A 113,208-nucleotide genomic window follows, 5' to 3' on the forward strand; every position below is an offset into this window, starting at 1 on the left:
CGGCAGGCTCGGGGGCGGCGGGAAGGAGGTAGGTGTCGACGGGCTCGGCCGTCGGCAGCACGGAACACGCGCCGAGGAGAAGTGTTGCGGCCAGCCCTGCCGCACAGCGCAGCCCGACCCCGCCGCGTCGGGCGCTCCGGCAATCGGTGGTCATGGCTTGAACTCCTTCATCGTTTCATTGCCCAGCAGGTAGTCCGTGGGGCGGTTTTCGAGCTGCCGGGCGATCGTCCGCACCGACACGAGGGTGTCCTGCAGTTCTGTGAGGGCGGGCCCCAGTTCCGCCGCGCCCCGTACCCCGGTGGCGAGCTGCGCGCGGTTTTCGGCGAGCAGCGCGTCGACGTTCTGCATCGCGCGCTCGAAGGCGGCCATCGCATTCTGAGCGCTCTGCAAGGTCTGCACGCCGCGTTCGTCGACGAGCCGGTTGGTTGCCTTGGCGAGCTTCGACGCTTCGGCCAGCGTCGCGTTCGCCTGCTCGCTCGCCCCGGCCAGCTCCTTCAGTGCGCGGCCGAGGTCCTCACGCTGGGCGGCGATCGCCCCGGTAGCCTGCTCCAGGCTTTGCAGCATGCGGCCGACGCTCTCCACGTTCTGTGCGGAAAAGAGCTCACGCGCCTGCAGCAGCACCTGGTTGGCGTTGAGCATGGCGTCCTCGCCGTCGGCAAGCAGCTTGCTGAGCGGCGACGGCGTGGCGACGATCTCCGGCACCTGGCCGGCCTCGCCCTCCAGCGGCTTGCTCGCCGGATCGTCGCCGCTGCTCAGGCGGATGATCGAGATGCCGGTGATCCCCGCAGGAACCAGGCGCGCACGGGTGTCGCTGCGCACCGGGGCCTCCGCATCGACACGCACGCGCGCAAACACGCGGCGCGGATCCTTCGGATCGAGCCGCAGGCTGGACACGTCGCCGATCTTGATGCCGTTGAACTCGACCGTGCTGCCCTTGGAGAGGCCGGTGACCGCTTCCTGGAATACCACGTCGTAAGTGCGGAACTGCTTGTCGCTGTCGGCCTTGCCGAGCCACAGCGCGAACATCAGCGCCGCACCGACCACCAGCAGGGTGAAGAAGCCGATCAATATGTGATGGGCGCGTGTTTCCATTCAGGTCTGCCCTCCATGGGAAGGTTTGTGCGGCACGCCATGCGCCGGAGAAACGGCCTGCGCCGCGGCGCGTCCGCGCGGACCGTGGAAGTATTCCCGTATCCACTCATCATCGAAGTCCGCGACGACATCGAGACGTTCATTCACGAGCACACGTTTCTGCGCGAGCACGGCGACGCGGTCCGTGATGGTGTAGATGGTGTCGAGATCGTGCGTGACCATGAAGACCGTGAGGCCGAGCGCGTCGCGCAGGGTCAGGATGAGGGCGTCGAACGCGGCCGCACCGATCGGGTCCAGCCCTGCGGTCGGCTCATCGAGAAACAGGATGTCGGGGTCGAGCGCAAGTGCGCGCGCAAGGGCCGCGCGCTTGATCATCCCGCCGGAGAGGTCTGCCGGATACTTCTCGCCCGCGTTGGCGGGCAGACCCGCGAGCGCGATCTTCAGCGCGGCGAGCCGGCCGGCGTCCGCGGCATTGAGCCCGGCATGCTCGATCAGCGGCAGGGCGACATTCTCCGCGACGGTCAACGACGAGAACAGTGCCCCCTTCTGGAACAGCACGCCGAAGCGCCGCTCGACGGCGGCACGCCGCAGCACGGGCAGGCCGAGCAGATCCTCGCCGAACACGCTGACGCTGCCGGCGGCAGGGCGGTTGAGCCCGACGATAGTGCGCAGCAGGACGGACTTGCCGGTACCCGAGCCGCCCACCACGCTCAGGATCTCGCCGCGCCGCACGTCGAGGTCCAGGCCATCGTGCACCACCTGGCGACCGAACTGGTTGCGCACGCCGCGCACTTCGATGATGTTGGTCACCAGCCCATCTCCATGCAGAAGAGCGCCGCCACCGCATCGACGACGATCACGATGAAGATGGACTGCACGACGGCCGAGGTCGTGTGCTCGCCGACGGACTGCGCGCTACCCTCCACCCTGAAGCCTTCCAGGCAGCCGATGACCGCGATCAGGAAGGCGAAGATCGGCGCCTTGGCGATGCCGACGATGAAGTGCCGCAGCCCGACGTGGCTTTCCAGCACGGACAGGAACATCGTCGGCGAGATCTCGAGCGTCATCGCGCACACCAGCATGCCGCCGACGATGCCCGAGATCATCGCGATGAAGCTCAGCATCGGCAGGGCCAGCAACAGCGCGGCGACGCGCGGCACGACGAGCAGCTCGACAGGGCTCAATCCTCCGACGCGGATCGCGTCGATCTCCTCGTTCGCGCGCATCGAGCCGATCTGTGCGGTGAAGGCGCTCGCCGTGCGGCCGGCGACGATGATCGCGGTGAGCATCGGCCCGAACTCGCGCAGGAAGGAGAACGCGACGAGGTCGACGGTGAAGATGCTCGCGCCAAAACCGGCCAGCACCGTGGCGCCGAGGAAGGCGACCACCGCGCCGACAAGGAAGGTCAGCAGCGCGACGATGGGCACGGCGTCGAGGCCGGTGCGTTCGAGGTTAGCCGCGAGCGAGGTGATGCGCCAGCGCCGCGGGCGCAGCATCACATGGAACGAGGTCTCCAGCGTGATGCCGATGAATCCGGCAATGTCGATAACGTGGCGCCAGAACGCAAGCATGCCGATGCCCGCGCGCTCCATGATGTCGCCGAAGGCGTAGCCCGCGGCGCGGGGCACGGGCGCGGCGGCGTCGATCACGCCGACCACGGCCTGGAGCAGGGCACGGCGTTCGGGCGGCAGCGGGCTTCCACCATCGGCCAGCGCCGCGAGCCGATCCTTGCCCAGCAGGTCGTGCAATAGGCTGACACCGGCAGTGTCGAGTGCGCCGACGGCGCCGAGATCGACGTCGGCATCATCGGCGACCCGGGGGCGCAGGCGTGCGATGTCGGCCGCGAGGGCGGCGTAGTTCGCAATCGTCCAGTCGCCCCGCAGGCGCACCTGCGGGCCTTCGATGTGGATGAATGCCGGTTCCGTCATCGGCCGCGGGCTCCCTCCCTGTCGCGCTCGCGCATCGCGAGGTCCATCGTGTTGAGATACGAGATCATGTCAGCGTAATCGAACCAGCCGGCAGACGGCGATTCATGCATGGTAAACCGCGGGGCGCCGCCACGGCGAGAAGGGACATGGATCAGAGGCGCATGGACTCCGCGTTCCCTGCTGTCCATTGCTACAAATAGATCCACCGGCACACGCCCGTCAATACGCGACAGCCTTCCCCGCCCACAGGTGTGCCGCCACCAGCGCTCGCCACGGCGCATAGCGGGCGAGCCACTCCTTCGCCTCGGCTTCGCCCACCCTGCCCTCCGTTCCCAGCAGCGCCTGGATCCCCCGACGCACCGCGACATCCCCGTGCAAGGACCCATCGAGCCAGCCAAAACCGCGCAACAGCACGTAATCGACGGTCCACGGGCCGACGCCGCGCACCGCGAGCAGGCTGGAACGAATCTTCTCGACGGACGCCGTTTCCGCCCACCCGTCGAGGGGCAGCTCCCCTCCCGCAACCCGACGCGCGAGCGCCAGCAGCGTGCGCGCCTTCGCGGTCGAAAAGCCGGCGGCGCGCAGGTCGTCCTCCGCAAAAAGCGCAAGCCGTGCCGCGTCCGGATAGCACAGCATCCCCGACGTGTGGCGGATCCCGGCGGCGGCGATCAGCCGTCGCCGCAGCGACACGGCGGCCGCGACGCTGATCTGCTGGCCGGTCACCGCCCAGCTCAGCGCCTCGAAAGGCGTTGTCGTGACCGGCACGCGCAGTCCCTTCTGCGCCGAGATCAGGGAGCCGATGGCCGGATCGTCGCGGAAGCGGGCCTCGAATGCCTCGACCGTCTGTTCCAGCCCCAGCATGCGCCGCACCATCGTCGTGAAGCGGGGCTCGATATCGCACGCCGGCTCCGCGTCGAGCACGATGTCCGCGCTCGCCATCCTGTCGGCAAAACGCACATTCAGGCAGGCGGGGATCCCGTCCCACAGCAGGCCCTTGCACAGCGAATCGCCGGTGACACGTTCGGCCAGCTCCTGTGTGTCGCGCCGATGGAACGCGAGGATATCCCCGGGACAGAAGCCGGCAGGGAGCGCGAGCGCGACGGCGGCCTGTCGCGTCATTGCCCCGCTTCACGCGCGAGCAGGAGGCGCTTGCGCTCGACGCCCCACCGATAACCGGACAAGCCGCCGTCGCTGCGCACCACACGATGGCAGGGAATCGCCACTGCGAGCGGATTGGCCGCGCATGCGCCGGCGACCGCACGCACCGCCGCGGGCGCGCCGATGCGCCGCGCGATCTCCGTGTAGCTCGCGGTCTCACCCGCCGGGATCTCCTGCAGCGCCTGCCACACGCGCATCTGGAAAGCGGTGCCGCGCACGTCCAGCGGCAGGTCCAGTCCCAGCTTCGGCGCCTCGACGAAACCGATCACCGTTGCCACGATGCGTTCGTAATCCGCATCGCCGCCAATCAACTCGGCGCGCGGGAAACGGTCCTGCAGGTCGCGCACGAGCGTATCGGGATCGTCGCCGATGAGGATCGCGCAGACGCCGCGCACGGTGCTCGCGACGAGGATTGCCCCCAACGAGCACTGCCCGACCGCGAAACGGATCCGCTGCCGCGCGCCGCCGGCGCGGTAGCTGCTCGCCGTCATGCCCAGCGTCCGCCCGGAGTCTTCATAGAAGCGCCCGCTCGAACCGTAGCCCGCCGCGTAGAGCGCATCGGTCACCGATGCCCCGCCGTCGAGCTTCGCCCGCATCCTTTCCGCCTGGCAGGCCTTCGCATAGGCGCGGGGTGTTGTCCCGGTGACCGCCTTGAAGACGCGGTGCAGATGGAAGGCGCTCATGTTCGCGAGTCCTGCTAGTTCCTCCAGCGTCGGCGGCGTCTCCGCCTGCTCGATCTGCCGGCACAAGGCGGCAACGGTCTCGGCATGCTGCTGCGCGAGCGAAGGCCCGTCCGGCACGCAACGCAGGCACGCGCGATATCCCGCGCGGAGCGCGTCCTCGCCCGTCGCGAAGAACTCCACGTTCTCCGGCCGCGGCGTGCGTGCCGCGCACGACGGCCGGCAGTAAACGCCGGTAGTCCGCACCGCGTAGCAGAACGCCCCGTCGGCCGTCGCGTCGCGCGCCAGCACTGCCGCCCAGCGCGGATCGGCCGCCGTCGCGGCGGCACGCGCCTCGATTTGCTTGGACATCTTCATCACCTCGTCAGAATCCGGTGACCCCCACTGTAGGCACGCGTGTCCCCGGACGCACTCCGGTCCTTGCTTTCGAATTCGACAGCACCGCGATCATTTCCGCAGCGGCGCCAGCAATCCGGACAGGCCGTTGTGATCCAGCTCGTGCATCAACGCGAGCAGTTGTCCCAGCTTGCCCGGCGGGAAGCCTTCGCGCGCGAACCAGTTCAGGTAATGCCCCGGCAGATCGGCAATCAGCCGCCCCTTGTACTTGCCGAAAGGCATCTCCGTGCTCACCAGCGCTTCGAGATGCTCCGGACTCACGCTGCCTCCGCACGCCGTCCGGCAATCGCCGCGAGGATCGCGCCCAGCAGGTGCCACACACGGCCTACCGAAGCAATCTCGACACGCTCGCCCGGCGCATGGGCGCCCCGTATGGTGGGGCCGAAGGAGACAATCTGCATGTCGGGGCACTTCGCCGCGATGAGTCCGCATTCGAGCCCAGCATGGATCACCTGCACACGCGACTCGACCCCGTGCTCGCGCCGATACACGTCGCGGCACAGCGCGAGCAGCGGCGAATCGGCCTTCGGCGCCCAGCCCGGATAGTGCCCCGATGCCTCGGCCGCAGTTCCCGACAGTCCGAAGAGGCTGACGATCTCGTCGCCGAGCGCAATAGCCGCTCCATCCAACAATGAGCGCACCATGAAGCTGCACGAACCGCCATCCGGCCCCAGCGCGACGATGCCGAGGTTGTTCGACGTCTCGACGACGCCCGCCACGCTCGGACTGCGGCGACGCACCCCATGCGGCGCCGCATGCAATGACGCAAGCCACACCGCCTGCTCCGCCGCCGACATCACCGGTTCGACTGCCGTGACAGGCACCGCCCGCAAACTCACACCCTCGTCCACGCCCTGCAATTCCTCGCGCAGCCGCGCCTGCCACTCCGCGAGGACACGCCTCAACTCATCGCCGCAGCCGTGCCGCAGCGCCACCCGCGCATGCGCATCGCGCGGCAGCGCATTGCGCGCCGAACCGCCTTCGAGCGCACCGAGGCGCAGGTCGAATCGGCGCTCCAGATCGCGCAGCACGCGCACCAGCAGCTTGATCGCGTTGCCCCGCTCCTCATGGATGTCCACGCCCGAATGCCCGCCGCGCAGGCCGTGAAGCTCGACCTGCCACTGCTCCGTCCCGACCGGCGGCTGCTCTGCCCGCCCCGAACGGCGAACATTCACGTCCAGCCCCCCCGCACAGCCGATGTAGAACTCGCCCCATTCCTCCGTATCCAGGTTCAACATCAGCCGCCCGTGCAACACATCGGCGTCGAGCCCTTGCGCACCGCCCATTCCGGCTTCCTCATCCACCGTCAGCAAGGCCTCGAGCGGCCCATGCACGAGCGAATCATCCTCCAGCACCGCGAGGATCAGCGCCACGCCGATGCCGTTGTCGGCACCGAGCGTCGTCTCCGCGGCGGTGAGCCAGTCGCCGTCCCGAAGCACGCGGATGGGGTCGCGCGAGAAGTCGTGCGCCGAATCGGCCGTCTTCTGGCACACCATGTCCAGATGCGCCTGCAGCACGACGCCCGGCGCCCCTTCGCAGCCAGGGCTCGCTGGCTTGCGGATCAGCAGGTTGCCCGCCGGATCGACCGACGCCTCCAGTCCGTGCGACACAGCGCGATCGCGCAGCACGTCACGCAGCGCACCCTCCGCCTTGGACGCGCGCGGGATACGACACAGCGTGGAGAAATGCGCCCACACGGGCGCGGGCTCGAGGCCCGAGAAGACGGGCGAGGCGGAATCGGACATGGCAGGGAGCACAAGGACGGTCATAGCGGTCAAGTGCGCAATGGTAAGCCACGAAGACCCCGGGGCACGATCGGCAACAGGCCCTTGCAGACTGGATAACGTCAAAAATTCCATCGCCATCCACCTTTCCGGAGGCCATACTTCAGATATGTTGCAACAGCATCGGCGCCCCGCCGGACGCCGCACGAACGGGGGAAAGTCATGAACCAGGACTTCGAAAACATCGAACGCGACGTGGGTGCCGCGATCGACGGCGATCCGGCCAAGGTCGCCGAACGCGTGCGCACGATCACGCTCGGGGCACTGTCGCACGGCAAGCTGGACACCGACGCGCTCAAACAGGTCACCGATGCCGTGCTCAGGGGCGCGCAGCAAGGCATCGAGCGCCCCGACCGCGAACGCACCGACGCCATCCGCGAAGCGGTGCGCGGGCTGGACGAGGCCCTCGCGGCCGCCGCCCAGGCGACACTGCTCGCCGTGAAGGAGGCCGTCGGACGCGGCAGCGAGTATTCGCGCCAGGAAATCCGCGGCACACTCGACCAGCTGGGGGCGATGGAGTCGAACTTTTTGCGCACCCTGGCCGACGCGGGACGCGGCGCAACCGGGCTCGCGCGCTCCACACTGCACGAACTCGCCGAGCACGCGCGCAACAGCGGTACCGCGGTCGGCGGCCGAGTCGCGAACGCGGGAGCCGACCTCACGCGCGCCGTCGCGGAACTCACGCGCGAGCAGCTGCAAAGCGGCGTCCAGACGCTGCGCAACGAGGCGGGACTGCTCGCCGCACTCGCCTCGGGGATGCTCAGGGGCATCGCCGACCGGCTGCACCCGGCCGGTTCCGACAACGACAAGGGCGGACCGGGCGATCCGCAAGGCTGATGCTATGGAAAGCGCTCGGCGCCGCGCGTGAGCTGACACGCGCCCACGACATCGCCGCCGTCCTCATACGCTACGGCTTCGGCGATCTCGTACGCCGCATAGGCCTTGCCGACACGCTCGAGCGCGCCGGCAAGGCGCTGCACTGGACCGAGCCCGAGGAACTGGCGCGCCTCGAACCCCCAGCACGCGTGCGCCGGGCCTTTGAAGAGCTCGGCCCGACCTTCATCAAGCTCGGCCAGATTCTCGCCACCCGCGTCGACCTGTTTTCCCCGGACTGGATTACCGAATTCGGCCGTCTGCAGGATGCCGCCCCGGCCGTTCCCTTCGACCAGGTGCGAGCGCAGCTCACCGAGGATCTAGGTGAATCGCCCGAAAGCGCCTTCGCCGAACTCGACACCGAGCCGCTCGCTGCCGCCTCCCTCGCGCAGGTCTACCGCGCCCGACTGCATGACGGCCGTCCGGTGATCCTCAAGGTGCGCCGGCCCGGCATTCGCCCGACCATCGAGGCCGACCTGCGGCTGCTCGCCCGCCTCGCCGAGATCATCGAGGCCGAAGCGCCCGACCTGCGCCGCTACCGTCCCTGCCAGGTCGTGCGCGAGTTCACGCTGTCGCTGCGCCGCGAGATCGACTTCGCCGCCGAGTGTCGCTACGCCGAACGCGTCGCGGCGAGTTTCATCGGCCACCCGGAGATCGTCATCCCGCGGGTGCACTGGCAGTGGTGCGGCGAGCGCCTGAATGTTCAGGACTACGTCGACGGCATCCCCGGCCGCGACCTGGCCGCCGTCGATGCCGCCGGGCTGGAACGCAAGCTCCTCGCCCGACGCGGCGCATCCGCGGTGCTGAAGATGATGCTGGAGGACGGTTTCTTCCACGCCGACCCCCACCCCGGCAACGTGTTCTACCTGCACGGCAACCGCATCGCCTTCATCGATTTCGGCATGGTCGGGCGGCTTTCGGAGACGCGCCGCTACGAGCTCGCGATGCTGCTCAACGGCCTCGTCTCGAACGACGCCGCCACCGTGGCCGACGTCCTGCTCGAATGGCGCGACGCCGAAGCGCCGGAAACGGAGCCGGAACGCCTGCGCCATGAGATCGACACCTTCGTCGACCAGTACAAGGGCATCCCCCTCAAGCAACTCGACCTCGGCGCGATGCTGTCCGACCTCGTGATGATCCTGCGCGAGCATGGAATTGCCCTGCCCTCGGACCTGTCCCTGCTGATCAAGGCCTTCATCACGCTGGAAGGCATGGGGCGCCAGCTTGATCCGGACTTCGACATGGGCGCCGAAGCCGCCCCCTTCCTGCGGCGCGTGCTGCTCGCCCACCACGCCCCTGCCGCGGTGGCCAAACGCGGCTGGCGCACACTGGCCCAGGCCATGGATCTCGTCACCGGCCTGCCGCGCGACCTCAGCCAGCTCCTGCGTTCGGCCCGGCGCGGCAAACTCCAGGTGCAGGTCGACATCGTTTCGCTCAAACGCCTCGGGGATCAAGTCGACCGTGCGGCCACGCGCATGACGATCGGGATCGTCACCGCGGCGCTGATCATCGGCTCGGCCATCGTCATGACCGTGGTGGGCGATCCCGGTTTCGCCGCGCTGGATACGCTGGGGCTGCTGGGCTTCGCCGGGGCCGTGGCGGGCGGAGTGGCGCTGCTCCTGTCGATCTGGCACGGCGGACGTGGGGAATGACCCGCCATGATCAACGCGGCAACCGAATGGATCACCCCCTTCGCCCCGAGCCTGTCCTGTGCGAAGTCAAAGGGTTGAGCCCGAACGGAGGCATTCGATTGCCGCCTTGTCAAACCCCACGCCCCTCGCCCGCCTCTTCGTAGGTTCGTCCGTCGCGGATGCGATACAGGCGGCGGAAGGTCGGGATGATCTTCTCGTCGTGCGTCACGACGATGATCGCGGTGCGATACTGCTCCGCCATCCGGTTGAGGATGCGCACCACGTTCAGCGCACGCTCGCTGTCGAGCGGCGCGGTGGGTTCGTCGGCGAGCACGACCGGCGGCCGGTTCACCAGCGCCCGCGCGATCGCCACGCGTTGCTGCTCGCCGCCCGAGAGTTCCGACGGCGCCGCCTTCGCGCGATGCCCGACGTCGAGCGCCTCGAGCAGCTCGACGGCCTGCCGACGTGCCTCGCGGTTCGACTTGCCGGCCAGCATCGGCAACAGCGCGACGTTGTCGGTCACGTCCAGGAAGGGAATCAGATACGGTGCCTGGAACACGAAACCGATGTTGTCGCGCCGCAGGCTGCGCAGGTCGCGAATCTTCCAGCCGCCGTCGAACGCCGTCCGCCCGCCCAACGCCATGTATCCCGCCGTCGGCTCGATCACCGCCCCGAGGCACTTCAGCAGCGTGCTCTTGCCCGAACCGCTCGGCCCGATCAGACCGACCACCTCGCCGGGCGCGATCCTCATGTCGACGCCCTTCAGCGCATCGACCGCGGCATCCCCCTCGCCGTAACGCTTGCTCAAGCCCCTGACTTCGATCGCCGGCATGTCCATGTCAGTACCGCCGAGCCGTCTCAAGGTACTGACACGCCCCCTCGGGGGGCAGCGAGCGTAGCGAGCGTGGGGGCTGTTTCATCCTAGCCCCCGATCGCCGTCGCGGGATCGACTTTCAGCGCGACCCGGATCGCCAGCAGGCTTGCGACCGCGCACACCACCATGGTCGCCAGCAGCCCGCGCACCGCGTCCCCCGGCAGCAACAGCACGTACTTCGGGAAATACGGCGCCCACAGCGTCGCCACCGTCTTGCCCATCACGAATCCGATCAGCCCGAGCCCGAGCGACTGCTGCAGGATCATCGCCGCGATCGTGCGGTTGCGTGTGCCGATCAGCTTCAGCACCGCCAGCTCGCGCACCTTGCCTAGCGTCATCGTGTAGATGATGAAGGACACGATCGCCGCACTCACGATCGCGAGGATCACCAGGAAGGTCGCGATCTGCCGGGCCGAGGTCTCGATCAGCTTCGCGACGAGGATCTCCTCCATCTGCGCGCGCGTGTACGCCTCCAAATGCTTCCAACGGCGGATGTCATCGGCCACCCGCTCCGGATCATGGCCGTCGGCGACCCTGACCAGCACCGCATTCACGCTGCGGCTGGCCGCCTGCGTCGCCAGGATCGCATCGAGCAGTCCCGGCACGCCCGGACGGTTCAGCGCCGGATTCGCCGCAGTGCGCGCGCGCTCGTTCACGATCGCATCGTTGTCCTTGAGGAACTGTGCCTCCTGGGCATCCTTGAGCGACAGGAACACCATCGGATCCCCGCTCGACGACACCATGCGCCGCGTGAGCCCCACGACCTCATACTCGTGCCGCCGGATCCGCACCCGCTCGCCGAGTCGGAAGCCCGTGCGCACATCCGCAACCACCTCGTAATGGCTGCGCACGATGCGACGGCCGGCCACAAGGAAGGGCGGCTCGCCAGGGTGCCCCGGTTCGAAGCCCACCGCCATCACGCGCACGTCGCGCTCACCCTGCCGGATCTGCATCGTCAGGTAGGTCACGTTCGACGCCTCGGCCACACCCGGCATTCCCACGATCGCGCGGTACACATCGTCGCGCAGGTTCGACGGCTCCGCATAGGGCCCCAAGGTCTCCTGCTGCACCACCCAGATATCCGCGCCGCTGCCGCGCATGAGCACCTGTGCGTCATCGACCATGCCGCGATAGATCCCCGCCATCGACAGCGTCACGCCAATCAGCAGGCCCAGCCCGACGCCGGTGAAGACGTACTTCGCCCAGTGGTGAAGAATGTCGCGTCCCGCAAGGCTGATCATCGCTGCACCGGAACCAGCGATTCGGTCGGACTCACCCGGTCACCCGCCTCCAGTTCGCGCTCGCTATGGACGACGACGCGGTCGCCCGCCTGCAGTCCGTCGAGCACCGCGACCCGCCCGTCGAGCGCGGTTTCCCCCGTGCGCACCGGCACGAACGCCGCTGCCCCATCCGCAACGGTCCATACGCCGCGCCGTCCGCCGCGATCATGCACTGCCACCCCGGGCACCGCGAGCACCTCCGCGCCGCGGGTCGTCGCGATCGTCACCTCGGCCAGCTCCCCGAAGGCGAAATCCTGCAGCGTCTCATCGAACACGACCTGCACGATGCGCTCCTCCGTCACCGCGTCGCCATTGAGTTCGACACGAGAAACCCGGCCCGGCAAGCTCACCCCGGGCCGCGAACGCAGCACGATCGCAGCCGCCTGCCCGGCACGCACGCCGCCGGCGCGCCCCTGGTCGATCCGCGTCCGCACGCGCACGCTCGCGGGATCGACCATGCGCAGCACCGTCTGCCCGGCCACCAGCGTCGTTCCCGGCTCCGCATCGCGCGCCGTCACCACCCCCGCCACCGGCGCCACAAGGCGCACATTCGCCCGTTGCCGCTCCACCGCCACCCGCTCGGCCTCCAGCCGCGCCACATCCATTCGCGCCGCGTCGAGCTGCGCCCGCGCAGCCTGCAACTGGGCGCCAGCGGAATCCGCCTCCTGCCGCTTCGCCTCCACCGCCGCATCGCTGAAGAAGGCCTGCTCGCCGAGCGACGCATAGCGTCGCGCGTTCCGCCCCGCGAGCGCCTGCCGCACTTCGGCATCGCGCACCTGCGCCTGCGCCGCATCCAGGGCATGAACGGCGCGTGCCGACGCCGCCCGCGACGCCGAAAGACGCGCGTCCAGTTCAACCGGGTCCATCTCCGCGAGCAACTGTCCCGCCCGCACCTCGCTCCCCACGTCCGCGTGCACCGCGAGCACGCGCCCCGGAACCGTCGGCCCGATCGCGTAACTCCTCTCCGCCTCGACCGTGCCGACGCCGAACACTGCGTTCTCGAACGCCCCGCGCTCGACCGTCGCCATCGTCACCCGCACTGGCGCGAACGGTCCGCTCCGAACCATCAACAGGATGAAACCTGCCAGCAGGCCGAGCCCGAGGATGGACAGCACCACCATTCGCACCATCGGCCGCCTCATGCCCGCCTCCCCGCGATCCCCGACAGATAGACCTCGAACACCCCATCCGCCGACTCTTCCACCCCGCGCATCCCTCCGGCGAGCATCGATTGCATCACCAGTCCCTGGATCGCACCGACGAACAGAGTCGCGGCGTGCTCCACATTGAGCTCACGCCCGACGACTTCCCCCTCCCTCGCGCATTTCAGGACCTGCAACAAGGTGCCCCGGTAACTGCCGAGCAGCGCCCGGATGCGCCGCTTCACCGCGCTGTCGCCCGGCTGCTGCAGTTCGTGGAAGATCAGGCGCGGCGCGCCGGGGTGAGCAACGGCAAAACCGATATGCGCGCGAAACATCGCACGGAGCTGCTCTATCGGCTCGCTGCTAGAAAGCGATGCCTCCTCGACCGCTCCCAGCAGGTTCTCTTCGATCCAGTCAGCCACCGCCAGCCAGATCGCTTCCTTGGTCGGGAAATGGCGGAAAACCGCCCCTTGCGTCAGCTGCATGGCGGCCGCAATGCGTACGGTGGTGACGTCCGCAGGGCTGCTTTCGGCCGCCAGCTCGAGCACGGCCTTAACGATCTCGGCTCGCCTGAGTTCCGTCGAGCGCCGGATGCGCGGGGAGTCCATCGCGACACCTTGCTAGTAAGTAATTGCTTACTAGCTTAGTATAAGAAAAATACGATGTACACCCGTCAGATCTGCCTCATCCCGCACGGGGACGCAGGGGGGACGAAATCCCGCGGTCGCGATGAGGCTCGCCGCGGGGCGATGTCTGCGCCCGATGTGGCGGGATTTCATCGCGCCCTGCCCGGACTCGTGCGATCGCCTTGAAGCTCCACCGCGCCTGCCGAAAGACCTCAGGCTTCGATCTCGCGCGCCTGTTCGATCGCTTCCTCGATCCGGTCCACCGCAATCACCCGCATGCCGGCGATCGCCTGTTTGGGCGCATTGGCCTTCGGGATGATTGCGACCGTGAAGCCGAGTTTCGCCGCCTCCTTCAGGCGCTCCTGCCCGCGCGGCGCAGGCCGGATCTCGCCCGCCAGGCCCACCTCGCCGAACACCACCAGCTCGCGCGGCAGCGCCCGGCTGCGCAAGGACGACACGATTGCCAGCAGCACCGCGAGGTCCGCCGCCGGTTCGGCGATCTTCACGCCGCCCACGGCATTCACGAACACGTCCTGGTCGAAGCACACCACGCCCGCATGGCGATGCAGCACCGCGAGCAGCATCGCCAGCCGGTTCTGCTCGAGTCCCACCGACAGGCGGCGCGGATTCGGGCTGTGCGCGCCGTCCACCAGCGCCTGGATCTCCACCAGCAGCGGCCGCGTGCCCTCCTGCGTCACCAGCACGCAGCTGCCCGCCACCTGCTGGCTGTGCTGCGACAGGAAGATCGCCGACGGATTGCTCACGCCGCGCAGGCCGCGCTCCGTCATCGCGAACACGCCCAGCTCGTTCACCGCGCCAAAGCGGTTCTTGAACGCGCGCACGAGGCGGAAGCTCGAATGCGTATCCCCCTCGAAGTACAGCACCGTATCGACGATGTGCTCCAGCACGCGCGGCCCCGCGAGCGTGCCGTCCTTGGTCACGTGGCCGACCATGATCAGGCTCGTGCCGCTCTGCTTCGCGAAGCGCGTGAGCTGCGCCGCACACTCGCGCACCTGCGCCACCGAGCCGGGCGCCGACTGCAGCGCCTCCGAATACACCGTCTGGATCGAGTCGATCACCGCGATGCGCGGCTTCGACTCCTTCAGCGTCGCGAGGATGCGCTCGAGGTTGATCTCCGGCAGCAGCTTCAGCCCCGCCGGATCGAGCTGCAGGCGCTGCGCCCGCAGCGCCACCTGCTCGCCCGACTCCTCGCCGCTCACATAGATCGCCGCCTGCTGCGTCGCGAGCGCCGACAGCGCCTGCAGCAGCAGCGTCGACTTGCCGATGCCGGGATCGCCGCCGATCAGCACCACGCCACCGGAAACCAGGCCGCCGCCGAGCACGCGGTCGAATTCCTCGATCCCCGTCGGCGTGCGCGGCTCCTCGCGCGGCTCGAGCTCCGCGAGCGACTGCAGCCTGCCCGTCGTGCCGGCCAAGGCCGCGAACCGGCTGCTGCCCGGCGCCGTCGCCTCGATCACTGTCTCGACCAGCGTGTTCCAGCCCTTGCACTGCGGACACTGGCCCTGCCAGCGCGGCGCCTGCCCCCCGCACTCGCTGCAGACGAAGCTCGTCTTCGCCTTCGCCATCACGCGCTCACGTCATCGGCCGCCATGCGTTTGAACTCCGCGACTGCATATTCCGCGAAGGTCGTGATCAGTCGGGAACGGAACTTGTCGCGCGGCACGATCACCTCGAGCGGCGTGTATTGCCGCGGCTCCAGCGGAATCCCGATCAGGCGCCCCTCGCGGATGTCGCGCTGGATCGCCGCGCGCGACGCGATCGCGAACCCCATGCCCTCGGCCGCCAGATGCTTTACCGTCGCAAGGCTTCCCAGCTCCGCGCAGATCGTCAGCTCGTCGATGCCGATGCCCGCGGCGGCAAAGAAATCCTCCGCCAGCACGCGGATCGCGTTGCCAGGATCGCGCGTGATCAACGGATGATCCTTCAGCACCTTGGCGCTGAGGCTCTTGTGCTTCGCCAGCGCATCCTTCGGGGAGCAGATCACGAACAGTTCATCGCGCGTCGCCGTCATGCGCTCGATCGCCGGCTGTTCCGAAACGATCTCGATCAGCCCGAGGTCGAGCTCGCGCGACGCGACGCGATCCTCGGTCAGCTGCGAGTTCCCGACCACCACGCGCGGCACCACGCGCGGATACTTGCGCTTGAAGCCTTCCAGCAGCTGCGGCAGCCAGTACGCCGCGATCGTCGTGCTGGTCCCGATGTTGAGCGCCCCGCCGAGCTCGTCGGTCAGTTCCGACACCCTCGACTCGAGCTCGTCCGACAGATCCAGGATCCGGTCCGCGTAGGCGAGCACCACCTCCCCGGCCGGCGTCAGGCTCACGCGCCCGTGCCCGCGCTCGAGCAGGCGCGTGTTGAAATGCTCCTCCAGCTGCTTGATCTGGAAGGTCACGGCCGGCTGGGTCATGAAAAGATGTTCCGCGGCCCGGGTGAAGGAACCGTACTTGGCCACGGCGCTGAATACCTGAAGTCTGCGATCAGCCACGGCAACTCCATAAGTCTCGTTTATGCACTGCATTAAAGCACAGCTCATGCGCTACGTGGTATGTCTGACAATCACCTGACATCTCCGCACGAATCGTGGCAATGAGCCAAATCACAACAAACAGACACATGTCGTGATATAAACCGCGCTTCACCTTCAGACGGCCGTCTCCCACCCGATGCCGCTCGGCTTCTACATCATCATGGCGGCGCAGTTCTTCTCTGCGCTGGCCGACAATGCGCTGCTGATCATCGCCATCGCGCTGCTGCGCGAGATGTCCGCCCCGGCAACGTACGAACCGCTGCTGAAGCTGTTCTTCACCGTCTCCTACGTCGCGCTCGCCGCCTTCGTCGGCGCCTTTGCCGACTCGATGCCCAAGTGGCGGGTGATGTTCATCAGCAACACCATCAAGATCGGCGGCTGCCTCATGCTGCTCCTCGGCGCGCATCCGCTCTTCGCCTACGCCGTCATCGGGCTCGGTGCTGCATCCTACTCCCCGGCCAAGTACGGCATCCTCACCGAATACCTGCCCCACCGCCTGCTCGTCGTCGCCAACGGCTGGATCGAAGGCCTCACCGTCGGCGCCATCATCCTCGGCACGGTCATCGGCGGCGTGCTGATCCGTCCCGACGTCGGCAACTGGATCGCCAATCTCGGCCTGCCGATGGTCAGCGGCAACGCCCTCCAGTCGACCATCGCCATCGTCGGATTGCTCTACCTTGCCGCAGCCGCGTTCAACCTGCGCATCCCCGACACCGGCGTCGACCACAAGCCGCTCAAGAACAACCCGGTCTACCTCGTCCACGATTTCGTGCACTGCATGAAGCTGCTGTGGCGCGACAAACTCGGCCAGATCTCCCTCGCCGTCACCACCCTCTTCTGGGGCGCCGGCGCCACGCTGCAGTTCATCGTGATCAAGTGGGCCGAGCACAACCTCGGCTTCGACCTCTCCAAGGCGTCGATGATGCAGGGCGTCGTCGCCGTCGGCATCGCGCTCGGCTCCGTCCTGGCCGCGCGCATGATCAGCCTGCGCCGCTCCGTCCAGGTCATCCCCCTGGGCATCGCCATGGGCCTGGTAGTGATGGTCATGGTCGTCGTCACCCAGCCCACGCTGGCCATGATCCTGATGGTCGTCGTCGGCTGCCTGGCGGGCTTCTTCGTCGTGCCGATGAACGCCCTGCTCCAGCATCGCGGCCACATCCTCATGGGTGCCGGCCATTCCATCGCCGTGCAGAACTTCAACGAGAACCTCTCCATCCTGATCATGACCGGCCTGTACGCCCTGCTGATCATGTCGGGTCTGTCGATCACCGTGGTCATCGTGATGTTCGGCCTGTTCGTGGCCGGGACGATGTACCTCGTGCTGCGCCGTCACAAGCTCAACCAGCGCGAAGTCGATTCGGTCGCGCTGCTCGAAGACCACAAGCACTGATCGGCACACGGGCCGCCCACGCGGCCCGTCCGGCGCCCGTCAGGGCTGCCCGGCGAGCTCCTGGACCAGGCCGCGCGCAAAGCACAAGTCCTCCCACGCCTTCGCCTTGTCGGCCTGGTTCCGCAACAGGTACGCGGGATGGTAGGTCACGACCACGGGCGTATCGCCGCGCCGGAACACCCGGCCACGCGACGCGCCGATGCTGATCTCGGCATCCAGCAGCGCCAGCGCCGCGGGACGGCCCAGCGCAACCAGCACGCGCGGCCGCACCAGCTCGATCTGGCGCGCGAGATAAGGATGGCAGGTCGCGATCTCGTCGGCCTGCGGGGTGCGGTTGTGCGGCGGCCGGCATTTCACCGCATTCGCGATATACACGTTTTCGCCGCGCTTCAGTCCGATCGCCGCCAGCATCGCATCGAGCAGTTTGCCCGCGGCACCGACGAAGGGTTCGCCGCGCTGGTCCTCCTCCGAACCTGGCCCCTCGCCGACGAACATCCACTCCGCCCCGCGATCGCCCACACCCGGAACGGCCTGCCTGCGCTTCTCGCACAGGCGGCACGCCCCGCAGGCGCGAATGTCGGCCTCGAGCTCGTCCCAATCCATCCGCGCGATGCGACCGGCCCGGGCAGGATCGACCTCCTCGCGTCGTGCCGATGACGATGCCGCAGCGGTCGCCGTCGGGCGCGGAACCGGATCGCGGACGGGAAGCACCACCCTTGCAGGACGCACCTCATGTACCGACGAAGGTGCCGGCGACAGTGCCGCCGATTGCGGCGGTGCGGACCGGGGCGACGCCGCGCTGCCGAGGTCCGGAGCGCTTGCGACCGGCTCCGGCAAGGCCTCGACGGCTTGTGCCACGCCGTCGTCCGCGCGCTCTTCCGCGCCCCCTGCACGCAAGCGCCAGACGGGCGCGAGGCCCATCTCGCGGAGCACGGCATCACGCCGCACGTGCCTCACAGTTCGCGCCTCATCACGATCGCATCCTCGCGCCCGCCTCCGGGCGCCGGGTAATACCCCTTGCGTCGCCCCACCGCGACGAAACCGCGCCCCTCGTACAACGCAAGTGCAGCCGTATTGGAAGGGCGCACCTCGAGAAAGAACTGCGTCGCCCCGCCCTGCTGCGCCACCGCAAACAGGTAGTCGAGCAATTTCCCGCCGATCCCGCCGCGCTGCGCCCCACGCGTCACGCTGATGTTGAGCAGATGCGCCTCATCGATCACCGTCAGCAGCACCGCATAGGCAACGGGACCTCCGCCGTTGTGCATCACCCAGCAGTTGTAGCCGGCGCGCAGGGAATCCGCGAAATTGCCTTCACTCCACGGAAACGCATGCAGCTCGCGCTCGTTCTCGACCACCCACGGCAGATCCTCGTCCGTCATGGGCACGAAAGCGAATCCCGCGGTCACGCCCGCCCTCCGCGCGCAAGGCGCTCGGCGGTCGTCAGCGCAACCTTGTCCCGCACATACAGCGGCGCAGCGACCTCGGCCGCGACCAGCGCCCCGCCTTCCACCATGCGCACCGCCAGCCGCGCAACATCCGCCGCGCGCGGTACCGCATCCCCCTGCAGTGGGGCCAGTCGTTCCAGCAGTTCGCGCGGGATACGGTCGCCGTACGCCGCGAAGGCCGATCCGACTCCGGCCCACCGCCCCCCGGCTGGCAAGGCCAGCATCTCGGGCGGACAGCACGTCGGCGGCGCAAGCATGACCGGGAGTCCGTCGACAATCCGACATGCCGCCGAATACACCTCACCCATGCGCGCATCGGTGGCGACGTAGATTTCATTCCCCGCCCCCTGCAGCGCCAGCGCTTCGAGGCTGCATACCGGCGCGACCCCGAGGTCCGCCCCCATCGCCAGCCCCTGCGCCACGCCGCATGCGAGGCGCAAACCCGTAAAGGCCCCCGGTCCGGCGCCGAACGCCACCGCATCGAGCGAACCCAGCGCAATGCCGGCCTCCGACAGCAGGATCTTCAGGGTGGGCAGCAGGCGTTCGGAATGATTCGAATGCCCTTCCAGGCTTCGTTCCACGGTCTCGCCGTCGAACAACAGGGCGACGCTCGCGTGCTCGCACGAGGTCTCGATCGAGAGGATTTTCATAAGCCGCCCATTTTACCGGCAGCGGCCCATCTGCGCAGCGCCCGTGGCGGGCATGCATGCGACGGGAACCCGGACGAGCTTCGCTCAGCGCTCCATCACGCTGCGCGGGCGATTCGCATCCCGCATCGCCTGGCGCAGCTCCTGGTAGAGCGTCTCGCGCTGCTCGCGCGACAGGCGGCGCGGCTCCTGCGCAGCAGAACGCGAGCTTTCCGGACCACTCACTAGCGCCCGGCGCAACTCGGCGCGCCGCTTGTCGCGCGCGCTCGCGTACCCCGGCGCGGTCACGCTTTCCTTCGCCGAACGCGACGGCGAGCTCTCGCGTGCGAACACCGGGCCGGCACAAAGTGCCGACACAAACACGAGCAGGAGCATGACGCCGCCCGTCATACGACGCAAAGCCCGTCCCCCCGGCAACACGCAGTCGCCGGTGGAGCATGCCGTACAGGAAGTTGAACAGCTTTTTGCCATGATCGCTGCGGGCGGTGTTCGTTGCAGATGCGGACGGTGAAACCATACCTTTATATTGGTATTTACGGCGCGTCCGGACCAAGATTTAGAGGGCAACGTGTAAGGGCGTGTTGCGTATATCCCAAGCCCTTACGAAACGTTACCCGTTCCGCGGAAATCGCCGCGGCGAGCGCTGGCACGCGAAAATGTAACAGGATAGGATTCGCACCATGAACACCAAGATCCGATATCGAGTATTGCTGGTCGACGACGACGCCCGCCTGCGCGAGCTGCTGTCGCGATACCTCCAGGAACAGGGCTTCACCGTGAAGGCCGTCGTGGACGCCGCGTCCATGGATCGTGCCCTGCACCGCGAGCATTACGACGTGATGGTGCTGGACCTGATGCTTCCCGGCGAAGACGGTCTCGCCATCTGCCGCCGCCTGCGGGCCGACCAGAACGCCATCCCCATCATCATGCTCACGGCCAAGGGCGACGACGTCGACCGCATCATCGGCCTGGAGATGGGAGCCGACGACTACCTCGCCAAGCCCTTCAATCCGCGCGAGCTCGTCGCCCGCATCCACGCGGTGATGCGCCGGCAGCCGCCGACGCTGCCCGGAGCGCCGACGATCGAGGATGAGGTCGTCAGGTTCGGCAACGTTCAGGTCAACCTCGGAGTGCGCTCGCTCGTGCGCGACGGCGAGGAGATCTCGCTGACCACCGGCGAGTTCTCCCTGCTGAAGGTCCTGCTCCAGCATCCCCGCCAGCCGCTGTCTCGCGACAAGCTCATGGAACTGGCGCGTGGCCGCGAATACGGTGTATTCGACCGCGCGATCGACGTGCAGGTGAGCCGCCTGCGCAAGCTCGTCGAGGAAGACCCGGCCAAGCCGCGCTACATCCAGACCGTGTGGGGCTTCGGATACGTGTTCGTGCCGGATGAATCGAAGCCTGCCAACGAAGCCTGAGCTGTCCGTGCCGGAAGCGGGGGAGCCTTCGGCTACCCCCGTGAACCAGGAGTCGCGCTTCGCGCGGCTCCTGCCGCGCACGCTCCTATGGCAGACCTTCTTCCTCATCGCCCTGCTCCTCACGCTCGCGCTCGCAACCTGGTCGCAGATCTTCAGCCATTTCGGGGAGCCGGCGCGCGCGCGCAGCCTGGCCCAGATGGTCGCCAGCGTCGTGAACCTGACGCGCGCGGCGCTCATCAATGCCGAGGTGGAACGGCGCACCGAGCTGCTGATAGAGCTGGCCGCACTGGAAGGCATGCGCATCTACCCCGCCGAACCCAGCGACGAACTCGAGCCGCTGCCCGACACGCGCGGCATGCAACTGCTGACCGACGAGGTCCGCCGCCAGCTCGGCACCCACACCCGCTTCGCCTCGCGCTGGAAAGCGCTGGACGGATTCTGGGTGAGCTTCCGCCTCGACCCCGACGACGAGCAGGACTTCTGGCTGATGCTCCCGCCGGAGCGACTGGAACAGACCGGAGCGCTGGAATGGCTCGTGTGGGGCGGCGGCGCGCTCCTCGCCGCACTGATCGGCGCCTACATGATCGTTTCGCGCATCGGCGTCCCGCTGCGCAACCTGGCCCGCTCGGCACGCGTCGTCGGCAGCGGGCGCACCCCGCCACACCTGCCGGAAAGCGGGCCGCTGGAGATTGCCACGGTTGCACGGGCGTTCAACCAGATGGCCGGCGACCTCGCCCGCACCGACGCCGACCGCGCGCTCATCCTCGCCGGCGTTTCACATGACTTGCGCACCCCCCTTGCACGCCTGCGGCTCGGCATAGAGATGTCCGGCGCCCCCGACACCGATGTCCGCGCGATGGTCACCGACGTCGAGGAGATGGATCGCATCATCGGCCAGTTCCTCGATTTCGGCCGCGGCGAGCCGCAGGAACCCCTGCAGCTCGAAGACCTCGCCGGCCTGCTCGCCGACATCGCGGAACCCTACCGGCTGCGCGGCATCAAGGTGCGCCTCGACACGCCGCCCAGCCTTCCGGTACCGGTGCGCGTCCTGCCGCTGCGCCGCGCGGTCCGCAACCTGATGGACAACGCCGTGCGCTATGCCGGCGAGGAAAGTCCCATCAGCCTCATCCTCTCGAGCCGCGGCGACGAAGCCCTGATCGAAGTCGCCGACCGTGGCCCGGGCATTCCCGAGGCGGACATGGATCGCATGCGCCATCCCTTCACGCGCCTCGAGACGGCCCGTTCGAATACCAAGGGTGCTGGCCTCGGCCTCGCCATCGTCGAACGCATCATCGCCTCCCACGAGGGCCGGCTCGAACTGCGCGCCCGCAGCGGCGGCGGTCTGCGCGCCATCATCCACCTGCCGCTCGAAGGCCCCCGGCGCGGCAGAGTACTCGCCGCCGGCAGTGAGGCAGGACGCGAGTAGAGCGAACCGATTGCGGCGCCGACTCGCTATAATCCCCGCGCATGAAGATTCTTTTCGACCTGCTTCCCGTCATCCTCTTCTTTGCCGCCTACAAGTTCGCCGGACACGATCCGGCCGCGGCGCACGATCTCGCCACCCGGGTCCTCGGCGAGGGCATCGAGGCCACACAGGCACCCATCCTCATTGCAACCGCCGTCGCGATCTTCGCCACGATCGGCCAGATCGGCTGGGTATGGTTGCGGCACCGCAAGGTGGACACGATGCTGTGGGTCAGCCTGGCGATCATCGTCGTATTCGGCGGCGCGACGCTGTTCTTCCACAATCCCACCTTCATCAAGTGGAAACCGACCGCGCTGTACTGGCTGTTCGGCATCACGCTCGCGGGTTCGGAGCTGCTGTTCCGCCGCAACCTGATCCGCAAGATGCTCGAAGCGCAGGTGCGCCTGCCCGAGCCGGTGTGGGGGCGCCTCAGCCATGCCTGGGCGGCGTTCTTCATCGGCATGGGCGTGCTCAACCTGTACGTCGCCTACAACTTTTCCGAAGAAGCCTGGGTCAATTTCAAGCTTTTCGGCGGCATGGGCCTGATGCTGCTGTTCGTCCTGGCCCAGGGCCTCTACCTCTCCAAACACATCCAGGAGGAAACCAGCTGATGCTATACGTGCTGACGGGCGAAGACGCCCCGGGCCAACTCGACGCCCGCATGGCGGTGCGCCCCGCACACCTCGCACGCCTCGAAAAGCTCCGTGACGAGGGACGGCTCGTGGTCGCCGGCCCGATGCCCGCAATCGACTCGCCCGACCCCGGCCCGGCCGGCTTCTTCGGCAGCCTGGTGATCGCCGAATTCCCCTCGCAGGCCGACGCCGAAGCCTGGCTCGCGGCAGACCCCTACGTCACGAATGGCGTCTTCGCGCGCACCAGCGTCCGCCCGTACAAGAAGGTCCTGCCGTGACCGTGATCGACGAGATCAGGAACCGGCTCGCGCCGCTGAATCCGCTCTCGATCGAGATCGAGGACGAAAGCGCCCTGCACGCCGGACACGCCGGCGCAAAAGGCGGCGGAGGACACTACCGCATGACGATGGTGTCGGACGCATTTATCGGCAAGAATACGGTTGCACGCCACCGACTCATATACGGCGCGCTGGGCGAGCTGATGCGCACCCGCATCCATGCCCTTGCCATTCGCGCCCTGACGGCCGAAGAGGCCAACACTCAACCCAACAGGAAGGAACTTTGATGATTCGCTTTCCCAGCCGTCTCGCTCTTTGTCTCATGGCCGGCCTGATCGGCCAGGCAGCTTATGCGGCCGGCCCCGCCGCCACGGTGAACGGCACGGCAATTCCCGCTGCGCGCGCGGACGTGATGTTCAACGAGCAGCGTGCGCAGGGCGCACCCGACAACCAGCAACTCCGCGACGCCGTGCGCGAGGAACTGATCCGCCGCGAAGTCCTGGCCCAGGAAGCGGCCAAGAAGGGCATCGACAAGAAGAGCGAAGTGCAGGCCCAGATGGACCTCGCCCGCCAGGCCGTGCTGCTGCGCGCCTACATCCAGGACTACGTGAAGGCCAATCCGATCACCGACGCCGACCTGAAAAAGGAATACGACAGCGTCAAGAGCAAGATGGGCGCCAAGGAATACAAGCCCCGCCACGTCCTGGTCGAGACCGAGGACGAGGCCAAGGCGATCATCGCGAAGCTGAAGGCCGGTGAGAAGTTCGACGCGCTGGCCAAGCAGTCGAAGGATCCGGGCTCCAAGGACAACGGCGGCGACCTCGGCTGGAGCAATCCGGGCATGTTCGTGAAGCCGTTCTCCGATGCCATGGTCAAGCTCGAGAAGGGCAAGTACAGCGACACGCCGGTCAAGAGCGACTTCGGCTACCACGTGATCCAGCTCGACGACGTGCGCGACCTGAAGGCACCCGACTTCGAGGAAGTGAAGCCGCAGCTGGAACAGCGCCTGCAGCAACAGAAGATCGAGAAGCACATCATGGATCTGCGCGCCAAGGCGAAGGTCCAGTAAGTATCCCGAGCTGAAACGCGAAGGGCCGCCCCGAGTGATCGGGGCGGCCCTTTTTTTACATCACTTCAACCCGAAACACGCGAAGGAGGGCTGTAACCCACCTCCGCTGCGTCATCAGAACTGTGCTTCGTCGAGCGCCAGCGCACCCGCGGCGCCATTCACGACCGTGTAGGACAGCGCCTGCGCTTGCGGCAGGACGTGGTCGGCGTAAAAGCGCGAGGTGACGATCTTGGTCTTGTAGAACTCGTCGGTCGAGCCTTCGGCGATGCGCTGCGACGACACCAGCGCGGCACGCGCCATGAGCCAGCCACCGGCAACGATGCCGAGAAGCTTGAGGAAAGGCACCGAACCCACGGAAGCGGCCTTGATGTCCTTGCCGTAGGTCGCAAGCACGTACTCGACCGCTGCTTCCAGCGCGACGATACCGGACTCGAGGGACTTGCGGATCGCCACGAACGCATCGTCGCTGCCGTGCTCGGCGAGTTGCGGGAGCACGCCGCGGATCTCCGCGATCAGGGCCTTGATGGTCACGCCGCCTTCGCGTGCCGTCTTGCGGCCGATAAGGTCGTTAGCCTGGATCGCCGTCGTGCCCTCGTAGATTGTCGTGATGCGCGAATCGCGCAGGTGCTGCGCCGCACCGGTCTCCTCGATGAAGCCCATGCCGCCATGCACCTGCACGCCGGTCGAAGCAATGTCGATCGAATTCTCGGTCGACCAGCCCTTGACGACCGGAATCATGAGGTCGACGAAAGCCTGATTCTCCGCACGCACCGCGGCGTCCGGATCACGGTGCGCCGCGTCGTTCGCCGCAGCCACGACGTAGGCCAGCGCGCGCATGGCCTCGGTCTGCGACTTCATGGACATCAGCATGCGGCGCACATCCGGGTGATGGATGATCGAGACCTTCGGGCCGCCGCGCACGCCCATCTCGGTGCCCTGGACGCGATCCTTGGCATAGGCGAGGGCGTGCTGGTAGGCACGGTCGGCCAGCGCCACGCCTTCCATGCCGACGGCGAAGCGCGCTTCGTTCATCATGATGAACATGTACTCGAGACCGCGATTCTCCTCGCCGACGAGGGTGCCGATGGCGCCGCCGTGGTCGCCGAAGGCGAGTACGCAGGTCGGGCTCGCGTGGATGCCCAGCTTGTGCTCGATCGACACGCAGTGCACGTCGTTGCGCGCACCCGGGGTGCCGTCGGCATTGAGGAGGAACTTCGGCACGACGAAGAGCGAGATGCCCTTCACGCCTTCCGGGGCGTCCGGCAGACGGGCGAGCACGAGGTGGACGATGTTGTCCGTCATGTCGTGTTCGCCGTAGGTGATGAAGATCTTCTGGCCAAAGATCTTGTAGGTGCCGTCAGGCTGCGGTTCGGCGCGCGTACGCACGGCCGCGAGATCCGAACCTGCCTGCGGTTCGGTCAGGTTCATGGTGCCGGTCCATTCGCCGCTCACCATCTTCGGCAGATAGGCTGCCTTCTGTTCGTCGGTGCCGCGCAGCGTGATCGCTTCGATCGCGCCGCTGGTCAGCATCGGGCACAGGGAGAAGGCCATGTTCGAAGCCTTCCACATTTCCATCACTGCGGTCGCGACAAGCTTGGGCAGGCCCTGGCCGCCGAATTCGGGTTCGCACGCGAGCGCGGTCCAGCCGGCTTCGGCAAACTGCTTGTAGGCTTCCTTCCAGCCCGGCGCGGTGCGGACGTCACCGTTGTCCCACTTGGCACCTTCCTGGTCGCCAATCCGGTTCAGGGGCGCTAGGACGCCGCTGGCGAACTTGTTCGCCTCTTCGAGGATCGCGTCCACCAGATCCGCGGACACTTCCTCGCATCCGGGCAATTTTGCGACTTCATCGAGGCCGGCCAGCTCGCGCATGACGAACTGCATGTCGCGGATCGGCGCAGTGTATTGACTCATGTGTTCTTCTCCCGAGACCTGCTTATTGTGAAACTGCGCCCATTCGGGCGCAGTCCTTGTGCAACTTTTTTATATTTCTACAGCATTCAGCCGACAGCTTTGGCGAGCTCCGGCACGACTTCGAACAGATCGCCGACCAAGCCGTAATCCGCCACCTGGAAGATCGGCGCTTCGGGATCCTTGTTGATCGCGACGATCACCTTGGAGTCCTTCATGCCGGCGAGGTGCTGGATCGCGCCCGAGATGCCGACGGCGATATAGAGCTGCGGCGCGACGATCTTGCCGGTCTGGCCGACCTGGTAGTCGTTCGGTACGTAGCCCGCATCGACCGCGGCGCGCGAGGCGCCCAGCGCGGCGCCCAGGGCGTCGGCGAGCGGCTCGAGCAGCTTGTGGTAGTTCTCGCTGTTGCCCAGACCGCGGCCACCCGAGACGATGATCTTGGCGGCGCCGAGTTCCGGGCGTGCGCTCTTGGTGAGCTCGCGCCCCTTGACGCTGGTCAGGCCCAGGTCCGCAGCGGCAGCCACGGCTTCCACCGCCGCGGAACCGCCCTGCCCGGCCGCCTCGAAGGCGGTCGTGCGCACGGTCATCACCTTCACGGCATCCGACGACTTGACGGTGGCCATCGCGTTGCCGGCGTAGATCGGGCGCACGAAGGTGTCGGCCGACTCCACCGCGACGATGTCGGAGATCTGCGCCACGTCGAGCAGCGCCGCCACGCGCGGGGCGACGTTCTTGCCGTTGGCGGTGCTGGGGGCGAGGATGTGGGTGTAGCCCGCAGCATTGGCGACGACCAGCGCGGCGACGTTCTCGGCCGTCTGCGACTCGTAATGGGCGGCGTCGGCGACGCGCACCTTCGCCACGCCTGCAAGCTTCGCCGCCTGTTCGGCAGCCCCGCCGCAGTTGGCGCCGGCGACCAGCACGTGAACCTCGCCACCGAGCTTGGCGGCGGCCGAGATGGTGTTGAGGGTGGCGGCCTTCAGGCTCGCGTTGTCGTGTTCTGCAATAACCAGGATCGCCATGTTCAGATCACCTTCGCTTCGTTCTTGAGCTTGTCGACGAGTTGCGCGACGTCCGCGACGCGCACGCCGGCGCTGCGCTTGGGCGGCTCGGCCACTTTCAGCGTCGTCAGGCGCGGCGCGACATCGACGCCGAGGTCGGCCGGCTTCACGGTCTCCAGCGGCTTCTTCTTCGCCTTCATGATGTTCGGCAGCGTCGCATAGCGCGGCTCGTTGAGGCGCAGGTCGGTGGTGATGACCGCCGGCAGCTTCATCTCGAGGGTCTCGAGACCGCCATCGATCTCGCGCGTCACGTTGGCGACGCCATCGCTGAGCGCAACCTTGGAGGCGAACGTCGCCTGGGGCCAGCCCATCAGCGCGGCCAGCATCTGGCCGGTCTGATTCGAGTCGTCGTCGATCGCCTGCTTGCCGCAGATCACGACCGTCGGCTGCTCCTTGTCGCACAGCGCCTTCAGCAGCTTCGCCACAGCCAGCGGCTGCAGGTCGGCGTCGCTCTCGACCAGGATGCCGCGGTCGGCACCGATCGCCATCGCGGCGCGGATCGTCTCCTGGCAGGCCGCGACACCGCAGCTCACCGCCACGACCTCGGTCGCAACGCCGGCTTCCTTCAGCCGCACGGCTTCCTCGACGGCGATCTCGTCGAAGGGGTTCATGGACATCTTCACGTTCGCGATATCGACGCCCGTGCCGTCAGCCTTGACTCGCACCTTGACGTTGTAATCGACTACGCGTTTGACGGGTACCAGGATCTTCAATGCCGCGCTCCTTTGCGTGTTAGGTCGGTCGAAATTGTGGAAAGGGAATCATGTTACCGCCACCAGACCAAAAATACGCCGTTGCGATGAACACTTGACCGCCGACCGAAAAAATCGTTCCATACGCATGGGTATGGAGTGCATACGGTACCGTATGGTCAGACTTTAGTCAATACTAGGTAGTATGGAAAACAAGCCTCTAAAACCGCGCGTCCAGCTCGACCGCAATGCATGGGTAAGCGCCGCCACCGAGGTCCTCGCCGAAGAGGGCATCGCCGGACTTCGCGTGGAAGTGCTCGCAAAACGCCTGAAGGTCACGAAAGGCAGCTTCTACTGGCACTTTCAGGATCGTCGGGATTTGCTGCTGGCCGTCCTCCAGGTGTGGAAGGACGGGCGGATCCGCGACATCGTCAAGCAGACGCGCGCCCAGCCCGGCCGGGAGCTGGAGCAGATTTACCACGTCATCGATGTTTATAGCACGAGCCGCAGCCGGCGCGGAGCCGCGATCGAGCTCGCGGTACGCGACTGGGCGCGCCGCGACGCCGACGCGGCGGCGATCGTCGCCGAAGTTGACGACATCCGGCTGCGCTGTGCTCGCGATCTGTTCCTCGCGTGCGGGGTGCCGATGGAGGAAGCGTCGAGCCGTTGCATGCTGCTCTACGCCTATGTGTTCGGAATCTCGCTGATGATCTACGACAAGTTCGACAGCGACGTGACACGCCTGAAACGCGATATCGCAGAGCTCATCGCGCAGTCGGCAAGCATGAAGCGCAAGGCTGCCGCGACCAGCGACTGAGAAACCCGGACGCCGCGGCTCGCGGGCTGCTCATTTTGACCAGCCCTCAGCTCAGCCGCGCGCCAGCGCGGGGAGGACGGCGCAGGCGTTGCGTCCCGTGGCCTCGGCGATTTCGGCAACGGACAGGCCGCGCAATCCGGCCAGCACCTCGGCAAAGCGACGCAGATCGGCCGGCTCGTTGCGCCCTCCCTGCGCCCAGGCGGGGGGGATGTCCGGCGCATCCGTTTCGAGCACGATCGAATCCAATGGCAGCGTCGCCGCGAGGTTGCGGATTCGGCGCGAGCCGTCGAAGGTCATCGCCCCGCCGAACCCGAGCCTGAAACCCAACGCGATGAAGGCATCGGCCTGCTGGCGACTGCCGTTGAAGGCGTGGGCGATGCCACCAGGCACCTCGATCCGGCGCAGATGCTTGAGAATGTCGTCGACCGCGCGCCTGACATGCAGGATGACGGGAAGCCCGAAGCGGCGGGCGAGCTTGAGCTGTTCGACGAAGTACTGCTCCTGCGTGGCGCGGTCGAAATTCTCCGCGTAGAAATCGAGGCCGATCTCCCCGACCGCCACGGCCCGCCCATTTGCGAGGCGCTCCTGCAGGACGTCGAGATCGTCCGTGCAGGCGCCAGCGACATACAGCGGATGAATGCCGAACGCATGGACGATGTCGCCATGCGCATCCGACAGGGCCGCGACCTTGTCGAAGTTGGCAACCTCGACCCCCGGCACGACGAAGCGCCCCACTCCGGCCGCACGCGCTGCGGCGATCACCGCTTCGCGGTCGGGATCGAACTCCGCCGCGTCGAGGTGGATGTGGGTGTCGATGAGCATTGCGGCATACCAAGGCGTCGGCGGGAGAGCGAGCGCCGCTTGGCGGGATGCGCTGCGCTACTCCCGCCCTACGGGAACGCGGTTCGGCATGATTTCAGCGCCCGCGCCACTCCGGCTTGCGCTTGGCGATGAAGGCGTCGATGCCCTCGGCGGCGTCCTCGCTCATCATGTTGCACGCCATCGTCTCAGCTGCCATCTGGTACGCGGCCTCCATGCCCATCTCGAGCTGACGGTAGAACATCTGCTTGCCCATCTGGATCGCGAGCGGGGACTTGGCGCAGATCGCGGCGGCGAGCTTCGCGACCTCGGCATCGAGCGCCTCGAGCGGCACGACGCGGTTCACCAGCCCGCGGCGCTGCGCTTCCGCTGCGTCGATGAAGTCGCCCGTGACGAGCATCTCGAAGGCTTCCTTGCGCCCCATGTTGCGCGACAGGCCGACGCTGGGGGTTGCGCAGAAGAGGCCGACGTTGATGCCCGACACGGCGAAGCGCGCGACGTCAGCGGCAACGGCGAGGTCGCACATCGACACCAGCTGGCAACCGGCCGCGGTCGCAATGCCGTGGACACGGGCGATGACGGGCTGCGGCAGTTCGGTGAGCTTGACCATGAACTTGCCGCACAGGCGGAAGAGGTCCTGCTGGAACTGCAGCGTGTGGTTGCCGCGCATCTCCTTCAGGTCGTGCCCGGCGCAGAAGGCCTTGCCCTCGCCCGCCAGAACGACCACGCGCACGCTCGCGTCCTTCGCGATCGCGTCGATCTCGGCGATCAGGGCTTCGAGCATCGCCTGCGAGAGGGAGTTGAACTGGCCGGGCCGGTTCAGCGTCAGGTAAGCAACGCCGCCCTCGTCTCGGCGCAGCAGCAGCGGTGCGTTGTCGGATTGCTGAGGCAGTGCGCTCATCGTCATCTCTCCCGTGATCTTTGTGTGTAATGAACTGCTTATTTTGCCCGATCCTGCCGTCGAACGGAGGATGTGCGCAGCCCGGGCCACGGTGGGCTAGCGACGGCACGCCCCCGCTGCGGGACCGCCCATCCAGCGGGCGATTTCGTTCGTCAGCCGGTCGCCCGCCTTGCGGAATGCCGTGACACCCCCCTTCGCGTCGGCGCTCGATGCCGGCTCGCGCAGCTCGAAGCTCATCCGGGCGAACCCATTTTCACCGCGCGACGGCAACAGTTCAGCGCGCGCACTGATGACCGCTGCACTCGATTCGGGGGCGTCGAAGGCCTGGCTGAATTCGTCGATTTCAAGGCGCAAGCGGCAACCACCGCCCGTGGAAGACGGTGAGGACAGCGCCTGAAGCAGCCGCCGCTCCAGCATTTCGGCAGGCGGGGCGGCCCATCGGCTTTCGGCAAACACCTGGCGTTGCGCGGGCTGACGGTACTCCAGCCGGTACTGCATCGCCGCCGTCGCGAGCCAGGACGGGGCACGGACTTCGATTTTCGCCGGCAGGACGGCAGGCATCGGGGAAACGCTTTCGGCCAAGCCCAGATCATAGATGGCAGGCACGGCCTGCCGTTGCGGCAGACCGCCGCATGCACCCAGCGCAAGACCCGCGCAGAGCACGGCGAGGATCCTCACTCCGCGCTTCCAGCCTCGAGATGTCATGAGAGTTCCGTGAAGATTCATCGGGCCGGGGACGCCTTGGCATTGAATCCGGTCTCACCGGGGCCGGCTGCGACGGGCGCGCGACCGAGCAACAGCATTTGCGGCGTGGCGTCGACTTCCTCGACGAGATGCCCGATGCGCTGCGAGGTTCCCTTCAGTTCCTCGAGCAGCGCGTTGAGTTGCGGCAGGGTTTCTTCGGCCACACGCTCGCCGGTAACTGTGGTCGCGGCATCCACGCGCTCGGCGAGCCCGTTCAACTTCGCCATCAGGACCTTGAGCTCGCCGATGGCCGGACCGGCATCGACACTCGCGCGCTCGAGGTTCTGCAGGGTGTTCGAGAGCCGCGCGAGATTCTCCTGGTTGAGCACGGCGCGGATCGATGCCAGCGTCTTCGGCGCGTCGGCGAGCGTCCGGTCGGCCCCGGCCGCTGCGGATTCGAGTTTCTGCAGCGTGTTTCCGATCCGCCGGATGTTCTCGTCGGTAACCAGCTCGCCGAGCTTGTCTGCCACCAGTCGGAGCCTGCGCGCGGCGTCGAGGGTGGTGTCGGTGAGTTGCTCCATCGTCCCCGGTTCCATCTTGAGCCGCGGTGGTTCTTCGCCCTCCCCCACCAGTGGTTCCGGATTCTCGCCACGGTCGTTGAGCTGGACGTAGGCGAGCCCTGTGACGCCTTGGTAGGCGAGACTGGCGCGCGTGCCTTTCGTCAGCGGAATGTCGCTGCGCAGGCGGATATGGACGAGGATCTTGCGCGGATCCTCGGGGTCGATGGCGATGTCGGACACCTTTCCGGCGGCCATGCCGCGATAGCGCACCCGTGCCTCGAGGTTCAGGCCCGTGACGGTGCCGGCGGACTCGAGGATGTAGGTGCGCTGCGAATCGCCGTCGTCCGAGAACCACCACAGAGAGGCGAGCAGCGCGGCGCCGAGAACGATGGCGAAGAGTCCCGCCGCGAGGGCGTGTGCGCGATTTTCCATCAGCGCGCTCCTCCGCTCCGGACACCTGCGCGCAGGCCGAAGGGTTTGCGGAAGAAGCCGTCGACAAAGGGGTGGTCCAGTTCCATTGTTTCCTCGAGCGAGGCGCAGCTCACGATGCACCGATCCGAGAGTATGGCGATTTTCGTCGCCAACGCGGCGAGCGTATCGACGTCGTGGGTCACAAGCACGACGGTAAGTCCGAGTTGGCGCTGCAGGCTGAGAACGAGTTCAACGAAAGCCATGCTGCGGTCCGGATCCAGGCCCGCCGTCGGTTCGTCGAGCAGCAGCAGTTCGGGCTCGAGCGCGAGGGCCCGCGCGAGGGCAACGCGCTTGACCATGCCGCCCGAGAGCTCCGCGGGCATCAGCAGCGCGGTCGCCGGTTCGAGTTCGACCAGCGAGAGCTTCAGGGCAACTAGGTTGGCGATCTCGGCGTCGGTTGCGAGGCGCAGTTCCCGCAACGGGAAGCCGATGTTTTCGGCAACGTTCATCGCGGAAAACAGCGCACCGTGCTGGAACAGTACGCCGAAACGGCGCCGCCGCATGCGCTGCTCGCGGACGCTCCCGGAAAACAGCGGCGCACCGAACACCGACACCTCCCCCGCGGCCGGCCGCGTGAGGCCGATGATGTGGCGCAGCAGGGTGGTCTTGCCGCTGCCGGAACCGCCGACCAAGGCGACGACTTCGCCGCGCTGCACGGTCAGGTCGAGGCCGTCATGCACCAGAGTGGCGCCGAAGCGCGTGACGATGCCACGCAATTCGATCACCGGCTTCGCGTTCATCGCGGCACCCCGATCGAGCGTGTGGCGATCGCGAACAGCGCGTCGATCAGGATCACGACGGTGATCGACGAAACGACCGAGGCAGTGGTGTTGGACGACAGGCTTTCGGTGTTGGGGCTGACGCGCAGGCCGAAATGGCAGGCCACGAGGGCGATCATCAGCCCGAACACGGCCCCCTTGGCGAAACCGATCACGAGGTTCGCGAGCGGCACGACCTGGGGCAGCCGCTCGACGAAGAAGGCCATGCCGAGATCGAGCTGCAGCCACGCCGACAGCATGCCCCCGAGCAGCGCGACCGATGAGGTCCACAAGACCAGCAAGGGCATCGCCAGGGTCAGTGCGATGACCTTGGGCAGGACGAGGCGGATGGTGCGCGAGATCCCCATCGCCGAGAGGGCGTCGATCTCCTCGGTGACGCGCATCACGCCGAGCTGCGCAGTCATCGCGGAACCCGAACGGCCGGCCACCAGCACCGACACCAGCACCGGCCCGAGCTCGCGAATGATGCCGAGCCCCAGGATATTGACGATGAAGATGTCCGCACCGAAGGCGCGCAGCTGCAGCGCCGAAAGATAGGACATGACGACGCCGATGAGGAAGCCCACGAGTGCCGCCACCGGCATCGCCTTGAAGCCGGCCTTGTACACGTTGGCAGAGATCTCGCGCAGGGGCCATTCCGCCGGATGGCGCAGCAGGTAAGCGAGATCGAGGCACAATTGGCCGAGCAGGCGGGTGAAGTCGAGCGCGTGATCGCGGAACGAGAGCAGCGTGCTGCCGAGGACGATGACGGCGTCGACGAGGTTGAAGCGCGGCACCCGCGGCAGCGGCGACTCCGCGCTGGCTGCCACACGGTCGATGATCGCGCGCAGGTTCTCCGGGATCTCGATGCGTTCGGGCCAGCGCTTGTCCCACGCGTGCCACATCAGCGCGGCGCCGAAGCTGTCGAGGCGCGAGATGCCGTTCAGTGACCAGGCCACATCGTCGCGCCTGCCCGCCAGCTGTTGGCGGAAGGTGCTCAGTCGTTGGGCAAGCGCGCGCAGCGTCCAGTCGCCCTGCAGGCGCACCAGGCCGCGTGTGCCGGGCACCGTCGCCGCGTCGGTGGCGATCTCGGGGCTGCGCATTCAGTCCTCAGGCGGCGAGCGTGCGGCCTGTGTGCGTGTGCAGGACAAGGCTGCGCCCGACGGAGAACCATTGCCGCTGCTCCTCGTCGATCGCCGCCGCGGTAAGCGGCAACTGCTTGAGCCAGCCCTCCTTCGCCGTCACGATGAACCCGCGACCGTCGCGCCGGAGCTGGATCGGCGGTACGCCGCGGCCGTCGCGCGCACGGTGGATGACGGCCGCAAGGCGCAGGCAGAGGATCAGCAGCCAGTCGGGGCTGTCGGGATCGAGCGCCGCCACGCGCTCGAGCTTGCCGCGATGCGCAAGCACGAGGCGCGCGAGCCGACCCTGGTCCATGCGCGAGAACCCGGGCATGTCCGCGTTCGCAAGGATGTAGGCGCTGTGCTTGTGATAGCTCGAATGCGCCACCGATATGCCGATCTCGTGCAGCAGGGCCGCCCAGCGCAGGTAACGCAGGTCGGGATGCGCACCCTCACCATGGACGCTTTCGGGAACGAGCCCCGCGAAGAGGTGGGCCGCGGTGTTCGCGACCTCGTCGGCCTGGCGGCGATCCACCCCGTAACGCGCGACGAATGCCGACACCGTGGCGTCGCGAAGGTCGTGGTGGTGATAGCGCCCGAGAAGGTCGTACAGCACGCCCAGACGCAGCGCCCCTTCCGAGAACACCATGCGCTCGACGCCGAATTCCTTGAACACTGCCGACATGATCGCGAAGCCGCCGAGCAGGACCGGCAGGCGGTCGCCCTTGAGGCCGGCGAGCTGCAGGCGGTCGAGGCTGCCCGCGCGCAGCAGGATGGCTTTCAAACGCTCCATGCCCTCGCGCGTGATGCCGCCGTCGGACAAGCCGTTCTGCTCGAGGATCTCGACCAGCGCCTTGGCCGAACCGCTCGACCCCACGGCCACTTCCCAGCCGACTTCGCGGTACGCGTGGGCGATTGCCTGCAGCTCGCGGCTGGCAGCCATCTCTGCGTCCTTCAGCCCGCGCTTGTCGATCTTTCCGTCCGGGAAGTACTGCAGGCTGTAGCTGACGCAGCCCATGTACAGGGATTCGAGCAGGATGGGCTCGAAGCTCTTGCCGATGATGAATTCGGTGGAGCCGCCGCCGATGTCCACGACGAGTTGCTGCCGGTGCGGGTCGGGCAGCGTGTGGGCGACGCCGACGTAGATGAGCCGGGCTTCCTCGCGGCCGGCGATGACTTCGATCGGCACGCCCAGCGCGGCCTCGGCCTGCACCAGGAAACCCGGCGCATTCTTCGCCACGCGCAGGGTGTTCGTCGCCACCGCACGCACGGAATCGGCGTCGAAACCACGCAGGCGCTCGTTGAAGCGCTGCAGCGCGGCCAGGCCGCGCTGCTGGGCCGCAGCATCGAGAATCTTGTTGGACGACAGGCCCGCCGCGAGGCGCACCGCTTCCTTGAGCCCGTCGAGCGGATAGATCTGGTCGTTGACGATCCTTCCGACCTGTAGCCGGAAACTGTTGGATCCGAGATCGATCGCGGCGATCAGCTCTTGCATCATGGGTAGGGGCGAAGGCGACGGCTACAAAGCAAGGGGGCATTCTATCACCGCACACGGGAGTCGCCCGGCACAGGCGTTCGCTGCGACCTCGGCCGCCACGCGGCGATTCATGCTGATCGCACTGCGTCATGATTTGGCAACGCAAATGTCACATAATCGTGCAATCACTTCCGCGCACAAGATCCGCAACAATGCACAGGCCCGCCCGTCAGCAACAATTCCCCACCGACCACTTCATCAACCGCGAATTGTCGCTCCTGCAATTCCAGCGCAGGGTGCTGGCGCAGGCGGCGGACAAGACGGTGCCGCTGCTCGAACGGCTGCGCTTCCTGTGCATCGTGTCGAGCAACCTCGACGAGTTCTTCGAGATTCGCGTGTCGGGGATCAAGGAGCAGATCCGGCTGGGCAGCCGTACCCCGGGCACCGACGGTCTGCTGCCGAACGAGCTGCTCGACCGCGTGAGCCAGGAAGTCCATGCGCTGATCGCCGAGCAATACGCCCTGCTGAACGACGACATCCTGCCGGCGCTGGAGGCTCAGGGCATCGTGTTCCTGCGCCGCAGCCTGTGGAGCGAGGCGCAGGGGGCATGGGTGCGCGACTATTTCATGCGCGAAGTGATGCCCGTGCTCACGCCCATCGGACTGGACCAGGCGCATCCGTTCCCGCGCGTATTGAACAAGAGCCTGAATTTCGCCGTCGAGCTGGAAGGCCTCGACGCCTTCGGCCGCGACTCGGGCGCGGCGATCGTGCAGGCGCCGCGTGCGCTGCCCCGCGTGATCCGCCTGCCCTCGGAGATTTGCGAGCATGAGTACAGCTTCGTGTTCCTGTCCTCCGTCCTGCACCGCCACGTCGGCGAGCTGTTCTCCGGCATGCACGTCAACGGCTGCTACCAGTTCCGCGTGACGCGCAACTCGGACCTCTTCGTCGATGAGGAAGAAGTGAAGGATCTGCGCGCCTCGCTGAAGGGCGAACTGCAGCAGCGCCATTTCGGCGATGCGGTGCGGCTGGAAGTGGCGGACAACTGCTCGGAAGAGATGGCCGCCTTCCTGCTGCAGCATTTTCGTCTCACGCCGAAGGAGCTGTACCGCACGCCGGGGATCGTGAACCTGGTGCGCCTGATGCAGGTGCCGGACTGGGTGAACCGTCCGGACCTGAACTACCCGCCCTTCCTGCCACGCCTGCCCAAGGCGCTGGAACAGCGCGTCGAGATCTTCGATGCGATCCGGCGCCAGGACATTCTGCTGCACCATCCGTTCCAGAGCTTCAGCCCCGTCATCGAGCTGCTGCGGGCGGCGGCGGACGATCCGCAGGTGCTCGCGATCAAGATGACGGTGTACCGCACGGGCACCGACTCGGTGCTGATGGACCATCTCGTGCGCGCCGCCCAGAAGGGCAAGGAAGTGACGGTGGTGCTGGAACTGCGCGCCCGCTTCGACGAGGAGGCCAACATCACCTGGGCGAACAAGCTCGAGGAAGTGGGCGCCCACGTCGTATACGGCGTGTTCGGCTACAAGACCCACGCTAAGCTGCTGATGCTGGTGCGGCGGGAGGACGGGGCGCTGCGCCGCTACGTGCATCTGGGCACCGGCAATTACCACCCGCGCACGACGCGCTTCTACACCGATTTCGGGCTCCTCACCTGCAACGAGGAGATCGGCCAGGACGTCGCCGAGGTCTTCAAGCAGCTGACCGGCCTGGGTCAGGCATCCACCCTGAAGCATCTGTGGCAGGCGCCATTTTCCCTGCAACGCAACGTGGTCGAAGCGATCAAGGCCGAAGCGGAGATCGCGCGCCAGGGCGGACGCGCACAGATCATGGCGAAGATGAACGCGCTGCTCGAACCGGAAACGATCGAGGCGCTCTACGCGGCGTCGCAGGCCGGCGTCGAAGTCGACCTCATCGTGCGCGGTCCGTGCGCGCTGCGACCTGGCGTTGCGGGCCTTTCGGACAACATCCGCGTGCGCTCCATCGTCGGGCGCTTCCTGGAACACCACCGCATCTTCTATTTCCGCGCGGGCGGCGAGGACAAGGTCTATCTGTCCAGCGCGGACTGGATGGACCGCAACTTCTTCGGCCGCATCGAGATCGCCTTCCCCGTGCTCGACCCGCGCCTCAAGCGCCGCGTGATCAAGGAGGGGCTGCGCGCCTACCTGGGCGACAACTGCCAGGCGTGGGAAATGCTGGAAGATGGCCGCTACCGGCACAAGACGCCGCGCGGCGTACATCGCGCGGCACAGACCATCCTGCTGGCCGAGCTCGCAAAGGGCGACTGAAGGCCGGCGAGGGCTGCCGGAGACGGTCGCCCAGCTCGGGCCGTGGCGCCTGCGTCAGGCGCCGGCGTCCGCTGCCCAGCGCGCGAGCCACTCGTCGGCAGGCGCCGGGCGGCCGAACAGATACCCCTGATGCACGACCTCGCCGCGGCTGTTGAGAAACTCCGCCTGCTCGGCCGTTTCCACCCCTTCCGCGACCACCTTCAGCTGCAACTGGCGAGCAACGGCGAGGATGGTTTCCACCAGCGCGGCATCGCTGGGGTCGTGCGGCGCATCCTGCACGAAGGTCTTGTCGATCTTGAGTTCGTCGATGGGCAGGCGCTTCAGGTAGGCGAGCGAAGAGTAACCGGTGCCGAAATCGTCGATCGAAAAGTGGATGCCCAGGGCGGACAATTCGCGCATCTTCGCGACCACGTCGCTCACGTTGTCGATGATCAATCCCTCGGTGATCTCGAGTGTGAGCCGCTCGGGAGGCGCACCGGTCCGGTCGAGCACACTTCGCACCCAGGAATTGAATTCGGGTTTGCGGAAATGCCGCGGACTGATATTCACGGATAGCGCGAGGGGCAGGCCGGCCGCGTCCGCAACCGCCACCAGCCGGCAAGCCTCGTTCATGACCCAGACGCCCAGTTCGACGATGAGATCGGACTCCTCGGCGACCGGCACGAAGACCCCCGGCGGAACCAGACCGCGTTCCGGATGCTGCCAGCGCACCAGCGCCTCCGCCCCCACCACCTCGCCCGCGGCGCTGAACTGCGGCTGGAGGAATAATCGAAGCTCGCCGCGCGGAATGCCGGCACGCAATTCGCGCTCGATGCGGAAGCTCTCGGCGGCGGATTTACCCATGCTGGCTTCGAAGAAGGCCGGGTGACCGCCGCCACCCTGTTTGGCGCGATGCAGGGCCGTGGTGGCGCGGCGCAGGATTTCGCTCGCCGTGTCGCTGTCCTCCTCGGGGAAGAGCGTGATGCCAATGCTGCCAGTGATGCGAACGGTCTCCCCGCCGAGCTCGAATGGGGTTTCCAGCGTCGACTGGATCTTGCGGGCGACCTGCAGCGCATGCCGGCTCGCGGCCTCGGCCGTGCGGTCGACCACCGGCAGCATCAGGGCAAACTCGTCGCCGGCCATGCGCGCCACGGTGTCGCCTTCACGCACGACCTCGCGCAGTCTCGCGGCCACGGCCTTCAGCAGGGCATCGCCGAGTACGCTGCCACGGGCGTCGTTGACGACCTGGAAGCGGTCGATGTTGAACAGCAGCAAGGCCTCCCGATAGCCTTGGTGCTGGCGCGAAGCGAGCACCTGCGTGAGGCGATCGATGAGCAGGCTGCGGTTGGGCAGGCCGGTCAGCTCGTCGTAGAAGGCGAGATGGTGGATGCGTTCGGCCGCTTGCTTGCGTTCGGTGATGTCCTGCTGGATTGCGAGGTAATGACTGACCGTGCCGTCGGTCTCGCGCACCGGCGCGATGATCGAGTACTCGATGATCTCGCTGCCGTCGCGCCGCAGGTTGACGATCTCGCCCTGCCAGATCTCGCCGCGCTGCAGCGTCAACCACATCTCGCGGAAGGTCTCGTTCGGGGTCTTGCCCGACTTGAAGATGCGCGGATTGCGTCCCAGCACCTCCTCACGGGAAAAACCCGTGATGCGGACCAATGCGTCGTTCACGTACTCGATGGTTCCGGCCGGATCGGTGATGAAGATGCATTCAGGGCTCTGCTCGACGGCGAGCGACAGCTTGCGCAGCTCTTCGTCGGCGAGCTTGCGCGCAGTGACGTCCTGGACCGTGCCGATGGCGCCCACAAGCTTGCCGTCCGTGTCGCGGCGCAAATCTGCGCGCTCCTGCAGCCACGCGACGCCGCCGTTGCGCAGGATGCGGTGTTCGACGTCGTAGGGAGCCCCTTTCAGCGCGGCCTGCCAGGCCCGGTCGATTACATCCCGGTCGTCTGGATGAACGCACTGCAGGAAATCCTCGTATGTGACGGGCGTCCCGGGGCGGACACCGAAGAGCCGGTAGGTCTCATCCGACCACAGGAGCGAGCCGCTCCGCACGTCGAGATTCCAGCTGCCTATCTGTGCGACCGACTGCGCCTGCGACAGATTCGCCGCGAGGCGCTGGCTTTCCTGCTGGGCGCGGGCGAGGCGGCGATTTATCCGCACCAGGCGAAAGGTCGCGAACGCGGCGAGAGCGAAGCCCGCCAACAGCAGTGCGACGGCGTACGGTTTCCACCGCCGCCAGACGTCGACGAACGTGAACTCGGGCGCCCGGTCGAAGGGCGGCAGGCGCAATCCGCGCAGCAGGTCGTCTACCGGCCGGTAATCGCCCGGAATCGTGAAGCCGGAAATCTGCAGCGTGTCCGCGACTTCGCCGTCGTGAGGCAGGGCCAGCAGCGCCGCGGTGACACGCCGCGCGAGGTCATGGGGTACCTGCGGCATGGCGACGACGGGCCATTCCGGGTACAGGCGCGTACTCACCGGAAACGGGTATCCGGGATACTGACGCGTGCCGATGAGCTTAAGCTGCGCCGGGTCGAGCCGCCCCTGAAGGGTGAGCGACTCGATCAGGCCGGAACGGACGAAGCCGACATCGGCGCGCCCGTCCAGCACTGCATCGATCGCCCTGCTCTGCGGTTGCCCCGTCTCGACAAGGAGCTTCTCCTGCGGCGGCCGTACGCCCGCGCGCAGCAACTCCGCCACCTGCATCTGGTAGGCGCCGAATGCGGCGCGCCCTGCGGTGGCAACGCGCGCGCGGCCGACATCATCGAAGGAGTCGATGTCGGAGCGGTCGGCACGGGTGAAGATGACACCGCCGAAGGCACTGACGGGCACGCCGTCCTCCTTGTTCACCAGCGTGACGAGTGGCGAGGACAGATGGTGTTCGTAGGTGAGCTGCACGTAGAGCGCCGGATTCACAAGCACGAAGTCGATCCGGCCATCCGCCAGCGCCGCCACGAGTTCGTCGAGGTGATGCACGCGCAGGACGAAACGCGCCCCCTCGACCGTGCCGTTCAGGTAATCGACGAGCGGTTGCCAGCGCGCATGGGTTTCCTGCAGCGGGCTGAAGGACAGGACGGCGAACTCGACGGCGTCGTCCGCGACGCCTCCGCCAGCCCCCTCTTGCGCACGCACGATTCCGGGGTGGAGCGAGGCGACTGCGGCCGCGAGTACGAGCACGAACCCGGCGAGCAAATTCGCCACGCTTGCATGCAGCCTGTCCGGGCGACGCCAGTCGACTGAATTCATGCTCAGGTACTCTGCATCAGGACCACACTACACTCGCTGCGCCTGCAGCGGAAACGCGCATCACTTGCGCTGCACGTCGATCACGTCGCGCACTTCGCGAATGAGCGCCATCGCGCGCTGCACCTGCGCGACGCTGTGGACCTCCATCGTGAAGCGCATGAACGCCGTCCCCTTCTTCGTGATCGTATTCACCGCAATTACGTTCAGTTTTTCGCGCGACAAGACCTCGGAGATGTCGCGCAGGAGGCCCTGGCGGTCCGCCGCCTGGACGACCACATCGACCGGGAACACGGATTCGCGGCTGTTGAAGGCCTGTTCGCCCCAGTCCGCCTTGATGACCCGCTCGGGATGATCGCGCACCAGGCGCTGGAAGTCGGGACAATCGATGCGGTGGATGGACACGCCGCGGCCGCGCGTGACGAATCCTTCAATGGCATCCGGCGGCGCGGGCTTGCAGCAGCGGCCGAGCGAGGTCATGAGCTTGCCCACGCCGACGACCAGCACCTTGTCGTTGGACTCGTCGGTGTGGCGCCGGCCGATGACGATCTCGGGTTCCGGCGTCGGCGCTTCGGGCGCCTCGCCCTCGCGTAGCGCCATCTGCACCGAGCGCGCGCCCACTTCCCCGCGCCCTGCGGCCAGATACATGGACTCCGCGTTCTTGAAGCCCAGCCTGCCCGCAAGCTCGTCGATGTTGGCACGCGACTGGCGCTCGCGCTGCAGTTCACGCGTGACGAAGCTGCGCCCGCGCACGAGCAGCTCTTCCTCTTCCTGCTGGCTGAAGAACTGGCGGATCTTGTTGCGCGCACGGCTGGTGGCGACGTAATGCTGCGTCGGGTTCAGCCAGTCGCGGGAGGGGCCGCCCTCCTTGGCGGAAGTGATTTCGACGGTCTGTCCGTTCTCGAGCTGCGTGTTGAGCGGGACGAGATGGCCGTCGACCTTGGCGCCGCGGCAGCGGTGACCGAGGTCGGTGTGCAGGCGGTAGGCGAAGTCGATCGGCGTGGCGCCGCGCGGCAGGTCCACCACCTTGCCCTGCGGCGTGAGCACGTAGATCGCATCGTCGAGCGAGGCGCGCTTGAACTTCTCGACCCAGTCGGCCGAATCGGTCACCTCGTCGCGCCACGACAGCAGGCTGCGCAGCAGCGCGATCTTTTCGTCGTAATCGCTGCCGTGGCTCTTGCTGCCTTCCTTGTAGCGCCAGTGCGCGGCGACGCCGAGTTCGGCGTGGCGGTGCATCTCGTACGTGCGGATCTGCACTTCCAGCGCCCGGCCGTCGCCGGCCAGCACCGCGGTGTGCAGGGACTGGTAGTTGTTGCCCTTGGGGTTCGTGATGTAGTCGTCGAACTCCTGGCCGATGGGCTGCCACAGCTGGTTCACGATGCCGAGCACCGTGTAGCAGTCGCGCACGTTGTCGACCAGCACGCGCAGCGCGCGGATGTCGTACACCTGCGAAAAGTCCAGCCGCTTGGCGCGCATCTTGTTGTAGATGCTGTAGATGTGCTTGGGCCGCCCATAGACCTCGGCCTTGATGCCCACCGCGGCGATTTCCTTCTGCAGGCGCTCGATCGAGGACTGGATGAACTCCTCGCGCTCGACCCGGCGCTCGTCGAGCATCTTGGCGATGCGCTTGTAGGTTTCCGGCTCAAGGAAGCGGAAGGAGAGATCCTCGAGCTCCCACTTGAGCTGCCACACGCCGAGGCGGTTCGCCAGCGGCGCGTAGATGTCGAGGCTTTCGCGCGCGACGTCCGCCCGGACGTCGACCTTGTGCTCGGTGAAATAGCGCAGCGTCTGCGTGCGCGACGCGAGCCGCAGCAGCACGACGCGGATATCCTCGACCATCGCGAGCAGCATCTTGCGCAGGACTTCGGTCTGTGCGCGGATCTCCGGAGCGGTCGCCGTGGCGGTCATGCGCGTGAGCAGGCGCAGGCCGTTGAGGCGGCGAAGCCCATCGACGAGGCGGGCGGCGGGCTCGCCGAATTTTTCGGCGATCCGGTCGGTGGCGTCCTCGATATAGTCGCCGACGGCGAACAGGATCGCGGCGACCCGCGTCTCCACGTCGAGGCGCAGCGAGGCCACGATCAGGCCCATGCCGATCGCGTGGGTCCAGACGGACTCGCCGGTACCAAGGAAATGTCCTTCATAGACGCCCTCGGCAAGGGCAACGGCATCGACGATGGCCGCGCGCTCCTCCGTGCTCAGCCCTTCGGCGAGCAGGTCGATGGGGGCCGCGGACTCGGACTGGGAGATTGCATGCGTGACGGAAACCATGCGCGGATTATCCCATACGGGCCCCCAACACGGCGCGGAGCACGCCACACCCGCGCGTTGTGAGATCATCTGCGGCCCGACGGATGCGCCACGCAGACGAGCCGCCACTCGCCCCGGGCGCGCACGCATAATGAAAAAAACCTTCGCCAACCCCTACCTCCTGCTCACCCTCACCGTGTTGTTCTGGTCCGGCAACATGATCGTAGGCCGCGGCCTGCACGGCGCGGTCCCGCCGCTGGCGCTGGCCTTCTGGCGCTGGACGATCGCGCTCACGCTGATGCTCCCGTTCGCACTGCCGCATCTGCCCAGCCAGTGGCCTCAGTTGCGGGCGCGGTGGCCTACGGTGGTGTTCCTGGGCCTCGTCGGCGTCGGCGGCTACAACACCTTCGCCTACATCGCGCTCCAGTACACGACCGCAACGAACGCGACCCTGCTCAACTCCTTCACGCCCATCGCGACGATCGTGCTGGCCTTCCTGATCCTCGGCAGGCGCCTCGGCCGGCTGGAGGTGCTGGCGGTCGTGCTGTCCTTTGCCGGCGTCATGACGATCGTGAGCCGCGGCAGCATCGAGACCCTGCTCGGGTTGAGCCTCAACCTCGGCGACCTGTGGATGCTGCTCGCGGTCCTGACCTGGGGCATCTACACCGTCGGGCTGCAGCGACGCCCAGCGGGAGTGGATCCGATGCTGCTGCTCGCCGCCTTCACGCTGGTCGGCCTCCTGCCGCTGATCCCCGCCTATCTGTGGGAAATCGCCTCGGGAAAGACGATCGCCGTCAGCACCGCGTCGATTGCCGGCATCCTCTACACGGGCATCTTCCCGGGCTTCCTCGGCTATGTGTTCTACAACGCCGCCGTGGCGGCCATCGGCCCGAACCGCGGTGCGCAGTTCATCCACCTGATGCCGGTGTTCACCACCCTGCTGGCAGCGGTCTTTCTCGGCGAGCGGCCGCTGTGGTACCACTTCGCGGGGATCGCCCTGGTGTTTTCCGGCATCCTGCTCGCCACTCGCGGACCGGGGCGCTGACGCGATGATCGGCATCCTGGAGCGTTTCCGCCGCTGGCGCAGGGCGCGCCGCCTCGATGCGGTGACGGTGACGGACGAGATGTGGGAACGCGCAGAGGCGCGCCTGCCCTTCCTCGATTACCTCGAGGCGGACCACCGTCGGCGGCTGCGCGAACTGGCGCGCGCCTTCATTGCCGAGAAGCAGTTCTACGGCGCCCACGGCTTCGCGCTCACCGACGAGGTCATCGTCACGATCGCCCTGCAGGCCTGCCTGCCGGTGCTGCGCATCGGGCTGCGCGCCTACCGCGGCTGGGTGGGCGTGATCGTCTACCCGGGGGATTTCGTCATCCCGCGCAAGATCATCGACGAGACCGGAGTCGTGCATGAATACGACGACGAGGTACTGGGGGAAGCCTGGGAAGGCGGCCCGGTGCTCGTGTCGTGGCACGACGAGGCCGATGCGCCGGAAGGCGTGAACGTGGTGATCCACGAGTTCGCCCACAAGCTGGACATGGAGAACGGCGAGGTCGACGGGCTGCCCCTGCTGCCCGCCGGAATGTCGCGCAAGGCCTGGGCGGCGGCGTTCTCCGCGGGCTACGAGCTTTTCTGCCGGCAGGTCGATGCGCACGAGGACACCGCGCTCGACCCCTACGGCTCGGAAAGTCCGGCCGAGTTCTTCGCCGTCGCGTCCGAGGGCTTCTTCGAGGCCCCCTGCCTGTTGCAGGAGGACTTCCCGGCGATCTACGAGCAGCTGCGGCAGTTTTACGGCGCCGACCCCGCGGCCGGCGAGCGGCGCGTGTACGGCGAACCGCCGCAGGATGCGGGCGTCGAATCACCATGAAGGAAGGCCGGATATTCCATTCCGGTTTTCCTGCGTATGTCAGATGTGCTGAAACTCCTTTGAATTCGCGTACTGCAAGCGTTTCGCGAAGCGCAGCAAACTTCGCAGACGAAATTCGATTGCGATCCCGTGACAGCCGGTCTAAGCTGGAATCGCTGCATCTGTAGCCGCAGCGTGCTGTCCGTTCGACTCGACTCAAATCCCGGAGGACGATTCATGGCGATTACCTGGATTCTGGTTGCCAATGCCAGCCTGGCCAAACTGTACGCGAACCTCGGTCCCAACAAGGGCCTGACGCTGGTTAAGGAGCTGATCCATCCCGAAAGTCGACAGAAGAATTCCGAACTCGTTACCGATCGCGCGGGGGCCTCGCCCTCGGCAGGCAACGCATCGGGTTCGAAGCAGGCACAGACCCAACCCAAGGTCCATGAGGCCAAGGTCTTTGCGCAGGAGATTGCACAGGAGCTATACAAGGGACGAGCCACGAACGCATTCGGCCGGGCCATCGTCTTCGCACCACCCGCATTCATGGGAATGCTCAATTCGGTGCTCGACACCCCGACCTCACAACTGATCACGGATCGCTTCGAAAAGGACTACACCAAGGAACCCGAACCGGTGCTGCGCGAACGCCTCGCGTCCTGCCTGTTCGTCTGATTCCGGCCGATTCTTCGACCGTCTCTCTTCAGGAGACGATGGGACCGTGAAGAGCGGTCCCGAAGAGCAGCGGGGCGCTTGGCGCCCCGCTTTTTTTCATCCGTGCAGCTCGCGCGCCGTCACTTCAATGCCGCCACTGGCGCCCGCTGAAGTGCATGCGCTCGGCATTCTCCATTTCCATCATGGTCATGAAGTCGCTGCGGCTCATCTGGATGATCTTCTCGTGGTCGCCGGCCTCGAAATAGATCTCTTCCTGATCGGCGATGCTTTCGTCCACGATCATGCGCATGCCGTAGACGGAACCCAGCGGCGGCACCGCGCCGGCTTCGCAGTCCTCGAACAGCGACGCGAGCTCCGACTCGCTCGCCAGCCGCAATTCGCGGTGCATCGCCCGGCTCAGGATGCCGAGCTGAACGTGCTCGGTAGACGGCAGCACGGCCATCAGGTAGCCGTGATCGTCTTCGAGGACAACGGATTTCGCGAGACTGCTCGCGGGAATGCGCGCCTGATGCGCGGTATCCATGCTGCTGTGTGAATGGGGATGGTTCAGCACGTCGTAGCGCAGACCGTGCTCCATCATGAACTCGTGGACTTTCGACGGGATTGCCATGGCAGTCTCTCCTGGTCATCAGGTGCGGGCAATTCTTGTGCGTCGCCCTTGGCAATATTGGGATCCGGAAACCCTCCCTGCGGCGCCCCTTGCGCGTTCGCCGACGATATATTTTAGGCTGTCGGTGGCGAGCCTGCCGGCCCGTCCTCACCTCGGGTTCGGTCCCGCGTCCCGACTACGCCGGGCCAGGTTGCGACAACGGTGTATTGCGCGCCCTCGGGGCGCAGATCGGACTCGACCAGCACGAATTCGCGCACCGGCCAGTCGATCGGCGGATCGAGTTCCTCCGCAGGAAACTCGCCGCGTGCGTTGCGCAGCAGCGTGACGTGCGCGGCGAACTTGCGCCGTTCGACCGGGAAACCGCCCGCGGCGAGCGCCGCGTTGAGCTGGCTCACGAGCGACTCCAGCTCCGCGGGTACCTCGGTCGCGCCTGCCCACACGATGTGATTGTGGCGCCAACCGGCGATGCGATCGAGCCGAAGCGTGAAGGGCGCGAACACGACCTTGTCGGCCGCCGCACGCAGCGCGTCGAGGCGCTCGCGCGCAATGTCGCCGATGAAGGCGAGCGTCAGATGCAGCGTATCGCGGCGCATGCGCCGGCCGCCGGTGGCCGCGTGCGCGCGCTCTCCCTCCTTGTGCAGCCGGCGCGAAATCGCCGCGTCGGGCCAGAGGGCGAAAAACACCCGCGCGCGTTGCGGCGCGCCGGATGAGGTCTCAGCCGGCCGCGTCATCCCGCACGAGCAGCGCCACGACCTGGGCAGCGATGCCCTCGCCGCGTCCCGTAAAGCCGAGCTTTTCGGTGGTCTTGCCCTTGATGTTCACCGCCGCCTCCTCGATCCCCAGATCAGCGGCAATGTTCGCGACCATCGCCCGGGCATGGGGGAGGATCCGCGGTGCACGGCAGATCACCGTGGCGTCCACATTGACGACCTCATAACCGGCCTTGCGCACGGCGGCAAAAGCCTCGCGCAACAGCACGCGGCTGTCGGCGCCGGCGTGCTGCGGGTCGGTATCGGGGAACAGACGCCCGATGTCGCCCAGGCCCGCCGCGCCGAGCAGCGCGTCGGTCAGCGCATGCAGCAGCACGTCGGCGTCGGAATGGCCGAGCAATCCGCGCTCGTAGGGAATCGTGACGCCGCCCACGATGAGCGGGCGTCCTGGCACCAGGGCATGCACGTCGAACCCCTGGCCGATGCGGAAAGGTACTTTCATGTCAGCGTGAATCCCTGTTCGTGAGGATCCACTCGGCCAGGTGCAGGTCGAGCGGATAGGTGACCTTCAAATTGGTGGCATCGCCCTCGATCAGCCGGGGGCGCAGGCCGGCGGCCTCGATCGCGCTCGCCTCGTCGGTGACGTTGCTCGCGGCCTCCAGCGCACGGCGCAGCATCACGTAGCGGAACATCTGTGGCGTCTGCGCCTGCCACAGGCTGTCGCGCGGCACGGTCTCGAGTACATGGCGGTGGGCGTCGGCACGTTTGAGCGTATCGGCGACGGGAACCGCAAGGATGCCGCCGACCTCGTCATGCGCCAGTTCGCGGATGAGCTTTTCGATGTGCCAGCGGGCGAGACAGGGGCGCGCGGCATCATGCACGAGCACCCAGTCCGACTGCTCCGCCTCGCGCACAATCGCGCGCAAGCCACCGAGCACGCTGTCTGCGCGCGTGGCGCCGCCGCAGAACAGCGGCACCAGTTTGGGGCCAAGGCCGGACCAGTCGTGGCGCTTCCATTCCGCGTCGCCGACCGACAGCACGACGAAGACCTTGTCGATCTGAGGCGTCGCGCACAGCACTTCGAGCGAATGGCGAATTAGCGGCTTGCCGAGGAGTTCGAGGTACTGCTTTGGCTGCGATGCGCCCATGCGGCTGCCGCTGCCGGCAGCCGGGACGATCGCGAAATGGCGGGGATGAAAGTTCTGCATGGCGCGGATTCTAACCGCGCCGCGCCGCACCCGGCGAAACTCCGCCCGCCGCGTGCGCGCCGGCTGCGATTGGAATACAGTGGCAATATGTAACGAAGGAACGCGGCCGCCCCCTGAACCCGCACGGTACGTGCGAAAGGAGAGCCCAGGTGCCTTTTGCCAAACCGGTCGATCTCGCGCAGATCGAGGCCTTTCTGATCGCGATCGGCATCGGTCTGCTGATCGGCTTCGAACGCGAACGCGTCGCATCGGCGCGAGCCGGCGTGCGCACCTTCGGTCTCGTCGGCCTGCTGGGCGCGCTGGCCGGCATGCTCGGCGACCACCTCGCCTCCATCGCGCCGGTGGTCGTCGGCATGGCGATCATTGGCGCGATGATCATCGCCGCCTACCTGCGCCACCCCGATCCGGTCGATCCGGGAACGACCTCAGTGGCGGCGCTGCTGGTGTGCTACTGCCTGGGTGTCGCCGTCTGGCTCGGGCATGCGATGATAGCGGTGATCCTGTCGGTGGCGACGACGATCCTGCTGTACTTCAAGACTGAACTGCGAGGCGTCGCGACGCGGCTCGAGGCGAAGGAATGGATCTCGATCTTCCAGTTCGCCGTCCTGTCGCTGGTCATCCTGCCCTTCCTCCCGGACGAGACCTTCGACCCGTACAACGCCGTGAACCCCCGCCAAGTGTGGTGGATGGTGGTGCTGATCTCGGGCCTGAGCCTCGCCGGCTACGCGACGCTGCGCCTGGTGGGAGCGCGTTACGGCGCGGCCTTCGTCGGCATCGCCGGGGGGCTCGCATCGAGCACCGCCACGACGCTGATCTATGCGCGCAATGCGCGTGAAACCCCGCCCTCGGCGCCGATGGCGGCTCTCGTGATCGTGCTCGCGAATCTGGTGATGATGGTCCGCGTCGCGATGATCGCCGCGGTGGTGGCCCCGGGGGTGGTGAAGTCGCTGGCGCTGGCGATCACCCCTGCCCTGCTCCTCGGCGCGCTGAGCCTGTTCTGGTATTGGCGGGAACAGACAAGCGGTCAGGCCTTCATGCCGGAGACGCGCAACCCGACCGAACTGCGCGCGGCGCTCGGCTTTGGCGCGGTGTACGCCGTCGTCCTGTTCATCTCCGCCTGGCTCTCGGAGATCGCTGGCAAGCAGGGGATGTACGCCCTCGCGCTGGTGTCCGGCCTCACCGACATGGATGCCATCGCGCTGTCGAGCATGCGCCTCTTCAATCTCGGCAAACTCGCGCTCGACGTCACGGTGATCGCCATCGGCCTGGCGATGATCGCCAACCTCGTGTTCAAAACCGGCATTGCCGTCGTCGTAGGGGGACGGCCACTCGGCATGAAGATTCTGGGCGGCATGGGCGCGGTTGCAGCCGGACTGGGCGGCGGGATCGCCTGGCTCGCAATGTTTCCGGGAAGCCTATAATTCATCAGCAAAGACTTAACCACGAATCCGGCCCAGCCCTCACCCGAAAGGAATTCCATGGCCACTGCCTCCATTCGCCCCGCTGCGGTCGCCGGCTACTTCTATCCCGACGATCCGCACGTGCTGCAGGCCCAGATTGGTGAAATGCTCTCGACCGCCGTGCCGCTGGAGGCGGTCTCCGCGCCCAAGGCGCTCATCGTCCCGCATGCCGGATATGTCTATTCCGGTCCCGTTGCAGCCAGCGCCTACGCGACGGCGGCGGGACTGCGCGACGTGGTGCGGCGCGTGGTAATGCTGGGGCCGGCCCACCGAGTGCCGGTCGCATCCTTCGCACTGCCGGCCGCGCAGGTGTTTTCGACGCCGCTCGGACCGGTGCCGATCAGCCGCAAGGACTGGCTCGCGCTGCAGCAGCGCGCCGATGTCGTGGTCGATGACCGCCCGCATGCGCTGGAGCATTGCCTGGAAGTCCAGCTCCCCTTCCTGCAGACCATCCTCGACGCGTTCGAGCTCGTTCCCCTGCTGGTGGGCGGCGCCAGCGCCGAGCAGGTGGCGGAGCTCCTCGACACCCTGTGGGGCGGGCCGGAAACGCTGATCGTAATCAGCTCGGACCTCTCGCACTATCAGCCCTATGCGCAGGCCTGCTGCACCGACCGCAGCTCGGTCGACCAGATCCTGAAACTGCGCACGGGCCTCGACCATGACCAGGCCTGCGGCGCGATGCCGATCAACGGCCTGCTGCGTGTCGCGGCTCGCCACGGTGTGGAACCGCACCTCCTCGACCTGCGCAATTCCGGCGACACGGCGGGCGACCGTTCGCGCGTGGTCGGTTACACCAGCATCGCCTTTTGCGAATCGACCAGCCATGCCGCTTCCGCCCGACACTGAACTCGGCCAGATCCTGCTCGCCCGCGCACGCCACGCCATCGCGCATGAGCTGGGCGCCGAGCGCACCCCGCCTGACGGCGACCCGCGGCTGGGCGAACGGGGGGCAACCTTCGTGACGCTCAAGCGCGGTGGCGATTTGCGCGGTTGCATCGGCAGCGTGCGCGCGCAACGATCGCTGGGCGAAGATGTCGTACTTAACGCGGTAGGCGCCGCTACACGGGATCCGCGATTTCCGCCGATGTCGCGCGACGAACTCGACAAGGTCGACATCGAGGTTTCGCTCCTGTCGTCGCCCGAGTTCGTCGAGTTCTCCGATGAAAGCGAGCTGATCGGCAAGCTGCGTCCCGGCGTCGATGGGGTTCTGCTGTTTTCCGGCTGTCGCAGCGCGACCTTCCTGCCGCAGGTATGGGAGCAGCTCCCGGAACCGCACATGTTCCTCGCCGCGCTCAAGCAGAAGGCCGGCCTTGCACCGGATCGCCCCGCGCCGAACCTGATGGCGGCGACCTACACGGTGCGCAAGTGGAAGGAGCGGTGAGATGAACTACCCGGCGCGCTACTGGCACCATCTCGACGACGGCCGCATCCAGTGCGACCTGTGTCCGCGTTACTGCCGGCTGCATGCCGACCAGCGCGGCGCCTGCTTCGTGCGCATGCGCGAGGGCGACGCGATCGTCCTCACGACCTACGGCAGGAGCTCGGGCTTCTGCATCGATCCGATCGAGAAGAAGCCGCTCAACCATTTCTACCCCGGCACCAGCGTGTTCTCGTTCGGCACGGCCGGCTGCAACCTCGCGTGCAAGTTCTGCCAGAACTGGGACATCTCCAAGTCGCGCGACATGGACAGCCTGATGGACGCGGCCTCGCCCGAGGAAATTGCCCGCACGGCCGCTGACTGGGGCTGCGCCAGCGTGGCCTTCACCTACAACGACCCGGTGATCTTTGCCGAATACGCGATCGACACCGCCAAGGCCTGCCATCAACTGGGACTCAAGACCGTCGCCGTCACCGCGGGCTACATCACCGAGCTCGCGCGCCCCGATTTCTACGCCCACATGGACGCTGCCAACGTCGACCTCAAGGCCTTCACCGACGAGTTCTACGTCAAGGAGTGCGGCGCACACCTGCAGCCGGTGCTCGACACGCTCAAGTGGCTGGTGCACGAGAGCGACGTCTGGGTGGAGATCACAACGCTGCTGATCCCGGGGCTCAACGATTCGGAAGACGAGGTCCGCGCGCTGTCGCAATGGGTCGCGAAGGAGCTGGGCAGCGAAGTGCCGCTGCATTTCTCCGCCTTCCATCCCGACTACAAGCTCACCGACATCCCCGCCACCCCGCCTGCGACGCTGACACGCGCCCGCCGCATCGCGCTCGCGGAGGGGCTGAAGCACGTCTACACCGGCAACGTGCATGACCGCGAAGGAGGCATCACACGCTGCACCCACTGCGGCGCCCCAGTCATCGAACGCGACTGGTACGAGATCCTCGATTACGCGCTAGACGACAAGGGCGCCTGCCGCAAGTGCGGCACGGCACTCGCGGGCCGCTTCGGCCACTACTCATCGCCCTTCGGTTCGCGCCGCATCCCGGTCGCCATCCACCGCCAGCCCACCACAAACGCCAGAACCTGATCCGGACTCGCCCGACCGTGAAACTGCGAACCACTGACATCAGCATCCCCTTCGAGCACATCTGGCTCAGCGGCGAACTGGTCCATGCGCCCGACGTGGCCGGCCTCGCGGTCGTGCTGCGGCCAGCCGGCAGCCCGTTCGCGCAGTCGCGCGACCTGCGCGTGGCGCGCGAGCTGCAGCGAGCGGGTTTTGCGACCCTGCTCATCAACCTGCTCACCACCTACGAGGAAACGCGCGACCCGGACGCGCGCTTCAACGTGCCGCAGATGGCAAACCGCGTGGTGGCCGTGCTCGACTGGATCGGCCATCAGCCCCCGCTCGCCGGGCTGGGAGTGGGACTGGTCGCATCGGACACCGCGTGCGGGGCGGCGATCCGTGCCGGGTGGAAGACTGCCGACCGCATGTCCGCCATCGTGTGCCGCGCCGGCCGTCCCGACCTCGCCGGACTGACGCCGCTCAACACCCTCGCCGTGCCGCTGCGCATGGTCGTCGGCAACGACGACCCGCAGGCCGGCATGATCCGTCAGGCCTTCGAACACCTGCGCTGCCCCAACGACTGGCATGTGCTCACCGGCGTTGCGGACGAATTCCGCGAGCCCGGCGCCATCGAGCGCTTCGGCGAGCTTGCGGCGAACTGGCTGCGTGAGAGGCTGCCGGTACCCGGCCCCGTCGAGCAACGCATCCACGACGGCGCCCCCGCCGGAACGGCATCCGGCGGAACGGCAGATCAATCCGCGTCCTCGCATCCCCTATAATTCGCCCCTCGCTTCCCCCGTTCCCACACGTCCGTCCGCGGCCCGGCCGCAACAGCCCGATGTCCCGACCGCTCGACGCCCTGATTCCGCAGCTCGCCTCACTCGCCTTTCCGAAACCCGGCGCACGCCTCGACCTCCCCGCCCTCGCGGGCTCCGCCGATGCGGTCGCGATCGCGCAGCTCGCCTCCCGCGGGCGCTGCCTGCTGCTGGTCACGGCCAATCCGCTCGATGCCCAGCGCCTGCAGGACGAGATCGCCTGGATTGCGCCGGGACTGAGCACCCATCTGCTGCCCGACTGGGAAACCCTGCCTTACGAGAGCTTCTCGCCGCACCAGGACCTCATCTCCGAGCGCCTGTCGACGCTGTACGCGGTGAGCCGCGGCGAGGCCGACATCGTCCTCGTGCCGGCCTCGACGGCGCTGTATCGCATGGCGCCGCCCGCATTCCTCGCGGCCTATACCTTCTTCCTGAAGCAGGGCGCGAAACTGGACGTCGACCAGCTGCGCAACCAGATGGCGGTGGCCGGCTACACCCACGTCACGCAGGTCGTGAGCCCGGGCGAGTTCTCGGTGCGCGGCGGTCTGGTTGACCTCTACCCGATGGGCGCGGTGCTGCCCTTCCGCATCGACCTCTTCGACGACGAGGTCGAGAGCATCAAGACCTTCGATCCGGACACGCAGCGCACGGTCTATCCGGTGCCGGAAATCCGCATGCTGCCCGCGCGCGAATTCCCGATGGACGAGAAGGGACGCACGCATTTCCGCAGCCGCTTCCGCGAGACCTTCGAGGGCGACCCCTCGCGCGTGTCGCTGTACAAGGACGTGTCGAACGGCATCGCGCCGGCCGGCATCGAGTACTACCTGCCGCTGTTCTTCGACGACACGGCGACGCTGTTCGACTACCTGCCGGCCGACGCCGCGGTGGTCCTCCATCGCGACGTTCCGGCGGCGATCGAGGAGTTCTGGCGCGACACGCGCTCGCGCCACGATTTCCTCAAGGGCGACCGTACGCGCCCGGTGCTGCCGCCGGACGCGCTGTTCCTCGGCCAGGAATCGTTCTACGCAGCACTGAAGGATCGACCGCGCATCCACATCGCCGCGCCGGATGCCGACGCGGCAACTGCTGCCGCATCGGCGCTTCCCGATCTATCGGTCGAGCGCAAGGCGACCGATCCGCTGCATCGCCTCAAGGCCTTCCTCGAAAGCGACTGGGCCATGGCCGGCGGACGGGTGCTGGTGCTGGCCGACGCCCCGGGCCGCCGCGAGACGATCTCCGAGTTCTTCGCCGAATACGGCCTGAAACCGGCGGCAAGTGCGGACTGCGCCGGCTTCCTCACCTCGACCGAGCCGCTAGCCCTGGGGGTCGGCCCGCTCGCGACCGGCTTCCTGCTGCCCGAAGCGAAGATCGCGATCGTCACCGAGTCCGAGCTGTACGCCGCAACGACGCGCACCCGCGCCCGCCGCGACACGCGCAAGGCCGCGACGATGGAAGGCTGGCTGCGCGATCTCTCCGAGCTCAAGCCCGGCGACCCGGTCGTGCATGAATCGCACGGCATCGGCCGCTATCTCGGCCTGATTCACATGGACCTCGGCGAGGGGCAGACCGAGTTCCTCGACCTCGAGTACGCCAACGGCGACAAGCTCTACGTGCCCGTCGCCCAGCTGCATGTGATCTCGCGCTACGCCGGTGCCGACCCGGAGGCCGTCGAGCTGCACCGCCTCGGCTCCGGCCAGTGGGACAAGGCCAAGCGCAAAGCCGCGATGCAGGTGCGCGACACCGCCGCCGAGTTGCTGGCCCTGTACGCGCAGCGCGCCGCCCGCCCCGGCCACCGCTTCGACTTCAAGCAGCACGACCTCGACGCCTTCGCCGAGGGCTTCGGCTTCGAGACCACGCCCGACCAGCAGGGCGCGATCGACGCCGTCATCGCCGACATGAAATCCGGCCGCCCGATGGACCGCCTCGTGTGCGGCGACGTCGGCTTCGGCAAGACCGAAGTCGCCCTGCGCGCGGCCTTCATCGCGGTCGCCGACGGCAAGCAGGTCGTCGTGCTGACGCCGACCACGCTACTGGCCGAACAGCACTACCAGACCTTCTCCGACCGCTTCGCCGACTTCCCGATCCGCATCGCCGAGCTGTCGCGCTTCAAGAGCGCCAAGGAACAGGCCGAAGCCCTGAAGCAACTCGCGGAAGGCAAGGTCGACATCATCATCGGCACCCACCGCCTGCTGCAAAAGGACGTGCAGTTCAAGCGACTCGGCCTCGTCATCATCGACGAGGAGCACCGCTTCGGCGTGCGCCAGAAGGAGGCGCTCAAGGCGCTGCGCAGCGAGATCGACATCCTGACGCTGACCGCGACGCCGATCCCGCGCACGCTGGGCCTCGCGCTCGAAGGCCTGCGCGAGTTCTCGGTCATCGCCACCGCGCCGCAGAAGCGCCTCGCGATCAAGACCTTCGTGCAGCGCCACAGCAAGGGCATCGTGCGCGAGGCGGTGCTGCGCGAATTCAAGCGCGGCGGCCAGGTGTACTTCCTGCACAACGAGGTCGAGACGATCGAGAACGTGCGCAACGACCTCGCCGAGCTCTTGCCCGAGGCGCGCATCGTCGTCGGCCACGGCCAGCTGCCCGAACGCGAGCTCGAACGCGTGATGCGCGACTTCACGTCCCAGCGCGCCAACCTGCTGCTGTGCACGACCATCATCGAGACCGGCATCAACATCCCCACCGCCAACACCATCATCATCAACCGCGCCGACCGCTTCGGCCTCGCCCAGTTGCACCAGCTGCGCGGCCGCGTCGGGCGCAGCCACCACCAGGCCTACGCCTACCTGCTGACCGACGCCCACGCCAAGCCGACGGCGCAGGCGCAGAAGCGACTGGAAGCGATCACGATGATGGAGGAGCTGGGCTCCGGCTTCTACCTCGCGATGCACGACCTGGAGATCCGCGGCGCAGGCGAGGTGCTCGGTGAAAACCAGTCCGGCGAGATCCAGCAGGTCGGCTTCAGCCTGTACACCGAGATGCTCAAGCGCGCGGTGCGCGACCTGCAGGCGGGCAAGGAACCGGACCTGAGCCAGCCGCTGGAAGTGGTGTCAGAAATCAACCTGCATACGCCGGCCCTGCTGCCCAACGACTACTGCCCCGACGTGCAGGAGCGCCTGACGCTGTACAAGCGTCTCGCGAACTGCGAAGCGGACGACGAGCTGCGCAGCCTGCAGGAAGAGCTGATCGACCGCTTCGGCGAACTGCCGGCGCAAACGCAGGCGTTGATCGAATCGCACCGCCTACGCCTGCTCGTGAAGCCCTATGGCGTGGCCAAGCTCGACGCCAGCGAAGCACAGATCAGCGTCCAGTTCGGCCCCAACCCGCCGATCGACCCGGTCAAGGTCATCATGCTGATCCAGAAGGACCGCAACACCAAGATGTCCGGCCCCGACCGCCTGATCCGCAAGGCCAGCCTGCCGAACCTCAAGCAGCGCGTTCAAGGCGTCCGGGAGCTGCTGGACGCCGTGAGGGCCTGATCCGCACGGTATCGCGCCCCGGCCCTGCACTCGCGCGGCCCAACAGCCGGGGCGGGGAACCGCGATTTCGACGCTGACGCACGCCCGCCGCGCTCGAGGCCGAGCCGAAAGCCGTATCGTCTCCTGCCCCCTCTTCGCTTTGTAACCCACGTCACCGATTAAAACATTAGACTATTCTAATGTTACTATCGGTTCGTGCACGCCGCGCCCTTCGGGCGCGCCGATGCAGTCGGAGGGAAAGCGCAATCGCTGGCTCCCTCCGCCGCCGACAGACCCGGTCACCGGGCACCCGCAATCGACAAACGGAGGAGACAATGGCTCACATCGTAATCATCGGGGCAGGCATCGGTGGCATGCCGATGGCCTATGAGATGAAACAGCTCGCGCGCCCCGGGGACGAGGTGACGGTGATCGCGAACACGGCGACCTTCCACTTCGTGCCCTCCAATCCATGGGTCGCAGTGAACTGGCGCAAGCGTGGCGAAATCGAACTCGAAATTGCTCCCTTGCTCGCCGCGCGCAAGATCCGCTTCATCCAGCAGGCTGCCGCCCGCGTGCATCCCGGACGAAATCAGGTCGAACTCGCCGATGGCAGTTTCGTCGATTACGACTATCTCGTGATCGCGACCGGACCGCGCCTCGCCTTTGAGGAAATCCCGGGACTCGGCCCCGACGGCCATACGCAGTCGATCTGCCATGTCGACCACGCCACGGCGGCGGCGGGCGTCTGGTCGGACTTCATCGCCGACCCCGGCCCCATCGTCGTCGGCGCCGTCCAGGGCGCCTCCTGTTTCGGGCCAGCCTACGAGTTCGCCTTCATCATGGAAACCGACCTGCGCAAGCGCAAGCTGCGCGACCGCGTGCCGATGACCTTCGTGACCTCCGAGCCCTACATCGGCCACCTCGGGCTAGGCGGCGTCGGCGACTCCAAGGGCATGCTCGAATCGATGTTCCGCGAGCGGCACATCAAGTGGATCTGCAACGCCAAGGTGACGCGCGTCGAAGAGGGCAAGATGTTCGTGACCGAGCACGACGACGAAGGCAAGCCGAAGAAGGAACACGAGCTGCCGTTCCGTTACTCGATGATGCTGCCCGCCTTCAAGGGCGTCGACGCCGTCTTCGGCGTCGAGGGCCTGAGCAACCCGCGCGGTTTCGTGCCGATCGACGCCTACCAGCGCAACCCGGCCTATCCGAACGTGTACGCGATCGGCGTGTGCGTCGCGATCCCGCCCGTCGAGCCGACCCCGGTACCGATCGGAACGCCGAAGACCGGCTTCATGATCGAGTCGATGGTCACCGCGACCGCGAAGAACATCCGCGCCGCCCTCGACGGCCACGAACCGGGCGAAAAGGCGACATGGAATGCCGTCTGCCTCGCGGACTTCGGCAGTTCGGGCGCGGCATTCATCGCCCTGCCGCAGATCCCGCCGCGCAACGTCAACTGGGTCTCCGAAGGAAAGTGGGTGCATCTGGCCAAGGTCGCGTTCGAAAAGTACTTCATGTACAAGGTGCGCAAGGGCAAATCCGAACCGATCTACGAGAAGATCGTCATGGATGCGCTCGGAGTCATGAAACTCAAGGGACGTTGAACGCACGGTCGGCGGCGTTACGCAAGCATTCGGACACCGGAGGCGGCCCCGTCAGGTAGCGCAACCCGCGCGACATGGCCCCCCAGGGCGGGAGCGGCCGAATCGTATCCCGGCATGCGGCGCTCAACTGCATTCGGCTTGACCGGATCGGCGGGACGCGCTGCGGGCCTACCGCCCCAGGAAGGTTCGTGCGCCGGCCATCGTCCGCATACCGCTCCTCCGCAGGTGTGCGAGAATGCAAACCATTCTCGCACACCTCGCAGCACGACGTCAGCGATGCACAGGCTCCCCGAGCTCGCACGTCGTCCGCAAATCGCGAACAACCGGCGACGGGACGCTCCCCCATGAAACACCCCCTCTTCGAGAGTCTTGGCGACAGGTATCCGGTCCATCTCGAAGAAAAATTCGACCGCATCCTCACGCGCATCGAGTTCCTGTGGGACACGCCCGAGATCCACGATTACTTCAGTGATCTGCTGATCGACAAGCGCGGCGGACGGCAGGGCTTCCCGCCCCTGGTGCTCGCCGACATCATCACGCTGCGCGAATTCCGCGAACTGGAGACCTTCCGCCAGGCCGAGCGCCGCGAACATGCGGTCCGGGAACTTGCCGAGCGCGGTGTCACGGTCGACCGGGAGGCGTTCCTTGCCGCCTTGCGCGCCGGCGATCGCGAACTCATCGACCTCTTCGTGCGCGCCCGATTCCCCTTCCACGGCATCGACGTGGACGGCACACCGCCGCTGCTCTTCGCATTGAAGCGCGGCTTCACCGTGATCGCCAGCATCCTCGTGAACGCCGGCGCGGACGTGAACGCCCGCGACCACCTCGGGCTCACACCGCTCCTCGTCGCCTGCGGCAAGCCGACCCAGGGCTACCGGACCATCGCCGAAGCACTCATCCTCCGCGGAGCCCAGGTGAACGTGCGCGATCCGCTGGGCAACACGCCCTTCCTCCTTTCCCTGTCGGGCGGGGTCCTCGACATCGCCGAGCTGCTGGCCGAACGCGGGGCGGACATCTTCGCGACCACGCGCAAGGGCGAAACCGCGCTCGCGCTGGCAAACCGGCTCGACACGCCGGAAGGGACACGCGTTGCCCAACTGATCCGAGACAAGGGCGCCACACGCTAAGCCTTGTGTCCCGGTAACGCGCCCAAGCGCCAGGAGGAAAGCATGAAACCCAGACTCACAGTATTGACCCTCGCCGTGGACGACCTTGAGCGCGCCCTGCGCTTCTACCGCGACGGCCTTGGCCTTCCGACGGAAGGCATCATCGGCACCGAGTTCGAACATGGCGCCGTCGCGTTCTTCGACCTGCAGCACGGCGTCAAGCTGGCCCTCTGGCCAAGGAGCAGCCTCGCGCACGATGCGGGACTGGCGGTTGGAGGCCCCTCCTCGACGCAGTGTTCGCTCGGGCACAACGTCGCGACAAGGGAGGAAGTCGATGCGGTGATGGAGCAGGCCCGGCTGGCCGGCGCACGCACGGTGAAACCGGCGGGAGACACCTTCTGGGGCGGCTATGCCGGCTATTTTGCGGACCCGGACGGCCATCTGTGGGAAGTGGTCTGGAATCCGCATTTTGTTCTCGCCGAATATTAGGCCGGCATTCAAATACGGAGCGGCAAATTCCGGTATCTTCGTATCCATGACCGGGGTACCGTTTCGATGAACGACTATCTGGGGCTCCTCGCCGGCGTCGTGGCCGCCGGCATCGGCGGCGAACTCTTCGTGCGCGGCACCGTCGGCCTCGCCCACTGGGCGCGCATCTCGCCGGGCATCATCGGCGCCACGGTCGCGGCATTCGCGACCTCCAGCCCGGAGCTGTCGGTATCGGTGAATTCCGCACTCGACGGAACCCCACAGATCGCGCTCGGCGACGCGCTGGGCAGCAACGTCGTCAATGTCGCGCTGATCCTCGCGCTGGCGTTGGTGATCGCCGGCATCCAGAGTCCGCGCGACAGCCTCAGGCGCGATTTTCCCGTCGCACTGCTCGTGCCCGTGATCACCGGCGTGCTGTTCCTCGACGGCGTGCTGTCGCGCGTCGACGGCCTGCTGCTGCTGGCCCTTTTCCTTGCCTGGCTAAGTGCCGCCGTGATCGAGGCTCGCCGTCAGCGCAGCGCGGCCGAGGCCGTGATGGGCGCCCCACGCGCCGGTGCGGCAATCGCGTCCGCCGTCGTCGGGCTGGGATTCCTGGTCCTCTCAGGGAATATCATCGTCATTTCCGCGAAGGGGATCGCGACGACCTACGGCATCGACGAGTTCATCATCGGCGCGACCCTCGTCGCCATCGGCACGTCCACCCCGGAACTCGCCACCACCGTCATCGCGAAGCTGCGCGGCCACGACGAGGTGAGCCTGGGCACGATACTCGGCAGCAACATCTTCAACGGACTGCTCATCGTCGCGGTCGCGGCCATCATCCACCCGATCGAAACCGACTGGCGCGAAGTCGCCGTCGCCCTCGTCTGCGGCCTGATCGCGCTTGCCGTCACCTGGCCGCCCCGCGACGGCTTCATCAGCCGCCGCAGGGGCGTCATACTGCTCGCGCTGTATGCGGTCTACATCGTTGCCATCGCGCAAGGGCCGACAAGCTATTAACGCGGCAACCGAATAGACCACCCCCGTTCGCCCTGAGCTTGTCGAAGGGCGGGGTTCAGCAGGGCTTCGACAGGCTCAGCCCGAACGGTATTTGGTTGCCGGGTTAATAACGGCCCCGGTCGGAGATCAGAACAGGAAGGGCTGCTTTCCCGCCGGCGCCGTTGCTTCCGCCGCGAACACCTTGGCCTGCCGCGGCTTGATCCACACCGTCTTGCCGACCGGGAGCTCCAGGCTCGCCGCGCGTTCGCGCGTGAGCTCGACCTCGATCGTCTCGCCGTCGTGCTCGAGTTCGACGCGCACCAGCGGCCCGATCCGATGCACATGGCGCACTCCCGCCGTCATGCCGCCGGCCAGCGGCGCCACGTCGAGTTCGATGTCGTGCGGGCGCACGAAGGCGATCGACCCCGCCGTGGGGGCCTCCCCTTCCCGCTCGACCTCCGCCCAGCTTCCATGCAGGCGGCTGTGGAAGACGTTCACGTTGCCCAGGAACTGATAGACGAAGGGTGACGCGGGGCTGGAGTAGACCTCGTCGGGCGAGCCGATCTGCTCGATATGGCCGCGGTTCATCACGACGACGCGGTCGGCGACTTCGAGTGCCTCTTCCTGGTCGTGCGTCACGAACACCGAGGAGATGTGCATCTCGTCATGCAGGCGGCGCAGCCAGCGACGCAGTTCCTTGCGCACCTTGGTGTCCAGCGCCCCAAAGGGCTCGTCCAGCAGCAGCACCTTGGGCTCGACCGCCAGCGCGCGGGCCAGCGCGATGCGCTGGCGCTGGCCCCCCGAAAGCTGCGAGGGGTAGCGCTGCGCGAGCCAGTCGAGCTGCACGAGCTTCAGCAGCCCCATCACGCGCTCGCGGATCTCGGCCTCGCTCGGGCGCTCCTTGCGCGGGCGCACGCGCAGCCCGAAGGCGACGTTCTCGAACACCGACATGTGGCGGAACAGCGCGTAATGCTGGAAGACGAAGCCGACCTGGCGCTCGCGCGCATGCACGTGGGTCGCCTCCTGGCCGCCGAACAGCACCGAGCCGGCATCCGGCGTCTCCATGCCCGCGATGATGCGCAGCAGCGTCGTCTTGCCGCAGCCCGAAGGCCCCAGCAGCGCGACCAACTCGCCGGTCGGGATGTCGAGGGAGAGATCGTCGAGCGCGACGAAGTTGCCGAAGCGCTTGCTGATGTTGCGAATTTCGATGCTCATGGGCGTTCCGTGGCCACGGTCGGCGGCAGTTCGGTTTTTTCGGGCGGCAGATCGGCGGTCAGCATTTCGGTTTCCTTGCGCATGCGCCACTCGACGACGGTCTTCGCGACCAGGGTCACCAGGCCCAGGAAGGCGAGAACGGTGGCCGCGGCGAAGGCGCCGATCTGGTTGTATTCGTTGTAGAGGATCTCGACATGCAGCGGCAGCGTGTTGGTCTCCCCGCGGATGTGGCCGGAGACGACGCTCACCGCGCCGAACTCGCCCATCGCCCGGGCGTTGGCGAGGATCACGCCGTACATCAGGCCCCACTTGATGTTCGGCACCGTCACGCGCCAGAACATCTGCCAGCCGGAGGCGCCGAGCGAGATCGCCGCCTCTTCCTCGTCACGCCCCTGCGCCTGCATCAGCGGGATCAGCTCGCGCGCGACGAAGGGGAAGGTCACGAACAGCGTCGCGAGCACCATGCCGGGCAGCGCGAAGATGATCTTGATGTCGTTCGCGGCGAGCCAGGAGCCGAAGAAACCCTGGGCGCCGAACAGGATGATGAAGATCAGGCCGGCGACGACGGGCGACACCGCGAACGGCAGGTCGATCAGGGTCGTGAGCAGGCTCTTGCCCCGGAACTCGAATTTCGCGATCGCCCACGCCGCTGCGACGCCGAACGCGATGTTGAAAGGCAGCACGACCGCGGCGATGGTCAGCGTCAACAGCATCGCGGAACGGGCTTCGGAATCCTTCAGCGCCTCCCAGTAGGTCTGCGCACCCTGCGCGAAGGCCTCCCAGAACACCGCGATCAGCGGCAGCACGAGGAACAGGAAGAGGAAGCCGAGGGCGACACCCGTCAGCAGCAGGCGGACCCAGCGCGGCTCGGCGGTGGCACGGCGAACGGTCATGGACGGGCCTCCACCAGTGCGGCGGGTGCGAGCGCCTCGGCCGGCTCGGCATCGCTGCCCTTGGCGTGCCGGTTGGCCGCCCACCATTGCAGCAGGTTGATCACGAGCAGCATCACGAAGGAGATCACCAGCATCACCACCGCAAGCGCCGTCGCGCCCAGCAGGTCGTACTGCTCGAGCTTGGAGATGATCAGCAAGGGCGTGATCTCGGAGATCAGCGGCATGTTGCCGGCGATGAAGATCACCGAGCCGAACTCGCCGATCGCGCGCGAAAACGCGAGCGTGAAGCCGGTGAGCCAGGCCGGGAAGATGCCCGGCAGCAGTACCCGCACGAAGGTCTGCCAGCGCGTGGCGCCCAGCGAGGCCGCGGCCTCCTCGACCTCTGCCTCGATGTCCTCGATCACCGGCTGCAGCGTGCGGACGACGAAAGGCAGGGTCACGAAGATCAGCGCGACGACGATGCCCAGCGGCGTGAAGGCGACCTTGATGCCGAACTTGGCGAGGAATTGCCCGACCCAGCCGTTCTCCGCGTACAGGGTCGCGAGCGTGATGCCGGCGACCGCCGTCGGCAGCGCGAACGGCAGATCGACCAGGGCGTCGACGAAGCGCTTGCCCGGAAACGGATAGCGCACCAGCACCCAGGCGACGATCAGGCCGAACACGGCATTCACCGTCGCCGCGAACAGCGACGCGCCGAAGGTGACCCGGTAGGACGCCAGCGCACGCTCCGCGGTGGCGATCTCCCAGAAGTTGTTCCAGCTCAGTTTGCCGGTCATGAGGATCATGCCGCCGAGCGGTATCAGCACCAGCAGGGTGAGGTAGGTCAGCGTGTAGCCCAGCCCCAGGCGGAAGCCGGGCAGGACGCCATCCCGTTTGGCGGGAGTGGGAAACATGTCGAGAATCTAACCGTCAGTCGTGGGAATCGAAAAGCGCAGCGGCCCGCGATGGGGCCGCTGCGCATGAAAGGCCCGGGATTTTACTTCTGAACGTAGATCTGGTCGAAGCTGCCGCCGTCCTTGAAGTGCGCGGGCGCCGCCTTGCTCCAGCCGCCGAACACCTCATCCACGGTGAAGGTCTTGATCGCAGGGAATTGCGCCGCATGCTTCTTCAGCACTTCGGCGTCACGCGGGCGCAGGTAATTCGCCGCGGCGTTCTCCTGGCCCTCCTTCGACCACAGGTACTCGAGGTAGGCCTGCGCCTGCTTGCGCGTACCCTTCTTGTCGACGACCTTCTCGACGATCGCAACGGGGAACTCGGCCAGGATGGACAGGCTCGGGTAGACGACTTCGAACTCGCCGCGTCCGAACTCCTTCGCGATCAGCTCCGCCTCCGACTCGAAGGTGACGAGCACGTCGCCGATCTTGCGCTGCATGAAGGTGGTCGTCGCATCGCGGCCGCCCGACGCGAACAGCGGCGCGTTCTTGAGCATCGCGCCGACGAATTCGGCCGCTGCCTTGTCGTTGCCGCCAGGCTGCTTGAGCGCGTAGCCCCATGCCGCGAGATAGGAATAGCGGCCGTTGCCGGTGTTCTTGGGGTGCGGGATGATCAGCTGGGTGCCGGGCTTGGCGATGTCGTTCCAGTCCTTGATCGCCTTCGGATTGCCCTTGCGCACGATGAACACCATCGTCGAGGTGTAGGGCGAGGCGTTGTCGGGGAACTTCTTCGGATAATCCTTGGCGACCAGCCCCTTCTCGGCGAGGAAATCGACGTCGGTGGCCTGGTTCATCGTCACCACGTCGGCCTCGAGGCCGTCGGCCACTGCGCGCGCCTGCTTCGACGAACCGCCGTGCGACTGGCGCAGTTCGACGGTCTCGCCCGTCTTCTCCTTCCAGTGCTTCTGGAACAGCGGGTTGTAATCCTTGTAGACGTCACGCGCCACGTCGTAAGAGACGTTGAGCAGATTGGACTGGGCGGACGCGCCGGTGGCGAAGGCGAATCCGGCTGCGAGCAACAGGCTGGTCAGTTTCTTCATGCTGAATCCGATAGCGGGCGATGTGAGGAGAAGGCTCCGACGATAGCCCATGCCAGGATGTATGACAACGCATAAAACCTTATTTCCATATAACCTCATCACCTATACAACCCATCTTGCACCGCCGCAACGCGATATGCCGTCCCCGCACCCGCGCACGTACCTGGATCGATTGCACCGCACCGAACGAGACGCCATGCCGGTCACGGACGCGGAACCAATGACGTCGCTATGACTCGGATATAATCCGCGCCTTCCTGCCGCGACCTTCCGGTCCGGCGCAGCCTTGCCGCGCGGCGGCCCCTCGTTCCTCTGCCACCAGGACACCTGATGAAACAGAAAGCCCCGGCCTATGTCATCGGCCACATCACGATCAAGGATCCCGCCAAATGGGACCAGTACCGCTCGCGCGTCCCCGGCACGCTGGAGGGCTGGGGCGGAGAGCTGGTGCTGCGCGGCAAACGCGTGACCGTGCTGGGCGGCGAGCATGCGCACACCGATACCGTGGTGCTGCGTTTCCCCGACATCGATGCGCTCAACGGCTGGTTCAACTCGCCCGTCTATCAGGCACTGATTCCGCTACGCGAACAGGCCGCCGACGTCGTCCTGATCTCGTATGAAAGCTGATTCCGTCGCATCGTCCCCGGCGGGCTGGACGCCGCTGTTCGGGGCGTGGCTGGTGGCCGCCTCCTCCATGCTCGGCGCACTCTTCCTCGGCGAGGTCATGGAGCTGCCGCCTTGCGTGCTGTGCTGGTGGCAGCGGATCGCCATGTTCCCGCTCGTGCTGATCCTGCCCGCGGGGATGTTCCCCCTCGATCGTGGCGTGCTCCGCTACGCGCTGCCGCTGACGCTCGCCGGCTGGCTGGTCGCCCTGTTCCACGTGCTGCTCGTCGCGGGCGTGATTCCCGAGCGCATTCAGCCCTGCTCGCGCGGCGTCTCGTGCAAGGAGATCCAGATCGAATGGTTCGGCTTCCTGACCATTCCGATGCTGTCGCTGATCTCCTTCACGCTGATCGCCGGTTTTCTCCTTTTCGCCCAACGCAGGATGTCCAGATGAACCAGAAGTACATTTTCGGGATCGCCGCCGCCCTGATGGTCGCGGTCTTCGCCACCGCCACGCTCGTACATGATTCGGAGAAAGGCACCCGCCGCGACGAGGTCGCCGAACAGAACCGCGCAATCCTCGTGCGCGAGCACTCGCCGACGCTGGGTGAAGCCGAAGCGCGCGTGCACATCGTCGAATTCCTTGATCCGGCCTGCGAGACCTGCCGCGACTTCTACCCCTATGTGAAGCAGCTGATGGCCGCGGCGCCCGGACGCATCCGCGTGAGCGTGCGCTACGCGCCGTTCCACGACGGTTCGGAGCAGGTCGTGAAGCTGCTGGCAGCGGCGAAGCTCCAGGGCAAGTTCTGGGAGACGCTCGAGGCGCTGTTTGCCGCCCAGCCCAACTGGGCCTCGCACCACAACCCGCAGCCCGACATGGTGTGGAACTTCATCAACGGCGTGGGCCTCGACATCGAAAGACTGAAGGCCGACATGGCCTCCCCGGCGATCGACGCGATCGTCCGGCAGGATCTGGCCGACGCGCGCACGCTCAACGTGACGAAGACCCCGGAGTTTTTCGTCAACGGCCGCCCGATGCCCAGCTTCGGCTACGAGCAACTCAAGCAGCTCGTTGTCGACGAGTTGAATACCCAGTACTGAGCGTTACTGCCGCGGGACCACGGCCGTGGCCCGCAAAAGAATTCGGCCCTGCGGGATGGCAGGGCCGAACGTGATACCGAATGCAATCCATGCGGCCTCCCGGGCCGCACCGGCAGCCGACGCTTACTGGCGGATGCCTTCGATCGACAGCGCGATCTCGACGGTATCGCCGACCACGCGCGGCAGGCCATAGGTCATGCCGAAATCGCTGCGCTTGATCGTCGTCGTACCTTCGAATCCGGCACGGGTGTCGCCGCGCGGCCCCTTCCCTGCGCCCGTCAGCTTCAGGTTGAAATCGACCGGTTTGGTGACGCCGTGGATCGTGAGGTTGCCCGACAGGACACCCTCGCCACGGTTGTTCCAGTTCACCCGCGTCGACTCGAAGCTCATGGTCGGAAATTGCGCCACGTCGAAGAAGTCGGGGCTCTTCAGGTGGTCTTCCAGCTTCTGGTGCTTGGTGTTGACGCTGGCCACCGGCACCGTGGCGCTGACGGCGCTTTCGGCCGGTTTCTGCCCGATCACGAAAGTGCCCTTGATGTCGTCGAAACGCCCCATGAAACGGCTGACGCCGAGGTGCGAGATGAAGAAATAGACGTGCGAGTGGGCGACGTCGATCACGTAATCCCCGGCAGCGAGGTCGCCCGTAGCGGGCTTGGCGGCGGCGGTGCGTGTGGTCGTCTTGGTGGCGACGGCACCCGACGCCGACTGCTGCTGCGCGTGGGCAGGCAGCGCCAGGGCGGTTCCGAGGGCCAGGGCGAGGAGCAGCGGGCGGAGAGCGATACGCATGGGAGTTCCTTGTCTCAAGAGTTGCCGGATGATGCGGTAATGTGCAGCGAGGTGTCGGTTGTCAGCGGGAGCGCGCCTTGAGCCGGACGATCATCGCTTCCATCGTCACGCGCATGCGCTCGAGCGAAGCGGCAAGCCGCTCGAAGTCCTTGACGCCGCCAGCCTCGAATTTCTTGCCCAGGTCGCCCAGACTCATCTTGTCGGCCGATTCGATCAGCGACTCGAGCGGACGGGTGATCGACCCCGGGATCGTCGCGAGAAGGCCGCCCGCAAGCAGCAGGCCGGCCACGGCGAAGCCGATGTTCACATAATCGACGACATTGAAGTTGCTGCGGATGCGCTGGTAGGCATGGGCCGACTCTTCGGCTCGGGTGCGCGCCAGCTTCGTGGCTCCTTCGATCAGGACGCTGTTGAAGCGATCGACCACCGGGCGCAGCTCCTCGTTGGCGCGCACAGCCTTGTTGTAGGTCTGCGAACCGCCAGCCGTATCGCCTTCGTCAAGCATCGACACGTCATAGCTGAAACCTTCGACGATGCGTGCGAATTCCTTCTGGTAACCGTCGAGCGCGCCCTTCCACTGCGCGAATGCGGTGCTGTCGGCGGGAAGGTAGATGCCCTTGCTGTTGGCGACCATCGCTTCGAGCTGGCCGAGGATGCGCGCATGCGTGGCGTTCCAGTCTTCGAGCACGGCATTGCGCCCGTCGACGTTGCCTACGTAGATCAGGTATTCCTTCTCCTGGCGCCGCAGCTGTTGCGCCGACGCGAGGAGGTCGGTGATCTCGGTCGCGGCGATGAAGTTCCTGTTCACCGCCGTATCCACGAGGTCTTGGGTGCGCGAACCGTAGAAGAAGGTTGCTGCGCCCTGAACGAAGATGAACGCGAGCAGCACGGAGAAACCGAGGATCAGCTTGTTTCGGATGGTCATGACGGTCAGGAATTTGGAGTTGAGAGGAGTCCGGCGACGAGTTCCTTGATGATCCCGTCGCGATCGACGGTCTCGGGGAGCTCGCGCTGCAACCGGGCGAGGAAGGTCATCAGCTGGCGCGGGGGCAGCTCGCCATCCTCGAAGCCCAGATCGAAAAGGACATCATCGACGATGATTTCGCCCAATACGCCGATTTCACGCGCCAGGCGCTCGACGGTAAACTGCTTCCAGGACGGATTTGTGGACATCTGAACTTTCGCCGTATGCCGATTGCGGCAGGAGGCTGTCGCAATCGGCGATGGAACTTGTAAGCGGATATTACCGGGATATTCAGGAATGCATCAACCATAAACCTGACTGCCCGGCCATAAAATATTTCACACCCGAAAGGAATTATTTTCGATTCCCGCGCGGCGCGGGACTTGTAGCGTCCCGACACGAAAATGTAACAACCGAACTGTAGCCTCCGCGACCTCCGCCCCACTCCCACGGTCGCCCCGGATGCCCTCGCTGCAATCCTTCCTGCCCGGCAAATACCGCGTGCTCGTCATTGCCGTTGCTGCTTTCTTTTTCGTGAGCGTCGGGGTCTATACGCTCAACTACGTCCTGCTGCAGAACGTCGAGCGCGACGCCAGGGGCATCAACGCAGGCGGCAAGTTGCGCGGCTACTCGCAGCAGCTCGCCAAGGCGGTGCTGACACTATCGCATGAATCCGCTGCGGGCGACCCGATACAGACCAGCCAGGCGCAGATCTCGGAGGCATACCTGGCCTTCGACCTGGCGCTCGCCGAAGTGCAGGCCTTTGCGGCGGAATCGCAGGACGGCCCAGCGCTCGAGCTGGCGAACAAGCTCGACCGACAGTGGCAGCCGTTGCGGGATGCGGCGATCATGCTGCTGGCCTCGGCCACGCCCGAGCAGGCCGCAGTCGAGGCCGCGGCCACGCTGAGCAACACGCGCAACGTCCGCCTGCTGCAGCTCGCCGACGACCTGACGCGCGAACAGGAACGCCTCGCGGCGGATCGTGCGCGCTCGATGCGGGTGCTGCAGTCCGGCGCGATCACCGTCGCGCTGCTGATGTTCGCCTTCGTCGTGGTGCACGTTGCGCGCCGCCTGAGCCGCAGCGACCGGGAAGCGGAGCAGGCGCGGCGCGAGACGACGGACATCCTGCGCACGGTGCGCGAAGGCCTGTTCCTGATCGACCGCAACGGCACGATCGGGACGCAGCGTTCGGAACACCTCGCCCGGGTGTTTCCCCACCCGCTGGCGCCGGGCGACAATTTTCTCGTGACCCTGGCGGCACTGGTGACGCCGGAAACGATGGACTCCGCCCGGCAGTACATCGGGCTGCTGCTCAACGAACGGGTGAAGCCGGCGCTGCTGGCCGACCTCAATCCGCTGCAGCGGGTGCAGCTCGGACAAGCCGGTGGCTCGCGCGCGAAATATCTCAGCTTCACGTTCCAGCCCGTGCGCGACGGCGCGCGGAGCGGCATCACGGGGATGCTGGTCGCGGTGGCCGACGTGAGCCAGGAAGTCAGGCTGGAACGCGAACTCGCGGACGCCGAGGAACGTGCCCGCAGCGAGGTGGCCCTGCTGCTCGACGTGCTGGACAAGGATCCGGCGGACGTGCGTCGCTTCCTCGACGACGCGCGGGCGAAGCTCGACGGACTGAACGCGGCCCTGCGCGACGTCACCCCGGACGCGCGCGCCTACCTGACGACGGTGACAAAGGTGTTCCGCGAGGTGCATTCGATCAAGGGAGAGGCGGCGGCGCTCGCGATCGGCGCGGTCGCGGCGCAGGCCCACCGCTTCGAGGACGAGCTGGGCGCGCTGCGCCATCGCAGGACGCTGACCGGCGACGACCTCATCCCGGTTGCCACCGGGATCGGCCACCTGATGCAGGAGCTGGCGAAGATCGACGCGGTGATCTCGCGCCTCGCGGCCTTCGCGCAGCCTGCAGCCGACGCCCGCGCACAGGCCGGCGCGACCCATCCGGGAGATGACGCAGTCCTCCAGACGATGCAGCGCATCCAGCGGCTCGCGCTGGCGGTTGCATCCGACCTCGACAAGAAGGTGCGCATCGAAACCTCGCTCCCGCAGGTCGGCGCGATTCCCGAGGCGGTCCATCGCCTGTTGCGCGAAGGCCTGCCCCAGCTGGTCCGCAACGCGGTCGTGCATGGCATCGAGGCGGTGGCGGAGCGGCGGGACGCGGGCAAGCAGGAGGAAGGCCGCCTGCGCATCGAACTGGCGCGCTCGGCGGACGGGGGCCTGGAGCTCAGCGTGACCGACGACGGGCGCGGCATCGACGTGCATGCCCTGCGCCGCCGACTGACCGAAGACGGGCACCGGCCGGCCGCCGAGGTCGCCGCGATGAGCGACCGCGACGTGGTCGCAACGCTCTTCGCCCCGGGCGTCTCCACTGCGGCGTCCGTCAGCGAACACGCCGGCCGCGGCATGGGCCTCGATGTCGTCGGGGCGCTGGCACGCGAGACCGGCGCCCGGCTGAGGCTCGCGTCCACTCCGCGCGCCTACACGCGCTTCACCCTGCAATGGAGTCCCGCATGAAGGCAAGGCTACTGATCGTCGACGACTCGATGGTCATCCGCAATCTGATCGCACGGCAGATGCTCGACGAGCGCCTGCCGCCGATCGACCTGGTGGGCCTCGCCGGCGACGGCGAACAGGCGCTGGCCATCGCGCTGTCGAGGAAGCCCGACTTCATCACGATGGACCTCACGATGCCCAACATGGACGGAGAGGCCTGCATCGAACGGCTCGCCGAGGTCCTGCCGGGCGCTCGCATCATGGTGGTGTCCGCCCTGAGCGACAAGGCCACGGCGCTGCGCGCCGTCAGCAAGGGGGCACACGGCTTCCTGCACAAGCCCTTTTCCGAAGAACAACTGGTTGTCGCCCTGCTGGAGCTGATGAGTTGAATTTCCGCGCGTTGAACCACGAAGACATCGAGGTCTTTTCCGAAGCCATCTCGGCCTTCTTCCTCAACATGACGCACGAATCGGCCGTCGTGCGCACCGCCTACCTGCTCGATGGCAGCTCCGCCCCCTTGTGGAGCGATTTCAACGGGGTGATCGACGTGTCCGGCGGCTTTCGCGGCAGCATCACCTTTTCGGCGCCCCACGGCATGCTGTCGCAGGTATTGCAGGCGATCGGCGAACGCGAGCATTCGGTGGACCGCTGCCTCGATGTGGTCGGCGAGATCGCCAACATGATGTCGGGCCGCGCACGCCGCCACTTCGGCGAGGAACTGGCGATCTCGCCGCCGTCGGCCCGCCTGCGCACGCTTCCGCCGTCGGTCCCGCGCGCCACGGGTGTTCCCTTCGCGATCCCGCTGCGCTGGCGCGCACACGAGGCGAACCTGGTCGTGCACCTCGACATCCGCCGCTGACGCGGTCGGCCTGCGGAGCCGCAGCCGGCGTTGCCGGCATGCATTTCGCCACCGACACGCCTACCATGCACGGTTCCGGAGCGACGGACGGGACCACCGTCCCGCGCGGCCGATCAATCCCGAGCACGAGATCCCATTCCATGAGCAAGCCTTCATCCGCAAGATTCCCAGTCGTCGACGCCCAGGTCTCGCCCACCGGACGCATGGAGGTGCTGTCGCGAACGGAAGCCGCACGTCTCTCCAGCCAGGGCCAGGGCGGACTGCGGGAAACCTTCCGCAACTGCGCCCTCGCGGTGCTCAACTGCGGCAATCCGCTCGACGACGGCAAGGAACTCCTCGCGCGCTATCCGGACTTCGACATCGAGATCATCCAGCGCTCGCGCGGCATCAAGCTGGACATCCGCAACGCGCCGGCGAGCGCCTTCGTCGACGGGCTGATGATCCGGGGCATCCAGGAACACCTGTTCGCGGTGTTGCGCGACGTGGTCTATGCGAACGGAGACACCGGCGGCGCAGCCCCCGGCCGATTCGACCTCGGCAACTCGGAGGGCATCACCGACGCGGTGTTCCACATCCTGCGCAACGCCGGGATCGTGCAGCCGGTGATCCAGCCCAGCGTCGCGGTGTGCTGGGGCGGACACTCGATCAGCCGCGAGGAGTACGACTACACCAAGCGCGTCGGCTACGAGATGGGCCTGCGCGCGCTGGACATCTGCACCGGCTGCGGCCCAGGGGCGATGAAGGGGCCGATGAAGGGCGCGACGATCGGACACGCCAAGCAGCGTATCGGCAAGCCGCGCTATCTCGGCTTCACCGAGCCCGGGATCATCGCCGCCGAATCGCCCAACCCCATCGTCAATGACCTGGTGATCCTGCCCGACGTCGAGAAGCGCCTCGAGGCCTTCGTGCGCGCGGGCCACGGCTTCGTCGTGTTCCCCGGCGGCGTCGGCACGGCCGAGGAAATCCTCTATGTGCTGGGCATCCTGCTGCATCCGGCCAATGCCGCCCAGCCCTTCCCGCTGGTGTTCACCGGGCCGAAGAGCGCCGAAGAGTACTTCCGCCGCATCGACAGCTTCATCGGCGAGACGCTGGGCGACGAGGCGCGCAGCCGTTACCGCATCATCATTGACGACCCCGCCGCGGTCGCGCGCGAGATCCATGGCGGAATCGGCAGGGTGCGCGCCTTCCGCAAGGAACATCGCGACGCCTATTACTTCAACTGGCTGCTGCGCATCGAACACGAGTTCCAGCAGCCTTTCCGGCCGACGCACGCGAACATGCGGCGCCTCCGGCTGCACCGCGGCGAGCCGAAGCACCTGCTCGCCGCCGACCTGCGGCGCGCCTTCTCCGGCGTCGTCGCAGGCAACGTCAAGAACGAGGGCATCCGCGAGATCGAGCAGCACGGTCCGTTCGAGATCCACGGCGATCCGGAGATCATGGGGCCGATGGACGCCCTGCTCGCCTCCTTCGTCGCGCAGGGGCGCATGAAGCTGCCGGGGACGGAATACAACCCCTGTTATCGCGTCGTACCCGGTGCGCAGGCGATCGAACCCACCGTCTGAGCGGGCGAGACGCAGCCCTGTCACGGCGGCTGTGTTGCAGTAATGCCATGATCACCCGGCGGCATATGCCGCCGGGAAGTGCGCGGGAAATATGTTCGTAACGATTAGCGGGTAAAATTCCCCGAAAGAACAAGACCGAATAGCACCAATCCACCGACGATCATGAAAAGCCACACCAAAGAGAACTTCCTGCCGGCCGAACCCGGCTTCCACCGCGAGCGTGAAGACGGCCTCTACGACCCCGTCCGTTTCGTCTTCGTGAACGACCGAATGCGCGAGCGCATCCTGATCGAGCGCCGCGCCATTCTTGACGCCCTGCCGCCGTTCAACCGCGTGCGCCAGGAGAAGATCTTCAGCAAGTACGATCCGAACGAACGCCACCGGAGCTTCCAGAATATCCTGCGCATGTACGGCCGCCCGGCCAACGCATGACCGACGGTGTCGTCCGGCCCGAGCCGGACCGTTGAACGAAAAACGCGGCCTGGCCGCGTTTTTCGTTTGTGGCGCGGGCGCCGCCGGCGCCCGCCAGGACTCCCGCCTCAGACGCCGATACGCCCGCCGTCCGCGCGCGTGATGACAATGGTGGCCGAACGAGGACGTGACAGGCCGCCATCCGGCCAGTGGCTACCGAAGCTGCCAGCGGCGAAGTCGGGACGCGTGTCTTCGCCCGGATGCTGGATATTCACGAACAGCGCCTTGCCGTCCGGCGATTCCGCAACGCCGGTGATCTCACACTCCTTCGGGCCGACGAGGAAGCGCCGCAGGTTTTCCTCGCCGAGCGGCTTGCCGACGTGGGTATCGACCGTGCGCGTGCTCGTCCCGTCGCTGCTGACGATGGACCGCGGACCGCCGTCGCCGACCTCGCCCGGCACCGCCGCGAGCAGCATGCAGTTCGTGACGTCGGTGTAGGCGCCATCGTCCGTCTCCATCCACAGCACGCCGGTCGCCTGGCTGAACCAGAGGCCGTCGGGGCTGGAGAAGTCGTTGGCATCGGTCAGGCCGGAGATGTTCACGTTCGCCGCATCGGCCGTCGCACGCGCACCGAACAGGAACACGTCCCACCTGAACGAAGTCGCGGCGACGTCGCCACCGGCTTCCGCAAAGCGGATGATGTGGCCGTTGGGGTTGCCGCGCTGGTCCTGGCCCGTGGTCTTGCGGTCGTTGTAGAAGCGCGGATTGGCGGCATCGAGGCGCGAGAGCGGCCGGCTCGCTGCATTGGTGTTAGTGAGGGCCATGTAGACTTCACCGTTTCGTGGATTCACGGCGCCCCATTCGGGACGATCCATCTTCGTCGCGCCGGCCGCGTCGGCCGCGAGACGGGCATGCACGATAACGTCGGCCTGGTCGGCAAACGCATAGGCGGGGTTCGCAGGCGACACGTTGCCGACACCGAAGCCCAGCTCGACCCACTGGCCGGTGCCGTCGGCATCGAAGCGTGCGACGTAGAGCTTGCCGTCGTCGAGGTACTTGTCGCCCGCTGCCATGCCGCCGTTGGCGTCGTCCGGGTGCCACACGGCGTTCGAAACGTACTTGTAGATGTACTCGTTGCGCGAGTCACAACCCATGTACCACACCAGCGGGTGACCGACGCGAACGGGGCCCAGCCACGCGCCTTCGTGGGCGAAGCGGCCGAGCGCGGTGCGCTTCTTCGGCGTCGCCTGCGGGTCGAACGGGTCGATCTCGACGACCCAGCCGTAGGTGTTGGGCGCATTGCGATAGTCGTCGCTGCCGTCGGTCGAGGTGCCGAGCTTCATCGCGTTCCAGCGGCCGTAGAGCTCGTCCGGCGTATCGGGCGTGACGGTCGCCCACAGCTCGCGGCCGGTGCCGCGGACACCGTAGCGGGTGAAGGCGGTCACTTCCCTGGCGCTGCGGTTCGGGTTGTCTGTTGCCTCGATGCGGCGGAAATAGCCGGCCCAGTTTTCCTCGCACGTGAGGTAGGTACCCCACGGCGTGTGTCCGCTCGCACAGTTGTTGACGGTGCCGCGCGTGCGGCTGCCGTCGGGCGAGTACTTCGTGACCATGTACGGGGTCTTGCCGGCGGGGCCGGACAGCTCCATCTCGGTCAGGGTATGGATGCGGCGATTGAAGTGCGAGTCGCGCAGGTAGCGCCATTCGCCGCCCTCGCGCGCGATCTCGACCACGCTCACGCCATGCACGTAGAACTCGCGCAGCACCTCCTCCGCAACCGTGCGCACGCCACCGACGATGGTGGGGCCGTTGGGATGCAGGAAGGCCGGCGTGATCGCTTCGTGGTTCAGGCATAGCAGGCCGCGATCCGACTCGTTCTTGTGGTGCTTGGCGTTCGGACCGAGGCCGAAGTAGTGCATGCCGTCGTGGTGATCGCCGGCGCGCAACGCGAAGCTCTCGGCCGGGTCGGTGCCGTCGTTGAGGTACTCGCCCACGCTGCTGTCGATCGGATCGCCGAGACGATAGAGGACGGTATAACGGTAACCTTCCGGTACGGATACGGCATCGGCGAGGCTCTTCGCCACCGGGTTGAAGGCGAGCTTCGGCAGCTTGCGGCCGGGAGCGGCAGCCCCCTGCGCGGATGCGGCCGCGAAAGCCGGAGAAACGCCGCCGAGCATCGCCAGCGCGGCGGTGCCCGCGCCGCCGCCAAGCAGCTGACGCCGCGACAGGCGCGCCCGCAGGATACTGTCGAAGCCAGGATTGGTCGAGGTGTTGGTCGATTCGTCGTCGCTGTCGGGACGCAGGGTTTGCAGATCGTTCATTGAGAGTTCCTCTGTGGGATTACGCGATGCCGCTCGCAGGCGCACGGTAATCTGCAGAGGTTAAGAACTCATGACACGCCCATCGCAACGAATCGGGGGATGGCAAAGGCGCCGCATTGCGGAATCAATCGCTGGCGGCCAGTTCTGCCAGGCGCCGGGGTGATCCGATGGCGACGCCCAATCCCGACAGGCCCGGCCTGCCGCAGGCTTGCGCCCCAACGGCTGCAGCGAGTTCCGCCAGCTCTGGCGGAAAGTAGAGCACAAGCTCGCAATGCAGGCGGCCGAAGTTTTCGTGGCGCATCAACACCGCCGTCGTCGCGTTCCGCTCGCGCTGCTGTTCGAAGAGCGTGCATACGCGCTCCAGCTCATCGCCGGCCAGCATTGCATCACCGAGATGTGCCGCAAACCATTGCTCCATTTCTTCCCGCCAGTTGATCCCGGGCCGCCTCCGCGGCCGATTCATGCCTATTTCGGCCCCGACGCACGCACCGCGGTTTCCGCTTCCAGCGCGCGGATACGCTGCTGCAACTGCCTTTCATCTTCGCGCCTCTGCGTCGCATCGCGCGCCACGGCGACCGACCCCAGCACGTCGCCGCGCACGTCCGAAACGAGCGCAAAGCTCATCTCCACATAGATCGTGGCGCCGGCGGCAGTCGTCGATCGCGTGATCACGGCACGACCGCCGAGGCGGGTACGGCCGCTGGCTACCGCGCGGTGGAACCCTTCCCAATGCGCCGCGCGCAGCCGCTCGGGAATGATCAGATCGAGGCTCTGCCCGATCGCCTCCATGTGCGGAAAGCCGAACAGCGCCTCCGCCGCGGCATTCCAGATGCGGATCAGCCCTTCCCTGTCGGCGAAGATGACGGCGTCCGCGGTCTGTTCGACAAGCAGGCGGTTGATGTCGGTGACGTCGGTACTCAACGCTGGCTCCCCTGCGGCCGCGGTACGGCAGGTCGACTGTGGATGAAGGGCATGTATTCCTCCTGCAAGGGGTGGAGACGCGGGCTCGCACGACGGACTCAATCGGACTCGTCCGGGAACACCGTCCGGTACAGGCATTCGGTCGCGAACGCGGTGACGGGCAGCGTCACCGTCAGCAGCAGCGGCACGATGATCGACACGATGATCGTGCCCCCGAGCATGAGACTCCACGTGAGATTCGCCGGAATGCTGCGAAAGATCGCGCGAACGCTGGCACTCACGGCAACGACCAGGCTGGCGCGGCGCTCGATGAGCAAGGGAACGGCATAGGCGGTGATGCAGAAGGCAATCACCGCGAACAGCCCGCCCGCAACGATCGCTCCCAGGTGGAAGCGCAGGAGTTCCGTCGAAAACGGGAACAGCATCTTCCAGCCGGTGTAGCTGCGGCCCAGCATGAAGCTGTAGAGGATGCCGGCATCGGTCATCCAGATCACGAAGAGAAACAGGCAGACGAGCACGAGGCCCCAGAGTGCAGGGGACGATCCCAGGAAACCCGCGCCGACATCCCGCCAGGTCGGTTTGCGGCCGCTGCGCCGCGCCGCCGACATGGCGAAAAAGCCTGCCAGCAGGGCCGGCGCCACGATCAGGAAACCGCCCACCAGCGGCAAGGCCATCGGGGCCAGCCCGCCCGTGGCAAGCAGGGAAACGAGCCCCACGCCGAACACGGCAAACCCGCCCGCGTACAAGAGGCAAAGGGGCGAGGTGTCGGCACACACGCGCAGGCCGCAGGATACGGCGTCCATGACCTGTGCGGGACGGATATGCCGCGGCTCGGGGCGACGATCATTCATCGACATGGGACACCACGAAGGAGAATGCTCATTCCATCCTAGTCCGATTCCGCCCTATGGCATCGGATGAAGGAACGGATGTGTGGAAAGTTGTGGACACGACACAAAGATGCATTTTTATTGACTCTTTTGCAAGCCCCGCTATAGTCGGATTAACGGCCCTTGCACGACGTGCGTGCACGTGCCGTCAATCAACGCTCCGGGACCATCATGGGACACGCGGCCCCCTTGTCGCTCCTTCATCCCCCGACCGACGCCTGCGAAGCGCCGGGAGGAGCGCACGTTGACGCGCTGGCACGGCGACTCGGCACGCTCGAACTGTTCTCGCAAGTCGGGCGGGCCGATCTTTGCCAGCTTGCGCAAGGTGCGCGCCCGCGCCGTCTGGATCCGGGTCAATCGCTGTGGTTCGCCGGGGAGCACGCGAACTGGTTCGCGCTTATCGAATCGGGCGTGGTCCAGATCCGCCGGATGACCCCGACCGGGGAAGGCATTCTGGTCGGCCTGTTCCGGCGCGGCGAGGCGGTCGGCCTGGCGGCCGCACTGGAGGGGGGCGCGTTTCCGGCCGACGCCATCGCGCTGGGTGAGCCGGCGGACGTGCTGTCGATCCGTGTGGAGGCACTGCGCCGCGCACTGGGCGACTCGATCGCCGTTTCGCGCGCGATAAACGGGGCGCTGCTGCGACACACCGTCGCGCTGCGCGCGAAGATCGACATCGTCAGCGCCGGATCGGTACCGCGCCGCCTCGCTGCGTTGATGCATTATCTGATCGGGCGATTCGGCCGGCCCACCGCCACGGGCAGCATCATCGTCGACGTGCATCTCGGCCGCGAGGAGATCAGCCAGCTCGTGAGCGCCCGCGTCGAAACCGTGATCCGCATCCTGAGCCGCTGGCAGAAGGCCGGCTGGATCGCGTCGCGGCCCGGTCGAATCGAGATCATGCGCCCCGACATGCTGGAGCGGATCGTCGACTCCTGACCAGTGCAAAGCCTGCAGCGGCCCTCAGCGTTCGAGCAGGCCGAGCTTGTCCTTCACCTTGGCCCACACGCCCGCGTCCGCGGGCGCGGGCTTGACCTCGACGATCGGGATCCAGACCCTGGCGAGTTCTTCGTTGAGCGCGACGAAGTGGCGCTGATCGACCGGCACGTCGTCCTCGGCATAGATCGCATCGACCGGGCACTCGGCGACGCACAGCGTGCAGTCGATGCATTCGCTCGGATCGATCACGAGGAAATTCGGGCCTTCGCGAAACGCGTCGACGGGGCAGACATCGACGCAATCGGTGTGTTTGCACTTGATGCAGGCTTCGGTGACCACGTATGTCATGGCTTTTCTCTCTCGCGGGCAGTTCGTTTGGGGTGCGGGAGCAATGTAGGTCCACGCAGCGGCGACCTGAATGATAAAAATCATTCCCCCGCCCCGCACACCGACGGCGCGTCGAGTGCCGGAACTGACATCGGCGCGGTGCCGACACGCCGTCCCGCAGGGGCGATATAGTGCGTCGATCGACGCCGTCGGTACCATGTTCGGTCGAACGCGGATGCCGCCGGTGTCCCGTGCCCTTCGTCCAACCGGGATATCCAGAATGAACCACATGTCCGACTTCCGGCCGGTCGCGCCCGAACACGCCAGCCGACTCATCAACCACGGCCCCACGGTACTGGTGACTTCGGCAGACGGGTCGCGGCGCAACATCATGGCCGCCGCCTGGTCGATGCCGGTCGAATTCACCCCGCCGCGCATCGCCATCGTCATCGACAAGCACACCTATACGCGCGAACTGATCGCGAAGACCGGCGCATTCGGTATCTGCATACCGGGTACCGCGCTCGTCGATCTGACCTATGCGGTCGGTAACGCCAGCGGCCGCGATCTGGACAAGTTCGCGCGTTACGACATCGACGCCAAGACGGGGCCGGTACTGGGCATGCCGGTGATCGAGGCCGGCTGTTCGGCATGGCTAGAATGCCGCCTGATACCGGAACGGCACACCGAGGATGCCTACGACACGTGCTTTGCCGAGGTGGTCGCCGCCGCGGCCGACGCGCGCGTGTTCGCCAACGGCCACTGGACCTTCGACAGCGGCAACGCCGCCCTGCACACGATCCATCACCTGGGCGGCGGGAATTTCGTCAGTGCGGGCAACACGATCCGGGCGCGTACCTAGGTTTTCGGCGGCGCGGGCGGTCCGGCTAGCCCGGATTGCGCTTTCCGACGGAGGAGCAAGCCCCCCCGGCCCGTCCATCGCCCGATTACATCGCCTGAGAGGATCTGTTCCGTTTGTCTGCGTACATTGCAGCGTCGGCGTGCTGCAGGATCCGCTCGACTTCCTGGCCGTGTTCGGGATAGACGGCGATGCCGATGCTTGCCTGCGTGCGCAGGACGCAGGTATCGAGGTCGATCGGGTGACTCACTGCTTCCCGGATCTTGTCCGCGACGGCGCGGGCATCCTCGGGCGTGTGTACGTCCTCGAGCAGTACGACGAATTCGTCGCCGCCGAGGCGGGCCACCGTGTCGGTCCCGCGCACGCATCGCTGAAGCCGGCGGGCGACCTCCTGCAGCAGCAGATCGCCGTTTGCGTGTCCCAGCGAGTCATTCACCTGTTTGAAGTCGTCGAGGTCGATGTACAGCACCGCCAGGCGGGACTGATTGCGCACGCATCGGGCGACGACCGACTTGATGCGGTCGTTGAAGAGGCGCCGGTTCGGCAGTCCGGTCAGCTCGTCATAGCGGGCCGCGCGCAGCAGGTCGGCCTTGAGCTGGGCCCGATCAATGGCGATCGCGACCTGCTCGGCGACGAAATGCAGCAGCTCCTTGTCCTTGTCCGAGTAATGGATCCCCGGATCGCCTTTCAGCACCAGGGCGCCGATCGTGTCGTGCTGCGCGATCAGCGGCATGGCGAGCCAAGATCCGTCGTCGCTGGAGGACGCAGCATCGCCCGACAGCGCGGCCAGCGCGGCGTCGCGCAGGTGCATCGGACGGCCGCCGCAGATGACCTGGGCGCAGAACTCGCACGCGACGGGTTCGTGCAGGGTCAGTGGGTTGCCGTGGCGGTCCCTCTGGTAGGAGAAGCTGAGCTTCCTCGTCTGTCTGTCGCAGGTCGCGAGGGCAAGGCCCGCCACCGGCACCAGGCTCGCGATGATGCGGTGGATCCCGCGCAGCAGGACGTCGAGGTCCGCGGCTTCGTGTGCCGCTTCCGAGATGGCGAACGTGGCGCGCTGAATGGCCTCGGCGTGCTTGAGTTCGGTGACGTCGCGTGCCACGCCGATGCGCAGCCGGTCCCTTTCGGACCAGCGTGCGGACCACATGAGGTGCACGTGACGGCCGTCCTTATGGACGTAGCGGTTCTCGAAACCGATCCGCGAACGTCCCGCGATGACCGAGCCGGCCTCTTCGGTGGTCCGCGAGCGGTCTTCGGGGACGAGAAACTCGAACAGCTCCCGGCCGATCATTTCCTGCGGCGTGTAACCGAGCATACGCTCGCAGGCGGCGCTCACGTAGACGATGCGTCCGCCAGCGTCGACGAGAAAGACTGCGTCGAGCAGCAAATCGACAAAGCTGGGCAGGCGGTCGTCGTGCGCGGTCGTAAGCATTTGAATAGATTACTAGGATTCCGGCGAGCCGTGACAGGTTACCCGTCACGAATCGCCAACCGCTTACTTGCGCTTCTTGTCGCGCTCGCCCCGGACGGCGTTCTTGCCGCGTGTCGCGCTGTTGCGTACTGGATTGCGGCTGCTGTCGGCCTGGTCGAGCCACAGCAGGGCGTCGACGTAGGACATGAACTGTCTGAGGTATTCGGGAGAGATGTCGCGCATCTGCCCGAGCGCCTGCAGCACGAGGAAATGCGAGTTGAGGGGGCCGGCGTTTTCGGGGGCCTGGGCGAAGGCGTCGGATAGCTGACGGTCGAGGCTGAGGCGGGACCAGGTGCTGCGGAAATAGCTCAGGGACTTGAGTTCCGGCGGCGCGGTAAATGCAGCACTGCCGCCATGGCCACCGTGCCCTGCGTCGCCGCTTGCCCCCTCGGGCGTGTGCCGGCGGATGTGCGCGAGCAGTCCGGTCAGGGGCGAATGACCGCCCTGCCCCGCCAGCCGTGCGAGCAGGCGCTGCAGGCCGGCGAGGTCGCCGGCTTCGCGGCATTGCCGCAAGGTGTCGGCGGATTCGGGGAAGCGCGTGATCCCGCGTTCAAGCGCATCGCCCGCCCGGAGTCCGGAGGCGTCGAGACGCTCGCGGTAGTCGGACAGGGCTTTCGCCAGCCGGCGTTCCAGAACACCTCGGGCCGCGTCGCTGCAGGCTGCGGCACGGCGCGCCAGGGTCTCGATGAAGCGGAAACCCACCGGATCAAAGCGCTCGGCGTTCTGCGCCCGCAGGGCTTCGATCAGCGCGCCGGTATCGGCGCCGGGTCGCTGACCGACCGCCGGAGCCCCGCTCGAGCCCGCGTCAGCCATTGCCCCCGGCACCCGCCTTGCCCGTCTTCGGAACCGGCGCCATCTCGACGCGCCGGTTGCGCGAGCGTCCTTCCGCGTCGGCATTGGACGCGACCGGCTGTTCCTGGCCGAAGGCGGCGGCGAACACCGACGAGGACGGGATGCCTTCGTCGATCAGTGCGCGCGTCACCGTCAGTGCCCGCTGCGCGGACAGTTCGAGGTTATCGGCGAATTGCCGGTTGGTGTCGCGCACCGGCCGGTCGTCCGTGAAGCCGCTCACCATCAGCATTTCGTCGTTGACCGACAGGAAGGCGGCCAGCGGCGGCGCGAGGCTCTTCAGCAGCTGGCGGCCTTCCGGCTGTAGTTCGTCCGAGTTGAGCGCGAACAGCACGCTGCCGCTGATGCCGATGCGGCCGTTGTTAAGCGTGACGCGCCCCGCGGCAAGCGGCACGGCGAGGGCCTTCTCCAGAGCCTCGCGGCGCTGTTCCTCGATGCGGCGCTTCTGCACTTCCGCTTCCAGGCTGGTCACCAGGTCCAGCTGTACGCCGAGAACCCCGACGAGGATCAGCACGAAGGCTCCCAGCAGGCCCGACATCAGGTCGCCGAAAACCGCCCAGACCGGGGTGGAATGCTCGATGGCGCCGTCGAACTCGTCCATCGTCACACCTCGCCGGCGAGCGACGCCTGCCTGCCGGGCAGCTGCTGCAGGTCTTCGACGATCTGCCTTTGTGACATGATCGACAGGTCGATGATCTCGCGCGCCTGCGCAACGTAGTAGGCGAGCTGCTCGTCGCTGCGCGTCAGGGACTTGTCGAGCGCCCCTTCGATGCGTGCGAGCGTCGTCATCATCTTGTCGTTGGACTCGCTGAAGAGCTGCACCGCGAGAGCGAAGGCCTCGCTCAGGCTGGCCACCTCGGCGGCACCGCCGGTGATCTCGCCTGCGACGCCGGCGATGCGCGCCGACTCCGCCTCGATGCTGGCGGAGAAGCGCGTTCCGGCACGCTCGAGCAGTTCCGTCGCGGAAGCCACCAGCGCGTCGATCGCCGAGCGTTGCTCGGTCGATGCGTGATTGATCGCGGAAAGCAGAGTCCCCAGCGTCTCCATGATGCGGCTGCGCTCCTCGAGCAGGCCGTTGTCGCGCGCGATGCTCGCGGAGAGTTCCTGTCGCAGCTGGCCGATGACTTCCGCCGCGGCGCGGGGTGCTTCGGCAGCCGTATGCATGAGGCGGGCGACCTCGTCGATGGTGTCGCGGGCCTGCGTCTGCGCCGAGGTGGCGATTGCGTGCGCCGTTTCGCCCAGGGTCCTGCAGATATGCTCCTGCCGCGCGAGGGTCTGCGCGCCGGCCTCGTGCCATTCCTGCTGCAGCGATGCCGCCATCGTCTCCAGCGTCCGGGTATGCGCGGCGAGGCGCGCCTCGTCCGTCGCGGCCTGCTGCGCGTGCTGTGCGGCCGTGGTCTCGCCGATCGCAGCGAGCAAGGTCGCCGAGCGTTGTTCGAATGTCTCGGCGAAGGCTTCGAGCGACTTGTGGAGTTCGGCGGTAAGGCGTTCGCCCGCGCGCTCATGGCTGGCGAGCGCGGTGGTCCACCTATCGGCCACGGTGGCGACCGTCCCGCCGAAACGCTCCGCCACGCCGTCGAGCTGCCGTTCGACCGTATCTGCCAGCCGCGTGTGCAGCGTGCTCGTCTCCTGCGCCAGCGCCGTCGTCGTTGCGGCGAGATCGGCGCGCAGGCCGACATGAGTCTCTTCGACCGAACTCAGGAGCACACCCGAGCGCTGCTCGAAGGTCTCCGCGAAGGCGCCCAGCGTATCCCGCATCTGCCGGTTCAGGTTCTCGCTGGCGCGCTCGTGACTCGCGAGCGCCGCGTTCCAGGTTTCCGCGACCCGGGTGACGCTGCCGTCGAAACGCGCCGAGATTCCGTCGAGCTGTGTCTGCACCGTGTCGGCCACGCGCGCCTGGAGCGCGCTCGTCTCGCGCGCGATGCCCGCCATCGTCTCGGCCACCACGGGCCGGATCGTTTCGCCGGCGAGCCGGGCGCTTTCGGTCAGGCTGACCCTGAGCGACTTGTCCACCGACGCGGCCAGTTCCGAGTACATCACCCGCGCGTCGCGGTGGAAGCCTTCCTGCCGGGACACGAGGCCCTCATTCAGCTCCCTTCCCTGCCGCTCCATCTGCTCCATCATCGCCTGCAGCTTGTCGACCAGTTCGGGCAGTACCCGCGCCTGCGATTGCAGCGCCTTGAAGGTTTCCTCGCGTTGATGAGCATGCGAGAAGCCGCGTAGCGAGGTGCCGATGCGGGTATCGAGCACTTGCGCCACCTGCAGCCGCTCGCGCCGGCACACGGCCGAAATCAGGCCCAGCATGGCGGACGCCGCGACACCCGCCACCGAGGTGCCGAATGCAACCCCCAGGCCACGCACCGGCGCCGCGAGCGAAGCACGGATCGCCTCGAGGTTGGTCGTGCTTTCCAGCGCGATGACCGCGCCGTTCAGCGTCACGACCATGCCGAGGAAGGTGCCGAGCATACCCAGCAGCACCAGCAGGCCGACGAGGAAGGGGGTCATGGCCGGACCGGGCAGCGCAGCGCGCTCGCCCTCGATACGCAGGCGCACCGGATTCTGCACGGACGGCGGCAACTGGCGCAGCCATTCGCCCGGATGCGACAGATCCGCGGGAATTCCGTCCAGCGCCCGCGCCAGCGCAGCCGTGGTGCGGTGGAAGCGCAGCAGTTCCACGGCGCCGGTCACATACACCGCCCCGATGATCGCCGTCATCGCCAGCGCCAGCACGCTGGACCCCACGTAACCGGCGCCGACCCAGAACACGGCAAACAGCCCCACGAGGAAGGTCGCCACACAGATTGTTCGATTCATTGCTTTCCCGTCATCTCATTTGCCGCCGCTTCGTCGAGGGCTGCAATCAGCCCTGCGATCGGCTGCAGCCGAAGATCGACCTCCGCAAGCAGCACGGACTGCATCTCCCGGCAGAATTCCGCCAACCACCCGCCCGGCAGTATCCACCGGGTCGAATCATCCGCCGTCCGGGTTTCTGCGAGCGTCGCGCGATGCGCCTCGTAGCGCTGCTCGAAGCGCCTGCCGAGGAGTACCGGCACGGTCGCCAGCAGCTCGCGTTCGCGCGCGGCCAGCGCCTGGTCCATCACCGCATCGAGCGCGGCGAGCCGACCCGGGGCGCCCGACCGCCCCTGCAACGCCGTGCGAGCCATTGCCCGCAAGGGACCGATGCGCACCGCCATGTCGCGCTGGTGGGCGAGATAGTAGCGATGGTAGGGCGCGAAATCGGCAGCCTTCTCCGGCGGCACACTCGGGCCGGGCGTCGGCAGTTCGATCCGCACCGGTCCCGACCTGAACACGCCATCGATCGTGATCGACTCCGCCAGAGCGTCGCGCACGCGCGCCATCGCCTGCTGCAGCGCCGCTGCCTCGTGCGACGTCGCGACGTCGGCAGGCGCGGCATCGGCATTCAGCGCGGAATACAGCGTCAGCGCGTCGGCGAAGCCCAGCCATTGGCCGAGCCGGTCGGCGAAGGACTGCCTGGATGCGGGCACATCAGCGGCCGTCAGCCCACCGAGAGCGCGAACCAGCCCGGAACCGTTGATATGCGTACGCGACAAGCCTTGCGCCATCCGAAAAAGCGGCACCCGAAGGGCGGAAAAGTGGGCAAGGCTACTACAAAGCGGCGGTCAGGTCAGCGTTGCCCGACGGGTTCCCGACATGCCCGCGTGGGTTCAGCGGCTTCGCCTGCGGCGACGAAGTCGCAGGCGCCCCCGGTCAGCAGGGCCGGACGGCACAACAGTCATTCCGTCGGGCCGCTGTCCGCACCACCACGAACATGCGATGGCCGGAGGCTTGGGGTCACTTCCAGACCTGACGTCCGATTCCACCAGACCCTTTGCGTAAAATCCGTGCTCATAGGGCCGTGGCAGGGGGTGCGGAGAGGCTGAACCTAGGTGTCTATCGGACTTGAAGAATCGAAGCGAAAATTCGGCTGGGCGAGGACCCTTACCGCGGCTACGGTCCACCGCCGCACAATCTCGTCCTCGAATCTCTGATGGACGTCGCCGCGCGCGAGCTCGCCCTGGCCCCGGCCGAACTTCGCCGCCGCAATTACATCCGCCCGGAGCAGTTCCCCTACACCGTGCCGAGCGGCAACGAGTACGACATCGGCAATTACGCCGCGGTCCTCGACCGCGTGCTCGAACTCGCGGAATACCGGGCGCTGAGAGCCTCTCAGGCGCAGTCCCGCGCAGAAGGACGGCTGGTCGGCATCGGCGTCGTCGGCACGGTAGAACCGGGCGTCTTCGACTGGAACGCCTACGCTACCGTCGGCGTGCCCGAAGGGGTGAAGGCAACATCCGTGAGCCGGCGCTGTCGAAGCTGGGCCTGGACCATGAGCAGGTCAGGAAGCACAAGCCGGACATCATCTCGATCCGCGTGACAGCCTTCGGCGCAGACAGCCCCTACGCCGGCCGCCCCGGCATCGACTCCCTCGCTCAGGGGTACACCGGCGTGCTCACGCTCAACGCGCCGACGTCGCCGACATGAGCCGCCGCCGCGACGAACGCCGGGCGCGCAAAACGGCCTGAGCGGTCAGCGCGGAGCGGAACCGGGTCGCTCGACGCGACCCGGCTCGTCATGGCGCCGTCGTCCTCGTATGGTTTTCCCACCACGCCACGGCAGGAATGCGGTTACCCTGCGCATTCCGCCGAGCGCCTTCGGCCCACCCACGAGGAACACTTCGCAATGAGCACCACCGCAAAACCTCTCGCCGGGATCAAGGTCGTCGAACTCGGTACGCTGATCGCCGGGCCCTTTGCGGCGCGGGTCCTCGGCGAATTCGGGGCGGAGGTGATCAAGATCGAATCGCCCGACGGCGGCGATCCGCTGCGCAAGTGGCGCAAGCTCTACGAAGGCACCTCGCTGTGGTGGTACCTGCAGTCGCGCAACAAGAAGTCGGTGACGGTGAACCTCAAGCACCCGGAGGGCGTCGAGGTGGTTCGCAAGCTCATTGCCGAGGCCGACATCGTCGTCGAGAACTTCCGTCCGGGCGTGCTGGAGAAGCTGGGCCTGGGGTGGGACGCCCTGTCGGCGATCAACCCTGGCCTCGTGATGCTGCGCCTGTCCGGCTTCGGGCAGACCGGACCGCTCGCCCAGCAACCGGGCTTCGGCGCCATCGGAGAATCGATGGGCGGCCTGCGCTATGTCACCGGCTTTCCGGATCGCCCCCCGGTGAAGACCGGGATCTCGATCGGCGATTCCATCGCCGCATTGTGGGGGGCACTCGGGGCGCTGATGGCGCTCCGTCACAAGGAGGTGAATGGCGGCCGGGGCCAGGTCGTGGACGTGGCCCTGTACGAAGCGGTGTTCGCGATGATGGAGTCGCTGGTGCCGGAATTCGACGTGTTCGGCTTCGTGCGCGAACGCACCGGGAACATCATGCCGGGCATCACGCCGTCGAACACGCACACGACGCGCGACGGCAAACACGTGGCGATCGGCGCCAACGGCGACGCGATCTTCCGCCGGCTGATGCTGACGATGGGTCGCGGCGACCTGGCCGAGGATCCCACGCTGGCCGACAACGCCGGGCGCGACGCGCGGCGCGACGAACTCTACGCGCTGATCGACGCCTGGGTCGCCGAACACGACGAAGCCGCCGTGCTGGCCGCCCTCGCCGCCGCCGAGGTGCCCGCATCGCGCATCTACTCGGTCGCCGACATGTTCGCGGACCCGCAATTCCTTGCGCGCGACATGCTGCAGTCGGTGACCCTGCCCGGCGGGCGCGAGTGCCGCATGCCCGGCGTCGTGCCCAGGCTTTCGCTCACCCCCGGCGGCGCCGAAACGATCGGCCCCGCCCTGGGAGAGCACACCGACAGCGTGCTGGGCGAACTCGGTTACGACGAAGCCGCCATCGCCGCGCTGCGATCCGCCGGAGCGATCTGAAGCGCCACGCCTGCTGCGGCGAAATCAGGGTTGCCCGATGCCGCGCCCGTCATCGCCGACAGGACGGGCGCCCCCTTCGAAAACCACCTTGCGAAGAGGCCACGGGCGGCCGGGCGTTACACCGGCTGCTATGCGCGCCCCACTGTGTCGGGCGATATCTTCCGACCGTACGCTGGCGAGTGCGGCGCACCTTCACACCCGCGGCGCCTTGCGGCGCTGACCGCGCGGGCGTCCGTGGCAGGACAATTGTGCGCCGATTGCGACCAGGCCGGGAATCGCGGAGCGGTGCTAATTGCCGATCCCGTAGCGCAGCTCGACCATGCCCCCCACCTGACGAAGTGAAGTCAGCCGCAGCGTCGGACTCGGCACGCGTCGCGGGAACAACTGCTTGCCCCGGCCCAGCGTGACCGAGCCGAGCTGGATGATGAGTTCGTCGAGCAGGCACGCATCGCAAAAGGATTTTCCCGGGCGGGGGACGCAGGGAATGAGCGGGTTTCCCCGGAGTCTGCGCCCGGCTGCCCTGCCAGGCCCTCCCTCGTGTCGGATTGCCGTACCATGCCGGCTCCATGCGCATGCACTTGTCCATTCTTCGCCGCGGCGGTGTGCAACGCCGGGCGAAAGCCCTCGCCGCCCTGTGCCTCGCGGGCCTGCTCCTCCCTCTGGTTTCTGCCTTCGAGACATCGTGGCCCGACACGCTCGCCTGGGGGCTGGATCTGGCCGTGCACTGGCAATGGTTCTTTCTCGTGGGGCTGACTCTGGCGCTACCGGTGCTGGCGTTTGGCCACCGGCGCTGGGTGATGGTGGCCGCGCTGGTGCCGCTGCCGTGGCTCACAGCCATGCCGGCGACAGTGCGCGGAACCGTGGGCGGTGATGGACTGGTCGTTGCGGCCGCGAATGTGCATGTCGATAACGAGTCCCCCGACCGGCTGGTACGGTGGGTCGGCGCGACGCAGCCCGACGTGCTCGCGATTCTCGAGATCTCCGATATCTTCGTCCAGCGGCTGGGACTCGATGACGCCTATCCGCATCAGTTGGTGCGCCCGCGCTGGGACCCGTTCGGCATCGCACTGCTGTCGCGCCATCCGATTGTGCGGCATGCGGTGGTGGACGGCGGCGGCGCCACGCCGCGGATCGAGGCCGTGATCGATTGGAACGGCACCGAGGTCACCGTCGTCGCCGTCCATCCGATGCCGCCGATCAGTGCAGCCGATCAGGTCCGGCGCGATCAGGTGTTGGCCGACATTACCGCGCGCTACGCCGACCACCCGACCATCGTCACCGGGGACTTCAATGCAACGCCCTGGTCGTCGGCGTTTCGGGTGCCGCGGCGCCACGGATTCACGCTCACCGGGGGATTGCAGGCAACGTGGCCGGCCTCGTTGCGAGGACTCATCGGGCTTCCGATCGACCACGTGATGGTCTCGCGACACTGGACCGCCACCGATCACGCGGTCGGCCCGGATCTGGGCTCCGATCACCTGCCGGTTCTGGCCACCCTTTCTCCGACAGGGGCGGAAACGCAATAGCGCTCGCGTACGGCATCCAGCGCAGCGTTCAGATACTCGGGGCGCGCGTCCAGGATCGCGTCGACCATGCCGTCGGTCGCGTCCCGTTCAGTCACGCGCCGGATGATCCTTGCGGTGGCGGCGCGCCGCTCGGCGTCGGCAATCCGGCGAATGCGCGCCGAAAGGAGGTAGTCCGCCATCACGCTTTCTTCGGCAACCCCCAACGCATGCAGGATCACCGCGACGCCGGCTCAGTCCAGGATTCCCAGCAGCCGCGCGCGATCCACGGCATGCCGACGGTTCGCTGCGTTGAGCTTCGACAGCAGGTTCCGCATATGCCACTTGATCGTCTCGGGACCGACGTCGAGGATGTTCGCGATTTCCTTGTTCGTGCGGCCATGCGCCAGCGCGGCGAGGATTTCCATTTCGCGCGCTGACAGCTGCGCGGGGCGCTGGTTCGTGGCAGCCGATTTCGGCGCCGCGGCCTTCGGCACCCAGCCGACGCGGCAACGCTCGGTGACGCGTTCGACGAAGGCAGGCGATACGCCGGCGGCGGCACCGCAACCGGAGCGGTCGAGTTCCGGCAGCACGTCGAGCGCCGCCGGCCAGTCGTCCGCGAGCACGCGCACGAGGCCGAAGGATTCGGCGAGACTGAGCGCCTCGGCGAGCAGCGGCGGGCCCTCGTCGTCATCGCGCAGGCTGCTTGCGCGCACGATGCGCACCGCGATCTGGTCGCGTCCGCGCCGCAGCCGCGCGGCGATCTCGGCGGCATGATCGAGCGCGGCCAGGGCCACCGTGTAGTCGTGATCGAGCAGCGCGACACGCGCCGCGGCGATCTCGCGGATCAGCCGCAGCTCGGCCTCGAGCCCGCGGTCGGCCCGCGCGGGGTCGGCGGCGATCGCGTCCAGGCCGTTCATCAGCATGCGGCACGACATGAGCCGGTTGCGGATCGCGTGCTGGCGGATCTGTTCGCCGAGGCTCGCGGCGACGAGGCGCGGCTGGCCGCGCAGTTCGCCGATCGCGGCCAGGCTGTTGAGCGCGTCGAAGGCCTTGCCTTCGCTGCCCTTCTGGCTCTCGTAGCGCGCGAGCGTCAGGTAGGCGAGGATCACCGCGTCCGGCAACGCCGCCTGCTCGATCAGGTCGAGACGGTTCGCAAGCAGCGCGCGCGCCTCGTCCTCGGCGCCGAGTTCCCAGTTCGCCGCAGCGAGCCCTGCCGCGTGGATCGCGGCCGGCAACGACCGCCAGCCCGTCACGCTTTCCGCCCGTTCGAGCGCCGCAGCGAAGACACCCGCCGCTTCCTTCGCCTGGCCTTCGATCAGATAGCTCAGCCCGACCGCGAACGCGCCGTAGATCGAATCGTAGAAACTGCGCGCCACCCGGCCGTGGCCGTCGGAGATCTGCTGGTAGTAGCGCGCGCGCTCGGGGAAGCCGCTGTGGATGGCGATGAAGGAAAGCGTGTTGCAGTAGAGCGGGCCGAGCGCGGGGTCGTAGGTGTCGATGCAGCCGCGCGCGCGCTGGTAGTCGTCGCAATGGATCGCCGCGGCCGACCGCACGATGTTCGCCTGCAGCACGACCTCGGGCGTCACGCCAGGTCGGGCGAGGATCACGTCGGTGAGCCGCTCGGCGTCCTGCGGCCGGTAACACAGCGCGCAGGCCCACGCGGCCGTGAGCTGGATGCCTTCGCGCCGGGCGATCTCCTCCGGCGGCAGGCGGTCGAGCCACGCGAGCACCTCGACGATGCGCCCCTGCACGCCGAGATAGCGCACGCGCTTCTCGATCCAGTCCATCGCCTCGGCGCGCAGGCCGCCGAGGAAGGCGTGCTCGGCGGCGTGCTCGAGCATGTCGTGCGCCGCGAACCATTCCGCCGCCTTGGCGTGCAGCGCGCTGCGTTCGCTGGCCGGCAGCTCCGCGAGAAGGCTCGCGAGGTACTCGCGGAACAACGGATGCATGCGGTAGACGTCGCCACCATCGACCGACGTCACGAGGCCGGTCTGCTGCTCCAGCCGGACGAGGATCTCGGCCGCGTCGACGCCGCCTCCGAGCGCTGCACACAGCCCCGGATGCAGGGTCTCGAGCAGGGACGCGCGAACGAGCATCGCGACGGCCCCCTCGTCGAGACTTTCGAGCACGAACTGCGAGAAATAGCGCGCCACGTCCCCGGTCGCGCCAGAGAGGCTCGCGACCGTCCCGGCGATGTCGCTGCGGCGGGCCATCGCCGAGGTCACGATCTGCAGCGCCATCGGCCAGCCTTCGGTGCGCTCGTGCAGGCGCGCGCCGATTTCGATGTCGACCTCGTCGCCGAGGCGCCGGCGCAGGAAGCCGACCGTGTCTTCCAGCCGCAGCCGCAGGTCCTCGGTGACGAACTGCGTGTAGAGCCCGTGCGCGCGCAGTTCCTCGACCGGAAACGGGGGGTCGGTGCGCGAGCTGACGACGACGTGGAAGTTGGACGGCGCGTTCGTGACGAGGTAGTAGATGAAATCGATCGCGTCGCGGTCGGCGAGCTGGTGCAGGTCGTCGATCAGCAGCCAGGTCGGGCGGGCGAGTTCGTGCAGCTGCACGAGCAGCTCGCTCGCGGCCCACAGGTCCGCACCGGCCTGCCCCACCTGATCGAAGGCGCGCGCGGGCATCTCGAGCCCGAGCGCAGTGCTCAGCGACGCGATGATCGCGGGCGCGACGCTCGCCCGGTCGTCGCTGGCCTCGATGGTCAGCCACGCGACCGCGGCGCCGGGCGCGAGCAGTTCGCGCCGAAGCTGCACGAGCAGCGACGTCTTGCCGAAGCCCGCGAGCGAAGTCACCGCCACCAGCGGCTGCTCGACCGCTTCGCGCAGCCGCGCGAGCAGCCGCGGCGGGGCGACCGCCTGGCGCGCCGAATGCGGCGGCATCGTCTTCAACGCAAGACGATACGGGACGGCGGTGGCGGTCTTCTTCATCGGCGTTCGGCGAGCTCCATGCGGCTGATCCTAGCGGGCGGCGGGATCGACAGGCGCCCCCGGCGCGTCGGCGCGGGCGGTTTCGCGCGCGCGGAAGCGCTCGACCGCAAGATTGAACTCGGCGATCGATTCGTCGCTCACCTTGGTGCCGCATTCGTAGCAGGTGTCGTTGATGCGGTCGAACCAGCGGCAGCCGCACTGCTCGCACGCGAGCTCCGGTGCGCCGGCGGGATTGTGGAAGATCATCGGCAGGCTCCGAGGAAGGCAAGTCCGAGCGTATCGAGGAATTCCTCGTAGCCCGCGTCCTGAAGTTCGAATTTCGTGCGCAGCACGAAGAACATGATATGCCCCTGCCGGATCAGTCGCTTGATCAGCGACAAGGTGTCGCCGGCAAGGCTCGCGCGCATCGCTTCGAGCGCCGCGTCGTCGGCGACGAAGAGCAGATCCACGCGCGCCTCCTGGAAGCCCGGGTAGCGCATCACGCCTGCCGACATGCCGCTGCCGTCGTTGAGCCATTTCATCATCGGCACCTCGCCCGCGGCCTCGACGAGCCCCGCGACATGCTTGCCGGGCTGAATGCCCGAGCCGCTCCGCGGCACGAATCCGACCGACGAGCCTTCGACCATGTCGGTGAAGAGCACGTTGTACCGGTCGAGCATCGCCTGCCACGGCGCCATGTCGCCGAAGGGATCCCCGGCCGTCGCCGGCGCGTCCGCTTCCAGTTCAATCTGCATGCTTGCCTCCGTCAGTGGCCCGCCGGTTGCCGTCGGCGGGCAGGGAAAGAGCATCGGCCGCGAGTTCCGGCACGGGCTGGCAATAGCGCCCGAGGCAGGCACGGATGTCTGGCGGAATCGGCACCGATTTCATCGTCTCGAGGTCCATCGTGACGAGCGTCTGCCGGGCCCGCAGGCGCAACTCCTCGCCGACCCGACCCTGCACGTCGAGACCGATCGAGCTCTCGCCGATGCGCGTGACGGTGAGCCCGAGCACGAGCGCGTCGCCCATCCTGCTCGGCCGCGTGAAGGTGCAGTCCATGCGCACCGTCGGAATTCCGAGCCGGCGCGTCATGATCAGATCCGCGAACGAGGTGCCGAGCCCGTCCGTCAGCCAGTCCTCGACGAGCCCGTTGAGGAGCACGAAATACTGCGGGTAGAACACGATGCCGGCCGGGTCGCAGTGCGCGAAGCGCACCAGCACCTCGCGCTCGAACATCGCCGGCCGCGCCGGAGCGGGTGTCTTCGCTCCGACCTCGCCGACGAACGCGATCGCGCTGCTGAGGTCTGTCATGGTCCTGTCTCCTATGCGCGTGGTCATGGGCTCAATGTATCCACGCGCCGCTGCAGGCGCCCCCCCCCACCCGGTATGGCCCGGCCCCTCACGGCGTCTTCGTGAAATCCGGCTTGCGCTTTTCCTGGAAGGCGGTGATGCCCTCGCGGGCGGCCGCGGTGCAGGCGCTGTCGCCCCAGGCCCGGTAGCCGATCTCCAGCGCCTCCTCGAAGGTCGGCGCGGCCGCCGCGGCCTCGACGGCCCGCTCGAGGATGCCGATGACCTCCGCACTGAGCGGCTGACCGGTGGCGGCAACGGGTGCGATGGGGTCGAGCGGCGCGATCTGCACCGCGCCGTCGGGGATGCCGCCCACCTTGCCCTCCAGGGCCTTGACCCGGGCGACGGCCGCGCGGATGAGTTCCGGGTAGTCGCGGGCGAGCCCGTCGACGATGCCCAGCTCGAACGCCCGCGTCGCCTTCAGCCGCTCGGCCCGGCGCAGCATGCCGTGGAACTCGGCCGACGCCTGCGGCCAGCGCCGGTACGGCACGACCATCGCGCCGATGCCGTGGACGATGCCGAGTGTGATCTCGGGCATCTGCATCCAGGCGCTCGCCAGCGCGACGATGCCGTGGCAACGCATCGCCAGCTCGAAGCCGCCGCCCAGCGCCATGCCGTTGATCGCGGCGACAACCGGCTTCTTCATGCGGTCGAGGTGCACCAGCAGGCGCGAACAGTCGCGGGCGTACTGCGCGGACGACGGCGCATCGCCGAGCATGTTCACGAAGCGCCCGATGTCACCGCCGGCGCAGAAGGCGCGATTGCCGTAGCCGACGAGGACGAAGCCCGCCACCGCAGGGTCCTCTTCGAAGTACCGGATGACCGACAGGATTTCGTCGGTCAATTCATCGTGGAGCGCGTTCAGGGCTTCGGGGCGGCGCAGCGTGATGACCTTGACGTCGCCGATGTCGTCGACGAGCACATGGCGCAGGAAGCCCTGGTAGTCGCCAAGCGGCTTCCGGGCGGCGGGCATGCCGCGCCGCTCGTTGCAGAAGCGCGCGAGCATGCGGCCGGCTTCGCCGTCGCCTAGGTCGCGCATCAATTCGAGCGGCCCCTTCTTGAACCCGAGCGCCTGTCGGCAGCCGAAATCGAGGTCGGCCGGCTCGCCGATGTCGCGGTCGAGGATGTCCACCGTCTGCGAGAACAGCACGCCGAGCAGACGCTCACGCACAGTCCCCGTGATGTCGTCCGCGACGCCGACGGGCTTGCCGGGAGGCACGGTCAGCCAGCGCTCGACCGAACGGAACACCGGGGCCGGACGGTAGTGCTCGCCTTCGAGTTCCGCCTGCAGCGTGTTCGTCTCGGTGATGATCGGGTTGCCATTGGCGAGGTTCAGCACGAAGAACGGCCCGGCGTGCACGAACTCGCCCGCGACGCTGTCGATCTCCGCCGCAGTTGCGCGGTCGAGCAGCAATCCGGCCTCGTTGCACCAGTTGTCGAAGATTCGATCCAGCATGAAGCACGCGACGTCGTCGGTGACGAGGGGCACCTTGCCGGTCGTGCAGAATGCCCAGCGCAGGTATTCGACGACGGCCGGATCGGTGCGCGCCCAACGGACGACCTCGACGACCGGGTTGCGCCAGGCCGGCGCGAAGAAGTGCGTGACGGTCGCGCGCTCGGGGTGTTTCAAGTCGGAAAAGATTTGCGCGGCCGGCAGCGAGCTGGTGTTCGACGTGATCAGCGCATCCGCGCGGACGACGGCCTCGACGTCGGCAAAGATGCGCCGCTTCAGCGCAAGGTTCTCGGTCGCTGCCTCGAGCACCCAGTCCGTTTCCGCGAGGTCGCGATAGTCGCGCGTACCAACGACGCCGGCGGTGACCGCCGCAGCTTCGGCCTCGCTCATCTTGCCTTTCGCGACCGCTTTCGCCGCGTAATCGGCGAAGCGCTGCAAGGCACGGTCGAGCGCCGCCTGGGCGACATCGACGAGGATCAGCTTCAGGCCCGGCAATGCGCTCTTCAGGTAATAGCCGATATCCGGGCCGATCGTGCCGGCACCGATAATCGCGACGGTGCGCGGCAGCGGGCGCTGCGGCGTGGCGAGCAGCGGATTGGCGAAACGGGTGACCATCAGGGAGCCTCCTTCGGTAGTCTCAAGCGGCGAGCCGTCGGTGCGGCGCGCATCCTTATCGGCCGGCCACACGGCGCCGGCCGGCGAACTCCTCTGGGGCACCCGTTCAGGGCGATCGGCGGACATTAGCCGCCGTTTCGTTTTAATGTATACAGTATCCTGTGCACTGAAGAAAAAAAGCAACCACTCCGGGCGCCGGTAATGGAACGACGCCACCGAGATCGACGGATAACTTCAGGAAGAGGGCTGAACTTTCGATGCAAGGCCGGGCGACTCCACACCGCGGCGCAGCGTGTCCACCATGGCCGCGGCGATCTCGTCGGTCGAACGCCGGCCCTGGCGATACCAGACGTGCACCCAGTTCAGGAAACTCAGGAGCATCAGCCGCAGCAGGCTGCGGTCGGCATGCGGTGCGAGCGGCAACTCGTCGATGAGCCCACGGTAGACATTCTCATAGGCTTCACGCATCGGCCGGATCTTCGCGAAGAGTTCGGGGTTGCCGGTCATCGCAAGGCTGTGGCCGGTGACGCGGTCGATGTAGCTGCCGCTGGTGATCGCGGCGATGTGCACCTGGCAGACGCGAGTGAGCCGCTCCCAGGGGTCGCAGGAAGCCGTCAGCGCCTCTGCAACGGCGGCCATCAGGCGCCGGAAGCCTTCCCCATGCACGGCGAGATAGAGCTCGTCCTTGGATGCGAAGTAATGGTAGATCGACCCCGGCAACAGCCCGACCCGGCCGGCAATGTCGCGAATTGAGGTGCTGTCGTAGCCCTGCTCGGCGAAAAGCGCCGCTGCCGCGTCGAGGATCACCTGACGGCGGTCGAGCGGCTCACCGTCCGTCGCGGCGTCGCCTGTGACGAGTTGCGCGGCGAGCGCCCCGCGTTCCAGCAAGCCGCGCTGCGTGTGGGTGAGCGCCGCCACGCCCTCGCATGACGCTTGCGCGATCGCCCGCAAGCGCTTCACCGCGGTCTCGAGATCGTGCTTCTGCCAGATGTAGCGCACTCCCGAAGGCGAAACCACGAATCCGTCGCGCCGCAGCCGGGCCGACACCGCCGCCTGGCCCAGTTGGGGCTCGTCGCGCGCGAGTCGAAGGATCGCGGCCTCGACGTCCGGGACACGACGCTCTTCTTCATGGCTGGCATCAGGACTCATGCGCGTCACCTAATTGATTGGATATCCATCATAGCCAAGGCGCCGCCGTGCCGGCAAACTGCTGCAGCGGCTTTCGGTGGCGGACAATTTCGAATGCGGGATCGACGAAGTCGGTGTCGCAGCCGATTCCACCCGAGAAGACAGGATGTACTTTACACCCTAAAAAATACTGTATACAGTACACATCAACTCGAAAGCCGCTGCAAACAACGAACATCAAAGGCTCCGAAAATGGTCTCCACGCTTCAGCCCGTCGAACGCCCCCTCGCTCTCGGTGAACGGGTCTATCACACCTTGCGCGATCATCTGCGCAGCGGTCAGATCCTCGCCGGCCAGCCGCTGCAGGAAGTCCAGCTCGCCGAAAAGCTCGGCGTCTCGCGCACCCCCGTACGCGAAGCGCTGCGGCGCCTCGCGAGCGAAGGCCTGCTCGTCTCGGACAACCGAAGCTTCGTCGTGCCGGCGCTGACGCTGCAGGACGTCAACGACATCTACGAGATCCGCTTCCTCATCGAACCGGCCGCGATCCGCAGCATCGCCCCGCTCACGCGCTCAGCCGAGCACCGCCGCGGCATCGAGGACGCGCTCGCGGCGATCGTCCGCGCACACAAGGCCGGCGACGCCGCGGCGTTCCGCGAGTCGACGATCTGCTTCCGTGCGGCGTGGCTCGCCCTGGTGCCGAATCCGCGACTCGTGCGCATCGTCGAGCAGTACGCCGATCACATGCAGCGCATCCGCACGCTGACGCTGGACGACCCGGAGATCCGCACGATCGTGCTGCGCGGCCTGAACCGCATCTCGGCCGCACTGGCCGCGGGGGACGGCGACACCGCCGCGACGGCCATGCTCGAACACCTCGTCGAGGCGAAGCGGGCGTTCATCGCCGCCGTCGGCCTCACCGACGACGGCCAGGCCTGACCCGGGTCATTCGGCCGTTCGTGCGCTAGAAGAAAAAATACCGGAGACCACAGACGATGACCCGCTACACGGCCGAAATTCCGTACGGCGCCTACTGGAGCACGCCCTTCGCGCGCTGGCAGGGCAGCTTCGCGTCGCTACACAGCGTGCGCTTCGCCGCACATGTGGCGAAGAACGAGCTTGCGAAACGGAACATCGACCCTCAGACGATCGACTACGGCGTCCTGGGATTTTCGGTGCCGCAGCAGCACGCGTTCTACGGACTGCCGTGGCTCACCGGCCTCGTCGGCGCGACGCGCGCGGGCGGGCCGACGATGATGCAGGCCTGCGCGACAGGCGTGCGTACGCTCCTCGCCGCTGCGCAGGAGATCGAGGCCGGCATGGCCGACGTTGCACTCATCGTGAACTGCGACCGTACCTCGAACGGCCCCCACCTCTATTACCCGAATCCGCGCGGGGCCGGCGGCACGGGCTCATCCGAGGACTGGGTGCTCGACAACTTCGGCTGCGACCCGCTCGGCGGCCACTCGATGGTGCAGACGGCAGAGAACGTCGCCGCAAAGCATCGCGTCACGACCTCGCAGCAGCACGAGCTCGTGCTGCGACGCGAAGCGCAATACGACGACGCCCTGAAGGACGATTCCGCCTTCCTGCGCCGCTTCATGACCCTGCCCTTCGAGGTGCCGAGCGGCGATTTCCGCAAGATCGCGGGCACGCTCGACGGCGACGAGGGCGTGTCACGCTCCACGGCCGAGGGCCTCGCGAAACTCAAGCCCGTCATGGACGGTGGAACGGTCACGTTCGGCGGACAGACGCATCCGGCGGACGGCAATGCGGGGATACTCGTGACCACGCCCGAGCAGGCGAAAGCGCTGTCCAAGGATCCGGCGATCGCCGTGCGGCTTCGCGGCTTCGGACTCGCCCGCACGGAGCTCGCGTACATGCCCGAGGCGATGATTCCCGCCGCGCGGCGCGCGCTCGACCAGGCCGGCCGCGGCATCGCCGACATGACCGCCATCAAGACGCACAACCCGTTCGCGGTGAACGACATCGTCTTCGCGCGCGAGACCGGCGCAAACCTGGAGACGATCAATAACTTCGGGTGCTCGCTGGTCTGGGGGCATCCGCAGGCGCCAATGGGCACGCGCGCGATCATCGAGCTCGTCGAGGAGTTGGCGCTGCGCGGCGGCGGTTACGGCCTCTTCACGGGCTGCGCTGCCGGCGACACGGCGATGGCAGTCGTCGTCGAGGTCGGCGACCGGTAAGCGTTGCAGGCGCGCCGCCCCCGTCGAAGGGGCACGCGGCGCAAGGCAGTACAGGATCACGCATCACCTCTCCCCTCGGGGAGAAACGAGAGGCGCAAAAGCGCCCGGACGCAGCATCCCCAACCGGATTCGAACGAGTCAGAAGAGGCGCGTAAAGCGCCCGTGACCGAACTTGGAGGAGGAATGGGGATGGACCTGTCCGAATGGATCGTCCGTCAGGCCGGGCTCACGCCCGACAAGACGGCGATCCGCTTCCCGGAGCGCGACCTGACGTACGCGGCGTTTGCCGCGGAGATCGAGCGACTCGCGTCGGCGCTCCACGCGTCCGGCGTCGAGCGCGGCGACTGCGTGGCGTTTCTCGGCTACAACCGCCCGGAAACGCTCGCCGCGCTGTTCGCCTGTGCGCGTCTGGGTGCGCTTTTCATGCCGCTCAACTGGCGGCTCGCCGGCCCCGAGCACCGGCAACTGCTTGCCGACTGCCCGCCCAAGGTGCTGCTCGCGGAGCCGCGCTTCACCGAGCAGATCGACGCCTTCCGCGATGAACTCGGCGCGGTGACGCTCGTCGCGTTCGGCGCACCGCCGCGAGGCTGGATCGCCTTCGACGACCTGATGCGGCGCGGCGATGCGCCCGTGCCGCAGGACCCGCGCGTCGGCCCCGATACGCCGCTGCTGATCTGCTACACGTCGGGCACGACCGGCAGGGCGAAGGGCGCGCTCCTGACGCAGGACGCGCTGGCGTGGAACGCCGCGAACAGCGCCGACCTCCACGGCCTCACGAGCGAGGACCGCATCCTCACGACGCTGCCGCTGTTCCATGTCGGCGGGCTCAACAACCAGACCACGCCCGCCCTGTCGCGCGGCTGCACCGTCGTCCTGCACCCGCGCTTCGACGTCGATGCGACCTTCGACGCGATCGAGGGCGAGCGCATCACGCTGACCGTGCTCGTGCCGGCGCAGATCGAGGCGATGATGGCGCACCCGCGCTGGCCGAAGGCGGATCTCTCCAGCCTGCGCATGATCACGACGGGCTCGACGATCGTGCCGGACCGGCTCTTCCGCGCGGTGCACGAACGCGGCATCCCGCTGGTGCAGATCTACGGATCGACCGAAACCAGCCCGATCGCCGCCTACGTGAAGGCCGCCGACGCCTTCACGCACGCGGGTTCGGCGGGACGCCCTGCCCGTCACTGCAGCGTTCGCGTCGCGGGCGAAGGCGGCACCGACGCGAAGACGGGCGCGAGCGGCGAGATCCTCGTGCGCGGTCCGAACGTCATGACCGGCTACTGGAACAACCCGCAGGCGACGACCGAGGCGCTGCGGGATGGCTGGTTCCACACCGGCGACATGGGCCATTTCGATGCCGACGGCTGGCTGTGGGTCGACGGCCGCAAGAAGGAAATGATCATTTCCGGCGGCGAAAACATCTATCCGGCCGAGATCGAGAACCTCCTCGCCGAGTCGCCCGACATCGCCGAAGTGGCCATCGTCGGCCGCCCCGACGAGCGCTGGGGCGAATCCGTCGTCGCGGTCATCGTCACCCACGCAGGCTCGACGCTCGATGCGGACGGCGTGCTCGGGCTCCTCGAAGGCCGCATCGCCCGCTACAAGCTGCCGAAGGAAGTGTTGTTCGTCGACGAACTCCCGCGCACCGCACTGGGCAAGGTCCGCAAGGACGAAGTGCGGCGCCTGGTCGCGCGCAAAACGTTCATGGAGCACATCTGATGACATTAAAAATCGGAATCGACGTCGGGGGCACCTTCACCGATTTCGTCGTCACCCGCGACGGCGCCGAGCCGGCGATCTTCAAGACGCTGTCGACACCGTCCGACCCCTCGATCGCGGTGGTAAACGGGCTCGCCGAGATCGCCGCGAGCATGCATCCGCCGATGACGCTCGAAGCGTTCGCGCCGACGATCGACACGATCGTGCACGGCACGACAGTGACGACCAACGCGACCCTGACCGGCACCGGCGCGAAGAGCGGCCTGCTAACGACCGAAGGGGTGCGCGACGCGCTGGAGATGCGCCGCGGCGTGCGCGAGGAGCAATACAACAACCGCTACACCAACGTGAAGCCGCTGGTGCCGCGCTACCTGCGGGCGGGCATCCCCGGGCGGGTAGACCGTGACGGCAACGAGGCCGCGGCGCTCGACCTCGACGCGGTGCGAAGCGCGATCGAACTCTTCCGCGCCGAAGGCGTGCAGGCAGTGTCGATCTGCTTCCTGAACTCGTTCGCCAACCCCGCTCACGAGCAGGCCGCGGCCGAGCTCGTGCGCCGCGAGCTGCCGGGCGCCTACCTCTCGGTATCGACGGATCTCCTGCCGTCGATCCGCTTCTACGAGCGGGTCAGCACCACCGCTCTGAATTCCTATGTCGGACCGAAGCTGAACCATTATCTGGACCAGCTCGTCGGGCGGCTCAAGGGCATCGGCTTCGACGGGCTGCTCTTGATCATGCAGTCGAACGGCGGCGTGATCTCGCCGCAGCTCGCGCGCGAAAAGGCGGCGCTGACGCTGCTGTCCGGCCCGGCGGGCGGCCCTGGCGCGGGTCTGCATTACGTGCGCATCCACGGCCAGAACAAGTGCATCGTCACGGACATGGGCGGCACGAGCTTCGAGGCGTCCGTCGCCGTCGATGCGCCGATGATCAAGAACGACGGCGAGATCGCGCGCCACAAGATCGCGCTGCCGATGCTCGACATCCACACCATCGGTGCCGGCGGCGGCTCGATCGGTTGGCTCGACGAAGGCGGCCTGCTGCGCATGGGGCCGCAAAGCGCGGGCGCCGACCCGGGCCCGGCGTGCTACGGCAAGGGCGGACGGCTCCCCGCCACGACCGATGCCAACGTCGTGCTGGGCTATCTCGACCCGAACTTCTTCGCCGGCGGCCGGATGAAGCTCGACGTGGCCGCCGCGCGCGCCGCGATCGACGAACACATCGCGCAGCCGATGGGGCTCAGCATAGAGGAGGCCGCGGCCGGCATGTACCGCGTCGCGTGCAACAACATGGCGCAGGGGGTGCGCGAGGTGACGATCAAGCGCGGCTTCGATCCGCGCGAGTTCCCCTTCATCCCCGCGGGCGGCGCCGGCCCGATCCATTCGTGCCTGATCTGCGAGGAGCTCGAGATCCCGCTGCAGATCGTGCCGCGCGAATCCTCGGTGCTGTGCGCGTTCGGCATGCTGATGAGCGAGCTCAAGCACGATTTCGTGCGCACTTTCGTGTCGCGGCTCGATGCGGCGGACTGGACGAAGCTCGAGGGCATCATCGCCGCGATGGCCGTCGAAGGCGCCCGTCAGCTCGACGAAGAGCGCATCCCCGAGGGACGCCGCCGTTTCGACGTCAAGCTCGACTGCCGCTACGTGAAGCAGTACCACGAGGTCTCCTTCGTCGTGCCGCAGGCCCTGATCGCCGCCGCCGATGCGCAGGGCATCGCGCGCGCCTTCCACGCCGAGCACAACCGCCTGTACGGCTACTCGCTGGAAGCGGAGAACACGCCGGTCGAGATCATCAACGTGCGCGTGCAGGCGATCGGCGTCACCGACAAGCCGGTCGCGCGCCACGAGTCCTTGGCGGGCGAGGACGCGGCGCACGCGCTCAAGGGCCGGCGCGCCGTGTATATCCCCGAGACGCGGAGATTCCGCGAAGTGCCGGTCTATGACGGCCACCTCATGCGGCACGGCAACCGCATCGACGGGCCGGCCATGATCGAGCAGGAGACGACGGCGATCTTCGTGTCGGCGTCCTTCGACTGCGTCGTCGATGCGCTCGGCTCGTTCGCACTGTTCCAGAAAGGCCGTGCCGACCTCGTGGCGTCGTGCATCAAGGACATGAAGGAGGCGCTGGTATGAGCAACGCGAAAATCGATCCCATCCTGCTGTCCGTGTACGCCCGGACCTTCCGCTCGATCACCGACGAGATGAGCATCTCGATGGAGCAGACGACGCGTTCGCCGATCCTGTGCGAGGCTAAGGACTACGTGACGGGCCTCTACGACGGCGACGGCAACATGCTCGAGCAGACCGAGAACCTGCCGATCCTCGCGTTCTCGCTGGCGCCGGTGTGCAAGTACATCAAGGACTACTTCGGCGACGAGATCTATCCCGGCGACGTGATCTTCCACAACGACGTGTTCAGCCTGGGCAACCAGAACAACGACGTCGCGGTGTTCAAGCCGGTGTTTTTCGAAGGCCAGCTCGTCGCCTGGACCGCGGTCAAGGGCCACCAGGCCGACATCGGCGGCAACGTCGCCGGCGGCTACAACCCGAACGCGGTCGAGGTGTGGCAGGAGGCGCTGCGCATCCCGCCGGTGAAGGTCGTCGAGAAAGGAAAGCTGCGCAAGGACGTGTGGAACCTGATCTTCGCCAACGTGCGGCTCGACATCGTGCAGCACGACATGAAGGCCGAGATGGGGGCCTGCACCGTAGGCGAGCGGCGCTTTCTCGAGCTGATCTCGAAGTACGGCGTGGCGAGCTACGACGCGCACAAGCAGGCACTGTTCGACGCCACCCGCCGGATGATGGAGGCCGAGATCGCGAAGATCCCGAACGGCCGCTACTCGGGCGAGGGGCGCGTGTATTACGACGGCCGCCACGTCGGTTCGGAATTCACGATCCGCGTCGACATCGAGGTGCAGGACAAGGCCATCCGCTTCGACTACTCGCGCACCGATCCGCAGACCAACGGCTTCGTGAACGGCACCTTCACGTCGAGCGCGTCGGCCACCATCCTGACCTTGCTGCAGATGGTGAACCCCGACATCCCGCACAACGAGGGCATGGTGCAGCCAATCGAGATCGTGATCCCGGAGGGCACGATCCTGAACGCCGCCTACCCGAAGGCGACGACCTTCGGCAACCACCTGTGCCCGCCCAACGCGGACGCGATCCAGCGCGCGCTCGCGCCGGTGATGCCCGAGCGCGTGACCGCCGGCTGGAACAACCTGCTCGCATCACTTACGACCGGCATCGACCCGAAGACCAACGAGAAATACGTCGACATCGGCTTCATGGGCCTCAAGGGCGGCTCGGGCGCGATGCTCGGCACCGACGGCTACGATCACATCGGAATGATCGACGCCTCCGGCGGCGTGCTCGACCAGGACTACGAGATGTTCGAGCAACAGACGCCGCATCGCCTGATCCGCCACGAACTGCTCGCCGACTCGGCCGGCGCCGGCGAGTGGCGCGGCGGGCTGGGCGTCGAGACGATCTTCGAGATCGGCTCCAACGACACGCAGCTCGTGACCTTCGGCGACGGCGACTTCGAGCCGGCCTTCGGGCTCTTCGGCGGCGGCGACGGTGGCCTGAACTTCATCCGCCTGCACTACCCGGACGGGCAGACCGTCGTGCCGAAGAACAAGGACCTGATCACCGGCGTGCCGAAAGGCACCATATACCATCAGGTCGCGAGCGGCGGGGGCGGCTACGGCGATCCGAAGCGGCGCGATCGCAAGCTGCTTGCCGAGGAGATCCGCAATGGCGTGATCTCCGAGCAGGCGGCGCGCGAGCTGTACGGGTACGAGCCGGAAAAGGTTCCGGCATGAACTTCGATCTCACCGACGAACAACGCGCGATCCAGGACACGTTCGCGCGCTTCTGCGACGAGCGCATCGCCCCGCAGGCGGCCGCGATCGACGAGGCGCACGCCTTCCCGCGTGCGCTGTTCCGCGAGCTCGCCGAGCTCGGCTTCTTTGGCATGCGCTATCCCGAATCGGTCGGCGGCACCGGGCTGGCGCTGACCGAGTTCTGTCTCGCGCTGACCGAGGTCGCGCGCGGCTCGATGTCGCTCGCCGGCGCCGTCGCGATGCAGTCGCTGATGGGGACCAAGTTCCTGCAGCTCCTCGGCAACGCCGACATCATCGAGCGTCTGTTCAAGCCAGCGCTGCGCGGCGACAGGATCGGCGCGATCTGCATGACCGAGCCGAACGCGGGCTCCGATCTCGAATCGATCGCGACCACTGCGACGAAGGTCGACGGTGGCTACGTGATCAACGGCCAGAAGACCTGGATCACCTCCGCACCGCTCGCCGACTTCTTCACGGTTTTTGCGCGCGCGGGTGAAGAAAAGAAGCTGACGATCTTCCTCGTCGAGAAGGAGTTCAGGGGCCTCGTCGTCGGCCGCGAGATCCACAAGATGGGCGTGTGGGCGCTGCCGACCTCGGAAGTGGCCTTCAACGACTGCTTCGTGCCGGACAGCCACCGGCTGTCGAAGGAGGAAGGCGACGGCGAGGCGCATCTGAGGAAGACCCTCGCCGAGATCCGCATCATCACCGGCGCGATGGCGCTCGGCGTCGCACGCGCGGCGCTCGACGAAGCCGTGCGCTACGCCGGCGAGCGCCAGCAGTTCGGCAAGCCGATCAACCGCTTCCAGGCGATCCAGCTCAAGCTCGCGGAGATGGCGACCGGGCTCGAGGCGGCGACCGCCCTCGTCCACCGCGCCGCATGGCTGTGCGACGCGAAGCGCCCACACCACAAGGAGGCCGCGATGGCGAAGCTGTTCGCGACCGAGACGGCCGCGTCGATCTGCGATCAGGCCGCGCGCGTGCTCGCGTCCTACGGTTACGCGATGGAGTACCCGGTGCAGCGCTACCTGCGCGACGTGCGCTTCACGCTGATCGGCGGCGGCACCAGCGAGATCCTCAAACTCGTTATTGCCAAGGAGGTCAGCGCATGAACGACACCGCACAACGCCGCATCCGCGTGCTGCTCGCGAAGCCGGGCCTCGACGGTCACGACCAGGGCGCGAAAGTGGTCGCCCGCGCGATGATGGACGCGGGCTTCGAGGTCATCTACACCGGCCTGCGGCAGACGCCGGAACAGGTGAGCCGCATCGCGCTCGACGAGGACGTCGACGTCATCGCGCTCTCCAGCATGGCGGGCTCGCACCTGCCCTTCTGCCGCAAGCTCAAGCCGCTGCTCGAAGCGAACGGCCTCGACGACAAGCTGTGGATGATCGGAGGCAACCTGCCGGCCCAGGACCACGACGCGCTGCGCGAGCTGGGCTTCAAGGGCATCTTCCCGACCGGCTCGAAGCTCGACGCGATCGTTCACTACATCCGGGAGAACGCCGCATGAACGACCGCGCCCAGCCGACGCTCAAGCGCGTCATCAACGAATCCGGGCTCGAGGTCCAGCCGCTCTACACCGCCGAGGACGTCGCGGCGAGCGGCGGCGACGCGATGATCGGCCAGCCCGGCGAATATCCCTTCACCCGCGGCATCCATCGCGAGATGTACCGCAAACAGCCGTGGACGATGCGGCAGTACGCAGGCTTCGGCAATCCGTCCGACACCAACCAGCGCTTCAAGTACCTGATCGCGAACGGCCAGACGGGCCTCAACGTCGCCTTCGATCTGCCGACGCAGATCGGCCTCGACTCGGACGACCCGCTCGCCCAGGGCGAGATCGGCCGCGTGGGCATGTCGGTCGACACCCTGCGCGATTTCGAGATCGCGTTCGACGGCATCGACCTCGACAAGATCACCGTGTCGATGACGATCAACGGTGCCGCGGCAATCGCGATCGCGATGTATCTCGCGATGGCCGAGAAGCGCGGCTACGACGTGAAGCAGCTGCGCGGCACCGCGCAGAACGACATCCTGAAGGAGTTCATCGGTCGCGGCACGTGGATCTTCCCGGTCGAACCGTCGATCAAGCTCGTCGGCGACACCATCGAGTACTGCGCGGAGCACGCGCCCAAGTACAGCCCGGTGTCGGTGTGCGGCTACCACATCCGCGAATCGGGCGCGACGCCGGCGGAGGAGATGGCCTACGCCTTCTGCATCGCCCGCGCCTATGCCGACGAGGTGATCGCGCGGGGACTTCACGTCGACGAGTTCGCCGGGCGGCTGTCGTACAACTTCAACATCTTCGGCAACCTCTTCGAGCAGGTCTGCAAGTTCCGCGCGGGGCGCAGCCTGTGGGCCAAGATCATGAAGGAGGAGTACAAGGCCGAAAAACCGGGCTCGATGTGGCTGCGCATGATCGCGGCGGGCGGCGGCGGCGGGCTCACCTTCGAGCAGCCCGAGCTCAACATCGTGCGCGGCGCCTACTACGCGCTGATCAGCGCGCTGTCGGGCACGCAGACGATGGCGCTGTGCTCGTACGACGAGGCCTACACGATCCCGACCGAGTATTCGGCTCGCATCTCGCTGCGCACGATGCAGATCCTCATCGCCGAGATGGGTCTCACCGAGACGGTCGACCCGCTCGGCGGCTCGTACTACGTCGAGACGATGACGAACCAGATGCGCGAGAAGATGGAGCAGATCATCGCCGAGACCGACGCGCAGGGCGGCATCGTCAAGCTCGTGTCCGAAGGCGCGATCCAGGCGAAGGTGTCCGCGCAGGCTTACAAGATGCAGCGCGACATCGAGAGCGGCGAGTTCCCGAAGGTCGGCGTCAACTGCTACCGCAACGACCAGGAAGACGAGCATCCGGTCGAATTCCACCCCTACAACGAGGACGACGCGCGCGTGCAGATCGAGTCGCTGAACCGCGTGCGCGCCGAGCGCGATGCGGAGCGGGTGACTCGTGCGCTCGCCGCGGTGTGCGATGCGGCGCGGGCGGGCGCCAACGTCATGCCGGCGATCGTCGAGGCGGTGAAGGCCTACGCGAGCGTCGGGGAGATCACGCAGGAACTGGTGAAAGTGTTCGGACGGTACCAGGAACCGATCCGCTTCTGAGGAACGATCAATGACAGCAATCGAAAGATATGCCGCGCCGCAGAACCTCGACGAGGCGCTCGGCATCCTGCAGCAGGGCGAGGTGACGATACTGGCGGGCGGCACCGACCTGATGCCGCAGACGAAAGCCGGGCGCATCGCGTTCAAGCCGACGCTGATGAACATCGGCCGCATCGCGGGGCTGAAGGGCGTCACGCTCGACGGCGAGCACCTGCGCATCGGCGCGCTCACCACGATCAGCGAACTCCTCCGCGATCCGCTCGTCGCGCAGCACGCGGCGGTGCTCGCCGAGGCCTGCGATCACTTCGCGAGCGACCAGATCCGCAACGCCGGCACGCTCGGCGGCAACATCAACAACGCCTCGCCCGCGGGCGACACGCTGGTGCCACTGATCGTGCTCGACGCGGAAGTCGAGCTCGCATCGAAGCCGAACGGCTCGGTCGCGACGCGCCGCATGCCGCTCGCCGAGTTCTTCACCGGCCCGGGCAGGACGAAGCGCGCGGCGAACGAGTTGCTGACCGCCGTGCGCATCCCGCTGCCGAAACCGGGTCACGTCGCGCGCTTCTACAAATTCGGCACGCGCCCCGCGCTGGACATTTCGACGATCTCGATCGGCATTGCCGGCATCAAGCGCGACGGCGCGCTCACCGACACCCGCGTCGCCTTCGGCGCAGTCGCCCCGACGCCGGTCCGCGCCCCGCGCACCGAGGCCGCGCTCGAAGGCCGCCGCCTCGACGCCGCAGCCATCGAGGCCGCCGCCGACGCCGCCCGCGACGAGGTGAACCCGATCGACGACGTGCGCGCCAGCGCGTGGTACCGCAAGGAACTGATCCACAACATGACCAGAAGGATGCTCGACCATGTTGCTCACGCATGACATCGAATTCACGCTGAACGGCGTCACGAAAAAGCTCACCATCGACGTCACGATGAACGCACTCGACATGCTGCGCGACGTCGTCGGCCTGACCGGCACGAAGTACGGCTGCGGCGAGGGTGAGTGCGGCGCATGCACGATCCGCGTCGATGGCGAGACGCGCAATTCCTGCCTGATGTTCGCCGTCGATTTCGACGGCCGCGACATCGTCACGATCGAGGGCCTCGCCGCCGACCCGAAGGCTGATGCCCTGCGGGAGTCCTTCGTCGAGCACGGCGCGGTGCAGTGCGGCTTCTGCACGCCGGGCATGGTGATGCAGGCGTCCCACATCCTCGACACGCACCCGGATGCCGATGCCGAGACCATCAAGCGCGGCCTCGAAGGCAACCTGTGCCGCTGCACCGGCTACAAGAAGATCGTCGACGCGGTCGAGTCCGCGTGCTGCGGCGGGCGATGAGGAGAACGATGGTATGAACGTCGCTGAAAAACCCGTGATCGCCCCCGACTCCCTGATCGGCCAGCGCATCCAGAAGAAGGACGCGCCCGAGAAAGCCGCCGGCAAGACGCGCTACATCCAGGACATGGTCGTGCCGGGCATGCTGCACGCGAAGATCCTGCGCTCGTCGCGCGTGCATGCCAGGATCAAGAGCATCGACACCTCGGCCGCAAAGGCGCTGCCGGGCGTGCATGTCGTCCTCACCGCGGCCGACGTGCCGGACCAGCAGCCGATCGGCGTCGCGCGCGACCACCTGCCACTGAAGGGCGAACGCGTGCGCAGCCAGCGCGACGAGATCGCCGCGGTCGCCGCCGACAGCGAGGAGATCGCCGAGGCGGCGCTGAAATTGATCCGCGTCGAATACGAGGACCTCCCCGTCATCGCCACGCCCGAGGACGCGATCAAGCCCGGCGCGCCGCTGATCCACCCTGCCCCGCTCGACGCCGACGGCCGCCCGCAGGCGCTGCCGCCCAAGACGCCGATCGCGTTCGCCGGCAAGGCGGACAACATCGCGATGCGCTTCGACTACACGCACGGCGACATCGCGCAGGCCGAAGCCGAGTCCGACGTGGTCGTCGAGGACACCTTCCAGCTGCATTACGTAACGCACTGCTGCATGGGCGTGTCGGGTGTCATCGCCGAGTTCGATGCCTCCGGCAACCTGCTGATGTACTCGAACACGCAGGTGCCCTTCCTGCACAAGCGTGAATTCGCCGAGTACCTGAACATCGACCCGAGCCGCGTGCGCATCATTCAGCCGCCGATCGGCGGCGGCTTCGGCTCCAAGCTCGACATCTACCCCTTCGAGGTCATCTGCATCTTCCTCGCGCGCGCTGCGAAGCGCCCGGTGAAGATGGTCTTTACACGCGAGGAAGAGTTCCTCGCCTCGCCCACGCGCCAACCGGTGCTGCTGACGCTGCGTTCGGGCTGCAAGAAGGACGGCACGCTGACCTTCCGCCAGGTGCATACGCTGCACGACAACGGCGCCTACACGTCGTGGGGCGCGACGACGCCCTTCGTGATGATGCAAACCTTCTCGTCGCTGTACCGCGTGCCGGCCTGCGACTACCACACGACGGTGGTCTACACGAACAACCCCTACGCCGGCTCCTTCCGCGGCTACGGCAACCTGCAGGCGACCTTCGCCATCGAGCAGCACATGGACATGCTGGCCGAGAAGATCGGCATGGACCCGCTCGATTTCCGCCTGATGAACGCGCAGGACGCGGGCGAAGTCACCGGCCAGGGCATGACGTTCAAGAGCTGCGGCTTCAAGGAATGCCTGACGACCGCGGCCGAGCGCAGCGAATACCGGAAGAAGCACGCCGACAACCTCGCCAACCGCGACGCACCCGGACCGGTGAAGCGCGGCATCGGCATCGCGTCAATGCTGCACGTTGGCGGCGGCGCGAAGATCTATCCGTCGGACGGCTGCGGCACCATCCTGAAGCTCGACGACTTCGCGAACGTCACGCTGATCACCGGCGCCTCCGAAATCGGCCAGGGCTCGGAGACCGTGCTGTCGCAGCTCGTCTGCGAGGAGCTGGGGCTGCCGATCTCCGCGGTCACCGTCGTCAATAACGACACCGCGATCACGCCGTGGGACGTCGGCGTGCATGCGAGCCGCACCACCTTCATCGCCGGCAATTCGGCGATCGGTGCCGCGCGCAAGGCGAAGGCGAAGATCCTCGCAGCCGCAGCAAAGAAGCACGGCTGCGACGAGGTGGAACTGGATCTGCGCGGCGGCTTTGTCATCCGGGCCGATTCGGGCGAGCCGCTCGTCGAGCTCGCGCGCCTGATGCGCAACCTGCACTTCTCCGACAAGGCCGAGCTCGTCATGACGACCTTCTACTACGAGCCGCCGAGCGTGCATCAGGACAAGGCCTTCAAGGGCGACGTGTCGGCCGCCTACGCGTGGGCGGCGCAGGTCGTCGAAGTCGAGGTCGACACCGACACCGGCATCGTGAAGATGACGAAGGTCACCGGCACCCACGACGTCGGCCGCGTGCTCAACCGCCTCGGCCTCGAAGGGCAGATCGAAGGCGGCGTCGTCATGGGCCAGGGCTACGCGCTGACCGAGAACCTGATCGTCGAGAACGGCATCACCCGCAACCCGAACTTTCGCGACTACAAGCTCGTGACCGCACCCGAGATCCCCGAGATGGACATCACCTTCGTCGAGTCGATGGACGGCGAAGGTCCGCAGGGCGCCAAGGGCGTCGGCGAGGCGCCGGCGATCTGCATCGCCGCGGCGGCCGCGAACGCGATCTACAACGCGACGGGGGTGCGCATCTTCGCCCTGCCCTTCACGCCGGAAGCGGTGTACCGGGCCTTGCGCGGCGCGGCGCCGAAACCCCATTGGCAAGCGTGGAAACCGGAATGAAGCGGCGCACCGTACTCTCGATGGAGCAGGCGTTGTCGATGCCCTATGCGACGCTGCGCTTCGCCCAGCTCGGCTGGCGCGTGATCCGCCTCGAATCGACGCCGGCCTGCGACGGCCTGCCCGGCGATCCCAACCGCTACATCGGCGGCAAGGTCGCGGACGACGACCGACGCACCTACTTCATCGCGCCCAACGTCGGCAAGGAAGCGATCGCGCTCAACCTCAAGGAACCCGACGGCCAGGCGCTGTTGAGGCGCCTCCTCGTCGAGCTCGACGTCGACGTGTTCTGCTGCAACACGGTGCCGCGCCGCTACAAGCAGCTCGGCATCGACTACGCAACGCTCGCCGCGGCGAAGCCCGACCTGATCTGGGCGGGCATCTCGGCGATGGGCCCGGACTACCCGGATGCGCCCGGCTACGATCCGGTGATCCAGGCGATGGCGGGCTACATGGAGCTCACCGGCGCCGCCGACGGGCCGCCGACGCTGGCAGGCGTGCCGATCATCGACCTCAAGGCGGGTGACGAGGTCTACGCGAATGTGATGATGGCGCTGCTCGAACGCGCCGAGAGCGGCAAGGGCACGCGCATCGACGTGTCGATGCTGCAGGCCGCCGCCTCGTGGCTGATCACGACGCTGCCGCTGCTCGATTTCGACTGCCAGCCGTCCGAGATCACGCGCTGTGGCAACGAGCACCGCAAGTTCATCCCGACGAACGTCTATCCGACCGCCGACGGATTCATCTACATGGCGATCGGCAGCGACGTGCAGTGGAAGCGCCTGTGCGAGATCCCGAAGTTCGCGTCGATCGGCAGCGCCACGCGCACGACGAACGAAGGTCGCCACCGCGAGCGCGACGCGATCCACCGCGACGTCGCAGGGGTCACGCAGCGTTATCCGACCGCCGAGATCGTCGCGGACTTCCGCGACGCGACGATCCCGCACGCGCCGATCCACGACATCCCCGCCGTACGCGACATGGAGGCGCTCCGGCGGCGGCTGACGACCACGCGCATGCCCGGCGGCAAGCTCGTGCACATGCAGCCGATGGCGGTCGACGTCGCCGGTACCGATGGCGGCGAGCTGCCCTTTGCTACCGATGGCGGCGAGCTGCCCTTTGCACCACGTTACGGCCAGCACACGGATGCCGTGCTGCGCGAGGCCGGTTGCAGCGAGGACGAGATCGCGCTGCTGCACTCACGCGGAATCGTCGCGGGCTGACAGGAGGCGCCCAAGCGTCACGCGGCGCCCCACCGGGAGGGGCGCCGCTTTCGATTCACGAACCCCGGAAACCATCGACGGCGAGAGGAGCGCGCGGACCCGATCCGCACGCGCGACCAGAGGTCCTTGTGGTGCACACCGTAGGAGACATCAGAACATGAAGATGCTTGGCATTCGATTGGCGCTGTCCGGACTCGTCCTGGCGGCATCGCTGTCCGCAAACGCGCAGGTGAAGATCGGCGTGGTG

At 67.1% G+C, this 113,208-nt stretch carries 108 protein-coding genes (1 of these 108 only partly in view); 51 read left to right on the top strand and 57 right to left on the bottom strand.

Annotated elements, in window-relative coordinates; translation table 11 throughout:
- Positions 1-150: 150 nt before the first annotated feature.
- The 7 genes from GO615_RS01885 to GO615_RS01915 all read right to left on the bottom strand — a co-directional run bounded on the left by GO615_RS01885 (position 151) and on the right by GO615_RS01915 (position 6,999).
- Complete coding sequence (locus tag GO615_RS01885) at positions 151-1,092, bottom strand: MlaD family protein (RefSeq protein WP_169125354.1); 942 nt, start codon at positions 1,090-1,092, stop codon at positions 151-153.
- On the bottom strand, positions 1,093-1,902 hold the full coding sequence (locus tag GO615_RS01890; protein WP_339380074.1) for an ABC transporter ATP-binding protein: 810 nt from the start codon (positions 1,900-1,902) through the stop codon (positions 1,093-1,095). It abuts the gene before it with no gap.
- On the bottom strand, positions 1,899-3,020 hold the full coding sequence (locus tag GO615_RS01895; protein ID WP_169125355.1) for an ABC transporter permease: 1,122 nt from the start codon (positions 3,018-3,020) through the stop codon (positions 1,899-1,901). Before GO615_RS01895 ends, GO615_RS01890 begins: the two co-directional genes overlap by 4 nt.
- A gap of 219 nt (positions 3,021-3,239) precedes the next feature.
- On the bottom strand, positions 3,240-4,139 hold the full coding sequence (locus GO615_RS01900) for a DNA-3-methyladenine glycosylase family protein (protein ID WP_169125356.1): 900 nt from the start codon (positions 4,137-4,139) through the stop codon (positions 3,240-3,242).
- Positions 4,136-5,209, bottom strand: coding sequence for a bifunctional DNA-binding transcriptional regulator/O6-methylguanine-DNA methyltransferase Ada (gene ada, locus GO615_RS01905; protein WP_169125357.1), 1,074 nt, complete (start codon positions 5,207-5,209; stop codon positions 4,136-4,138). The genes GO615_RS01900 and ada overlap by 4 nt, the downstream gene beginning before the upstream one ends.
- Before the next feature lie 96 nt (positions 5,210-5,305).
- Complete coding sequence (locus GO615_RS01910; protein ID WP_169125358.1) at positions 5,306-5,515, bottom strand: putative quorum-sensing-regulated virulence factor; 210 nt, start codon at positions 5,513-5,515, stop codon at positions 5,306-5,308.
- Positions 5,512-6,999 (bottom strand): aminoacyl-histidine dipeptidase, encoded by a 1,488-nt coding sequence (locus GO615_RS01915; RefSeq protein WP_169125359.1) that lies wholly within the window; start codon positions 6,997-6,999, stop codon positions 5,512-5,514. Before GO615_RS01915 ends, GO615_RS01910 begins: the two co-directional genes overlap by 4 nt.
- A 201-nt stretch (positions 7,000-7,200) precedes the next feature.
- Here GO615_RS01915 and GO615_RS01920 point away from each other — a divergent pair, with 201 nt between their 5' ends.
- Positions 7,201-7,875, top strand: coding sequence for a DUF6781 family protein (locus GO615_RS01920; protein WP_169125360.1), 675 nt, complete (start codon positions 7,201-7,203; stop codon positions 7,873-7,875).
- Positions 7,875-9,563 carry an ABC1 kinase family protein gene (locus GO615_RS01925; protein WP_169125361.1) on the top strand — a complete coding sequence of 563 codons (1,689 nt, stop codon included), beginning with the start codon at positions 7,875-7,877 and terminating at the stop codon, positions 9,561-9,563. Before GO615_RS01920 ends, GO615_RS01925 begins: the two co-directional genes overlap by 1 nt.
- A gap of 109 nt (positions 9,564-9,672) precedes the next feature.
- On the opposite strand, the gene GO615_RS01930 is transcribed toward GO615_RS01925, so the two are convergent.
- The 6 genes from GO615_RS01930 to GO615_RS01955 form a co-directional block, all read right to left on the bottom strand.
- Positions 9,673-10,380: an ABC transporter ATP-binding protein gene (locus tag GO615_RS01930; protein WP_169125362.1), complete on the bottom strand. Its 708-nt coding sequence runs from the start codon at positions 10,378-10,380 to the stop codon at positions 9,673-9,675.
- Positions 10,381-10,463: 83 nt separating this feature from the next.
- Positions 10,464-11,657: an ABC transporter permease gene (locus GO615_RS01935; RefSeq protein WP_169125363.1), complete on the bottom strand. Its 1,194-nt coding sequence runs from the start codon at positions 11,655-11,657 to the stop codon at positions 10,464-10,466.
- On the bottom strand, positions 11,654-12,838 hold the full coding sequence (locus GO615_RS01940) for an efflux RND transporter periplasmic adaptor subunit (RefSeq protein WP_169125364.1): 1,185 nt from the start codon (positions 12,836-12,838) through the stop codon (positions 11,654-11,656). Before GO615_RS01940 ends, GO615_RS01935 begins: the two co-directional genes overlap by 4 nt.
- Complete coding sequence (locus GO615_RS01945; RefSeq protein ID WP_169125365.1) at positions 12,835-13,446, bottom strand: TetR/AcrR family transcriptional regulator; 612 nt, start codon at positions 13,444-13,446, stop codon at positions 12,835-12,837. The genes GO615_RS01940 and GO615_RS01945 overlap by 4 nt, the downstream gene beginning before the upstream one ends.
- 230 nt (positions 13,447-13,676) lie before the next feature.
- On the bottom strand, positions 13,677-15,050 hold the full coding sequence (gene radA, locus GO615_RS01950) for a DNA repair protein RadA (RefSeq protein ID WP_169125366.1): 1,374 nt from the start codon (positions 15,048-15,050) through the stop codon (positions 13,677-13,679).
- On the bottom strand, positions 15,050-15,967 hold the full coding sequence (locus GO615_RS01955) for a LysR substrate-binding domain-containing protein (RefSeq protein WP_339380076.1): 918 nt from the start codon (positions 15,965-15,967) through the stop codon (positions 15,050-15,052). The genes radA and GO615_RS01955 overlap by 1 nt, the downstream gene beginning before the upstream one ends.
- Positions 15,968-16,145: 178 nt before the next feature.
- Here GO615_RS01955 and lplT point away from each other — a divergent pair, with 178 nt between their 5' ends.
- Positions 16,146-17,399, top strand: a complete 1,254-nt coding sequence (gene lplT / locus GO615_RS01960; protein ID WP_169125368.1) for a lysophospholipid transporter LplT — start codon at positions 16,146-16,148, stop codon at positions 17,397-17,399.
- 39 nt (positions 17,400-17,438) lie between these two features.
- On the opposite strand, the gene GO615_RS01965 is transcribed toward lplT, so the two are convergent.
- The 4 genes from GO615_RS01965 to GO615_RS01980 all read right to left on the bottom strand — a co-directional run bounded on the left by GO615_RS01965 (position 17,439) and on the right by GO615_RS01980 (position 19,866).
- Positions 17,439-18,320, bottom strand: a complete 882-nt coding sequence (locus tag GO615_RS01965; RefSeq protein WP_169125491.1) for a uracil-DNA glycosylase — start codon at positions 18,318-18,320, stop codon at positions 17,439-17,441.
- Positions 18,321-18,352: 32 nt separating this feature from the next.
- The gene (gene rimI / locus GO615_RS01970; protein ID WP_169125492.1) at positions 18,353-18,778 is read right to left on the bottom strand and encodes a ribosomal protein S18-alanine N-acetyltransferase; all 426 of its coding nucleotides are present in this window, start codon (positions 18,776-18,778) and stop codon (positions 18,353-18,355) included.
- 23 nt (positions 18,779-18,801) lie between these two features.
- Complete coding sequence (gene tsaB, locus GO615_RS01975) at positions 18,802-19,494, bottom strand: tRNA (adenosine(37)-N6)-threonylcarbamoyltransferase complex dimerization subunit type 1 TsaB (protein WP_169125369.1); 693 nt, start codon at positions 19,492-19,494, stop codon at positions 18,802-18,804.
- Positions 19,495-19,578: 84 nt separating this feature from the next.
- On the bottom strand, positions 19,579-19,866 hold the full coding sequence (locus GO615_RS01980) for a hypothetical protein (RefSeq protein ID WP_169125370.1): 288 nt from the start codon (positions 19,864-19,866) through the stop codon (positions 19,579-19,581).
- 305 nt (positions 19,867-20,171) lie between these two features.
- On the opposite strand from GO615_RS01980, the gene ompR reads away from it, so the two are divergent.
- The 6 genes from ompR to GO615_RS02010 are packed head-to-tail and all read left to right on the top strand — an operon-like array spanning position 20,172 to position 24,353.
- Positions 20,172-20,909: an osmolarity response regulator transcription factor OmpR gene (gene ompR / locus GO615_RS01985; RefSeq protein WP_169125371.1), complete on the top strand. Its 738-nt coding sequence runs from the start codon at positions 20,172-20,174 to the stop codon at positions 20,907-20,909.
- 40 nt (positions 20,910-20,949) lie between these two features.
- Positions 20,950-22,335 (top strand): ATP-binding protein, encoded by a 1,386-nt coding sequence (locus GO615_RS01990; RefSeq protein ID WP_339380078.1) that lies wholly within the window; start codon positions 20,950-20,952, stop codon positions 22,333-22,335.
- A gap of 41 nt (positions 22,336-22,376) precedes the next feature.
- Positions 22,377-22,985: a septation protein A gene (locus GO615_RS01995; protein ID WP_169125372.1), complete on the top strand. Its 609-nt coding sequence runs from the start codon at positions 22,377-22,379 to the stop codon at positions 22,983-22,985.
- Positions 22,985-23,284 carry a YciI family protein gene (locus GO615_RS02000; protein ID WP_169125373.1) on the top strand — a complete coding sequence of 100 codons (300 nt, stop codon included), beginning with the start codon at positions 22,985-22,987 and terminating at the stop codon, positions 23,282-23,284. The genes GO615_RS01995 and GO615_RS02000 overlap by 1 nt, the downstream gene beginning before the upstream one ends.
- Positions 23,281-23,571, top strand: coding sequence for a BolA/IbaG family iron-sulfur metabolism protein (locus GO615_RS02005; protein WP_169125374.1), 291 nt, complete (start codon positions 23,281-23,283; stop codon positions 23,569-23,571). The genes GO615_RS02000 and GO615_RS02005 overlap by 4 nt, the downstream gene beginning before the upstream one ends.
- Positions 23,571-24,353 carry a peptidylprolyl isomerase gene (locus GO615_RS02010; protein ID WP_169125375.1) on the top strand — a complete coding sequence of 261 codons (783 nt, stop codon included), beginning with the start codon at positions 23,571-23,573 and terminating at the stop codon, positions 24,351-24,353. The genes GO615_RS02005 and GO615_RS02010 overlap by 1 nt, the downstream gene beginning before the upstream one ends.
- A 114-nt stretch (positions 24,354-24,467) precedes the next feature.
- Here GO615_RS02010 and GO615_RS02015 read toward each other — a convergent pair whose 3' ends face one another.
- From GO615_RS02015 to GO615_RS02025, 3 genes are all read right to left on the bottom strand, one after another.
- Positions 24,468-26,264 (bottom strand): acyl-CoA dehydrogenase, encoded by a 1,797-nt coding sequence (locus GO615_RS02015; RefSeq protein WP_169125376.1) that lies wholly within the window; start codon positions 26,262-26,264, stop codon positions 24,468-24,470.
- A gap of 86 nt (positions 26,265-26,350) precedes the next feature.
- Positions 26,351-27,283: an electron transfer flavoprotein subunit alpha/FixB family protein gene (locus GO615_RS02020; protein WP_169125377.1), complete on the bottom strand. Its 933-nt coding sequence runs from the start codon at positions 27,281-27,283 to the stop codon at positions 26,351-26,353.
- A 2-nt stretch (positions 27,284-27,285) separates the two neighbouring features.
- Complete coding sequence (locus tag GO615_RS02025; protein ID WP_169125378.1) at positions 27,286-28,035, bottom strand: electron transfer flavoprotein subunit beta/FixA family protein; 750 nt, start codon at positions 28,033-28,035, stop codon at positions 27,286-27,288.
- A 184-nt stretch (positions 28,036-28,219) separates the two neighbouring features.
- On the opposite strand from GO615_RS02025, the gene GO615_RS02030 reads away from it, so the two are divergent.
- On the top strand, positions 28,220-28,831 hold the full coding sequence (locus GO615_RS02030; protein ID WP_169125379.1) for a TetR/AcrR family transcriptional regulator: 612 nt from the start codon (positions 28,220-28,222) through the stop codon (positions 28,829-28,831).
- Positions 28,832-28,882: 51 nt separating this feature from the next.
- On the opposite strand, the gene GO615_RS02035 is transcribed toward GO615_RS02030, so the two are convergent.
- From GO615_RS02035 to ppx, 7 genes are all read right to left on the bottom strand, one after another.
- Positions 28,883-29,653 carry a TatD family hydrolase gene (locus tag GO615_RS02035; RefSeq protein ID WP_169125380.1) on the bottom strand — a complete coding sequence of 257 codons (771 nt, stop codon included), beginning with the start codon at positions 29,651-29,653 and terminating at the stop codon, positions 28,883-28,885.
- Positions 29,654-29,747: 94 nt separating this feature from the next.
- Positions 29,748-30,551, bottom strand: a complete 804-nt coding sequence (locus GO615_RS02040; protein ID WP_169125381.1) for an enoyl-CoA hydratase — start codon at positions 30,549-30,551, stop codon at positions 29,748-29,750.
- Between the two features lie 96 nt (positions 30,552-30,647).
- Positions 30,648-31,229: an ABC-type transport auxiliary lipoprotein family protein gene (locus tag GO615_RS02045; protein ID WP_169125382.1), complete on the bottom strand. Its 582-nt coding sequence runs from the start codon at positions 31,227-31,229 to the stop codon at positions 30,648-30,650.
- A gap of 44 nt (positions 31,230-31,273) precedes the next feature.
- Positions 31,274-32,227 carry an MlaD family protein gene (locus GO615_RS02050; RefSeq protein ID WP_169125383.1) on the bottom strand — a complete coding sequence of 318 codons (954 nt, stop codon included), beginning with the start codon at positions 32,225-32,227 and terminating at the stop codon, positions 31,274-31,276.
- Entirely contained in the window at positions 32,227-33,006 is a 780-nt protein-coding gene (locus GO615_RS02055) for an ABC transporter ATP-binding protein (RefSeq protein ID WP_169125384.1), read from the bottom strand. The genes GO615_RS02050 and GO615_RS02055 overlap by 1 nt, the downstream gene beginning before the upstream one ends.
- Entirely contained in the window at positions 33,003-34,127 is a 1,125-nt protein-coding gene (locus GO615_RS02060; protein ID WP_169125385.1) for an ABC transporter permease, read from the bottom strand. Before GO615_RS02060 ends, GO615_RS02055 begins: the two co-directional genes overlap by 4 nt.
- A gap of 7 nt (positions 34,128-34,134) precedes the next feature.
- Positions 34,135-35,643 carry an exopolyphosphatase gene (ppx, locus tag GO615_RS02065; RefSeq protein WP_169125386.1) on the bottom strand — a complete coding sequence of 503 codons (1,509 nt, stop codon included), beginning with the start codon at positions 35,641-35,643 and terminating at the stop codon, positions 34,135-34,137.
- A 191-nt stretch (positions 35,644-35,834) separates the two neighbouring features.
- Between ppx and ppk1 the strand changes: the two genes are divergently transcribed.
- Positions 35,835-37,916, top strand: coding sequence for a polyphosphate kinase 1 (ppk1, locus tag GO615_RS02070; RefSeq protein WP_169125387.1), 2,082 nt, complete (start codon positions 35,835-35,837; stop codon positions 37,914-37,916).
- A 54-nt stretch (positions 37,917-37,970) separates the two neighbouring features.
- On the opposite strand, the gene GO615_RS02075 is transcribed toward ppk1, so the two are convergent.
- Positions 37,971-41,147 (bottom strand): EAL domain-containing protein, encoded by a 3,177-nt coding sequence (locus tag GO615_RS02075; RefSeq protein ID WP_169125388.1) that lies wholly within the window; start codon positions 41,145-41,147, stop codon positions 37,971-37,973.
- A gap of 60 nt (positions 41,148-41,207) precedes the next feature.
- Entirely contained in the window at positions 41,208-43,412 is a 2,205-nt protein-coding gene (locus tag GO615_RS02080; protein ID WP_169125389.1) for a RelA/SpoT family protein, read from the bottom strand.
- 130 nt (positions 43,413-43,542) lie between these two features.
- Between GO615_RS02080 and GO615_RS02085 the strand changes: the two genes are divergently transcribed.
- From GO615_RS02085 to GO615_RS02095, 3 genes are all read left to right on the top strand, one after another.
- Positions 43,543-44,436, top strand: a complete 894-nt coding sequence (locus GO615_RS02085; RefSeq protein ID WP_169125390.1) for a DMT family transporter — start codon at positions 43,543-43,545, stop codon at positions 44,434-44,436.
- A 4-nt stretch (positions 44,437-44,440) separates the two neighbouring features.
- Complete coding sequence (locus GO615_RS02090; RefSeq protein WP_169125391.1) at positions 44,441-45,256, top strand: M90 family metallopeptidase; 816 nt, start codon at positions 44,441-44,443, stop codon at positions 45,254-45,256.
- 216 nt (positions 45,257-45,472) lie between these two features.
- Complete coding sequence (locus tag GO615_RS02095) at positions 45,473-45,913, top strand: host attachment protein (protein WP_169125392.1); 441 nt, start codon at positions 45,473-45,475, stop codon at positions 45,911-45,913.
- A 124-nt stretch (positions 45,914-46,037) separates the two neighbouring features.
- Here the strand turns inward: GO615_RS02095 and GO615_RS02100 are convergent, their stop codons facing one another.
- From GO615_RS02100 to ispD, 4 genes are all read right to left on the bottom strand, one after another.
- Positions 46,038-46,523, bottom strand: a complete 486-nt coding sequence (locus GO615_RS02100) for an aminoacyl-tRNA deacylase (protein ID WP_169125393.1) — start codon at positions 46,521-46,523, stop codon at positions 46,038-46,040.
- A 113-nt stretch (positions 46,524-46,636) separates the two neighbouring features.
- Positions 46,637-47,206, bottom strand: coding sequence for an RNA 2',3'-cyclic phosphodiesterase (gene thpR, locus GO615_RS02105; protein WP_339380079.1), 570 nt, complete (start codon positions 47,204-47,206; stop codon positions 46,637-46,639).
- A 31-nt stretch (positions 47,207-47,237) separates the two neighbouring features.
- Positions 47,238-47,735: a 2-C-methyl-D-erythritol 2,4-cyclodiphosphate synthase gene (gene ispF / locus GO615_RS02110; protein ID WP_169125395.1), complete on the bottom strand. Its 498-nt coding sequence runs from the start codon at positions 47,733-47,735 to the stop codon at positions 47,238-47,240.
- Position 47,736: 1 nt separating this feature from the next.
- Positions 47,737-48,441, bottom strand: a complete 705-nt coding sequence (ispD, locus tag GO615_RS02115) for a 2-C-methyl-D-erythritol 4-phosphate cytidylyltransferase (protein WP_211166915.1) — start codon at positions 48,439-48,441, stop codon at positions 47,737-47,739.
- A 149-nt stretch (positions 48,442-48,590) separates the two neighbouring features.
- On the opposite strand from ispD, the gene GO615_RS02120 reads away from it, so the two are divergent.
- The 10 genes from GO615_RS02120 to GO615_RS02165 all read left to right on the top strand — a co-directional run bounded on the left by GO615_RS02120 (position 48,591) and on the right by GO615_RS02165 (position 60,831).
- Positions 48,591-49,862: a DUF4010 domain-containing protein gene (locus GO615_RS02120; RefSeq protein WP_169125396.1), complete on the top strand. Its 1,272-nt coding sequence runs from the start codon at positions 48,591-48,593 to the stop codon at positions 49,860-49,862.
- 57 nt (positions 49,863-49,919) lie between these two features.
- Positions 49,920-50,747, top strand: a complete 828-nt coding sequence (gene amrB, locus GO615_RS02125; protein WP_169125397.1) for an AmmeMemoRadiSam system protein B — start codon at positions 49,920-49,922, stop codon at positions 50,745-50,747.
- On the top strand, positions 50,725-51,282 hold the full coding sequence (gene amrA, locus GO615_RS02130) for an AmmeMemoRadiSam system protein A (RefSeq protein ID WP_169125398.1): 558 nt from the start codon (positions 50,725-50,727) through the stop codon (positions 51,280-51,282). The genes amrB and amrA overlap by 23 nt, the downstream gene beginning before the upstream one ends.
- A 1-nt stretch (position 51,283) precedes the next feature.
- Positions 51,284-52,375 carry an AmmeMemoRadiSam system radical SAM enzyme gene (amrS, locus tag GO615_RS02135; RefSeq protein ID WP_169125399.1) on the top strand — a complete coding sequence of 364 codons (1,092 nt, stop codon included), beginning with the start codon at positions 51,284-51,286 and terminating at the stop codon, positions 52,373-52,375.
- A 17-nt stretch (positions 52,376-52,392) separates the two neighbouring features.
- Positions 52,393-53,130 (top strand): dienelactone hydrolase family protein, encoded by a 738-nt coding sequence (locus GO615_RS02140; protein ID WP_339380080.1) that lies wholly within the window; start codon positions 52,393-52,395, stop codon positions 53,128-53,130.
- Between the two features lie 59 nt (positions 53,131-53,189).
- Positions 53,190-56,648, top strand: a complete 3,459-nt coding sequence (gene mfd, locus GO615_RS02145; RefSeq protein WP_169125400.1) for a transcription-repair coupling factor — start codon at positions 53,190-53,192, stop codon at positions 56,646-56,648.
- Between the two features lie 314 nt (positions 56,649-56,962).
- On the top strand, positions 56,963-58,237 hold the full coding sequence (locus GO615_RS02150) for an NAD(P)/FAD-dependent oxidoreductase (protein WP_169125401.1): 1,275 nt from the start codon (positions 56,963-56,965) through the stop codon (positions 58,235-58,237).
- A 344-nt stretch (positions 58,238-58,581) separates the two neighbouring features.
- Entirely contained in the window at positions 58,582-59,364 is a 783-nt protein-coding gene (locus GO615_RS02155) for an ankyrin repeat domain-containing protein (protein WP_169125402.1), read from the top strand.
- A gap of 42 nt (positions 59,365-59,406) precedes the next feature.
- Positions 59,407-59,832, top strand: a complete 426-nt coding sequence (locus tag GO615_RS02160; protein ID WP_169125403.1) for a VOC family protein — start codon at positions 59,407-59,409, stop codon at positions 59,830-59,832.
- Positions 59,833-59,898: 66 nt separating this feature from the next.
- Positions 59,899-60,831: a calcium/sodium antiporter gene (locus tag GO615_RS02165; protein ID WP_169125404.1), complete on the top strand. Its 933-nt coding sequence runs from the start codon at positions 59,899-59,901 to the stop codon at positions 60,829-60,831.
- Positions 60,832-60,957: 126 nt separating this feature from the next.
- Here GO615_RS02165 and GO615_RS02170 read toward each other — a convergent pair whose 3' ends face one another.
- The 4 genes from GO615_RS02170 to GO615_RS02185 all read right to left on the bottom strand — a co-directional run bounded on the left by GO615_RS02170 (position 60,958) and on the right by GO615_RS02185 (position 64,890).
- Positions 60,958-62,025 carry a sulfate/molybdate ABC transporter ATP-binding protein gene (locus tag GO615_RS02170; RefSeq protein WP_169125405.1) on the bottom strand — a complete coding sequence of 356 codons (1,068 nt, stop codon included), beginning with the start codon at positions 62,023-62,025 and terminating at the stop codon, positions 60,958-60,960.
- Positions 62,022-62,918, bottom strand: coding sequence for a sulfate ABC transporter permease subunit CysW (cysW, locus tag GO615_RS02175; protein ID WP_169125406.1), 897 nt, complete (start codon positions 62,916-62,918; stop codon positions 62,022-62,024). The genes GO615_RS02170 and cysW overlap by 4 nt, the downstream gene beginning before the upstream one ends.
- Positions 62,915-63,811: a sulfate ABC transporter permease subunit CysT gene (gene cysT / locus GO615_RS02180; protein WP_169125407.1), complete on the bottom strand. Its 897-nt coding sequence runs from the start codon at positions 63,809-63,811 to the stop codon at positions 62,915-62,917. Before cysT ends, cysW begins: the two co-directional genes overlap by 4 nt.
- A gap of 83 nt (positions 63,812-63,894) precedes the next feature.
- Positions 63,895-64,890, bottom strand: coding sequence for a sulfate ABC transporter substrate-binding protein (locus GO615_RS02185; protein ID WP_169125408.1), 996 nt, complete (start codon positions 64,888-64,890; stop codon positions 63,895-63,897).
- 330 nt (positions 64,891-65,220) lie between these two features.
- On the opposite strand from GO615_RS02185, the gene GO615_RS02190 reads away from it, so the two are divergent.
- The 3 genes from GO615_RS02190 to GO615_RS02200 are packed head-to-tail and all read left to right on the top strand — an operon-like array spanning position 65,221 to position 66,594.
- Positions 65,221-65,517 (top strand): DUF1330 domain-containing protein, encoded by a 297-nt coding sequence (locus GO615_RS02190; RefSeq protein ID WP_169125409.1) that lies wholly within the window; start codon positions 65,221-65,223, stop codon positions 65,515-65,517.
- Positions 65,507-65,947: a disulfide bond formation protein B gene (locus GO615_RS02195; RefSeq protein WP_169125410.1), complete on the top strand. Its 441-nt coding sequence runs from the start codon at positions 65,507-65,509 to the stop codon at positions 65,945-65,947. The genes GO615_RS02190 and GO615_RS02195 overlap by 11 nt, the downstream gene beginning before the upstream one ends.
- Positions 65,944-66,594, top strand: coding sequence for a DsbA family protein (locus GO615_RS02200; RefSeq protein WP_169125411.1), 651 nt, complete (start codon positions 65,944-65,946; stop codon positions 66,592-66,594). Before GO615_RS02195 ends, GO615_RS02200 begins: the two co-directional genes overlap by 4 nt.
- 123 nt (positions 66,595-66,717) lie before the next feature.
- On the opposite strand, the gene GO615_RS02205 is transcribed toward GO615_RS02200, so the two are convergent.
- The 3 genes from GO615_RS02205 to GO615_RS02215 all read right to left on the bottom strand — a co-directional run bounded on the left by GO615_RS02205 (position 66,718) and on the right by GO615_RS02215 (position 68,553).
- The gene (locus GO615_RS02205; protein WP_169125412.1) at positions 66,718-67,380 is read right to left on the bottom strand and encodes a YceI family protein; all 663 of its coding nucleotides are present in this window, start codon (positions 67,378-67,380) and stop codon (positions 66,718-66,720) included.
- Positions 67,381-67,441: 61 nt separating this feature from the next.
- Positions 67,442-68,305 (bottom strand): MCP four helix bundle domain-containing protein, encoded by an 864-nt coding sequence (locus tag GO615_RS02210; protein WP_169125413.1) that lies wholly within the window; start codon positions 68,303-68,305, stop codon positions 67,442-67,444.
- A 5-nt stretch (positions 68,306-68,310) separates the two neighbouring features.
- On the bottom strand, positions 68,311-68,553 hold the full coding sequence (locus GO615_RS02215) for a DUF8082 domain-containing protein (protein ID WP_169125414.1): 243 nt from the start codon (positions 68,551-68,553) through the stop codon (positions 68,311-68,313).
- Positions 68,554-68,806: 253 nt separating this feature from the next.
- Between GO615_RS02215 and GO615_RS02220 the strand changes: the two genes are divergently transcribed.
- The 5 genes from GO615_RS02220 to GO615_RS02240 all read left to right on the top strand — a co-directional run bounded on the left by GO615_RS02220 (position 68,807) and on the right by GO615_RS02240 (position 73,699).
- The gene (locus GO615_RS02220) at positions 68,807-70,867 is read left to right on the top strand and encodes an ATP-binding protein (RefSeq protein WP_169125415.1); all 2,061 of its coding nucleotides are present in this window, start codon (positions 68,807-68,809) and stop codon (positions 70,865-70,867) included.
- Positions 70,864-71,235, top strand: a complete 372-nt coding sequence (locus GO615_RS02225) for a response regulator transcription factor (protein WP_169125416.1) — start codon at positions 70,864-70,866, stop codon at positions 71,233-71,235. The genes GO615_RS02220 and GO615_RS02225 overlap by 4 nt, the downstream gene beginning before the upstream one ends.
- Positions 71,232-71,705 carry a chemotaxis protein CheX gene (locus GO615_RS02230; protein ID WP_169125417.1) on the top strand — a complete coding sequence of 158 codons (474 nt, stop codon included), beginning with the start codon at positions 71,232-71,234 and terminating at the stop codon, positions 71,703-71,705. The genes GO615_RS02225 and GO615_RS02230 overlap by 4 nt, the downstream gene beginning before the upstream one ends.
- A gap of 140 nt (positions 71,706-71,845) precedes the next feature.
- A complete protein-coding gene (gene ppnN / locus GO615_RS02235) occupies positions 71,846-73,267 on the top strand; it encodes a nucleotide 5'-monophosphate nucleosidase PpnN (protein ID WP_169125418.1) in 1,422 nt (473 codons plus the stop codon).
- A gap of 162 nt (positions 73,268-73,429) precedes the next feature.
- Positions 73,430-73,699, top strand: coding sequence for a hypothetical protein (locus tag GO615_RS02240; protein WP_169125419.1), 270 nt, complete (start codon positions 73,430-73,432; stop codon positions 73,697-73,699).
- A 107-nt stretch (positions 73,700-73,806) separates the two neighbouring features.
- Here GO615_RS02240 and GO615_RS02245 read toward each other — a convergent pair whose 3' ends face one another.
- The 4 genes from GO615_RS02245 to GO615_RS02260 all read right to left on the bottom strand — a co-directional run bounded on the left by GO615_RS02245 (position 73,807) and on the right by GO615_RS02260 (position 77,768).
- A complete protein-coding gene (locus tag GO615_RS02245; RefSeq protein ID WP_169125420.1) occupies positions 73,807-75,996 on the bottom strand; it encodes a PhoX family protein in 2,190 nt (729 codons plus the stop codon).
- Between the two features lie 124 nt (positions 75,997-76,120).
- Positions 76,121-76,459 carry a hypothetical protein gene (locus GO615_RS02250; protein ID WP_246262110.1) on the bottom strand — a complete coding sequence of 113 codons (339 nt, stop codon included), beginning with the start codon at positions 76,457-76,459 and terminating at the stop codon, positions 76,121-76,123.
- 2 nt (positions 76,460-76,461) lie between these two features.
- Positions 76,462-76,917 (bottom strand): PAS domain S-box protein, encoded by a 456-nt coding sequence (locus GO615_RS02255; protein ID WP_169125421.1) that lies wholly within the window; start codon positions 76,915-76,917, stop codon positions 76,462-76,464.
- Between the two features lie 98 nt (positions 76,918-77,015).
- On the bottom strand, positions 77,016-77,768 hold the full coding sequence (locus tag GO615_RS02260) for a DUF2189 domain-containing protein (protein ID WP_246262111.1): 753 nt from the start codon (positions 77,766-77,768) through the stop codon (positions 77,016-77,018).
- Positions 77,769-77,978: 210 nt separating this feature from the next.
- On the opposite strand from GO615_RS02260, the gene GO615_RS02265 reads away from it, so the two are divergent.
- Positions 77,979-78,743, top strand: coding sequence for a Crp/Fnr family transcriptional regulator (locus GO615_RS02265; RefSeq protein ID WP_169125422.1), 765 nt, complete (start codon positions 77,979-77,981; stop codon positions 78,741-78,743).
- Positions 78,744-78,767: 24 nt separating this feature from the next.
- On the opposite strand, the gene fdxA is transcribed toward GO615_RS02265, so the two are convergent.
- Complete coding sequence (gene fdxA / locus GO615_RS02270; RefSeq protein ID WP_169125423.1) at positions 78,768-79,091, bottom strand: ferredoxin FdxA; 324 nt, start codon at positions 79,089-79,091, stop codon at positions 78,768-78,770.
- A 259-nt stretch (positions 79,092-79,350) separates the two neighbouring features.
- Here fdxA and GO615_RS02275 point away from each other — a divergent pair, with 259 nt between their 5' ends.
- The gene (locus tag GO615_RS02275; RefSeq protein ID WP_211166916.1) at positions 79,351-79,932 is read left to right on the top strand and encodes a flavin reductase family protein; all 582 of its coding nucleotides are present in this window, start codon (positions 79,351-79,353) and stop codon (positions 79,930-79,932) included.
- An 85-nt stretch (positions 79,933-80,017) separates the two neighbouring features.
- On the opposite strand, the gene GO615_RS02280 is transcribed toward GO615_RS02275, so the two are convergent.
- The 5 genes from GO615_RS02280 to GO615_RS02300 form a co-directional block, all read right to left on the bottom strand.
- Positions 80,018-81,358: a sensor domain-containing protein gene (locus tag GO615_RS02280; RefSeq protein ID WP_169125424.1), complete on the bottom strand. Its 1,341-nt coding sequence runs from the start codon at positions 81,356-81,358 to the stop codon at positions 80,018-80,020.
- 63 nt (positions 81,359-81,421) lie between these two features.
- Positions 81,422-82,210, bottom strand: coding sequence for a DUF2894 domain-containing protein (locus GO615_RS02285; protein WP_169125425.1), 789 nt, complete (start codon positions 82,208-82,210; stop codon positions 81,422-81,424).
- Entirely contained in the window at positions 82,203-82,847 is a 645-nt protein-coding gene (locus GO615_RS02290; protein ID WP_169125426.1) for an OmpA family protein, read from the bottom strand. The genes GO615_RS02285 and GO615_RS02290 overlap by 8 nt, the downstream gene beginning before the upstream one ends.
- A gap of 2 nt (positions 82,848-82,849) precedes the next feature.
- Positions 82,850-85,060 carry a DUF802 domain-containing protein gene (locus GO615_RS02295; RefSeq protein ID WP_169125427.1) on the bottom strand — a complete coding sequence of 737 codons (2,211 nt, stop codon included), beginning with the start codon at positions 85,058-85,060 and terminating at the stop codon, positions 82,850-82,852.
- Complete coding sequence (locus tag GO615_RS02300) at positions 85,057-85,830, bottom strand: DUF3348 domain-containing protein (RefSeq protein ID WP_169125428.1); 774 nt, start codon at positions 85,828-85,830, stop codon at positions 85,057-85,059. Before GO615_RS02300 ends, GO615_RS02295 begins: the two co-directional genes overlap by 4 nt.
- Positions 85,831-86,192: 362 nt before the next feature.
- Here GO615_RS02300 and GO615_RS02305 point away from each other — a divergent pair, with 362 nt between their 5' ends.
- The 4 genes from GO615_RS02305 to GO615_RS02315 all read left to right on the top strand — a co-directional run bounded on the left by GO615_RS02305 (position 86,193) and on the right by GO615_RS02315 (position 89,673).
- Positions 86,193-86,642: a molybdopterin cofactor-binding domain-containing protein gene (locus GO615_RS02305; RefSeq protein WP_281358689.1), complete on the top strand. Its 450-nt coding sequence runs from the start codon at positions 86,193-86,195 to the stop codon at positions 86,640-86,642.
- On the top strand, positions 86,588-86,749 hold the full coding sequence (locus GO615_RS29495) for a CoA transferase (protein WP_369333962.1): 162 nt from the start codon (positions 86,588-86,590) through the stop codon (positions 86,747-86,749). The genes GO615_RS02305 and GO615_RS29495 overlap by 55 nt, the downstream gene beginning before the upstream one ends.
- A 198-nt stretch (positions 86,750-86,947) precedes the next feature.
- Positions 86,948-88,147: a CaiB/BaiF CoA transferase family protein gene (locus GO615_RS02310; protein ID WP_169125429.1), complete on the top strand. Its 1,200-nt coding sequence runs from the start codon at positions 86,948-86,950 to the stop codon at positions 88,145-88,147.
- A gap of 566 nt (positions 88,148-88,713) precedes the next feature.
- Positions 88,714-89,673, top strand: coding sequence for an endonuclease/exonuclease/phosphatase family protein (locus tag GO615_RS02315; protein WP_169125430.1), 960 nt, complete (start codon positions 88,714-88,716; stop codon positions 89,671-89,673).
- Here GO615_RS02315 and GO615_RS02320 read toward each other — a convergent pair.
- From GO615_RS02320 to GO615_RS02350, 7 genes are all read right to left on the bottom strand, one after another.
- Entirely contained in the window at positions 89,622-89,891 is a 270-nt protein-coding gene (locus tag GO615_RS02320; protein WP_169125431.1) for a tyrosine-protein phosphatase, read from the bottom strand. The genes GO615_RS02315 and GO615_RS02320 overlap by 52 nt on opposite strands.
- A 12-nt stretch (positions 89,892-89,903) precedes the next feature.
- Positions 89,904-92,582 (bottom strand): LuxR C-terminal-related transcriptional regulator, encoded by a 2,679-nt coding sequence (locus tag GO615_RS02325; RefSeq protein ID WP_169125432.1) that lies wholly within the window; start codon positions 92,580-92,582, stop codon positions 89,904-89,906.
- A gap of 30 nt (positions 92,583-92,612) precedes the next feature.
- Entirely contained in the window at positions 92,613-92,828 is a 216-nt protein-coding gene (locus tag GO615_RS02330; protein ID WP_169125433.1) for a cysteine protease, read from the bottom strand.
- Complete coding sequence (locus GO615_RS02335; RefSeq protein ID WP_169125434.1) at positions 92,825-93,316, bottom strand: hypothetical protein; 492 nt, start codon at positions 93,314-93,316, stop codon at positions 92,825-92,827. The genes GO615_RS02330 and GO615_RS02335 overlap by 4 nt, the downstream gene beginning before the upstream one ends.
- Positions 93,306-93,869, bottom strand: coding sequence for an acyl-CoA thioesterase (locus GO615_RS02340; RefSeq protein WP_246262113.1), 564 nt, complete (start codon positions 93,867-93,869; stop codon positions 93,306-93,308). The genes GO615_RS02335 and GO615_RS02340 overlap by 11 nt, the downstream gene beginning before the upstream one ends.
- An 88-nt stretch (positions 93,870-93,957) precedes the next feature.
- A complete protein-coding gene (locus tag GO615_RS02345) occupies positions 93,958-95,973 on the bottom strand; it encodes a 3-hydroxyacyl-CoA dehydrogenase/enoyl-CoA hydratase family protein (RefSeq protein WP_169125435.1) in 2,016 nt (671 codons plus the stop codon).
- A gap of 234 nt (positions 95,974-96,207) precedes the next feature.
- Complete coding sequence (locus GO615_RS02350) at positions 96,208-97,122, bottom strand: TetR/AcrR family transcriptional regulator (protein ID WP_169125436.1); 915 nt, start codon at positions 97,120-97,122, stop codon at positions 96,208-96,210.
- Positions 97,123-97,353: 231 nt separating this feature from the next.
- Here GO615_RS02350 and GO615_RS02355 point away from each other — a divergent pair, with 231 nt between their 5' ends.
- The 13 genes from GO615_RS02355 to GO615_RS02415 all read left to right on the top strand — a co-directional run.
- On the top strand, positions 97,354-98,037 hold the full coding sequence (locus tag GO615_RS02355) for a GntR family transcriptional regulator (RefSeq protein WP_169125437.1): 684 nt from the start codon (positions 97,354-97,356) through the stop codon (positions 98,035-98,037).
- 56 nt (positions 98,038-98,093) lie between these two features.
- Entirely contained in the window at positions 98,094-99,302 is a 1,209-nt protein-coding gene (locus GO615_RS02360; RefSeq protein WP_169125438.1) for a thiolase family protein, read from the top strand.
- A 189-nt stretch (positions 99,303-99,491) separates the two neighbouring features.
- A complete protein-coding gene (locus GO615_RS02365) occupies positions 99,492-101,024 on the top strand; it encodes an acyl-CoA synthetase (RefSeq protein WP_169125439.1) in 1,533 nt (510 codons plus the stop codon).
- Positions 101,024-103,150 carry a hydantoinase/oxoprolinase family protein gene (locus GO615_RS02370; RefSeq protein ID WP_169125440.1) on the top strand — a complete coding sequence of 709 codons (2,127 nt, stop codon included), beginning with the start codon at positions 101,024-101,026 and terminating at the stop codon, positions 103,148-103,150. Before GO615_RS02365 ends, GO615_RS02370 begins: the two co-directional genes overlap by 1 nt.
- The gene (locus GO615_RS02375) at positions 103,147-104,844 is read left to right on the top strand and encodes a hydantoinase B/oxoprolinase family protein (RefSeq protein ID WP_169125441.1); all 1,698 of its coding nucleotides are present in this window, start codon (positions 103,147-103,149) and stop codon (positions 104,842-104,844) included. Before GO615_RS02370 ends, GO615_RS02375 begins: the two co-directional genes overlap by 4 nt.
- Positions 104,841-105,974: a benzylmalonyl-CoA dehydrogenase gene (iaaF, locus tag GO615_RS02380; RefSeq protein WP_169125442.1), complete on the top strand. Its 1,134-nt coding sequence runs from the start codon at positions 104,841-104,843 to the stop codon at positions 105,972-105,974. Before GO615_RS02375 ends, iaaF begins: the two co-directional genes overlap by 4 nt.
- Positions 105,971-106,375: a cobalamin B12-binding domain-containing protein gene (locus GO615_RS02385; protein ID WP_169125443.1), complete on the top strand. Its 405-nt coding sequence runs from the start codon at positions 105,971-105,973 to the stop codon at positions 106,373-106,375. Before iaaF ends, GO615_RS02385 begins: the two co-directional genes overlap by 4 nt.
- A complete protein-coding gene (locus GO615_RS02390) occupies positions 106,372-107,985 on the top strand; it encodes an acyl-CoA mutase large subunit family protein (protein WP_169125444.1) in 1,614 nt (537 codons plus the stop codon). Before GO615_RS02385 ends, GO615_RS02390 begins: the two co-directional genes overlap by 4 nt.
- Before the next feature lie 10 nt (positions 107,986-107,995).
- A complete protein-coding gene (locus GO615_RS02395; RefSeq protein ID WP_169125445.1) occupies positions 107,996-108,862 on the top strand; it encodes an FAD binding domain-containing protein in 867 nt (288 codons plus the stop codon).
- Positions 108,846-109,319, top strand: coding sequence for a (2Fe-2S)-binding protein (locus GO615_RS02400; protein ID WP_169125446.1), 474 nt, complete (start codon positions 108,846-108,848; stop codon positions 109,317-109,319). The genes GO615_RS02395 and GO615_RS02400 overlap by 17 nt, the downstream gene beginning before the upstream one ends.
- Before the next feature lie 13 nt (positions 109,320-109,332).
- Complete coding sequence (locus tag GO615_RS02405) at positions 109,333-111,741, top strand: xanthine dehydrogenase family protein molybdopterin-binding subunit (protein ID WP_169125447.1); 2,409 nt, start codon at positions 109,333-109,335, stop codon at positions 111,739-111,741.
- A complete protein-coding gene (locus GO615_RS02410) occupies positions 111,738-112,961 on the top strand; it encodes a CaiB/BaiF CoA transferase family protein (protein ID WP_169125448.1) in 1,224 nt (407 codons plus the stop codon). The genes GO615_RS02405 and GO615_RS02410 overlap by 4 nt, the downstream gene beginning before the upstream one ends.
- A gap of 157 nt (positions 112,962-113,118) precedes the next feature.
- On the top strand, positions 113,119-113,208 hold the start of the coding sequence (locus GO615_RS02415) for an ABC transporter substrate-binding protein (protein WP_211166918.1). 1,059 nt of this gene lie beyond the right edge of the window; the window shows 90 of its 1,149 coding nt (coding positions 1-90); its start codon is at positions 113,119-113,121; its stop codon lies off the right edge, out of view.

This window comes from Aromatoleum evansii (assembly GCF_012910805.1).
GTDB lineage: Bacteria > Pseudomonadota > Gammaproteobacteria > Burkholderiales > Rhodocyclaceae > Aromatoleum > Aromatoleum evansii.

What these genes read in the sequence shown, in the direction of transcription:
- cysW (WP_169125406.1), bottom strand. Translation starts at nt 62,918, where the DNA reads ATGACCGTTCGCCGTGCCACCGCCGAGCCGCGCTGGGTCCGCCTGCTG.
- tsaB (WP_169125369.1), bottom strand. Translation starts at nt 19,494, where the DNA reads ATGAAAATCCTCTCGATCGAGACCTCGTGCGAGCACGCGAGCGTCGCC.
- GO615_RS02340 (WP_246262113.1), bottom strand. Translation starts at nt 93,869, where the DNA reads ATGACAGACCTCAGCAGCGCGATCGCGTTCGTCGGCGAGGTCGGAGCG.
- GO615_RS01965 (WP_169125491.1), bottom strand. Translation starts at nt 18,320, where the DNA reads ATGGGCCTCGCGCCCGTCTGGCGCTTGCGTGCAGGGGGCGCGGAAGAG.
- GO615_RS02370 (WP_169125440.1), top strand. Translation starts at nt 101,024, where the DNA reads ATGACATTAAAAATCGGAATCGACGTCGGGGGCACCTTCACCGATTTC.
- GO615_RS02295 (WP_169125427.1), bottom strand. Translation starts at nt 85,060, where the DNA reads ATGAATCGAACAATCTGTGTGGCGACCTTCCTCGTGGGGCTGTTTGCC.
- ppk1 (WP_169125387.1), top strand. Translation starts at nt 35,835, where the DNA reads ATGCACAGGCCCGCCCGTCAGCAACAATTCCCCACCGACCACTTCATC.
- GO615_RS02150 (WP_169125401.1), top strand. Translation starts at nt 56,963, where the DNA reads ATGGCTCACATCGTAATCATCGGGGCAGGCATCGGTGGCATGCCGATG.
- GO615_RS02375 (WP_169125441.1), top strand. Translation starts at nt 103,147, where the DNA reads ATGAGCAACGCGAAAATCGATCCCATCCTGCTGTCCGTGTACGCCCGG.
- GO615_RS02090 (WP_169125391.1), top strand. Translation starts at nt 44,441, where the DNA reads ATGATCGGCATCCTGGAGCGTTTCCGCCGCTGGCGCAGGGCGCGCCGC.
- amrS (WP_169125399.1), top strand. Translation starts at nt 51,284, where the DNA reads ATGAACTACCCGGCGCGCTACTGGCACCATCTCGACGACGGCCGCATC.
- GO615_RS02095 (WP_169125392.1), top strand. Translation starts at nt 45,473, where the DNA reads ATGGCGATTACCTGGATTCTGGTTGCCAATGCCAGCCTGGCCAAACTG.
- GO615_RS01885 (WP_169125354.1), bottom strand. Translation starts at nt 1,092, where the DNA reads ATGGAAACACGCGCCCATCACATATTGATCGGCTTCTTCACCCTGCTG.
- GO615_RS02185 (WP_169125408.1), bottom strand. Translation starts at nt 64,890, where the DNA reads ATGAAGAAACTGACCAGCCTGTTGCTCGCAGCCGGATTCGCCTTCGCC.
- ppnN (WP_169125418.1), top strand. Translation starts at nt 71,846, where the DNA reads ATGAGCAAGCCTTCATCCGCAAGATTCCCAGTCGTCGACGCCCAGGTC.
- GO615_RS02220 (WP_169125415.1), top strand. Translation starts at nt 68,807, where the DNA reads ATGCCCTCGCTGCAATCCTTCCTGCCCGGCAAATACCGCGTGCTCGTC.
- GO615_RS02315 (WP_169125430.1), top strand. Translation starts at nt 88,714, where the DNA reads ATGCGCATGCACTTGTCCATTCTTCGCCGCGGCGGTGTGCAACGCCGG.
- GO615_RS01925 (WP_169125361.1), top strand. Translation starts at nt 7,875, where the DNA reads ATGCTATGGAAAGCGCTCGGCGCCGCGCGTGAGCTGACACGCGCCCAC.
- GO615_RS02010 (WP_169125375.1), top strand. Translation starts at nt 23,571, where the DNA reads ATGATTCGCTTTCCCAGCCGTCTCGCTCTTTGTCTCATGGCCGGCCTG.
- GO615_RS02050 (WP_169125383.1), bottom strand. Translation starts at nt 32,227, where the DNA reads ATGGAAAATCGCGCACACGCCCTCGCGGCGGGACTCTTCGCCATCGTT.
- GO615_RS02210 (WP_169125413.1), bottom strand. Translation starts at nt 68,305, where the DNA reads ATGACCATCCGAAACAAGCTGATCCTCGGTTTCTCCGTGCTGCTCGCG.
- GO615_RS02395 (WP_169125445.1), top strand. Translation starts at nt 107,996, where the DNA reads ATGACAGCAATCGAAAGATATGCCGCGCCGCAGAACCTCGACGAGGCG.
- GO615_RS02225 (WP_169125416.1), top strand. Translation starts at nt 70,864, where the DNA reads ATGAAGGCAAGGCTACTGATCGTCGACGACTCGATGGTCATCCGCAAT.
- cysT (WP_169125407.1), bottom strand. Translation starts at nt 63,811, where the DNA reads ATGTTTCCCACTCCCGCCAAACGGGATGGCGTCCTGCCCGGCTTCCGC.
- GO615_RS01995 (WP_169125372.1), top strand. Translation starts at nt 22,377, where the DNA reads ATGAAGATTCTTTTCGACCTGCTTCCCGTCATCCTCTTCTTTGCCGCC.
- GO615_RS02290 (WP_169125426.1), bottom strand. Translation starts at nt 82,847, where the DNA reads ATGGACGAGTTCGACGGCGCCATCGAGCATTCCACCCCGGTCTGGGCG.
- GO615_RS02160 (WP_169125403.1), top strand. Translation starts at nt 59,407, where the DNA reads ATGAAACCCAGACTCACAGTATTGACCCTCGCCGTGGACGACCTTGAG.
- GO615_RS02250 (WP_246262110.1), bottom strand. Translation starts at nt 76,459, where the DNA reads ATGAATCGGCCGCGGAGGCGGCCCGGGATCAACTGGCGGGAAGAAATG.
- GO615_RS02080 (WP_169125389.1), bottom strand. Translation starts at nt 43,412, where the DNA reads ATGGTTTCCGTCACGCATGCAATCTCCCAGTCCGAGTCCGCGGCCCCC.
- GO615_RS02335 (WP_169125434.1), bottom strand. Translation starts at nt 93,316, where the DNA reads ATGCAGATTGAACTGGAAGCGGACGCGCCGGCGACGGCCGGGGATCCC.
- ada (WP_169125357.1), bottom strand. Translation starts at nt 5,209, where the DNA reads ATGTCCAAGCAAATCGAGGCGCGTGCCGCCGCGACGGCGGCCGATCCG.
- GO615_RS02365 (WP_169125439.1), top strand. Translation starts at nt 99,492, where the DNA reads ATGGACCTGTCCGAATGGATCGTCCGTCAGGCCGGGCTCACGCCCGAC.
- GO615_RS02345 (WP_169125435.1), bottom strand. Translation starts at nt 95,973, where the DNA reads ATGGTCACCCGTTTCGCCAATCCGCTGCTCGCCACGCCGCAGCGCCCG.
- amrB (WP_169125397.1), top strand. Translation starts at nt 49,920, where the DNA reads ATGGCCACTGCCTCCATTCGCCCCGCTGCGGTCGCCGGCTACTTCTAT.
- GO615_RS02075 (WP_169125388.1), bottom strand. Translation starts at nt 41,147, where the DNA reads ATGAATTCAGTCGACTGGCGTCGCCCGGACAGGCTGCATGCAAGCGTG.
- GO615_RS02355 (WP_169125437.1), top strand. Translation starts at nt 97,354, where the DNA reads ATGGTCTCCACGCTTCAGCCCGTCGAACGCCCCCTCGCTCTCGGTGAA.
- GO615_RS02060 (WP_169125385.1), bottom strand. Translation starts at nt 34,127, where the DNA reads ATGCGCAGCCCCGAGATCGCCACCGACGCGGCGACGGTGCCCGGCACA.
- GO615_RS02200 (WP_169125411.1), top strand. Translation starts at nt 65,944, where the DNA reads ATGAACCAGAAGTACATTTTCGGGATCGCCGCCGCCCTGATGGTCGCG.
- ompR (WP_169125371.1), top strand. Translation starts at nt 20,172, where the DNA reads ATGAACACCAAGATCCGATATCGAGTATTGCTGGTCGACGACGACGCC.
- GO615_RS02310 (WP_169125429.1), top strand. Translation starts at nt 86,948, where the DNA reads ATGAGCACCACCGCAAAACCTCTCGCCGGGATCAAGGTCGTCGAACTC.
- GO615_RS02035 (WP_169125380.1), bottom strand. Translation starts at nt 29,653, where the DNA reads ATGCTCATCGACACCCACATCCACCTCGACGCGGCGGAGTTCGATCCC.
- GO615_RS02030 (WP_169125379.1), top strand. Translation starts at nt 28,220, where the DNA reads ATGGAAAACAAGCCTCTAAAACCGCGCGTCCAGCTCGACCGCAATGCA.
- GO615_RS02015 (WP_169125376.1), bottom strand. Translation starts at nt 26,264, where the DNA reads ATGAGTCAATACACTGCGCCGATCCGCGACATGCAGTTCGTCATGCGC.
- GO615_RS02265 (WP_169125422.1), top strand. Translation starts at nt 77,979, where the DNA reads ATGGGACACGCGGCCCCCTTGTCGCTCCTTCATCCCCCGACCGACGCC.
- iaaF (WP_169125442.1), top strand. Translation starts at nt 104,841, where the DNA reads ATGAACTTCGATCTCACCGACGAACAACGCGCGATCCAGGACACGTTC.
- GO615_RS02205 (WP_169125412.1), bottom strand. Translation starts at nt 67,380, where the DNA reads ATGCGTATCGCTCTCCGCCCGCTGCTCCTCGCCCTGGCCCTCGGAACC.
- GO615_RS02240 (WP_169125419.1), top strand. Translation starts at nt 73,430, where the DNA reads ATGAAAAGCCACACCAAAGAGAACTTCCTGCCGGCCGAACCCGGCTTC.
- GO615_RS02260 (WP_246262111.1), bottom strand. Translation starts at nt 77,768, where the DNA reads ATGAATGATCGTCGCCCCGAGCCGCGGCATATCCGTCCCGCACAGGTC.
- GO615_RS02040 (WP_169125381.1), bottom strand. Translation starts at nt 30,551, where the DNA reads ATGAGCGCACTGCCTCAGCAATCCGACAACGCACCGCTGCTGCTGCGC.
- GO615_RS02285 (WP_169125425.1), bottom strand. Translation starts at nt 82,210, where the DNA reads ATGGCTGACGCGGGCTCGAGCGGGGCTCCGGCGGTCGGTCAGCGACCC.
- GO615_RS01920 (WP_169125360.1), top strand. Translation starts at nt 7,201, where the DNA reads ATGAACCAGGACTTCGAAAACATCGAACGCGACGTGGGTGCCGCGATC.
- GO615_RS02085 (WP_169125390.1), top strand. Translation starts at nt 43,543, where the DNA reads ATGAAAAAAACCTTCGCCAACCCCTACCTCCTGCTCACCCTCACCGTG.
- lplT (WP_169125368.1), top strand. Translation starts at nt 16,146, where the DNA reads ATGCCGCTCGGCTTCTACATCATCATGGCGGCGCAGTTCTTCTCTGCG.
- mfd (WP_169125400.1), top strand. Translation starts at nt 53,190, where the DNA reads ATGTCCCGACCGCTCGACGCCCTGATTCCGCAGCTCGCCTCACTCGCC.
- radA (WP_169125366.1), bottom strand. Translation starts at nt 15,050, where the DNA reads ATGGCGAAGGCGAAGACGAGCTTCGTCTGCAGCGAGTGCGGGGGGCAG.
- GO615_RS02020 (WP_169125377.1), bottom strand. Translation starts at nt 27,283, where the DNA reads ATGGCGATCCTGGTTATTGCAGAACACGACAACGCGAGCCTGAAGGCC.
- GO615_RS02190 (WP_169125409.1), top strand. Translation starts at nt 65,221, where the DNA reads ATGAAACAGAAAGCCCCGGCCTATGTCATCGGCCACATCACGATCAAG.
- GO615_RS01915 (WP_169125359.1), bottom strand. Translation starts at nt 6,999, where the DNA reads ATGTCCGATTCCGCCTCGCCCGTCTTCTCGGGCCTCGAGCCCGCGCCC.
- ispF (WP_169125395.1), bottom strand. Translation starts at nt 47,735, where the DNA reads ATGAAAGTACCTTTCCGCATCGGCCAGGGGTTCGACGTGCATGCCCTG.
- GO615_RS02400 (WP_169125446.1), top strand. Translation starts at nt 108,846, where the DNA reads ATGTTGCTCACGCATGACATCGAATTCACGCTGAACGGCGTCACGAAA.
- GO615_RS02195 (WP_169125410.1), top strand. Translation starts at nt 65,507, where the DNA reads ATGAAAGCTGATTCCGTCGCATCGTCCCCGGCGGGCTGGACGCCGCTG.
- GO615_RS02000 (WP_169125373.1), top strand. Translation starts at nt 22,985, where the DNA reads ATGCTATACGTGCTGACGGGCGAAGACGCCCCGGGCCAACTCGACGCC.
- fdxA (WP_169125423.1), bottom strand. Translation starts at nt 79,091, where the DNA reads ATGACATACGTGGTCACCGAAGCCTGCATCAAGTGCAAACACACCGAT.
- rimI (WP_169125492.1), bottom strand. Translation starts at nt 18,778, where the DNA reads ATGACGGACGAGGATCTGCCGTGGGTGGTCGAGAACGAGCGCGAGCTG.
- GO615_RS02215 (WP_169125414.1), bottom strand. Translation starts at nt 68,553, where the DNA reads ATGTCCACAAATCCGTCCTGGAAGCAGTTTACCGTCGAGCGCCTGGCG.
- GO615_RS02350 (WP_169125436.1), bottom strand. Translation starts at nt 97,122, where the DNA reads ATGAGTCCTGATGCCAGCCATGAAGAAGAGCGTCGTGTCCCGGACGTC.
- GO615_RS02155 (WP_169125402.1), top strand. Translation starts at nt 58,582, where the DNA reads ATGAAACACCCCCTCTTCGAGAGTCTTGGCGACAGGTATCCGGTCCAT.
- GO615_RS01980 (WP_169125370.1), bottom strand. Translation starts at nt 19,866, where the DNA reads ATGCTCCTGCTCGTGTTTGTGTCGGCACTTTGTGCCGGCCCGGTGTTC.
- GO615_RS02300 (WP_169125428.1), bottom strand. Translation starts at nt 85,830, where the DNA reads ATGGCGCAAGGCTTGTCGCGTACGCATATCAACGGTTCCGGGCTGGTT.
- GO615_RS02405 (WP_169125447.1), top strand. Translation starts at nt 109,333, where the DNA reads ATGAACGTCGCTGAAAAACCCGTGATCGCCCCCGACTCCCTGATCGGC.
- GO615_RS01935 (WP_169125363.1), bottom strand. Translation starts at nt 11,657, where the DNA reads ATGATCAGCCTTGCGGGACGCGACATTCTTCACCACTGGGCGAAGTAC.
- GO615_RS02360 (WP_169125438.1), top strand. Translation starts at nt 98,094, where the DNA reads ATGACCCGCTACACGGCCGAAATTCCGTACGGCGCCTACTGGAGCACG.
- GO615_RS02280 (WP_169125424.1), bottom strand. Translation starts at nt 81,358, where the DNA reads ATGCTTACGACCGCGCACGACGACCGCCTGCCCAGCTTTGTCGATTTG.
- GO615_RS01900 (WP_169125356.1), bottom strand. Translation starts at nt 4,139, where the DNA reads ATGACGCGACAGGCCGCCGTCGCGCTCGCGCTCCCTGCCGGCTTCTGT.
- GO615_RS02385 (WP_169125443.1), top strand. Translation starts at nt 105,971, where the DNA reads ATGAACGACACCGCACAACGCCGCATCCGCGTGCTGCTCGCGAAGCCG.
- GO615_RS02330 (WP_169125433.1), bottom strand. Translation starts at nt 92,828, where the DNA reads ATGATCTTCCACAATCCCGCCGGCGCACCGGAGCTCGCGTGCGAGCAG.
- GO615_RS02165 (WP_169125404.1), top strand. Translation starts at nt 59,899, where the DNA reads ATGAACGACTATCTGGGGCTCCTCGCCGGCGTCGTGGCCGCCGGCATC.
- GO615_RS01940 (WP_169125364.1), bottom strand. Translation starts at nt 12,838, where the DNA reads ATGAGGCGGCCGATGGTGCGAATGGTGGTGCTGTCCATCCTCGGGCTC.
- GO615_RS02055 (WP_169125384.1), bottom strand. Translation starts at nt 33,006, where the DNA reads ATGAACGCGAAGCCGGTGATCGAATTGCGTGGCATCGTCACGCGCTTC.
- GO615_RS02325 (WP_169125432.1), bottom strand. Translation starts at nt 92,582, where the DNA reads ATGAAGAAGACCGCCACCGCCGTCCCGTATCGTCTTGCGTTGAAGACG.
- GO615_RS02245 (WP_169125420.1), bottom strand. Translation starts at nt 75,996, where the DNA reads ATGAACGATCTGCAAACCCTGCGTCCCGACAGCGACGACGAATCGACC.
- GO615_RS02390 (WP_169125444.1), top strand. Translation starts at nt 106,372, where the DNA reads ATGAACGACCGCGCCCAGCCGACGCTCAAGCGCGTCATCAACGAATCC.
- GO615_RS02275 (WP_211166916.1), top strand. Translation starts at nt 79,351, where the DNA reads ATGAACCACATGTCCGACTTCCGGCCGGTCGCGCCCGAACACGCCAGC.
- GO615_RS01895 (WP_169125355.1), bottom strand. Translation starts at nt 3,020, where the DNA reads ATGACGGAACCGGCATTCATCCACATCGAAGGCCCGCAGGTGCGCCTG.
- GO615_RS02410 (WP_169125448.1), top strand. Translation starts at nt 111,738, where the DNA reads ATGAAGCGGCGCACCGTACTCTCGATGGAGCAGGCGTTGTCGATGCCC.
- ppx (WP_169125386.1), bottom strand. Translation starts at nt 35,643, where the DNA reads ATGATGCAAGAGCTGATCGCCGCGATCGATCTCGGATCCAACAGTTTC.
- GO615_RS01945 (WP_169125365.1), bottom strand. Translation starts at nt 13,446, where the DNA reads ATGGACTCCCCGCGCATCCGGCGCTCGACGGAACTCAGGCGAGCCGAG.
- amrA (WP_169125398.1), top strand. Translation starts at nt 50,725, where the DNA reads ATGCCGCTTCCGCCCGACACTGAACTCGGCCAGATCCTGCTCGCCCGC.
- GO615_RS01930 (WP_169125362.1), bottom strand. Translation starts at nt 10,380, where the DNA reads ATGGACATGCCGGCGATCGAAGTCAGGGGCTTGAGCAAGCGTTACGGC.
- GO615_RS02170 (WP_169125405.1), bottom strand. Translation starts at nt 62,025, where the DNA reads ATGAGCATCGAAATTCGCAACATCAGCAAGCGCTTCGGCAACTTCGTC.
- ispD (WP_211166915.1), bottom strand. Translation starts at nt 48,441, where the DNA reads ATGCAGAACTTTCATCCCCGCCATTTCGCGATCGTCCCGGCTGCCGGC.
- GO615_RS02100 (WP_169125393.1), bottom strand. Translation starts at nt 46,523, where the DNA reads ATGGCAATCCCGTCGAAAGTCCACGAGTTCATGATGGAGCACGGTCTG.